Source organism: Streptomyces sp. M41 (assembly GCF_043673425.1).
Lineage (GTDB): Bacteria > Actinomycetota > Actinomycetes > Streptomycetales > Streptomycetaceae > Streptomyces.
The window spans coordinates 1-115,343 of sequence record NZ_JBIMKE010000013.1 but is presented as its reverse complement, the minus strand read 5'-3'; the positions used below and the strand labels follow the sequence as shown (position 1 = coordinate 115,343).

Sequence of the window (115,343 nt, the reverse complement as noted above, 5' to 3'; positions counted from 1 at the left end):
GACCATGCTGCCGGTGCTGCGGGCCGTGGACCATCGGCTGCGTGAGGCGGCCTCGGTGCTGGGTGCCTCGCCGTGGCGGGTCTGGCGGGAGATCGATCTGCCGATGGTGCGGCGGGCGCTGCTGATCGCGGCCGGGTTCGCCTTCGCGGTGTCGCTCGGCGAGTTCGGGGCGACGGTGTTCATCGCGCGGCCCGACAATCCGACGCTGCCGGTCGCCGTGGCGCGGCTGCTGGGGCGGGCCGGCGAGCTCAACTACGGCCAGGCGATGGCCCTTTCGACGGTACTGATGGTGGTGTGCGCGGTGGCGCTGCTGGTGCTGGAGCGGCTGCGCACCGACCGGACCGGGGAGTTCTAGATGCTGCTGAGCCTTGCGGGGGCGACCGTCCGCTTCGGTGGGCGGGCGGTGCTCGACGCCGTCGACCTGGATGTCGCCGAGCATGAGATCGTCTGTGTGCTCGGGCCCAGCGGCAGCGGCAAGTCGACGCTGCTGCGGGCGGTGGCGGGGCTTCAGGCCCTCGACGCCGGGCGGGTGGTGCTGGACGGGCGGGACCAGGCCGGGGTGCCCGCGCACAAGCGGGGCGTAGGGCTGATGTTCCAGGACCACCAGCTCTTCCCGCAGCGGGACGTCGGCGCCAACGTGGCCTTCGGTACGCGGATGCAGGGCGCCTCGAAGCACGAACAGTCCGCGCGGGTACGGGAGTTGCTCGAACTCGTCGGGCTGCCGGGGGCCGCCGGCCGTGCCGTCGCCTCGCTGTCCGGCGGGGAGCAGCAGCGGGTCGCGCTGGCGCGTGCGCTCGCGCCCCGGCCGCGGCTGCTGATGCTGGACGAACCGCTGGGCCAGCTCGACCGTTCGCTGCGAGAGCGGCTGGTCGTGGAACTGCGGGAACTGTTCGGCCGGTTGGGCACCACCGTGCTGGCCGTGACACACGACCAGGGCGAGGCCTTCGCGCTCGCCGACCGGGTCGTGGTGATGCGGGACGGGCGGATCGCGCAGAGCGGCACGCCGCTGGCGGTGTGGCAGCGGCCGGTGGACGAGTTCGTGGCGCGTTTCCTCGGGTTCGACAATGTCGTCGAGGGCACGGTCGCCGGGGAGGCCGCCGACACCCCCTGGGGGAAGCTCCCCGTCGGTGAGGGCGCCGCCCAGGGCACGCGGGCGGTGCTCGTACGGCCGGCCGGGGTGCGGCTCGTGGCCGCCGACGAGGGGCTGCGCTGCACGGTCGCCGCGCGAACGTTCAAGGGCACCCATGTCGCCGTGCACCTCCAGCCGGAGGGTGCGCCGCGCCTGGAGGCGGCCTGTGCGCTGCGGGAGGCGCCGGAGGTCGGGGACGTGGTCGGCGTGGAGTTCGACGCCGCCGAAATTGTCGTGCTGGGCTGATCATCATGTGCGTAGGGTGCGGGCATGACGTCACTTCCGTACGCTCGCTACTGCGATGAAATCGCCCACCAGATCGGCCTGTTGAGGGCCGTCGTGACTTCCGGCGCCGATCTGTCGGTGACGGTGCCGACCTGCCCCGACTGGTCGCTGGAACAGCTCGTCCGGCACACCGGCGGCGCCCTTCGCTGGGTCGAGGCGACCGTGCGGACTCGCGCCGAGGAGGAGATACCCGAGGAGCGGGTGCCCGGCTTCGAGGGGCCCGAAGGCGAAGGCGACGCCGCCGCGCTGGACGCCTGGCTCGCCGAGACCGGCGAGATGCTCGTCGGGACGCTGCGGGAGGCCGGCCCGGACGCCAAGGTGTGGGGGTGGGCGGGGATCCTCAACGCCGGTTTCTGGGCCCGCCGTATGACGCATGAACTCACCGTCCACCGCGCGGACGCGACGCTGGCCGCCGGACAGCCCTACGAGGTGGCGCCGGACGTGGCCGCCGACGCCATCGACGAGTGGCTCCAGATCGTCGAGTGGGCCCAGCGGACCCTTCCGGACGACCCGGCGCGGGAGTTGCGTCTGCCGGGGAGCAGCATCCACCTGCACGCCACCGACACCGGCCCCGACGTGGACGCGGAGTGGCTCATCGACCTGTCCGGTGACGTCATCGCCTGGCGTCGCGGCCACGAGAAGGCGACCGTCGCGCTGCGCGGCCCCCTCACCGCCGTGCTGCTCGCCTTCTACCGCCGGCTGCCGCTGGACAGCCCCGAGGTGGAGGTGCTCGGCGAGCGGGAGCTGCTGGAGTTCTGGCTGGAGCGGGCCACCTTCGGCTGACGTCACCCGGGAAAGGCGGCGGGCCCGCCCCCGGCGATGGGGACGGGCCACAAGGGTGTTGCGCGTGCGGGTGGGTCAGCGGTCGTCGTTGCTGTTCGCCCCGCGGCGGCGCAGGCCGAAGAAGATCGCGCCACCGCCGACGGCCACCAGGGCGACCGCGATGCCGGCGATCATGCCGGTGTTGGAGTTCGCACCGGTGTCGGCGAGGTTGGAGTCACCGGCCGCCGGGGACGGCACGTTGCTCTCGGTGTCCGCGGGGGCGGTGCTCTCGCTCTCCGAGGGCGCCGGGGTGGGCGTGTCGGTCTCCTCGGCCGGGGTCGAGGCGGAGTCCGACGGGGTGGGGGCGTCGGACGAAGCCGGCGGCTTCTCCTCCTCGTCCTTCTTGCAGGCCGTGGACGGCGTCGTCAGGTTCGGCTCGATGTCCTCGTCGACATAGCCGGGGGCCTTGACGTGGATGCGGTACTCGGCGTCCGGCTTCCAGTCCTCGGCGAAGGTGATGGTGACACCCTCGCGCGAGCCCTTGACCACCTGCTCGCCGACCTTCTTCAGGTCGGCGCCGTTGTTCTGGAGGAACACGCTGACGGTCGCCGGGATACCGCTGGGGTCCACGTCGGTGACGGTGATGACGCCCTTGCCGCCGTCGCACTTGGCTTCGGCGGAGAATTCACTGATGTCGCACGCGAGCGCGTTGCCCGCGAGGCCGAGCGCCAGCGCGGCCGACGCGGAGGCAACACCCAGGGCGCGCACGGAACGTGCGACGGTACGGCGGTTCATGGACACGTTTGTCCTTACGAGTTGCAGCACAGCGGGGGGTCGAGCGGAGGCGGCGATGTGGTGTCGCCGTCCCCAGGAGTCTCACTGGTTTATAAGCGTGACATAAGAAGTGTCAACGCATATGCAGTCAACAGACGTTGGCTTTGCCCTCTCATTAACCGCCGAGACGTTTCAACGCGGCCGGAGCCTCCTCGATCCGGTCGACCAGGGCGATCCGCGACTCCATCGAACGCTCCCGCGCCAGCGACTTCAGCAGCGGCCACGCCGGCAGCTTCTCGGTCCAGTGCGCCCGGTCGACCAGGACCATGGGCGTGGGCTCGCCCCGCGACTCGTAGTAGTTCGGCGTCGCGTTGTCGAAGATCTCCTGTACGGTCCCGGCGGCGCCCGGCAGGAAGACGACACCCGCGTTCGAGCGGGCCAGCAGGCCGTCCTCGCGGGTGGCGTTGGCGAAGTACTTGGCGATGTGCGAGGCGAACGGGTTCGGCGGCTCATGGCCGTAGAACCAGGTCGGGATGCCGACCGAGCGGCCCCCCTTCGGCCAGCGGGCGCGCACCTCGAAGGCGGCCGTCGCCCACCCGGTGATCGAGGGTGTGAAGCCGGGTGCCTCGGCCAGCAGCAAAAGGGCGTCGGCGAGCATGTCGTCGCCGTAAGGGGCGGCGTACGCGCCGAGGTTGGCGGCCTCCATCGCGCCGGGTCCGCCGCCGGTGGCGACGGTGAAACCGGCCCGGGCCAGCTCCCGGCCGAGCCGGGCGGCACCCTCGTACGCCGTGGTGCCGCGGCGCATCGCGTGGCCGCCCATGACGCCCACCACCCGGGTGCCGGACAGGAGTTCGTCGAGCGCGTCCGAGACGGAGTCGTCGTGGACCGCGCGGAGCATGGAGGCGTATATGTCCCGGTCCGCCTTGGTCCGCTGGAACCAGGCGTACGCCTTCGCGTCGGGCGTCGCCTCGTAGCCGTCCGGCAGGGACGCGAAGAGCTCGTCGGGGGAGTAGACATGCCCTCGGTAGGGGTCGAAGGGCAGGTCCGGTATGGGCGGGAAGACCAGGGCGCCGTCCGCGCGGATCTTCACCGCCGCGTCCTCGCGCATCGGGCAGCCGAGGAAGACGGAGCCCGCGGTGTCCGTGGTGAGAAGTTCGCGCGTACGGTCCGTCAGATCGACCGCCTGGACACGGAATCCGGCCAGGCTGCCGCGCGAGGCGACGGTCGCGTCGAACTCCTCGAGGGTCTCGATCTCACGGTCGTCGTGGTGGGCCGCATGGGCGGGCATCGTCTGCACCCGCCCATGCTAGGTCCGGAGTTCCGGCGGGCGGGGCTCAGCCTTCGATGGCCGCGGGGTCCATCCAGATGACCTCCCACGTGTGGCCGTCGAGGTCGTCGAAGGAGCGCCCGTACATGAAGTCCATGTCCTGGACCCGGTCCGAGGCGGTGCCGCCGGCGGCGACCGCCCTGTCGACCAGCTCGTCCACCTGTGCGCGGCTCTCGGCGCTGAGCGCGATCAGCACCTCGCTGGTGCGGGTGGCGTCCGCGATCTCCTTCGAGGTGAAGGTCGCGTAGAACGGCTTGGTGAGCAGCATCGCGACGATGGTGTCGCTGATCACGACCGAGGCCGCGTTCTCGTCGCTGAACTGCGCGTTGAGCGAGTAACCGAGCTCCGTGAAGAACTTCTTCGAGGCGTCGAGGTCGTTCACGGGCAGGTTCACGAAGATCATCTGCTGGTAGGCCGTGGTCATCGGAGTCTCTCCCATCGGGGTGTGTGCTGTTCGATGGGGTAGACCGGGGGTCCGTCCGGAACTCATCGCCGTCGGGAGATTTTTTCTCCGACGATTTTTCCGGCGGCCCCGACGGGCCGTCAGCGCGCCAGCGGTACGGCTGCCAGCTCGGCCACGATCAGGGTGAGCGGACCGAAGACGGCCAGCAGGACACCGGCCCGCAGAGCGGCGGCGCTGCGCAGCAGCGTCGTGGGGGCGCCGAGGCGCAGCAGGGCGGCCGTGGTCTCGGCGCGGTCCTGCTTGGCCTCCACGGCGGCCGTGAGCAGCGTACCCACGGTGCAGGAGGTCACCAGGGCGACGCCGACGGCGGTCAGCGGGCCGAAGGGCGGGGCCGCCGCCGTGCCCGACAGGGGCGCCATGGCGTACGCGGCGGAGGCGGCGGCGCACACGATGCCGAGGGGGCGGCCGATCCGGGTCGCCTCGTCCATCAGCACCCGGCCGGCCAGCAGCCGCAGGGCGCCGGGCCGCGCGGACTGCAGGAGACGGCCGCACAGGTGGGTGAGGCCCGGAGCGGCCAGGGCGAGACCGAGCGCGGTGAGCAGCCAGCCGACGACGACCCCGGCGGGACCGGTGGGCAGCACGGCGGGCATGGTGAGCGCGGTGCCGGTCGCCGCGCGGCCGGCGTAGGACTCGACGGCGAGGCCCGCGGCGAGGACGGCGACGCCCCAGGGCAGCCCGGCGGGGGGCTTGCGGAGGGTCGGGAGGCCGACGAGGTGCTGGTCGTCGGCCGGGCGCCCCAGGCTGTCGGTCCAGGCGACGTCCTGGGCGGTGGCCGGTGCGGTGGCCGGGGCGCGGGTTTCGCCTGCAGGGGTGTGCTCGGCGCCGTCAGCCTGCGGGCCGGGCCTCGCCTCCGAGGTCCGGTCGCCCTGCGCGGACGGGGAAGCCTGGCTGTGCACGGCCGGGGCCGTCTCGCCGTGCGCCGGCGGCTCGGCTCGGCCGCCCGCCGCGTGAGCGGAGCCGGTGCCGTTCCCTGCCTGCGCCGGGCCGGTGCCGTTCTTCGCGGCGCCGTTCGCCGCCGCCTGGCCCCGCCCGAGATGCGTCCCGAACCTCCCGTACGCCCCGAACGTCTCCCGCGCCCCCGCCCTGCCGTACGCCCCGAATCGGCCGTACGGCCGACCCGCGGCCCGTGGTCCGGTGGGCCCCAGCTCCTTCGGGCGCAGGGCCAGCGCCACCGTCACCGACGCGATCGCCGGTACCAGCGCCAGCAGGGTCACGGTGGCCGGCAGCGGCAGTGGGCTGTCCGCCGCGAGGAACTCCGCCGCGGCGCCGTCGAAGGGCATGCCCGTGAGGTCGCCGCGCAGATGGAGGAAGAACAGCAGGGCGAGCATCGAGCCGAGGGTGCAGGACAGGGCCGTGGTCGCCGCCGAGACGGCCATCAGCCGGGCCGGGCCCAGCCCGATCGCCGAGAGCCCGGGGCGCGGGCTGGTGCCGGGGTCGGTCCGGGCCACCGCCACCGCGAAGTGGATCGTCGCGGCCAGCGGGGGCACGCACCAGGCCAGCCGCAGCAAGGAGGCGGCGGGGGAGTCCGCGTGGGACATGGCGTAGCCCAGAGCGCACAGCAGCAGGAAGCCGGTCCCCGCCGAGGCCGCCGTGACCAGCAGACGGCGCAGCTGTACGGCGGGCTGGGCGCTGCGGCTCAGGCGGAGAGCGAGCACGCGGCCCGGCCTTCCGACTCGCTGACCGGGGGCAGGTGCACCGTGTTCACGCGCCGCCCGTCCAGGAGGGCGACGGTGCGGTCGGCGAGCGGTGCCGCGTCCGGGTCGTGGGTGGCCAGGACGACGGTGATGCCGTGCGAGCGGGCCGCGGTCGTCAGGGTGCGCAGGACCTGGACGCGGTCGGCGCGGTGCAGCGGGGCCGTCGGCTCGTCCGCGAACAGGACCGTGGGCGAGGGGGCCAGCGCCCGGGCGATGCAGACGCGCTGCCGATCGGTCTGGACCAGCTGGTGCGGGCGCTTACGGGCCACCTCGCCGACGTCCAGGCGCTCCAGCCACTCCAGCGCGGCCGCCTTGGCACGGCGGCGGCTGGTGCCGCGCAGCATCAGGGGGAGCGCGGCGTTCTCCCAGACGTTCAGTTCCGGGAGCAGGGAGGGGGCCGGGTCGATCCAGCCGAAACGGTCGCGGCGCAGCCGTTCGCGGGCCATCGGATTCATGGTGTGCACGGGCACGCTGTTGAACCAGACCTCGCCGCGCCCGACCGCCGCGAGACCGGACAGACACCGAAGGAGGGTCGTCTTGCCGCTCCCGCGCGGGCCGACGACGGCGAGGACCTCACCCTCCTGGACACCGAGCGAGACACCGCTGAGGGCCGGCGAGCCGTCGTTGTACGTGAAGTGCAGGGCGCGCGCCCAGAGCACGTCGTTGTCCGGCGGGGCCACCATGACGTACACCTCGCTTCTGATCCGTTTCCCGTACCTGATCCCCCGTGCGGGGGAACGAAGGCTCGGCCGATCGGTCACAGGAACGCTAGGCAGCCGTAACCCGGAGCCCGGACAGCACACGGCCCCGGGCCGCCGTTCTCACTCGAACGGGCGGCACCGGGGCCGGTGTTGATCATCCAGACGGAAGATCACCTTCCGCCGGTCGGCGGGGTGACCGGGACCGCCGCGACGGCCGGGGGCGTCACAGCTTGGTCCATGCCTCCGACAGCGTCGCGCGCAGGATCTGCTCGATCTCGTCGAAGGTCTCCTGGTTGGAGATCAGCGGCGGGGCGAGCTGCACGACCGGGTCGCCGCGGTCGTCGGCACGGCAGTACAGGCCGTTGTCGTAGAGGGCCTTGGAGAGGAAGCCGTACAGGACGCGCTCGGTCTCCTCGTCGTTGAAGGACTCCTTCGTCGCCTTGTCCTTGACGAGCTCGATGCCGTAGAAGAAGCCGTTGCCGCGGACGTCGCCGACGATCGGCAGGTCGTGCAGTTTCTCCAGGGTGGCGCGGAAGGCGCCCTCGTTGTCGAGCACGTGCTGGTTGAGGCCCTCGCGCTCGAACAGGTCGAGGTTGGCCAGGCCCACGGCCGCGGAGACCGGGTGGCCGCCGAAGGTGTAGCCGTGCAGGAAGGTGTTGTCGCCCTTGTAGAAGGGCTCCGCGAGGCGGTCGGAGATGATGCAGGCGCCGATCGGGGAGTAGCCCGAGGTCATGCCCTTGGCGCAGGTGATCATGTCCGGGACGTAGCCGAACTTGTCGCAGGCGAACGTGGTGCCCAGGCGGCCGAAGGCGCAGATGACCTCGTCCGACACCAGCAGCACGTCGTACTGGTCGCAGATCTCGCGCACCCGCTGGAAGTAGCCGGGCGGCGGCGGGAAGCAGCCGCCGGCGTTCTGTACCGGCTCCAGGAAGACCGCGGCGACCGTGTCCGGGCCCTCGAAGAGGATCTGCTGCTCGATCTGGTCGGCGGCCCAGCGGCCGAAGGCCTCCGGGTCGTCACCGAAGATCGGGGCGCGGTAGATGTTGGTGTTCGGGACCTTGTGCGCGCCGGGGACCAGCGGCTCGAAGGGGGCCTTGAGGGCCGGCAGGCCCGTGATGGACAGCGCGCCCTGCGGGGTGCCGTGGTAGGCGACCGCGCGGGAGATGACCTTGTGCTTGGTGGGCTTGCCGGTCAGCTTGAAGTACTGCTTGGCGAGCTTCCAGGCGGTCTCCACCGCCTCACCGCCGCCGGTGGTGAAGAAGACCTTGTTCAGGTCGCCCGGCGCCTGGTCGGCAAGCCGCTCCGCGAGCTCGACGGCCTTCGGGTGGGCGTAGGACCAGACCGGGAAGAACGCCAGCTCCTGCGCCTGCTTGAAGGCGGTCTCGGCCAGCTCGACACGGCCGTGCCCCGCCTGCACCACGAACAGGCCGGCGAGACCGTCGAGGTAACGCTTGCCCTTGTCGTCGTAGATGTAGGTGCCCTCGCCCCGGACGATGGTGGGAACGGGGGAGTTCTCGTACGAGGACATGCGGGTGAAGTGCATCCACAGGTGGTCGTACGCGGTCCTGCTGAGGTCCTGAGGGCTGTTGGTGCTCACGGTTATCGGGTCCTCACGGTTATCGGGTTCCCCACATGTAGGTCTGCTTCTTGAGCTTGAGGTAGACGAAGCTCTCCGTCGAACGCACGCCGGCGACGGCCCGGATGCGTTTGTTGATGACGTCCAGCAGGTGGTCGTCGTCCTCGCAGACGATCTCCACCATCAGGTCGAAGGACCCGGCGGTCATCACCACGTACTCGCATTCGGACATGGCGGTCAGAGCGTCGGCCACGGACTCCACGTCGCCCTCGACGTTCACACCGACCATCGCCTGCCGGCGGAAGCCCACGGTGAGCGGGTCCGTGACGGCGACGATCTGCATGACGCCCTGGTCGAGCAGCTTCTGGACCCGCTGGCGCACGGCCGCCTCGGACAGGCCCACGGCCTTGCCGATGGCGGCGTACGGCCGGCGGCCGTCCTGCTGGAGCTGTTCGATGATGGCGAGGGAGACGGCGTCCAGCTGGGGACTGCCGCCGTTCCTGGACTCGCGGGAGTCCCTTGGGTCTGCGCTTCGACTGGCCACGACGTCACTGTGCACGACGTCTCGACAGTTCCGCAAGGTCGAGGCGATGAAATTCGTTGTTTACGTGACTGAGACCTGCGGATTTCGCAGATGTGGCGCCGGTGGGGGTGTTGAAAACGTGGGCTCCCCGATTAGGGTGGGTGTCTCAGAGAATGGACAGCTCTACCTGACAGGAGGCCGGCAGTGAGCACCGAGCTGCGTCGTCTGCGCAACTACATCGACGGTGAGTTCCGGGACGCCGCCGACGGACGGACCACCGAGGTGGTCAACCCCGCGACGGGCGAGGCGTACGCGACCGCGCCGCTGTCCGGGATGGCGGACGTGGACGCCGCCATGGAGGCCGCCGCCCGGGCCTTCCCCGCCTGGCGTGACACCACCCCCGCCGAGCGCCAGAAGGCCCTCCTGAAGATCGCGGACGCGTTCGAGGAGCGGGCCGAGGAACTCATCGCCGCCGAGGTGGAGAACACCGGCAAGCCGACCGGGCTCACCCGGTCGGAGGAGATCCCGCCGATGGTCGACCAGATCCGCTTCTTCGCGGGTGCGGCGCGGATGCTCGAGGGCCGCTCGGCCGGTGAGTACATGGAGGGCCTGACCTCGATCGTGCGCCGCGAGCCGATCGGCGTCTGCGCGCAGGTCGCGCCCTGGAACTACCCGATGATGATGGCGGTGTGGAAGTTCGCGCCGGCCCTGGCGGCGGGCAACACCGTCGTGCTGAAGCCGTCGGACACCACGCCGGCGTCGACCGTGCTGATCGCCGACATCATCGGTTCGGTCCTGCCCAAGGGCGTTTTCAACGTCATCACCGGTGACCGTGAGACCGGCCGCCTGATGGTGGAGCACGACATCCCCGCGATGGCGTCGATCACCGGCTCGGTGCGGGCCGGCATGCAGGTCGCCGAGTCCGCGTCGAAGGACCTCAAGCGGGTCCACCTGGAGCTGGGCGGCAAGGCGCCGGTCGTCGTCTTCGAGGACACCGACATCGCCAAGGCCGTCGAGGACATCTCCGTCGCGGGCTTCTTCAACGCCGGACAGGACTGTACGGCCGCCTGCCGCGTCCTCGTCCACGAGGCGATCCACGACGAGTTCGTCGCCGCCCTCGCGAAGGCCGCCGCCGACACCAAGACGGGTCAGCCGGACGACGAGGACGTGCTCTTCGGTCCGCTCAACAACCCCAACCAGCTCAAGCAGGTCGAGGGCTTCATCGAGCGGCTGCCGGCGCACGCGCGCGTGGAGGCCGGTGGCAAGCGGGTCGGCGACAAGGGCTACTTCTTCGCGCCGACCGTGGTCTCGGGCGTGAAGCAGGACGACGAGATCATCCAGAAGGAGGTCTTCGGGCCGGTCATCACCGTGCAGTCCTTCTCGGACGAGGCGCAGGCCGTGAAGTGGGCCAACGGCGTCGAGTACGCACTCGCGTCGTCGGTGTGGACCAAGGACCACGGGCGCGCGATGCGGATGTCCAAGGCGCTGGACTTCGGGTGTGTGTGGATCAACACGCACATTCCGCTGGTCGCCGAGATGCCGCACGGCGGGTTCAAGAAGTCGGGCTACGGCAAGGATCTTTCGGCCTACGGCTTCGACGACTACACCCGGATCAAGCACGTGATGACGTCCCTGGAGGCGTAGTTCGCACACCGCAGCCCCGGACCGGCCACCAAGTGCCGTCCGGGGCTGCGGTGTTTTCGGGTGACAAGGTGTCCGGCCGGGGCCCTCTCGCTCGACACGGCGTCGATTGCCCGGCCGGGTGCCGTGGCCGCATGCTGCGGCAATGGTCCCTCCATCGAAGAGCTCCTTGCCGTCCCGCCGGAACCTGCTGCGTGCGCTCGGTGCCGGTGCGGCGCTGGGCGGCCTCGCCGGGTGCGGTGTGCCCGCCGCCTATGTGCCGCCCGCCGAGCGGGCCGCCGCTGATCTCTCCGCCACCGACAAGCGGCTGACCTGGGCGAACTGGCCGCTCTACATCGACACCGATGACACCGACGCCCGGCGGCGGCCGACGCTGGACGCCTTCCGTGAGCGCACGGGCATCGCCGTCGACTACATCGAGGAGATCAACGACAACGACGAGTTCTTCGGCAAGATCAGCCCTTCCCTGATGAACCATCAGCGCACCGGGCGCGATCTCATCGTCATCAGCGACTGGATGTGCGCCCGGTTCGTACGGCTGGGCTGGGTGCAGGAGATGGACCGGGCCCGTCAGCCGAACGTGACGAAGTACCTGGACCCGCTGCTGCGTTCACCGGCCTTCGACCCGGGCCGGAAGTTCACCGTGCCATGGCAGTCCGGCATCACCGGCATCGCGTACAACCGCCGCCGGCTCGGCCGCGAGATACAAGGCGTGGCCGACCTGTGGGCGAGCGACCTCAAGGGCCGGGTGACCCTGCTGTCCGGCCTCGACGAGGCATTCGCGCTGCTCATGCAGGGCAACGGCATCGACATCACCCGGTGGACCGCCGACGACTTCCACACCGTCTGCGACCAGGTCGAGCGGCAGGTGCGCAAGGGCCAGATCCGCCGCTTCACCGGCAACGACTACATCAAGGACCTGTCCAGCGGCGATGTACTGGCCTGTCAGGCCTACTCCGGTGACGTCATCCAGCTCCAGGCGGACGACCCCGACATCCGCTTCGTCGTCCCCGAGGAGGGCGCCGAACTGTGGTCGGAGTCCTTGATGGTCCCCAACCTGGCCCGCCACAAGACCAACGCCGAGCGGCTGATCGACTACTACTACGAGCCCGAGGTCGCCGCCGAACTGGCCGCATGGGTCAACTACGTCTGCCCGGTCCCGGCCGCCCAGGACGTGCTGGCCTCCGCCAAGGACGAGGAGAGCGCCGCCCTCGCCGAGGACCCGCTGATCTTCCCGGACACGAAGATGCGTGAACGCCTCGCCATCGCGCGGGACATCACCGCCCGGGAGCGGACGGACTTCGCCAAGCGGTGGAACGCCGTCGCCGGGCTGTAAGGCGCTCACACCGCCTGCGTCGTCGGCACCGCCCACACCGTCTGGGGTCGTTGGCGCTGCCTGCTCCGCCTGCGCTGCCCTCTGCCCGCGCTGCCTGCGGTCGTTGGCGCTGCCCGTGCTGCCCGCACCGCCTGCGTCGCCCGCGCCCATCGCCCCGACTGCTCCGACCGCGCCGTCACCGCTGGTGATGCCGGTGGTGTACGGCCGTGCGGCCCACCGATGCCGCCAGTTTGCGCAGCCGGCGCCAGTCCAGGCGGGCCTTGCGGCGAGGGACCCCGGGGCGTCTGCGGGGGACGCGGACGCGCAGGGCGCCGGGTGCGATACGGCAGCGCACCGGGGCGGGCAGCAGCAGGGCCTCCCCGTCGAGGCCGGCCTCGATCTCTGCGCGATCGGCGTCCACGACCACCTCGGTCGCGGTGAGGATCGTGAGGCCATGCGGGTGGGGCGCCAGGAGGAGCGCCGCGGCCTGGGCCGCGTTGTCCACCCGGATGCCGAGGACCCCGAGCACCCCGCCGTCGAGGCGGTCGCGGTAGCCGAGGCCGAAGGGATCGTCCGTGCGGTAGACGTTGTTGCTGATCAGGACGGCTTGCGGAGTCTCGAGCGTGGTGTCGGCGGCACGGGCGGTCAGTTGGGGGCCCTGCTCGCCGAGGAGCAGGTCGGGCAGCAGCTCCAGGCTGGTGCCGATCTTGTCGTCGCGGTAGCCGGGACTCTGGACGATGGCCGCGTACGCCCCGAAGGAGGCGTTGTTGACGAAGGGCCGCTCGCCCGCGAACCCGAGGTCGACACGGAGTTCCACGCCGTCGGTGAGCGCGTCGAGGCAGGTGGAGGGGTCCTCGCGGTCCAGACCGAGGTCCATGGCGAAGTGGTTGCGGGTGCCCGCGCTGATGACCAGGAACGGCAGGTCGTGCTCGGCGGCGACGGCCGCGACCAGCGCCTGGGTGCCGTCTCCGCCCGCGACACCGAGCAGGTCCGCACCGTTGGCCACGGCTTTGCGGGCCAGCGCGGTGACGTCCTGCTGCTGTTCGGGGTCGAGGAGGACGACCTCGGCACCGAGCGCCTCGGCCTTCTCCTTGAGGGCGAACTGCACCACCTTCCCGCCGCCCGAGCGAGGGTTCATGATCAGGAAGGGGCGCCGCACGGGCGGTGCCTTGCGCTCCCGCATCACCCGCACCCGCGAGCTGCCCGTGCCCCGCAGTGCGTAACGCCCGCTCCAGACGGCCACGGTCCACAGCGCCACGGACGCCAGCAGCGACCAGAAGAGGGTGGCCGCGAACAGGGCGACGAGGGCGGCCGGCACCGTCATCGCCACCAGGGCGGCGACCCAGCGCAGCGGCCCGCGCAGGGTCAGCGTCCACCACACCGCGACCGCGCTGACGGCCAGGCCCGCAGCACCGGCCAGCAGGAGCAGGACACCGCCGACGCCGCCGTACAGCAGGGGTACGAGGAGTGCGAGCCCCGCGGCGAGAAGCGCCGCACGAGCCGCCCACCGCTGCTTGAGATAGGCGCGCCCGCTCAGGTCGAGGGCCATTCTTCCTCCGTTCGCCCGGGACATCGTAGGACCGTTCCGTAACCGGATGCACCGCCGTGGCCGGGTCAATCCTCCGTCCGCCGAACCCCGCTTTTGAACATGTTCAACTCAGGCGTACGCTACGTCCATGAGCGACAGAGCCGCCCTGCTGAAGGGCATCCGTGTCTGGCTGGTCTTCTTCGTCGTCTGCCTGGTGCTCAGCGGCGCCACGGCGTTCCCCCTCGTTCATGAACTGCGCTGGACCGAGGAGCTGTTGCGCACCCTGTCCGTGCCGGAGCACCTGCCCGGTCTCATGGACTGGATCGAACGCGTCCGGCGCGGACTCGACACCGCGGACGCCGACCACCCCTTCCTCCTCTACGGCACCGACTGGCTGGCCTTCGCCCATCTCGTCATCGCGGTCGCCTTCTACGGCCCCTACCGTGACCCCGTGCGCAACATCTGGGTCGTCGAGTTCGGGATGATCGCCTGCGCGGGCATCGTCCCGCTCGCCCTCATCTGCGGGCCGATCCGCGGCATCCCCTTCTGGTGGACCTTGATCGACATCTCCTTCGGCGTCTTCGGAGTGATCCCGCTGCATGTCGTACGGAAGAAGATCAAGCGGCTGGAAGCGCTGACGGCGACCGTGCCGGCAGTGCCTGCGGGGGCCGCGGTGAGCGGCTGAACGCCGGGAAGGCGAAGCGTTGGGGCGACGGCCGGGCCGTCGCCCCTGGCGTCGGTCATCTCGTCAGGCGGGCTACGCACGCCCCGTCGCGGAGTGCTGCCGGTGGGCCCAGGTGTCGCGCACGCCGAGCAGGACGTCGATGCGGTTGGTCGTGATCGAGTCGACGCCGGCGTCCAGCAGCCGGCGCATGGAACGCCGGGTGTCCGGGGTCCAGACGGACAGCAGACAGCCGTCGCGATGGACGCGCTCGGCGATCGCGCGGCCGACCAGCCCGAAGCGGTAGTTCAGCCAGCGCGGGCGGACCGCGTCCAGCAGCCCGCGCCGGGGCGGCGCCAGCGTCGTCCAGGTCAGCGCGATCTCGGCGGCCGGGTCGGCGGCGCGCACCGCGAGCATGGCGGGGGCCCCCGCGCAGTAGTACACGCGGTCCTGTGCGTCGCACGCGCGGACGACGTCCACCACCCGGCGCGCCGCCCGCACATCCGGCGTGCCCGGCAGATCGAGCATCACCCGGCTCCCGTCGCACGCCGCCAGCGCCTCCTCGAGCGTCGGCACCCCGCCCGCCGTCAGCCCCCGCACCTCGGCCGCCGACAGCGCGAGCAGCGGCCGGTCCTGCTCCCACAGCCGCTTCAGCGTCTCGTCGTGCAGCAGCACCGGTACGCCGTCCCTGGTGAGCCGTACGTCGATCTCCACCGCGTCCGCGCCCAGTTCGAGCGCGGAGCGCAGCGAGTCGAGCGTGTTCTCGCGGACGCGGTAGGGGTCGCCGCGGTGGGCGACGGCGGTCACGTTCTGCATGGGGCCCATCCGGTCGGTCAGGAGGCGAGCCAGTCGGCGGTGTAGGTGTCGATCTCGGCCGCGATCCGCGCCTTGCCGGGTTCGTCGAGGAAGGACGCGTGCACCGCGTTCTTGGCGAGGTCGGCGAGGCCCCGCTCGTCGAGGTCGAGCAGACGGGCGGCGACCGCGTACTCGTTGTCGAGGTCGGTGCCGAACATCGGCGGATCGTCGGAGTTGACGGTGACGAGGACCCCGGCGTCGACGAACTGCTTGATCGGGTGCTCCTCGATCACGCGGACCGCGCGCGTGGCGATGTTGGAGGTGGGGCACACCTCCAGCGGGATCCGGTGCTCGGCGAGGTGCGCGAGCAGTTCGGGGTCCCGCGCCGAACTGGTGCCGTGCCCGATGCGCTCCGCCCGCAGGTGGGTGAGCGCGTCCCAGACCGTCTCCGGTCCGGTGGTCTCCCCGGCGTGCGGCACGGAGTGCAGGCCGGCCGCGATCGCGCGGTCGAAGTACGGCTTGAACTGCGGCCTCGGCACGCCGATCTCGGGTCCGCCGAGCCCGAAGGACACCAGTCCCTCCGGGCGCACCCGGTCGTCGGTGGCGAGCCGCGTGGTCTCCTCGGCGGCCTCCAGCCCTGCCTCGCCGGGGATGTCGAAGCACCAGCGCAGGACCGTCCCGAACTCGGCCTCGGCCGCCTTGCGCGCGTCCTCTATCGCCGACATGAACGCGTTCGCCTCGATGCCCCGGCGGGTGGAGGAGAACGGCGTGATGGTCAGCTCGGCGTAACGCACTTGCTGGCGGGCCAGGTCGCGGGCCACCTCGTAGGTCAGCAGCCGTACGTCCTCCGGGGTGCGGATCAGGTCGACGACGGACAGATACACCTCGATGAAGTGGGCGAAGTCCGTGAAGGTGAAGTAGTCGACCAGGGCCTCGGGGTCGGTGGGGACCTTGGAGTCGGGGTGCCGGGCGGCCAGTTCGGCGACGATGCGGGGGGAGGCGGAGCCGACGTGGTGGACGTGCAGTTCGGCCTTGGGCAGCCCGGCGATGAAGGCCTTCAGGTCGCGCGGGGCGTGTGGGTCGACGAGACGTTCGGTCAAGGTTCCTCCCCGGAACGGCGTCCGCGGCCGGGTAGCCGGCGGTGCGGCGCGGGTGATCGGCTGATCGGTGACTCGGGATCATCGTAGGCCGGGACGGCGCCGCCCGAGCCGGGGCCTTAGCATGACGGCAGGTACGAAAGAGGGGGTCCCGGGCATGTCCGACGACGAACGGACACCACGAGCGCCGGACGGTTCGCAGGTGCCGGGGGGTCCGGCCGCGCCGCAGGGCGGGGGCGCGGAGGGGACGAGGACCTCGTTGGACAAACAGCCGCAGAGCTCGCCGGGTGACGCGATGCCGGGTGAACCGGAGGCCCCGGCCGAGGTGGACCCGTGGGCGCCTCCGAGCGCGAGCGGGCACGCGCCGTCCTCCGCTCCGGCCACGCCCCCGCATCCCGCCGGCCCCGGCTACACCATCGCCTCGCAGGAGCCGCCGGTCTCGCCCGTCTCGCCGGCCTGGTCCGCGCCGTCCGTGCACGATCAGCAGACGGTCACGTCCCTGCCGTCATCGGGCGTACCGTCGCCCGAGCCACGGGATGCCGTGCCGCCGGCCTCGCCCTGGACGCAGCCGTCGGCCAACCCCTTCGCGCCTCCGGTGGCGCCCGGTCCCTACGCCGGTCCCGGTGAGCCCGTACCTCCGCCGCCGATCGGCCCCGAGGGGCCGGGGCACGTCCCCTACGGCTATCCCGGCGGGCACGGCTACCCGGCCGCCCAGGGCGCGGGCGGTTACTACGGCTGGCCCGGTGTGCAGCCCATGCCGAGCAACGGGATGGGTACGGCAGGACTGGTGCTCGGGATCATCTCCGCGGTGATCTTCTGCCTGTGGCCGGTGGCGATCGTCGTGGGCGTGCTGGCCCTGATCTTCGGCGCGATCGGGCGGGGCAAGGCGCGACGCGGCGAGGCGACCAATCCGGGGCAGGCCCTGGCCGGGATCATCTGCGGGGCGGCCGGGGTGGTCCTGGCACTGGGGATGCTGGCGCTGGTGATCGGGACGACGTTGTAGGTCGGTCGGATGCGCAGTTCCGTCGGGGTTCCCCGCGCGCACCCGCACCCTTCCCTTGGCTGAAGAAGCGCTGCCTCTCCCGCCGGAGCGTCCCGCGCGTCGCCTGCGCAGACGGAGCGTCTCGTGCTCGAAGGCGCCGCGCCCCTTGTGCCGGAGGGTTCCGTGTCCGTAGGTGGTCTGGCCTCTGTGCCTGAGCCGTCCGTGCTGGAAAGCCCGCTGCCCCTCCGGTTGGAGCGTCCTGCTCTCGAAAGCGCGTCGCCTGCGCAGACGGAGCGTTCCGTGCCCGAAAGCGCGGCGCCCGCGCAGACGGAGGATCCCGTGCCCGAAAGCTCCCGTCCCCTCAGGCGGAGCCTTCCGCATCCTGCCCCCGCAACCGCTCCCGCGCCTCCATCAACGCGAACCCCAGCAGGTTCGGCCCCCGCCACCGCTCAGGGTTCGCCGCACCCTCGTCGCGTGCGGTCAGGCCGATCCCCCAGACCCGGTCCACCGGGCTCGCCTCCACCAGCACCCGGTCCCCGGTGCCGAGCAGAAAGCCGCGCAGGTCCGGATGCGCGGCGAACTTGTGGACGGAGCCCTCGACGACGATCCGGAAGCGTTCGCGCGCCCAGACCGTCTCGTCGAAGTCCCGCACGAGCCGCCCGGCCTTCTTCGCCTCCGACGGGTGCCCGGCCGCCAGCACCAGCCGCTCCGCCTCCGCGTCGCCGAACAGCCGGGCCTTCCCGGCCATCATCCAGTGCTCGGCCGTCGCGTAGGCCACGCCGTCCACCGTGAACGGCGACGGCCACCACTGGCTCAGACAGCTCGCGCCCACCCGGCCGTCCGGCAGCGGCCGGTGCCCCCAGAAGTGCAGATACCTGACTCTCGTCCCCGCACGGACCTCCTGGACCAGGACGTCCCAAGAATCGATCTTGACCATGCCTCCGAGCATGGCACGCACCACCGACAATCCGTCCTGCGTTTTTCCGGCCCACTCGACACCTGGTCGACAGATTCCGTTGCGTAACCAAAAGGCAACAACGGAATCACTTGTTGGTGCCGTCCCTCTCTGTCAGGATCGGCACTCAAATCGAGCCTGAGCCACGCCGGCCCCACCCTCGGGGACACGGAGGAGAGCGACATGCAGAACCCGGGCACCGCCACCCCGGAACGATTCCCGGCCCAGGACCGCTTCGCGGAGGGCGCGCAGTACATCGCGGGCCGACCGGCGAAGGGGACCTCGGGGCGTACGCACGCCGTCGTCGACCCTGCCACAGGCGAGGAGGTCTATACGTACGACCTGGCCGGTACCGATGATGTGGACGCCGCCGTCGCGGCGGCACGCGAGGCGTTTCCCGGCTGGGCCGGGGCCACGCCGGGCGAGCGTTCCGACGCGCTGCACCGCTTCGCCGCCGTCCTCGCCGAGCGGGCCGAGGACTTCGCCCGCGCCGAGTCCCTCCAGTGCGGGAAGCCGCTGAAGCTGACCCGTGAGTTCGATGTACCGGGGACCGTCGACAACACGTCGTTCTTCGCCGGTGCCGCCCGGCACCTTCAGGGGCAGTCCGCGGGGGAGTACTCCGGCGACCACACCTCGTACGTGCGCCGGGAGCCCATCGGTGTCGTCGGGTCCATCGCGCCCTGGAACTACCCCCTGCAGATGGCCGCCTGGAAGGTCCTCCCGGCGATCGCCGCGGGCAACACCATCGTGCTCAAGCCCGCCGAGCTCACCCCGTTGACGTCGCTCCTGTTCGCCCAGGCCGCAACCGACGCGGGGATCCCGGACGGGGTCGTCAACATCGTCACCGGGACCGGGCGGGAGGCCGGTGAGCGTCTCGTCGGGCATCCCGACGTGGCCATGACCTCCTTCACCGGGTCCACCGCGGTCGGCAAGCGCGTCGCCGAGATCGCCACCGCCACCGTGAAGCGGATCCATCTGGAGCTGGGCGGCAAGGCGCCCTTCCTCGTCTTCGACGACGCGGACCTCGAAGCCGCCGTCCACGGCGCCGTCGCGGGCTCCCTCATCAACACCGGGCAGGACTGTACGGCCGCCACGCGCGTGTATGTGCAGCGACCGCTGTACGAGGAGTTCGTCGAGCGGACCGCCGCCGTCATGGAGAGCGTCCGGCTCGGCGATCCGTTCGCCCCGGGGACCGACCTCGGGCCGCTGATCTCCCACGCCCAGCGGGACCGGGTCGCCGCCTTCGTCGAGCGTGCGCGTGCCTACGCGCGCGTGGTGACCGGTGGCGAGGCTCCCCAGGGCGAGTTGAAGAACGGCGCCTACTACCGGCCCACCCTGATCGCCGACGCCGCCCAGGACACCGAGATCGTCCAGTCCGAGATCTTCGGTCCGGTGCTGGTCGTCGTGCCGTTCGACAGTGATGATGAGGGGATCCGGCTGGCCAACGACACCCCGTACGGCCTCGCCGCCTCCGCCTGGAGCCGTGACGTCTACCGGGCGAACCGCGCCACCCGCGAGATCAAGGCGGGCTGTGTGTGGGTCAACGACCACATCCCGATCATCAGCGAGATGCCGCACGGCGGCTACAAGGCGTCCGGCTTCGGCAAGGACATGTCCGCGTACTCCTTCGAGGAGTACACCCAGATCAAGCACGTCATGTTCGACAACACGGCGGTGGCCAGGAAGGACTGGCACCGCACCGTCTTCGGGGACCGATAGCCAGATCAGACGGGAGCAGCCGGCCGCCCGACCCGCGGCCGGCCTCCCCTTCCTTCCGATCTCTCCGGAAAGGGCACCACGCGCATGGAGCAGTACGAGCCCGACCGCCTCTCCCCGGCCCAAGTGGCCGCCATGCGGCGCAGCCTGAGCAACGGCCGGGCCGCCATGACCCGCCGTTCGCTGCTGCGCGCCTCCACGGGCGGCGCGCTCGCGCTGGGCGGGCTGGGAACACTCAGCGCCTGCGGGATCCCCGCGGCCGGCAAGACCGAGGGCGGTACGTCCTCCGAGGACCACTCGGCGAAGGAGAAGCAGGTCAACTTCTCCAACTGGACCGAGTACCTGGACGTCGACGACAGCGGCAAGCGTCATCCCACGCTGGAGCAGTTCAGGCAGCGGACCGGCATCACGGTCAAGTACACCGAGGACATCAACGACAACAACGAGTTCTTCGGGAAGATCAAGCCGCAGCTGGCGGCGGGACAGGACACCGGGCGCGACATCATCGTCCTCACGGACTGGCTGGCCGCCCGCCTGATACGCCTCGGCTGGGTCCAGAAACTGGACCCGTCCCATCTGCCGCACGCCTTCGCCAATCTGTCGCAGCAGTTCCGCAACCCCGACTGGGACCCGGGACGGGCCTACTCCTACCCCTGGCAGGGCATCTCGACCGTCATCGCCTACAACAAGAAGGCGCTCGACGGCGTCGAGGTGAAGTCGCTCTCCGACCTGCTGGACAACCCCAAGCTCAAGGGCCGCGTCGGGCTGCTCACCGAGATGCGCGACACCATCGGCATGACGCTGCTCGACATGGACAAGGACCCCGCCAGGTTCACGGACGACGACTACGACGCGGCGGTCGCCCGGCTCCAGAAGGCCGTCGACAGCAAGCAGATCCGCCGCTTCACCGGCAACGACTACACCTCCGACCTCAGCAACGGCGACTTCGCGGCCTGCCTCGCCTGGGCCGGTGACGTGGTCCAGCTCAAGGCCGACAGCCCGGACATCGACTTCCTGATCCCGGACAGCGGCTACATGACCTCCAGCGACAACATGCTGATCCCCAACAAGGCCCGTCACAAGACGAACGCCGAGCGGCTCATCGACTTCTACTACGAGCCGAAGCCCGCCGCGGAGCTCGCCGCCTACATCAACTTCGTCTGCCCCGTGGACGGCGTGAAGGAAGAGCTCGCGAAGATCGACGAGGACGCGGCGAACAACCCGCTGATCCTCCCCGACAAGGCCATGCAGGCCGCGTCCCATGCCTTCCGCTCACTGAGCTCGAAGGAAGAGACGGCCTACGAAGAGAAGTTCGCGAAGCTCACAGGGGCGTGACCACCATGAAGAACGACACCGGCGGCGACGTCCGCCTCTCCGGCATAGCCAAGACCTACGGCTCCTTCACCGCCGTGCACCCGCTCGACCTGACCGTGCCCCAAGGCTCGTTCTTCGCCCTGCTCGGTGCCTCCGGCTGCGGGAAGACCACCACCCTGCGCATGATCGCCGGCCTGGAGGAACCTTCCTCCGGCACCGTCCACCTCGGCGAGCAGGACGTGACCGCACTCCCGCCGTACAAGCGGCCGGTGAACACGGTCTTCCAGTCCTACGCCCTCTTCCCGCACCTCGACATCTTCGAGAACGTCGCCTTCGGTCTGCGCCGGCGCGGCATCAAGTCGGTGAAGAAGCAGGTCGAGGAGATGCTCGACCTGGTCCAGCTCGGTGAACAGGCCCGCAAGAAGCCGCACCAGCTGTCGGGTGGCCAGCAGCAGCGCGTCGCCGTGGCCCGCGCGCTGATCAACCACCCCAAGGTGCTGCTCCTCGACGAGCCCCTCGGCGCCCTCGACCTCAAGCTGCGCCGCCAGATGCAGCTTGAGCTCAAGCGCATCCAGACCGAGGTCGGCATCACCTTCGTCCATGTCACGCACGACCAGGAGGAGGCCATGACGATGGCCGACACGGTCGCCGTGATGAACGCGGGCCGCGTCGAGCAGCTCGGCTCGCCGACCGACCTGTACGAGAACCCGCGCACCACCTTCGTCGCCAACTTCCTCGGCACCTCCAACTTCATCGAGGCCGAGGTCGACTCCAGGAGCGGCGACGACATCGTGCTGGGGGCGGGCGGCGGCAAGCTGGTCCTGCCCGAGGCCCGATGTTCCGCGCCCACGACGACCGGCGGCAAGGTGCTGGTCGGCGTACGCCCGGAGAAGATCTCCCTCGCCCACGCCGACGACGCGGGCGGGATACCGGAGGGCCGCAACCGCATCACCGGCAAGATAGCGGCCACCTCGTTCATCGGCGTCTCCACGCAGTACGTCGTCGACAGCGCCGTCTGCCCGGACTTCGAGGTCTACGTCCAGAACGTCGAGCGCGACACCCGCCTGGTGCCCGGCGCCGAGGTGGTCCTGCACTGGAGCCCCGCCCACACCTTCGGGCTCGACGCCGCCCAAGACATCGACGCCGGCGTCGACGAAGGGGTGGCCTCCTGATGGCGACCCTCACCGAGGCGCCCCCGCCTCTCAGCCCGGCCGCGCCGGAGAAGAAGCCGCCCCGCAGGCGCGGCCGGCTGGTGCCGTACTGGCTGCTGCTGCCCGGCATCCTCTGGCTGGTCGTCTTCTTCGCGCTGCCGATGATCTACCAGGCCTCCACGTCCGTGCAGACGGGCTCGCTGGAGGAGGGCTACAAGGTCACCTGGCACTTCGCGACCTACTGGGACGCCCTGTCGGAGTACTACCCGCAGTTCCTGCGCTCGGTGCTCTACGCCGGCTCGGCGACGATCCTGTGCCTGGTCCTCGGCTACCCGCTCGCCTACCTCATCGCCTTCCGCGCGGGCCGCTGGAAGAACCTGGTCATGATCCTGGTGATCGCGCCGTTCTTCACCAGCTTCCTGATCCGCACCCTCGCCTGGAAGACGATCCTCGCGGACGGCGGCCCGGTCGTCGGCGCCCTCAACTCGCTGCACGTCCTGGACGTCACCAGCTGGCTCGGCATGACCCAGGGCGACCGGGTCCTGGCCACACCGCTCGCCGTGGTGTGCGGTCTGACGTACAACTTCCTGCCGTTCATGGTCCTGCCGCTCTACACCTCGTTGGAGCGCATCGACCCACGGCTGCACGAGGCGGCGGGCGACCTGTACGCCAAGCCCAGCACCGTCTTCAGGAAGGTCACCTTCCCGCTGTCGATGCCCGGCGTCGTCTCCGGCACGCTGCTGACCTTCATCCCGGCGGCCGGCGACTACGTCAACGCCGATCTGCTCGGCTCCACCGACACCCGTATGGTCGGCAACGTCATCCAGACCCAGTTCCTGCGGATTCTGGACTATCCGACCGCCGCCGCTCTGTCCTTCATTCTCATGGCCGCCATCCTCGTCATGGTGACGCTCTACATCCGCAGGTCCGGCACGGAGGATCTGGTTTAAATGACCGTCGTCAACTGGCTCAAGCGCAATCTCGTCGTCATCGCGGGACTGCTGACGCTCGCTTATCTTCTGCTGCCCAATGTCGTGGTGACGGTCTTCTCCTTCAATCAGCCGAAGGGGCGCTTCAACTACGAATGGCAGGAGTTCTCCACGGCCGCCTGGCAGGATCCGTGCGGAGTCTCCGGCATGTGCGGATCGCTGTCGGTCAGCCTTCAGATCGCGTTCTGGGCGACCGTCGGCGCCACCCTCCTCGGCACGATGATCGCCTTCGCCCTGGTCCGCTACCGGTTCCGCGCGCGGGGCGCCATCAACTCGCTGATCTTCCTGCCGATGGCGATGCCCGAGGTCGTCATGGCGGCCTCGCTGCTCACCCTGTTCCTCAACATGGGCGCCCAGCTCGGCTTCTGGACCATCCTCATCGCCCACATCATGTTCTGCCTGAGCTTCGTCGTCACGGCGGTCAAGGCACGCGTGATGTCCATGGACCCGAGGCTGGAGCAGGCCGCCCAGGACCTCTACGCCGGCCCCGTCCAGACCTTCGTCAGGGTCACCCTGCCGATCGCCGCGCCGGGTATCGCGGCGGGCGCGATGCTCGCCTTCGCGCTCTCCTTCGACGATTTCATCATCACCAATTTCAACGCGGGCTCCACCGTCACCTTCCCGATGTTCGTCTGGGGATCGGCGCAGCGCGGAACCCCCGTTCAGATCAATGTCATCGGTACGGCCATGTTCGTCGTCGCCGTACTGTTCGTCCTGGCCTCCATGGCCATCGGAAACCGCCGTAAGAAGCAAAAGGCATAAGCCCCTGTAGGGAGTTGAAATCATGGCCCCGAGCGCCATGAGTTCCGGCAGTAAATGGACGAAGGCCCTCTCTGAAGCCCAGCCGGTCCCGTACTGGCTGGACGACCCCGGCAGGCCCCGCCCCGAACCCGCCCTCACCACCGCCGAGACCTGCGATCTGCTGGTCGTCGGCGGCGGGTACAGCGGACTGTGGACCGCGCTTCTCGCCAAGGAGCGCGACCCGCAGCGGGACGTGGTCCTGCTCGAAGGCCGCGAGGTGGGCTGGGCCGCCTCCGGCCGCAACGGCGGCTTCTGCGCCGCCTCCCTCACCCACGGCCTGCCCAACGGGCTGACCCGCTGGCCGGACGAGATCCACAAACTGGAGGAGCTGGGCGCCCGGAACCTCGACGAGATCGAGAGCGCGGTCGCCCGCTACTCCCTGGACTGCGAGTTCGAACGCACCGGCGAGATCGACGTAGCCACCGAGACTTACCAGGCGAGGGAACTGCGCGACTGGTACGAGGAACTGCGGGAAAAGGGCCTCGCCGACGGCGTCGAGTTCCTGGACGCCGAGGAGGTGCGCGCCCAGGTCGACTCCCCGACCTTCCAGGCCGGCCTCTACGACCGCCGGGGCGTGGCCATGCTCAACCCGGCCAAGCTGGTGTGGGGCCTGAAGCGGGCCTGCATGGACCTCGGCGTCCGCGTGTACGAGCACACCCCCGCCCTCACGCTGAAGCCGTACGGTGCCGGCATGGCGGTGAGCACGCCCTACGGCCGGGTGCGCGCCCGCCAGGTCGCCCTCGGCACCAACATCTTCCCCAACCTGGTCAGGCGGGTACGCGCCTACACCGTGCCGGTCTACGACTACGCCCTGATGACCGAGCCGCTCACCGAGGAGCAGCTCACGTCGATCGGCTGGAAGAACCGCCAGGGCCTAGGCGACTCGGCGAACCAGTTCCACTACTTCCGGCTGTCCGCCGACAACCGGATCCTGTGGGGCGGCTACGACGCGATCTACCCGTATGGCGGCCGGGTGCGCGCCGAGTACGACGACCGTCCGGAGACGTACGCCAAGCTCGCCGGGCACTTCTTCACCTGCTTCCCGCAGCTGGAAGGCATCGACTTCACGCACGCCTGGGGCGGCGCCATCGACACCTGCTCCCGCTTCTCGGCGTTCTTCGGCACCGCCCACCAGGGCAAGGTGGCGTACGCGGCGGGCTACACGGGCCTCGGCGTCGGCGCCACCCGGTTCGGCGCGGACGTGATGCTGGACCTGCTGGCGGGGGAGCGCACCGAGCGCACCGAGCTCGAGATGGTGCGCAAGAAGCCGCTGCCCTTCCCGCCGGAACCCTTCGCCTGGACCGGTATCGCCCTCACCAAGTGGTCGCTGGCCCGCGCGGACGCGCACGGCGGGCGCCGCAACCTCTGGCTGAGGACGATGGACCGGCTGGGCCTCGGCTTCGACAGCTGATGTGACTGGGCTCACTTCGAATTGGGCGGGGAAACCCGCGTAATGCCGCCAGGTGACCTCTCTCTCCCTCGTGATGCGACCGGCGTCCACGACAGAAAGGGAGGTCACCGTCATGACAGGGGTGAAGGCGGCGGTGGAGTGGCTGACATCCGTCGCTCCGAATCCCGAGGCCTGCCGCTGGGAGTGGGAGCGCAACCCGCACGGGGTCGCCCTGCTGCCGGCCGGCAAGGCCTGGGACGTGCTCATCCTGCCGGCCGAGCTCGGCTATCCCACGCTCGACGTCCTCACCCGCGTCCTCGACCGACCAGGCCCCGTCCTGGTCGACTTCGGCGACTCACGCATGGGCTTCTTCGTGCCGCCCGGCACGGCCGCGCGCTGGCTGGGCACCGGCATCCGCACCGCGGGCGCGGGCACCTGGATCGTCGTTCCCTACCCGGGCCGCGCCACCGGGGGCGTGCGCTGGCTGGTCCCGCCGGACGGCGGCGGCACCCTCACTGACCCGGCGCTCCTCGAACTGGCCATGCACGAGGCGGCGGCGGGACTGGCGACGGAAGGGGAGGGGTAGCCTGCGGGAACTCTTGACAAGCGGATTGGTCTGGACCAAGTTGTGGGCGGCGCCACCCTCCAATTCCCCCATGCCCGGAGGCCCTTGTGGATCGCTCCAGACCGCTCGCCTTCCTCATCGCCGCGGCACTGACCCTGTCCGGCGTCACCGCGCTCTCCTCGGCCGCCCGTGCGGCCGACGCGGACCTCGCCCGCAACGGCGGTTTCGAGTCCGGCCTCGACGGCTGGACCTGCACCGCCGGTACGACCGTGAACTCGCCGGTGCGCAGCGGGAGTTCCGCGCTCCGGGCGACCCCCTCGGGCGCTGACAACGCCCGGTGCGCGCAGACGGTGACCGTGAAACCCGACGCGCAGTACACCCTGTCGGGATACGTCCGCGGCTCCTACGTCCACCTCGGCGCGAGCGGCACCGGCACCACCGACGTCTCCGCCTGGGCCCAGTCGGCGCCCACCTGGCAGCAGCTCACGACGACCTTCCGCACCGGCCCCACCACCACCCGCGTCACCCTCTACACCCACGGCTGGTACGGCACCGGCGCCTACCACGCCGACGACATCTCCCTGGTCGGACCGGGCTCGGACGCGACCCAGCCGCCCGCGCCGCCCACCGGCCTGAAGACCGGAGCCGTCACCTCCTCCAGCGTCGCCCTGTCCTGGACGGCGGTCACCGGCGCGACGGGCTACGCCGTCTACCGCGACGGCGTCAAGGTCCGGACGGTGAGCGGCACTTCGGCCACCGTCGGCGCGCTCTCGCCCTCAACGGCGTACAGCTTCCAGGTCGCCGCGGTGAACGAGGCGGGCGAGTCGGCGCGGTCGGCCACGGTGACCGCCACGACGACCGCCCGGCCGGGCGGCGGGGGCACCGACCTCCCGGCCCACGCCCTGGTCGGCTACCTCCACGCGAGCTTCGCCAACGGCTCCGGCTACACCCGGATGGCCGACGTGCCCGACAGCTGGGACGTCATCGACCTGGCCTTCGGCGAGCCCACCTCGGTCACCTCGGGCGACATCCGCTTCGAGCGCTGTCCCGTCAGCGAGTGCCCGAACGTCGAGAGCGACGCCGACTTCAAGGCGGCGATCAGGGCCAAGCAGGCGGCCGGCAAGAAGGTGCTGATCTCCATCGGCGGCCAGAACGGCCAGGTGCAGCTGACGACGACGGCCGCGCGGGACACCTTCGTGTCCTCCGTCTCCAAGATCATCGACGAGTACGGCCTGGACGGCCTCGACATCGACTTCGAAGGCCACTCGCTCTCCCTGAACGCCGACGACACGGACTTCAAGAACCCCAAGACGCCGGTCGTCGTCAACCTCATCTCGGCGCTGAAGACCCTGAAGGCCCGGTACGGCGACGACTTCGTGCTCACCATGGCCCCGGAGACCTTCTTCGTCCAGCTCGGCTACCAGTACTACGGCACCGGCAAGTGGGGCGGCCAGGACCCGAGGTCGGGCGCGTACCTCCCGGTCATCCACGCCCTGCGCGACGACCTGACGCTCCTGCACGTCCAGGACTACAACTCGGGCCCGATCATGGGCCTGGACAACCAGTACCACTCGATGGGCGGCGCCGACTTCCACATCGCCATGACCGACATGCTGCTCACCGGCTTCACGGTCGCGGGCGACGCGAACAACGTCTTCCCGCCGCTGCGCCCGGACCAGGTGGCGATCGGCATGCCCGCCTCCACCAACGCGGGCAACGGACATGTCCCCCCGGCCGAGGTCACCAAGACCCTGGACTGTCTGACGAAGAAGACCAACTGCGGCTCGTACCGGACCCACGGCACCTGGCCGGCCCTGCGCGGCCTGATGACCTGGTCGATCAACTGGGACCGCTACTCGAACTGGGAGTTCCAGCGGACGTTCGACGGCTACTTCGGCTGAGGAGCAGCCACAGCAGCGTGAGCAGCATCGTGCCGAGGCACCAACTGGCCACGACGTCCAGTGGCCAGTGGTAGCCGCGCCGGACCAGCCCGAAACCGACGCCGAGGTTGAGGGTGGCGCAGACGGCGAGCAGCACGCGGCGGGCGGGGGCGGACTTCAGCCAAGGGAGGAGCAGCAGGGTCGCGGCCCCGTAGGCGATGGCGGCCGTGGCCGTGTGGCCGGACGGGTAGTAGCCGGTGGCGGGCGGCACGACGGGGGTGCCGGGGCGGTCGGTCAGCAGCTTGAGGGGCACCACCAGCGCCGGGACCAGCGCCATGAGCAGTGTCGCGGAGGCGGCCGGCAGCCACCAGTGGTGTGCACCAATGCGTCGATGGCGCCAGGCGGCGTACACCAGCGCCGCGGCGAGGACCGGCACGGCCACCGGCACATTGCCGAGATCGGCGAGGAGTTCGGAGAGGCGGTCCGGGTGGACCAGGGCCCGGCTGACCGTCGCGTCGACGTCCAGCAGCGGGCCCTCGGTCACGACCTGCCAGGTGATGAGCGTGAAGAGCAGGGCGGGAAGCCCGAGAAGGAGAAAGAGGGAGGTCGGCCGCCCCGGAACAGGGGGGGTGGTTCCGAGGCGGCCGTCCGGATCGGATGGCCGCGCGCCCCGGGGGGTTTGGGGCGGGCGACTGTCCGATCGGTGAGGAGATCCGGAGCCGGAAGCGCCGGTTGTGTGCGCGAGGGCACGACCAGGTCGAAGCTGGGGAGGCCTCGCCCCGATGTCACCCAGAGTCCCCTCTGGGCGGGGTGTATCTCTCATCTGCTTAGAACCTACGACAGGGGGAGGGGGTTAGACAGGTGGAATCGAGTCCTGACATCCACCTCGCACACCTTCTTCACACGCTCTGACGACGGCCGCCCCAGCCCCGGAACCGCGTGCGGTGTCAGGGCTGGGGCGCATGGGGCCACCGGGACGAAATCCGGTCGCCCACCAGTGGTTTTGCTGTGACCTCAGATACGGGCGAAGGCCTGCTCGATGATGTCGAGGCCCTCGTTCAGCAGGTCCTCGCCGATGACCAGCGGCGGCAGGAAACGCAGCACATTGCCGTAGGTGCCACAGGTAAGGACCAGCAGGCCCTCGGCGTGGCAGGCCTTGGCGAGCGCGGCGGTCGCCTCCGGGTTCGGCTCCTTGGTGGCGCGGTCCTTGACCAGCTCGATGGCGATCATGGCGCCACGGCCGCGGATGTCGCCCACGATGTCGAACTTCTCGGCCATGGCGGTGAGGCGGGCCTTCATGATCGCCTCGATGTTCTTCGCCTTGGCGTTGAGGTCGAGCTCCTTCATCGTCTCGATCGAGCCGAGGGCGCCGGCGCAGGCCACCGGGTTGCCGCCGTAGGTGCCGCCCAGGCCGCCGGCGTGCGCGGCGTCCATGATCTCGGCGCGGCCGGTCACCGCGGCGAGCGGCAGACCGCCCGCGATGCCCTTGGCGGTGGTGATCAGGTCTGGGACGATGCCCTCGTCCTCGCAGGCGAACCACTGGCCGGTGCGGCAGAAGCCGGACTGGATCTCGTCGGCGACGAACACGATCCCGTTGTCGTTCGCGAACTTCACGATCTCCGGCAGGAAGCCCTTGGCCGGCTCGATGAAGCCGCCCTCGCCGAGCACCGGCTCGATGATGATCGCGGCGACGTTCTCGGCGCCGACCTGCTTGCTGATCATGTCGATGGCCTGCTTGGCGGCCTCGGGGCCGGCGTTGTCCGGACCGGTCGGCCAGCGGTAGCCGTACGCCACCGGCACCCGGTAGACCTCGGGCGCGAACGGGCCGAAGCCGTGCTTGTACGGCATGTTCTTGGCGGTGAGCGCCATCGTGAGGTTCGTACGGCCGTGGTAGCCGTGGTCGAAGACGACGACGGCCTGGCGCTTGGTGTACGCACGCGCGATCTTGACGGCGTTCTCGACGGCCTCGGCGCCCGAGTTGAACAGGGCGCTCTTCTTGGCGTGGTCGCCCGGGGTCAGCTCGGCGAGGGCCTCGGCGACCTCCACGTAGCCCTCGTACGGCGTGACCATGAAGCAGGTGTGGGTGAAGTCGGCGAGCTGCGCGGAGGCCCGGCGTACGACGGCCTCGGCGGAGGCGCCGACGCTGGTCACGGCGATGCCGGAACCGAAGTCGATGAGACGGTTGCCGTCGACGTCCTCGATGATGCCGCCGCCCGCACGCGCGGTGAACACGGGCAGCACGGAGCCCACGCCCTGCGCGACCGCGGCGGTACGGCGGGCCTGAAGCTCCTGCGACTTCGGGCCGGGGATGGCGGTGACGACGCGGCGCTCCTGGGGAAGTGCGCTCATGGGGGGCTCCTGGGGGTGGTGCGGACGCTTGTCTTCTCTTTTCTCGCAGGCTAGGCCGGGGAGCGGGGGGTCGGCATGCTCCATGTGGGCGTTGTCGGCGCGGCGTGTTGTCCGTGATGGACATGGCGTTCCCCGGAACGCCCGGCCGCGTAAGCGGTGAACTCCCCATGCGAGGGCGTTAGATTGGCTCGCTGACGGTGGATGGAACGGCTGGTCAGGGGGCAAGGGCGATGGACAGCGACGGGACGCAGGACGCGCGGGGCACGCACGCGACGCCCGTGCCGCGATCACGCTCCGCCGTACCGCCGATGCCCTCGGCGCCGCCCGGCGTCGGCGGGTCGGCGTTTCTGACCTGGCTGCGTACGTCCAGGCCCGCGGCGTTGCCGGGGGTGTGGCGGTTCGGCCATGTCCCCCGGCCGGACGAGGAGCCCGAGCGGATCCCGACGCGCCAGCTGCTGAGCGGGGCGCTGATCGCCTTCCTGGTCGGCTGGCTGGTCTGGTCCCTGCTGTGGAACGGCTACCTCGGCGGCTGGTGGGTGCTGCCCCTGGAGCTGTTCACGCCGGACTCCTGGCGCGAGAACAACGACCGGGTCGGCAACGCCGTCCTCTGGTACAGCTACTACACACTCATCGCCGTCGGCATCATGCTCGTCGTCGGCCGTCTGGGCCGCTGGGGCGAGGTCTGGCGGCGCTTCGGCCCGCCCGCCTGGCGGCCCACCGCACCGACGGCCGAGCCCGCGCCCGCTCCCGAGCAGGACCTCGCCTCCTGGTCGGCCCTGCGCGCAGCCGGGGCCGAGGACGCCGCCGAGCGGCTCGCCGCCGATGCCCGGTCGGGGCTGATGCGCGACGTCGACTACGCCCGGATCACCCGCGCCTGGCAGGGCGTGCGCAGCGGGCGGCACGACCTCGCCGCCTTCACGGGCGCCGTGCTCAAGGACGGGGCCGCCGCCTGTCTGCACCCCTCGGGCGAGCGCGACCTGCCCTCCCGGGTCGCCCGGCACGACCTGGTCAGCGGCCAGGTGCGGCTCGGTACGACCGCCGACGACCCGCGCAACCCGTACGCCTACCGGGGTACCGGGCTCGGCCTCGGACCCGATCTGCTCGGCACCTCCCTGCTGGCCGTCGGGCCCGCCGGGTCCGGCAAGACCAAAACCGTGGTGCGGCCGGTCGCCGAGTCGCTGTGTCTGCACGCGCTGGCCGGCCGGGCCGCGGTCGTCGTGGTCGGCGCGGCGGGCGCCGGGCTCGGACCGGCGGACGGGTACGACGTGGTCGTCCGGATCGGCAACCCCGACTCGGTGTACGACCTCGACCTCTACGGCGGCACCAGCGACCCCGACGAGGCCGCGGCCGTGCTCGCCGAGGCGCTCGTCGGGGACCTCGCCGACCCGCATCCCGGCAGCGACAGCCGGCGTTCCACGACCGTGCTGGCCCAGCTGCTCGGCCCGTTCCGGGCGGTCCACGACCGCTTCCCCTCCGTGCCGGAGCTACGGCAGCTGCTGGACGGCGCGCCCGGGGCGCTCGGCGCGCTGCGCACCGGTCTGAAGGGGTCCGGGCAGGAGTCGCTGGTGCGGGAACTGGACGCCCGGGAGCGGCAGTTGGGGCACCCCGGAGATGTGGCGGCGGTGCTCGCGGACCGGGTGGCGCTGCTCGACCGGCCGGCGTTCGCCGGGTTCTTCGACACCTCGGGGCAGTCTCGGCCGTTCTCGCTGAAGGCCCTCGACCATCCCGTCCGGGTCCGGGTCGATCTGCCCGCGCGCGGGCACGCGGAGGCCTCGCGGATGCTGGCACGGCTGGTGGTGGCCCAGTTCACGGCGAGCGTCGCGGTACGCGAGGACCGGTCGTTGTTCGCCTGCCTGGTCCTCGACGACGCGACCGGCGTGGTCACACCCGAGGCCGTCCGGGGCATCCAGCGGCTGCGGTCGGGCAACGCGGGGGCCGTGCTCACACTGCGCTCCCTGGACGACGTACCGAGGCCGCTGCGCGGCCCGCTGCTCGGGGCCGCCGGGTGCCGGATGGCGCTGGCCGGGGTCACGCCCTGGGACGGGCAGGACTTCGCCGAGGTCTGGGGCAAGGAGTGGACCGAGGCGCGGGACGTCACCGACCGGCAGATCATCGCGGAGACCCCGGCCGGGAAGGCGGTGCACGCGTTGCGGCGGGTGATCACCGGCAAGGCGCCGACCGCGCGGGCGGTGACCGTGCGGCAGGTCGAGCGGGAGCGGTGGTCGGCCTCCGAGCTGGCGCACGCGGTGCCGCCGGGGCATGCGGTGCTGTCGCTCACCAGTGTGCAGGGCGAGCACGCGCCGCCGTTGCTCGTGGACTTGCGGGGGTGACGCCGGCATCCGGAGCCGGGTCACGCGCGACCGTACGGTGAGGCAGAATCGGCACAGGTCGTTCATACATGGCGGCCAAAAGATCACAGCGATCACATCGGTGATGCCTCGTGATCACACAGCTCCCACGGATGTGAAGGCCCCATGCCCCCGACGCTCGCCTCGCTCGTCCACCACTCCGCGCTCAAGCTGACCGTGCGGGCCGGCGGGGACCGCCTGGACGTGCCCGTGCGCTGGGCGCACGTCAGTGAGCTCGCCGATCCCGTCCCCTATATGGAGGGCGGGGAGCTGCTGCTGGTCACCGCGCTCAAGCTGGACGCGGAGAACCCCGAGGCGATGCGGCGCTATGTGCGGCGGCTGGTCGGCGCGGGCGTGGTCGGACTCGGCTTCGCGATCGGCGTCAACTACGAAGAGGTCCCGAAGGCGCTCATCGACGCGGCCGAGGAGGAGGGCCTGCCGCTGCTCGAAGTACCGCGCCGGACGCCCTTCCTCGCCATCAGCAAGGCGGTGTCGGCGGCGATCGCGGCGGACCAGTACCGGGCGGTGACGGCGGGCTTCGCGGCCCAGCGGGAGCTGACGAAGCAGACCCTGAACGCCGGCCCCGAAGGGCTGCTGGCCGCGCTCGCCTCACAGGTCAACGGCTGGGCGGCGCTGTACGACGCCGCCGGCGCAGTGGTCGCGGCGGCGCCCGAGTGGGCGGGGCGGCGGGCGGCACGGCTCACCGCGGATGTGGAGCGGCTGCGGGAGCGGCCCGCGCCGGCGTCGGCGGTGGTGGGCGGGCCCGAGCACGAGGACCGCGTCGAGCTGCACACCCTGGGCACCGGGCGCCGGCCGCGCGCGGCCCTCGCCGTCGGCACCGCGGCGGCGCTGGGCACCGCCGAGCGATACGCCGTCCACTCGGCCATCGCGCTGCTGACGCTCACGACGGAACGCTCCCGGTCACTGCACGCGGCCGAGCAGCGGGTCGGGGCGGCGGTGCTGCGCATGCTGCTCGCCGGGGAGCCGGACCATGCGCGGGCCGTGGCGGGGGGCCTGTACGGGGGGCTCCTGGACGCGCCCTTCCGGGTGATCGTCGCCGAGGCGGCGTCGGTGTCGGCGGCGCGGGTGGTGGACTCCGGGGCGCGGGTGGCGCTCACCAAGGCGTCGGCCGCGGCGCTGGCCTTCGCGTCCGGGGGAGCGCACAGCGATCCGCTGGGCGCCCTCACCGAGATCGCGGAGTCGGCGGCGGCCCGGGCCGGGGAGGCGGTGCTCGTGGTGCCGGAGGGGGAGGGGGAGAGCGCCCGGGTGGTGGTGCTCGCCGCGGACGGAGGTGCGGCGGTCTCGGCCATCGTGGAGTACGCGGCGGCACTGGAGGCGGCGCGGTCGGGCGGCGCGGCGGAAGGGCATGCGGCGACCGACGAGGAGGAGCTGGTCGTGGGGCTCTCGGCGCCGGCCGGGCCGATCGCCGCGGCGGCCGCGTACAAGCAGGCCGAGCAGGCCCTCTCGGTGGCGCGGCGACGGGGACGGGTCTGCGTGGAGCACGAGCAGCTGGCCGCCGGGTCGGTGCTCCCGCTGCTCGCCGACGACGCGGTGAAGGCGTTCGCCGACGGGCTGCTGCGGGCGCTGCACGAGCACGACGCCACCGGGCGGGGGGATCTGGTCGCCTCGCTGCGGGCGTGGCTGTCGCGGCACGGGCAGTGGGACGCGGCGGCTGCGGACCTGGGGGTGCACCGGCACACGTTGCGGTACCGGATGCGGCGGGTGGAGGAGATCCTGGGGCGTTCGCTGGACGACGCGGATGTGCGGATGGAGCTCTGGCTGGCGTTGAAGGCGACGTCGTCGGAGTAGCGCCCCGGAGCCGGCCGAAGTTCCCTCCACGCGCGTTCCCTCCACGCGCGTACGCCAAATCGGCGCACCTCCCGGTCTCACCACTACAGCGCGGACAAGCACCCCGCCGCCCCCACCCCCCTACCGTGGACCCCGACACACCAGGACACCCCCAACGCGGAAGGGCCGGGAACTCACATGACTTCCACCCACGCCTTCTGGCTCGCCGGCCGCCAGGTCACCGGCGAGGACAGCTTCGATGTCACCTCGCCGTGGGACGGGCGGCTCGTCGGCAAGGTGAGCGTGCCGACGGACGCGCAGATCGAGGAGGCCGTGGCCGCCGCGTACGCCGTCCGCGAGGACTTCGCCGCGACCCCGGCCCATGTGCGCGCCGCCGCGCTCGACCACGTCAGCAAGCGCCTCGCCGAGCGCACCGAGGAGATCGCCCAGCTGATCTCCGCCGAGAACGGCAAGCCCCTGAAGTGGGCGCGCGGCGAGGTCGGCCGTGCCGTCTCCGTGTTCCGGTTCGCGGCCGAGGAGGCCCGGCGGTTCAACGGCGGCGAGGCCCAGCGGCTCGACACCGACCTCGGCGGCCAGGGGCGCCTCGCCCTCACCCGGCGCTTCCCCAAGGGCGTCGTGCTCGGGATCGCCCCGTTCAACTTCCCGCTGAACCTCTGCGCCCACAAGGTCGCCCCGGCCATCGCCGCCGGCGCGCCGATCATCCTCAAGCCCGCCCCGGCCACCCCGCTGTCCGGGCTGATCCTCGGTGATCTGCTCGCCGAGACGGACCTGCCGGCCGGCTCCTGGAGCATCCTGACGGTCCCGAACGACAAGATGCCCGCGCTGGTCCAGGACGAGCGCCTGCCGGTCATCTCCTTCACCGGTTCCGAGAAGGTCGGCTACGCGATCATGGACTCGGTGCCGCGCAAGCACTGCACCCTGGAGCTCGGCGGCAACGGCGCCGCGGTCGTGCTCGGCGACTACGCCTCCGACGCCGACCTCGACTGGGCCGCCGGCCGCATCGCCACCTTCTCCAACTACCAGGGCGGCCAGTCCTGCATCTCCGTGCAGCGGGTGATCGCGGACTCCTCCGTCCACGACCGTCTGCTGCCGCGCATCGTCGCCGCCGTCGAGGCCCAGGTCACCGGCGACCCGGGCGACGACAAGACGGATGTCGGGCCGCTCGTCAGCGAGGACGCCGCCAAGCGCGTCGAGAGCTGGGTCGACGAGGCCGTCGCCGCCGGGGCGAAGCTCCTCACCGGCGGCAAGCGCGACGGCGCCTCCTACGCGCCGACCGTCCTCACCGACGTACCGGCCGACGCCACCCTCGCCTGCGAGGAGGTCTTCGGGCCGGTCCTCACCGTGCAGAAGGTCGACGGGGAGGCCGCCGCCTTCGCCGCCGTCAACGACTCCAAGTACGGCCTCCAGGCAGGCGTGTTCACCCACGACCTCCAGACCGCCTTCCGCGCCCACCGGGCGCTCGAGGTCGGCGGCGTGGTCGTCGGCGACGTCCCCTCCTACCGCGCCGACCAGATGCCGTACGGCGGCGCCAAGCAGTCCGGTGTCGGACGCGAGGGCGTGCGGTTCGCGATGGACGACTACACCTACGAGCGGGTGCTGGTCCTCACCGGGCTCGCGCTGTGAGGACCTTCTGACGAAGAGCTTCTGAAGAAGACCTCTGAGGACGACCTCTGAGGACGACCTCTGACCGACGGCCGGAGCCCGCTGTGCGGGGGCTCCGGCCGTCGGGCTGTGAGCGCCGCCGCTTACGCCCGGCGGCAACCTTCCGGCTGAACGGTCGCGCCTGGGGTGGTGGGCGCGCCCGTAATCGGGTACATACGATCGGGTAGCACCCGTCGGTAACCAAACGGCCCGAGATCCCGATTCGCGGCGAGGTGAGCCTCATGTCCGCAGCACCCACGTCTTCCTCTTCCGGACGCCCCACCGTCACCGAACGTGAGGCACGCCAGGTGGCGGAGGAGGCACGACTACAGGAGTGGCGTAAGCCCAGCTTCGCCAAGGAGCTCTTCCTCGGCCGCTTCCGCCTCGACCTCATCCACCCCCACCCGATGCCCACCGACGAGGCCACCCAGCGCGGCGAGGAGTTCCTCGCCAAACTGCGTGACTTCATCGAGACGAAGGTCGACGGCGCCCTCATCGAGCGCGAGGCCCGGATCCCCGACGAGGTGATCGACGGCCTGAAGGAAATCGGCGCCTTCGGCATGAAGATCGACACCAAGTACGGCGGCCTCGGCCTCGGCCAGGTCTACTACAACAAGGCGCTCGCCCTGGCCGGCTCGGCCTCCGCCGCGATCGGCGTCCTGCTCTCCGCCCATCAGTCGATCGGCGTACCGCAGCCGCTGAAGTTGTTCGGCACCCCCGAGCAGAAGGAACGCTTCCTGCCGCGCTGCGCCCGCACCGACATCAGCGCCTTCCTGCTCACCGAGCCCGACGTCGGCTCCGACCCGGCGCGGCTGGCCACCTCAGCCGTACCCGACGGCGACCACTACATCCTCGACGGCGTCAAGCTGTGGACGACCAACGGCGTGGTCGCCGACCTCCTCGTCGTCATGGCCCGGGTGCCGAAGTCCGAGGGCCACAAGGGCGGCATCACCGCCTTCGTGGTGGAGACCAACTCGCCCGGCATCACCGTCGAGAACCGCAACGCCTTCATGGGCCTGCGCGGCATCGAGAACGGCGTCACGCGCTTCCACCAGGTCCGCGTCCCCGCCGCCAACCGCATCGGCCCCGAGGGCGCCGGCCTGAAGATCGCGCTCACCACGCTGAACACGGGACGGCTGTCGCTGCCCGCGTCCTGCGTCGCGGCCGGCAAGTGGTGCCTGAAGATCGCCCGCGAGTGGTCGGCGGCCCGCGAGCAGTGGGGCAAGCCGATCGCCCACCACGAGGCCGTCGGCTCGAAGATCTCCTTCATCGCGGCCACCACCTTCGCCCTGGAGGCCGTGACCGACCTGGCCTCCCAGATGGCCGACGAGGACCGCAACGACATCCGCATCGAAGGCGCCCTCGCCAAGCTCTACGCCTCCGAGATGGCCTGGAAGATCGCCGACGAGCTCGTACAGATCCGCGGCGGCCGCGGCTTCGAGACGGCCGACTCGCTCAGGGCACGCGGCGAACGTGGCGTCCCCGCCGAGCAGGTCCTGCGCGACCTGCGTATCAACCGCATCTTCGAGGGCTCGACGGAGATCATGCACCTCCTGATCGCCCGCGAGGCCGTCGACGCCCACCTGTCGGTCGCCGGCGACCTCATCGACCCCGACAAGTCCCTCCAGGACAAGGCGAAGGCCGGCGCGAACGCCGGTGTCTTCTACGCCAAGTGGCTCCCGAAGCTGGTCGCGGGCCAGGGACAACTGCCGTACACGTACGGAGAGTTCAAGCAGGGCGTCGACCTCGCCGCGCATCTGCGCTACGTCGAACGCACGTCCCGCAAGCTCGCCCGCTCCACCTTCTACGGCATGTCCCGCTGGCAGGGCCGTATGGAGACCAAGCAGGGCTTCCTGGGCCGTGTCGTCGACATCGGCGCCGAACTGTTCGCCATGAGCGCGGCCTGTGTCCGCGCCGAACACCTGCGCGGCCAGGGCGAACACGGCCGCGAGGCCTACCAACTCGCCGACACCTTCTGCCGCCAGGCCCGCCTGCGCATCGAGGAGCTGTTCGGGCGCCTGTGGTCCAACACCGACGACGTCGACCGCAAGGTCGTCAAGGGCGTGATGTCGGGCACGTACGAGTGGCTCGAGCAGGGCATCGTCGACCCGTCGGACGACGGCGGCGTATGGATCGCGGACGCGGCGCCCGGCCCGAGCGAACGGGAGAACCTGCACCGCCCGATCCGGTGACCGACGGGGTGCGGGGCCGCTGCCGGGTCACTGCCCGCAGCCGCCCCGCACCATCCGGTCACCCCGGATGGGGACGCCCCTGTCCTTCCCGGCTTCCCTTACGGCCACAATGGAGGGATGAGCGACAGTCCAGCCCCTCTCGCAGACCCGCACCTCGTCTACGACCCCGTGGCGGGCGACGGCCCCAAGGACGTGGTGATCCTCGGCTCCACCGGCTCCATCGGCACCCAGGCCATCGACCTGGTGCTGCGCAACCCCGACCGGTTCCGGGTCACCGCCCTGTCCGCCAACGGCGGCCGGGTCGCCCTCCTCGCCGAGCAGGCGTACCGGCTGAAGGCACGGACCGTCGCCGTCGCCCGCGAGGACGTCGTACCGGCCCTGCGGGAGGCACTCGCCGCCCAGTACGGCACCGGGGAGCCGCTCCCCGAGATCCTCGCCGGCCCGGAGGCCGCCACCCAGCTCGCCGCCTCCGACTGCCACACCGTCCTCAACGGCATCACCGGCTCCATCGGTCTCGCCCCCACCCTCGCCGCCCTTGAGGCGGGCCGCACCCTCGCGCTCGCCAACAAGGAGTCGCTCATCGTCGGCGGGCCGCTGGTCAAGGCCCTCGCCAAGCCCGGCCAGATCATCCCGGTGGACTCCGAGCACGCCGCCCTGTTCCAGGCGCTGGCCTCGGGCTCGCGCGCGGACGTGCGCAAGCTGGTGGTCACCGCCTCCGGCGGCCCCTTCCGCGGCCGTACGAAGGCCGAACTGGCGAACGTCACCGTCGAGGACGCCCTCGCCCACCCCACCTGGGCCATGGGCCCGGTCATCACGATCAACTCCGCGACCCTCGTCAACAAGGGCCTGGAGGTCATCGAGGCGCATCTGCTCTACGACATTTCCTTCGACCGCATTGAGGTGGTCGTGCATCCCCAGTCGTATGTCCACTCGATGGTTGAGTTCACCGACGGATCCACGATCGCCCAGGCGACGCCGCCCGACATGCGCGGGCCGATCGCCATCGGCCTCGGCTGGCCGGAGCGCGTCCCCGACGCCGCGCCCACGTTCGACTGGAGCAAGGCGTCGACCTGGGAGTTCTTCCCGCTCGACAACGACGCGTTCCCGTCGGTCGGCCTGGCACGTCACGTGGGTGCGCTCGCGGGCACGGCACCGGCGGTGTTCAATGCCGCCAACGAGGAGTGCGTGGAGGCCTTCCGGGCCGGCGCACTGCCGTTCAACGGGATCATGGAGACCGTGACGCGGGTGGTGGAGGAACACGGCACGCCGCGCTCGGGAACTTCGCTGACCGTCGCGGACGTCCTCGAAGCGGAGACCTGGGCCCGCAGCCGGGCCCGGGAACTGGCTGCACACACGGCGGAGGCCCGTGCATGACGACCCTGATGTTCATCCTCGGCATAGTGCTGTTCGCGGTCGGGCTGCTCTTCTCGATCGCCTGGCACGAGCTGGGCCACCTGTCCACGGCCAAGCTGTTCGGCATCCGTGTGCCGCAGTACATGGTCGGCTTCGGCCCGACCATCTGGTCGCGCAACAAGGGTGAGACCGAGTACGGCATCAAGGCCATCCCCTTCGGCGGCTACATCCGCATGATCGGCATGTTCCCGCCGGGCCCCGACGGCAAGCTGGAGGCCCGCTCCACCTCGCCCTGGCGCGGCATGATCGAGGACGCCCGCTCGGCCGCGTTCGAGGAGCTCAAGCCGGGCGACGAGACCCGCCTCTTCTACACGCGCAAGCCGTGGAAGCGGGTCATCGTGATGTTCGCGGGCCCCTTCATGAACCTCGTCCTCGCGGTGGCCCTCTTCCTCACCGTGCTGATGGGCTTCGGCATCCAGCAGCAGACCACCACCGTCAGCTCGGTCTCCCAGTGCGTCATCGCCCAGACCGAGAAGCGCGAGGACTGCAAGGCGTCCGACGACAGATCCCCGGCCGCCGCCGCGGGCATGAAGGCCGGCGACAAGATCGTCTCCTTCGACGGGGTGCGCACCGAGGACTGGAACACCCTCTCCGACCTCATCCGCGACAGCGCCGGCAAGGACGTGCCGATCGTCGTCGACCGCAAGGGCGAGGAACTGACCCTGCAGGCGAAGATCGCCACCAACTGGGTCCTGAAGAAGGACGCCGGCGGGGGCTATGTCCAGGACGACTATGTGCAGGCCGGCTTCCTCGGCTTCAGCTCTGCCACCGGCGTCGTCAAACAGGACTTCGGTGACTCGGTGGCCTGGATGGGCGACCGGGTCGGCGATGCCGTGGACTCCCTGATCGCCCTGCCCTCCAAGGTCCCCGCCCTGTGGGACGCCGCGTTCGGCGACGGCCCGCGCGAGCAGGACTCCCCGATGGGCATCGTCGGCGCCGCGCGGGTCAGCGGCGAGATCGCCACCCTCGACATCCCGGCCTCGCAGCAGCTGGCCACCTTCGTCTTCCTCCTGGCCGGCTTCAACCTCTCCTTGTTCCTGTTCAACATGCTCCCGCTGCTGCCGCTCGACGGCGGCCACATCGCGGGCGCCCTGTGGGAGTCGCTGCGCCGCAACACGGCGAAGGTGCTGCGCCGCCCCGACCCGGGACCCTTCGATGTGGCGAAGCTGATGCCGGTGGCGTACGTGGTCGCCGGGATCTTCATCTGCTTCACGCTGCTCGTGCTCGTCGCGGACGTGGTCAACCCGGTCAGAATCTCCTAGTCGTACGGCGTTCGAGGCGGCCCGGGAGGCACCATCCCCGGGCCGTCTTCCATCGAGTGGGTTTACGTGCCGAGGGGGTCCCCCCGCCGAGCGCATTCGAGGTGGGGGAGTGCTGGGGCCCGCTGCCGTGCCGTAATCTCGAAGCCTGGAGCCCGCTGCTGACGGGGCCAGACCTTGATCCACGACTTGGGGTTGCACAGCAGATGACTGCGATTTCTCTCGGCATGCCGTCCGTACCGACCAAGCTCGCCGAGCGCCGGAAGAGCCGGCAGATCCAGGTCGGGACGGTCGCCGTGGGTGGCGACGCCCCGGTCTCCGTCCAGTCGATGACCACGACCCGCACCTCCGACATCGGCGCCACCCTCCAGCAGATCGCCGAGCTCACGGCCTCCGGCTGCCAGATCGTGCGCGTGGCCTGCCCCACCCAGGACGACGCCGACGCCCTGTCCACGATCGCCCGCAAGTCCCAGATCCCCGTGATCGCGGACATCCACTTCCAGCCGAAGTACGTCTTCGCGGCCATCGAGGCCGGCTGCGCCGCGGTCCGTGTGAACCCCGGCAACATCAAGCAGTTCGACGACAAGGTCAAGGAGATCGCGCGGGCCGCCAAGGACCACGGCACCCCGATCCGCATCGGCGTCAACGCGGGCTCGCTGGACAGGCGCCTGCTCCAGAAGTACGGCAAGGCGACGCCCGAGGCCCTGGTCGAGTCGGCCCTGTGGGAGGCGTCCCTCTTCGAGGAGCACGACTTCCAGGACATCAAGATCTCGGTCAAGCACAACGACCCGGTCGTGATGATCGAGGCGTACAAGCAGCTCGCCGCCCAGTGCGACTACCCGCTGCACCTCGGCGTCACGGAGGCCGGCCCCGCCTTCCAGGGCACGATCAAGTCGGCCGTCGCCTTCGGCGCCCTCCTCTCGCAGGGCATCGGCGACACCATCCGCGTCTCCCTGAGCGCCCCGCCCGCCGAGGAGGTCAAGGTCGGCATCCAGATCCTGGAGTCCCTCAACCTCAAGCAGCGCGGCCTGGAGATCGTCTCCTGCCCGTCCTGCGGCCGTGCCCAGGTCGACGTCTACAAGCTGGCCGAGGAAGTCACCGCGGGCCTGACCGGCATGGAGGTCCCCCTCCGCGTCGCCGTCATGGGCTGTGTGGTGAACGGCCCCGGCGAGGCCCGCGAGGCCGACCTCGGCGTCGCCTCCGGCAACGGCAAGGGCCAGATCTTCGTGAAGGGCGAGGTCATCAAGACCGTCCCCGAGTCCAAGATCGTCGAGACCCTCATCGAGGAGGCCATGAAGCTGGCCGAGCAGATGGAGGCGGACGGCGTGACGAGCGGCGAGCCCTCGGTGTCGGTGGCGGGCTGACGGCGGCCTCTCCTCTGCGCGCCGGTCGGGCACTGGCAGGCGGCACCCCCGCTGGGCAGCACGTCAAAGCTTCCGCAGGTACAGTGCGGAGACCAGCAGCTCCCCCGGAGGGCCCCCGCACGTGTTGACCCAGACCACTTCACGGGTGCTCGAACCGAGTGACCTGGACGCCGCGCTCGCCGTCCTCGACCGCGAGCCGGTCGCGAACGCGTTCGTGACCTCCCGCGTCCAGGTCGCCGGCCTCGACCCGTGGCGCCTCGGCGGCGAGATGTGGGGCTGGTACGAGGACGGCATGCTGACGTCCCTGTGCTACGCGGGCGCCAACCTCGTCCCGATCTGCGCGACCCCGCGGGCGGTACGGGCCTTCGCCGACCGGGCCCGGCGCGCGGGCCGCCGCTGCTCCTCCATCGTCGGCCCCGCCGACTCCACCGCCCAGCTGTGGCGGCTGCTGGAACACGGCTGGGGCCCGGCCCGCGAGGTCCGCTCCCACCAGCCCCTCATGGTCACCGACCGCATGCCCGCCGACATCACCCCGGATCCGTACGTCCGCCGCATCCGCAAGGACGAGATGGAGACGATCATGCCGGCGTGCGTGGCGATGTTCACCGAGGAGGTCGGCGTATCGCCGATGGCCGGCGACGGCGGCCTCCTCTACCAGGCCCGGGTCGCCGAACTGGTCGGCTCCGGCCGCTCCTTCGCCCGCCTCGACCAGGACGGCAAGGTCGTCTTCAAGGCGGAGATCGGCGCCGCCACCGACCGGGCGTGCCAGATCCAGGGCGTCTGGATCGCCCCCGAGTACCGCGGCCAGGGCCTCGCCGCACCCGGCATGGCAGCGGTCCTGCGCTACGCCCTCGCGGACGTGGCCCCGGTGGTCAGCCTCTACGTCAACGACTTCAACACCGCGGCGCGAAGGACCTACCGGAGAGTGGGCTTCCAGGAGGTCGGCGCCTTCATGAGCGTGCTGTTCTGACCGTCTCGGCAACCCCATCCGCGGCCGAACGACGACCTTCACCCCCTGTACGCTCCCCACATGCGCCTTCCCGGTCACGCACACCGCCGCCAACCAGACGACATCGTGATCGGCCCCCTGGACCTCCCGGCCCGGGTCGACGAAGCCCTCGCCGTCCAGGCGGTGGCGTTCGGACTCGGCCCCGACGAAGTAGCCGTACGCCGCCAGATCGTCCTGCGGCACATGACCTACCCCGGCGCCCGTGCCCTCGGCGCCACTTCCGCGGGGTCGCTCGTCGGGTTCGTCTACGGCATGCCCAACGACCGCACCCACTGGTGGTCCACCGTCGTCGAGCCCTACCTCCGCGGCCGGGCCCTCGACGACTGGCTCGACGACTCCTTCGTCATCACCGAACTGCACGTCCACCCCCGCTACCAGAACCGCGGCATCGGCCGGTCCCTGATCACCACCATCACGGACGGCGCCACCGAACCCCGCTCGATCCTCTCCGCGATCGACATCGAGAGCCCCGCCCGCGGCCTCTACCGCTCCCTCGGCTACGAGGACCTCGCCCGCCAGGTCCTGTTCCCCAGCGCCCCGAAGCCGTACGCCGTGATGGGCGCCCCTCTCCCGCTGCGCCGCCGCTAACCGATTTCCACCGCCCCGTACCCCCCGGCTAACCTCCTGCCATAACCCTCCCCCACTCTCGGCCCGGGCTCGAGCGGGGGGACCCCCGTCAGCAGGAGTACGAGAACCATGGCGAACGCACCGGTCCAGCGCATGTCCCAGTTGATGGCGAAGACGCTGCGCGACGACCCGGCGGACGCCGAGGTCCTCAGCCACAAGCTCCTCGTCCGGGCCGGCTACGTCCGCCGCACCGCCGCCGGCATCTGGTCCTGGCTGCCCCTGGGCAAGCGCGTACTCGCCAATGTGGAGCGCATCGTCCGGGAGGAGATGGACGCCATCGGCGCCCAGGAGGTGCTGCTCCCCGCGCTGCTGCCCCGTGAGCCGTACGACGCCACGGGCCGCTGGGACGAGTACGGCCAGGAGCTGTTCCGCCTCAAGGACCGCAAGGGCGGCGACTACCTGCTCGGCCCGACCCACGAGGAGATCTTCACCCTGCTGGTGAAGGACCAGGCGTCCTCCTACAAGGACCTGCCGGTCATCCTCTACCAGATCCAGCACAAGTACCGTGACGAGGCCCGCCCCCGGGCCGGCATCCTGCGCGGCCGTGAGTTCCTGATGAAGGACTCCTACTCCTTCGACACCGACGACGAGGGCCTGGCCCGGTCCTACGCCCTGCACCGCCAGGCCTACCAGCGCGTCTTCGAGCGCCTCGGCCTCGACTACCGCATCTGCGCCGCCACCGCCGGGGCGATGGGCGGCTCCAAGTCGGAGGAGTTCCTCGCCCCGGCCGGCGCCGGCGAGGACACCTTCGCGGACTGTCCGAGCTGCGACTTCGCCGCCAACACCGAGGCGATCGCGTACGAGCTGAAGGCGGCGGACGCCGGCGGCGTGCCCGCCCTCGAGGACATCCCGACCCCGGACACCCCCACCATCGAGACCCTCGCCGCCTCCCTCGGCGTCCCGGCCTCCGCCACCCTGAAGAACCTCCTCGTCAAGGTCGACGGCGAGATCGTCGCCGTCGGTGTCCCCGGTGACCGCGAGGTCGACCTGGACAAGGTCGAGGCGCACTTCGCGCCGGCCGTCGTCGAGATGGTCACCGAGGCGGACTTCGCCGAGCGCCGGGACCTGGTGCGCGGGTACGTCGGCCCGCAGGGCCTGGGCGAGAAGGTCAAGTACATCGCCGACCCGCGCGTGGCCCCCGGCACCTCCTGGATCACCGGAGCCAACAAGGAGGGCATGCACGCGAAGAACGTTGTCGCGGCCCGTGACTTCGAGGTCGACGAGTACGTCGACGTCGTGGTCGTCCAGGAGGGCGACCCCTGCCCGAACTGCGGCACCGGCCTCAAGCTGGACCGCGCCATCGAGATCGGCCACATCTTCCAGCTGGGCCGCAAGTACGCCGACGCCCTCAAGCTCGACGTCCTCGGCCAGAACGGCAAGCCGGTCCGCGTGACCATGGGCTCCTACGGCATCGGCGTCTCCCGCGCGGTCGCGGCCCTCGCCGAGCAGACCGCCGACGACAAGGGCCTGTGCTGGCCCGCCGAGGTCGCTCCGGCCGACGTGCACGTGGTCGCCGCCGGCAAGGCACTCCAGACCGAACTCGCCCTCGACGTCTCCGAGAAGCTCTCCGCGGCCGGCCTGCGCGTCCTGTGCGACGACCGGGCGGGCGTCTCGCCGGGCGTGAAGTTCACGGACTCGGAGCTGATCGGCGTACCGCAGATCCTGGTGGCCGGGCGGCGCGCGGCCGAGGGTGTCGTCGAGCTCAAGGACCGCAGGACCGGAGAGCGCGAGGAGCTGACCGTCGACGAGGCGATCGCCCGCCTGACCGCCTGAGCATCCCGCTTGCCCCGGGCCGTTCCCCGACCCCCGCAGGACGTGACACCACGTCATGAGGGAGGGGAACGGTCCGTCCGGACGCTTTCGTGGCCCGCTACAGCCAGCCCGCGAACTCCAGCAACAGTTCCGCATCCTGCGCCCGCCCCACACGCAGGGCGCGCACCCCGGACTCCACGGCCCGGAACAGCGTCCACCCCCGCAACCGCTCCTGATCGACGTCCAGTGACTCCGCAAGGCGCTTCACCCGCCGGCGGGTCGTCGCTGCCCCCGACGGCTGCGCGATCAGGTCCTCCACCCGGTCGCGCACCAGCCGCGCCAGATCGAACGCGCACTCACCCACCACCGGATCCGGCCCCACCGCGAGCCACGGCGTCCGCTCCCCGGCCAGCACCTTGCTCTGCCGGAACGTGCCGTGCAGCAGCCGGTGCTCGGGCGGTGCGGCCAGCAACTCCTCGCGGGCCACGAGGGCGGCGTCCACCAGCGGGGTCACCTCGGCATGCGCCGACACGGTCGCCCGCATCGCCGCGGCCTGCCGCCCGGTCCGGTCGGCCACCGTCTCGAAGGGATGCCCCGCCGGCGGCTCGACCCACAGCCGCCGCAACGTCCCCGCCGCCTCCAACAGCGCCTTCGCCTCCGGCAGCGAACGTACCGACAGATCCGGATGCAGCCGCTCCAGCAGCAGCACCCCCTCGGTCACGACCGGCTCCAGCAGCAGTACGGCTCCGAGGCCGCCCCAGTGCGACAGCGCCGCCCGCTCGCTCTCCGGGCGGGCCCGCGGCGGCGCCAGCTTGAGCACGGCGGGTGTGCCGTCCGCGCGCCGCACCAGGATCACCAGGCTGCTGCGGCCCCCCGGCATCTGCACCCGTTCGACCGTCAACTCGCGTAGCGCGACGGCCTGGTGGGCCGCCTCCGGCAGCCTCCCCAACCAGTCGTCGCCGGCCGGTGCCGTCTCACCGAGCGCCCTGACCAGACGCTGCGGCGGTTCGAAAGCCATGCGCGAGTCGTTCCTTCCCGTACTGCCCCTGTGTGCCCTGCCCGAACGCGATCCCCGGCAGCCGCGTCACGCCGTGGGCGCCGCCGCTGCCGACGGAGCGACCGCCCGCTCGGCCAGCCCAGGGAAGGCTACGCTCTCGCCCCGCCAGCCCACCGCCCGCACCGCCGCCTCCCGCAGCGCCTCGGCGGCCGTACCCCGCAGCTCACCCTCGGCTGCCCGCACCAGGTCCGAGTACACGCCGGCCACCCGGTCCTCCAACTCGGCGGCGAGCAGGACCGCCGCGTCCGAGTCCGGTACCGGGAACGGCAGCGCGTACGCGGCGCTCGCCGCGACCGGATCGGCGCCCGAATCCCGCACCGCGCGCGCCAGTGCGTCCCGCCGTGCGCGGTGCGCGTCATAGGCCGCGCGTGCCTGCGCCCGCCGCTCCTCGTGGATCCGCCCGCCGACGACGCCGTACCCGTAGACCGCCGCGTGCTCGGCGGCCAGCGCCGCCTGGAGGGCCGTCAGTCGGTCCCTCGTCTCCGTCTCGCTCACTTGGTCCCCTCCGTCAGCAGGTACGCGTGCGCGGCCCCGGCCGCCGCCACGGAGGCCAGCAGCCGCGCCAGCTCGCCGGGCAGGCCGACCAGCGCCTTCGTCCGCCGGTCCGCCAGCTCACGCTCGGCCGCGGCGAGTTCGGCCAGGGCGTCCTTCTCGCTCGCCGGAACGCCGGCCGACGGCGACGCCGTCGCGGTCGTCGGCGCCGCGGACACCGTGGCGGAGACTTCGCCGGGCCCGGAGGTGGCGGACGGCCCCGGGGCCCCCGCCCCGAACGCCTCCGCATGCCGTACGGCGGCCGTCCGCAACGGTGTCAGCAGCTCCGCCAGCACCGGATGGGCGGCGAGCACGGCGTCGTAGCGCCCGACCAGCCCCTCGCTGTCCCGGGCCGCACGCGCGCGTGCCCGCTCCACGAGCGACGGACTGCCCCCGCCCGAACCGCCGTCCGAGTCCCCGGACCCGGAGGAACAGCCCACCAGGAGGACGGCCCCGGCGGCCGAGGCGAGCAGGGTTCTTCTGCGCGGCCCCGAGGGGGAGCGCGGTGGCGAGGGGTACGGCACGGCAGACGTCCTCGGGGAGTCGTACGAACGCGGCACAAAGGCAACTATGGGATCAGCGGACCGCAGGCCCGTGATCACCGTACCCGCGCGAGGGGACGGCACCACTCAGCGGCACCGCTCGTGCACAGGTGGACGGCAACACTCCTCGCGACCCGATACCCTTTCACCAGACAGCGACCCATCCCACAACAGCACACGCGGCCGAGGAGTCACCCGGATGAGCACCACCCAGAGCGAGAGGCTGCGAGAACTACTGGAACCGCTCGTCAGCTCCCAGGGCCTGGATCTCGAAGAGATCGCAGTGGACTCCGTCGGACGCAAGCGTGTGCTGCGCGTCGTCGTCGACTCCGACACCGGAGCGGACCTGGACCGGATCGCCGATGTGAGCCGTGTGCTCTCGGCGAAGCTCGACGAGACCGACGCGATGGGCGAGGGCGAGTACACCCTCGAGGTCGGCACCCCGGGCGCGGAGCGCCTCCTCAAGGAACAGCGCCACTATGTGCGCGCCGTCGACCGGCTGGTGAAGTTCCAACTGGCCGAGGGCGGCGAACTGGTCGCCAGGATCCTGAAGGTCGACGACGAAGGACTCGACCTCGAAGTGCCCGGAGTCAAGGGCCGCAAGCCCACCTCGCGCAGACTCGGCTTCCAGGAGATCGACAAGGCGCGCGTGCAGGTCGAGTTCAGCCGCAAGGACAGCAAGAACGAGAAGGAAGAGGAGGCGTAGCCGTGGACATCGACATGAGTGCCCTGCGGGGCTTGGTTCGGGAGAAGGAGATCTCCTTCGACCTGCTGGTCGAGGCGATCGAGTCGGCCCTCCTCATCGCCTACCACCGCACCGAGGGAAGCCGCCGCCACGCGCGCGTGGAGCTGAACCGGGAGACCGGCCATGTGACCGTGTGGGCGAAGGAGGACCCCGAGGACCTCGAGGAGGGCCAGGAGGCCCGCGAGTTCGACGACACCCCGTCCGGCTTCGGCCGTATCGCCGCCACCACCGCCAAGCAGGTCATCCTGCAGCGGCTGCGCGACGCCGAGGACGACGCGACGCTCGGCGAGTACGCCGGCCGCGAGGGCGACATCGTCACCGGCGTGGTCCAGCAGGGCCGCGACCCGAAGAACGTGCTCGTGGACATCGGCAAGCTGGAGGCCATCCTGCCGGTACAGGAGCAGGTCCCGGGCGAGACGTATCCGCACGGCATGCGGCTGCGCTCGTACGTCGTCCGGGTGGCCAAGGGCGTCCGCGGCCCCTCCGTCACGCTCTCGCGCACACACCCGAACCTCGTGAAGAAGCTCTTCGCGCTCGAGGTGCCGGAGATCGCCGACGGGTCCGTCGAGATCGCCGCCATCGCCCGTGAGGCCGGTCACCGCACCAAGATCGCCGTCCGGTCCACCCGCAGCGGTCTGAACGCCAAGGGCGCCTGTATCGGTCCCATGGGCGGCCGGGTGCGCAATGTCATGGGCGAGCTGAACGGCGAGAAGATCGACATCGTCGACTGGTCGGACGACCCGGCCGAGATGGTGGCGAACGCGCTGTCCCCGGCCCGGGTCTCCAAGGTCGAGGTCGTGGACATGGCAGCCCGCTCCGCGCGCGTGACGGTGCCCGACTACCAGCTGTCGCTGGCGATCGGCAAGGAAGGGCAGAACGCCCGGCTCGCGGCCCGGCTCACCGGCTGGCGGATCGACATCCGCCCCGACACCGAGCAGGCCGGGGAATAGATCCAAGCCGCCGGGCGCTCAGATTACGTCACGTTATTGCCCGGCAACTGTTCGAATCCTGCCCCAAAGGGGTGAGGTCGGTACGGGGAGGTAGACTTAGCTGTGTCTGGCCGGACACGCGCCCGCGCATGCCCTGAGCGCACCTGTGTGGGATGCCGGGAGCGAGCGGCCAAGGCTGATCTGCTGCGGATCGTGGCGATCAAGGACGAGTGCGTCCCTGATCCAAGCGGTACGCTGCCCGGCCGGGGTGCGTATGTACACCCCGCCCTGGTCTGTCTCGACCAGGCGGTACGCCGCCGGGCGTTCCCACGGGCGTTGCGCGCCCCGGGAGCGCTCGACACAAAGGCGTTGCGCCGGTACGTCGAGCAGACGACAGTTGCTGAGCAGGCAACACCGTAAGAAGCGTCGTGCGGAACCCCGTGCGGCCCTGGTACCTCGCGAGTCGGAAGTAGGTCGAGATTGCGATGAGCACTCGATGAGTACGCGATGAGTACGCCCATGAAGTAGCGACGGTCCGGCCGCAACCCGGACCTAAAAGGAGCGAAGTGGCTAAGGTCCGGGTATACGAACTCGCCAAGGAGTTCGGTGTGGAGAGCAAGGTCGTCATGGCCAAGCTCCAGGAACTCGGTGAATTCGTCCGTTCGGCGTCTTCGACCATCGAAGCGCCCGTTGTCCGCAAACTGACGGACGCCCTCCAGCAGGGCAACGGAGGCGGCAAGTCCGCCCCCGCCCGCAAGGCTGCCCCGGCGAAGCCGGCAGCCCCCTCTCCGGCGCAGGCGGCCCGTCCGGCTCCGCCGCGCCCGCCGGCCCCCAAGCCGGCCGCCGAGAAGCCCGCGGCCCCGGCCGCGCCGGCCACTCCCGGCCCCCGTCCGACCCCGGGCCCGAAGCCCGCGCCGCGGCCCGCCCCGGCGTCCCCGGCTCCGAGCACGCCCGAGTTCACGGCACCCCCGTCGGCACCCGCTGCCCCGGCCGCCTCTCAGGGCCAGGGCCAGGGCTCCGGCCCCCGTCCGGGCGCTCCGCGTCCCGGCGGCCAGGCCCCGCGTCCCGGTGCTCCCCGTCCGGGTGGCCCCGCGCAGGGCGGCCAGGGCCGCGGTGAGCGTCCCGGCGCTCCGCGTCCGGGTGGTCAGGCCCCGCGTCCGGGTGCCCGTCCGGCCGGTCCCCGTCCGGGCAACAACCCGTTCACCTCCGGCGGCTCCACCGGCATGGCGCGCCCGCAGGCGCCCCGTCCCGGCGGTGCCCCGCGTCCGGGTGGCCCCGGCGCTCCCGGCGGCGCTCCGCGTCCGCAGGGTCAGGGCGGTCCCCGTCCCCAGGGCCAGGGCGGTCCCCGTCCGCAGGCTCCGGGCGGTTCGCGTCCCACGCCGGGCGGCATGCCCCGTCCGCAGGGCGGCGGCCCGCGTCCCGGCGGCGGCCCCGGCGGCCCGCGTCCGAACCCCGGCATGATGCCGCAGCGTCCGGCTGCCGGCCCGCGTCCCGGTGGCGGTGGCCCCGGCGGCCGTGGTCCCGGTGGCGGTGGCCGCGGTCCCGGTGGCGGCGGTCGTCCGGGCGGCGGCTTCGCCGGTCGTCCCGGTGGCGGCGGTGGCGGTTTCGCCGGTCGTCCCGGTGGTCCCGGTGGCGGTGGCGGCGGTTTCGCCGGTCGTCCCGGTGGTCCCGGCGGTGGCGGCGGTGGCCGTCCCGGCTTCGGTGGCCGTCCCGGCGGTCCCGGCGGCCGTGGTGGCACGCAGGGCGCCTTCGGCCGTCCCGGTGGTCCCGCGCGTCGCGGTCGCAAGTCGAAGCGGCAGAGGCGCCAGGAGTACGAGGCCATGCAGGCCCCGTCGGTCGGCGGCGTGATGCTGCCTCGCGGCAACGGCGAGTCCATTCGCCTGTCGCGCGGTGCGTCGCTCACCGACTTCGCGGAGAAGATCAACGCCAACCCGGCGTCGCTCGTCGCGGTCATGATGAACCTCGGCGAGATGGTCACCGCGACCCAGTCCGTCTCCGACGAGACGCTCCAGCTCCTCGCCGACGAGATGAACTACACGGTTCAGATCGTCAGCCCGGAGGAGGAGGACCGCGAGCTGCTCGAGTCCTTCGACATCGAGTTCGGCGAGGACGAGGGCGACGAGGAGGACCTGGTGGTCCGTCCGCCGGTCGTCACCGTCATGGGTCACGTCGACCACGGTAAGACCCGACTGCTCGACGCCATCCGCAAGACGAACGTCATCGCGGGCGAGGCCGGCGGCATCACCCAGCACATCGGTGCCTACCAGGTCTCGACCCAGGTCAACGAAGAGGACCGCGCGATCACCTTCATCGACACCCCGGGTCACGAGGCGTTCACCGCCATGCGTGCCCGTGGTGCCCGGTCGACGGACATCGCGATCCTGGTCGTCGCGGCCAACGACGGCGTCATGCCGCAGACGGTCGAGGCGCTCAACCACGCCAAGGCGGCCGAGGTCCCGATCGTCGTCGCGGTCAACAAGATCGACGTCGAGGGCGCCGACCCGACCAAGGTGCGCGGTCAGCTCACCGAGTACGGGCTGGTGGCCGAGGAGTACGGCGGCGACACGATGTTCGTCGACATCTCCGCCAAGCAGGGTCTGCACATCGACTCCCTGCTGGAGGCCGTGGTCCTCACCGCGGACGCCTCGCTCGACCTGCGGGCCAACCCGAACCAGGACGCGCAGGGCATCTCGATCGAGTCCCGCCTCGACCGCGGCCGTGGTGCCGTGGCGACGGTCCTCGTCCAGCGAGGCACCCTGCGGGTCGGCGACACGATGGTCGTGGGCGACGCCTACGGTCGCGTGCGCGCCATGCTCGACGACAACGGCAACAACGTCGCCGAGGCCGGCCCCTCGACGCCGGTGCAGGTCCTGGGCCTCACCAACGTCCCGGGTGCGGGCGACAACTTCCTGGTGGTCGACGAGGACCGTACGGCCCGTCAGATCGCCGAGAAGCGCGCCGCCCGTGAGCGCAACGCCGCGTTCGCCAAGCGCACGCGCCGTGTCTCGCTCGAGGACCTGGACAAGGTGCTCAAGGCCGGCGAGGTCCAGCAGCTGAACCTGATCATCAAGGGTGACGCCTCCGGTTCGGTCGAGGCCCTCGAGTCCTCGCTGCTCCAGCTGGACGTCGGCGAAGAGGTCGACATCCGCGTCCTGCACCGCGGCGTCGGTGCGGTCACGGAGTCCGACATCGACCTGGCCATGGGCTCCGACGCCATCGTCATCGGCTTCAACGTGCGCGCCGCCGGGCGCGCCCAGCAGATGGCCGAGCGCGAAGGCGTGGACGTCCGGTACTACTCGGTCATCTACCAGGCGATCGAGGAGATCGAGGCGGCCCTCAAGGGCATGCTCAAGCCGGAGTTCGAGGAGGTCGAGCTCGGTACGGCGGAGATCCGCGAGGTCTTCAAGTCGTCCAAGCTGGGCAACATCGCGGGTGTGCTCATCCGCTCCGGCGAGGTCAAGCGCAACACCAAGGCGCGCCTGGTCCGCGACGGCAAGGTGGTCGCGGAGAACCTCAACATCGAGGGTCTGCGTCGCTTCAAGGACGACGTCACCGAGATCCGCGAAGGGTTCGAGGGCGGTATCAACCTCGGCAACTTCAACGACATCAAGGTCGACGACGTCATCGCGACGTACGAGATGCGCGAGAAGCCGCGGGTGTAACCGCACCGACGGTTCGTGCTGGCCGGCGGGACTTCGGTCCCGTCGGCCAGCGCGCCGTTTGCCGAACGGAAACTCCGTCGAGCCTTCGGGGGGTTCGCGGTACCGTTCTTGATGTCCCTGCCATCCGATCGCAGGGCCATCGATCCCGTACCGGCGGGTGAACCGGCTACACACATGTACGTGGGGACTCTGTCCTTCGACCTCCTCCTCGGCGACGTACGGTCGCTGAAGGAGAAGCGCTCCGTCGTCCGCCCGATCGTCGCCGAACTCCAGCGGAAGTACGCGGTGAGCGCGGCGGAGGTCGACCACATGGACCTCCATCGCAGGGCCCTCATCGGCCTCGCGATGGTCTCCGGCGACGCGGGACACCTCAGCGACGTGCTCGACCGGTGTGAACGGCTGGTCGCCGGCCGCCCCGAGGTGGAGCTGCTGTCCGTGAGACGGCGCTTCCACGGCGACGACGACTGACCACAGAACGCAGAAGAAGAAAGAACGGGAGACGGACCAGTGGCCGACAACGCGCGGGCGAAAAGGCTGGCGGACCTCATCCGAGAGGTGGTGGCCCAGAAGCTTCAGCGCGGGATCAAGGACCCGCGGCTCGGCTCGCACGTCACCATCACGGACACCCGCGTCACGGGTGACCTGCGGGAGGCGACCGTCTTCTACACGGTGTACGGGGACGAGGAGGAGCGCAAGGCCGCCGCCGCCGGACTGGAGAGCGCCAAGGGCGTCCTGCGGTCGGAGGTCGGCCGGGCCGCCGGCGTGAAGTTCACGCCGACCCTCACCTTCGTCGCCGACGCCCTGCCGGACACCGCACGCACCATCGAGGACCTCCTCGACAAGGCGCGTCAGTCCGACGAGAAGGTGCGCGAGGCGTCCGCGGGCGCCAAGTACGCCGGCGAGGCGGACCCGTACCGCAAGCCGGACTCCGAGGACGAGACGGACGGCGACACCGCGGAATGACGCAGAAGCACACCACGCCCGACGGCCTTGTCATCGTCGACAAGCCGTCGGGCTTCACTTCGCACGACGTGGTCGCCAAGATGCGCGGCATCGCCCGCACCCGCCGCGTCGGGCACGCCGGCACCCTCGACCCGATGGCGACGGGTGTCCTCGTCCTCGGCGTGGAGAAAGCCACCAAGCTCCTCGGTCACCTGGCCCTGACCGAGAAGGAGTACCTGGGCACCATCCGCCTGGGCCAGACCACGCTCACCGACGACGCCGAGGGCGAGATCACGGGGTCGGTCGACGCCTCGAAGGTCACCCGCGACGCCGTCGACGCCCGGATCGCCGAGCTGACCGGCGACATCATGCAGGTGCCGTCCAAGGTCAGCGCCATCAAGATCAACGGTGTGCGCTCCTACAAGCGGGCGCGCGAAGGCGAGGACTTCGAGATCCCGGCCCGCCCGGTCACCGTCTCGTCCTTCTCGGTGTACGACGTGCGGGAAGCCGTGGCCGACGACGGCACCCCGGTCCTCGACCTGGTCGTCTCGGTCGTCTGCTCCTCCGGCACCTACATCCGCGCCCTGGCCCGTGACCTCGGCGCCGGCCTGGGCGTCGGCGGCCACCTCACGGCACTGCGCCGCACCCGGGTCGGCCCCTACAAGCTGGACTCCGCCCGGACGCTGGACCAGCTCCAGCAGGACCTGACGGTGATGCCGATCGCCGAGGCGGCCGATGCCGCGTTCCAGCGCTGGGAGGTGGATGCCAGACGGGCCCGCCTGCTGATGAACGGTGTCCGCCTGGACATGCCAGACGAGTACGCCGGTGCCGGTCCGGTCGCCGTCTTCGACCCCGAGGGCCGCTTGCTGGCGCTCGTGGAGGAGCAGAAGGGCAAAGCCAAGAGCCTCGCCGTCTTCGGCTGAGGCACCGCGCCCGTTCGGTGCCTCATACGGGGTCTGCCCGCGGAGCGGCGGGCACGGGGTCGTGCACTGCCCGCCGCTCCGCGGTCCCCCTCGGTTCCCCCACCCCTAGGGTGTATCCAGCGACCCCCGCCTGTTCACCCGTCCGTGCGGGCGCTCGGAGTGAACCGAGGGAGCGGAAGGGGGCGCGTTCGCCACGCGATCTGTCCCACTGATCATCTCGCGCCTACCGTCGACAGCAGGGCGCGGCTGTGTGGGGCGTACGGACGCAAGGCGTGGAGGTTCGACGATGGCGTGGGGTGGCCGGGACGCCGGATGTGCGTCGAGTGCGGGGGAGCCCTCCTGCGACAGCGCGCTGGTGCGGATCCACGACCTCGGCGGGCGGCCCAGGGGGCTCGGCTTCGTGGTCGATCACCAGGGCACCGTCGTCACCGGTCACGAGGTCGTCGACGGCCTGTCCCGGCTGGTCCTGTGCGCCGTCGAGGCAGGCCGCAGCTGCGCGGTGCCCGCGAGCGCGGTGACCCCGCTGCCCGCGCTGGGCCTGGCCCTCCTGCACACCGAGGGACTCGGTGTGGATCCGCTGCCGGTGACCGTACGGGACCGGGTCGAGACCGGCGCGTACGTCCGGATCGCGGCCGGTGGCTGGCGTCAGGCGCGGGTGCTGGGCGCCGCATCCGTGACGTACACGGCGTCCGACGGGCCGCATCTGCTGGACGGCGCCCTGGAGTTGGCGATCGGGACGAGCGGCCGGGACGCACTGCGGCCGGGCGGAGGGGCTGCCGGGGGACCGGTGCTCGACGCCCGGACCGGCGTGGTCGTCGGGGTGCTCGGCACGACGCTGCGCTCCGGCGACCGCGACGCCGGGTTCGCCGTGCCGCTGCGGGCCTCGACCGCCGGGCCGCTGGCCGGCCCGCTCGCCGAGAACGCGGCGACGGTGCCCGCGTACGGGCCCGACCTGAACCTGGCCGGGGTGCTGGAACTGACCGCCACCTCGGTCGGACAGGACGGTCCGCAAGGGACGCTGACGGGATGTGTGGAGCGGGCGGACAGCGGGGGAGCGGGGGCGGTGACCCCGGTCGAACGGACCTCGGTCGCCACGCAGTTCGAGGGCTTTCTCAAGAGTGAGGCCGCCGTTCTGGGCCTGGTGGGGCCCCCGGGCAGCGGACGCACGACGGAACTCGCCGCCCTGGCCGCGCGCCGCCACCAGGGACCGCGACCGACCCCCACCCTCTGGCTGCGCGGCGCCGACCTGAAGGACGACGACATCTCGGTGGCCGACGCCGCACGGCGGGCGCTGCGCCGGGCGGCCCGCATCGTGGCCGCGTCGCGGCCGGCCGGCACCACCGACCTCGGCGACATCGCCCCCGAACGCCTGGCTCATCTCGCCCACACCGCCGGCCGCCCGCTGCTGCTGCTCCTCGACGGCCCCGAGGAGATGCCGCCGCTCCTGGCCCATCGCCTCGCCGAGTGGACCACGGGCACGGCGGAATGGCTGCGGGAGACGGGAGCGCGGCTGGTCGTCGGATGCGGGGCGGAGTACTGGGAGGGAGCGGGCGCGGAGTTCCCGCAGGACACGCTCCACCGGGCCGGTGAGCGTGCGGTGCGGGAGACCGGCCCGCGGTTCCCGGCGTGCGTACGGCTCGGCGACCTCACTCCCGAGGAGGCTCAGCAGGCACGCGCCCGGTACGGCATCCCGGACGGCGCCCTCGCCGAAGCCGACGCCCGCCACCCCCTCACCCTGCGCCTGCTGTCCGAGGTGCGTGCCGCGCTCCCCGGCGCCGCCGCTCCCCGACAGATCGACCGCGAGGACGTGCTCCGCGCGCACCTCGACCTGATGTGCCTGCGCATCGCCGTACGCCTCGCCGCCGAGAACGGCCTGCGCGGCACCGCCGTACGCCGCCTCGCCGCCAAGGTCTCCGGCCAGGTCCACGAGGCCGCCCGGCGCAGCCTCGGTCCGGGGCAGGGTGAGCTGGACCGGGCGTCGTTCGAGGCCGTGTTCCCCTGGGGGGCCGCCCCGGCACGGCTCGGCGGCGGCACCGGCTGGGCGTCCGCCGTCCTCACCGAGGGCCTCCTCGTGCCCGCCGGCCACGGCTACCGCTTCGCCCACGAGGAGCTCGCCGACTGGATCCAGGGCATGCACCTCGACCTGGACGAGGCCCTCCACGCCCTGGTCCACCGCCGCCGCAGCCACCCCGGCGCCCTGCACCCCCTCCCCGTACCGCACCACCGCATCGGCCCCGTGGTGCAGGCTCTGCTCCTCCTGGCCCGGCAGCACGGCACCGAACAACTCGCTTGCCGCCTGGGCGAGTTGGTGTACGCCCTCGACGCCGACGAGGGCTCCTGGTGGGCCGCCCGGCTGCTGGCCGAGACCCTGGTGCGCGTCCCCGACGCGACCCCTTACCGGGACGTACTGCGCCTGCTCGTCGACCATGTCGTGGCCTGGCGGCAGTGGGAACGCCCCGCGCTGCGTGATTTCGGGCCCGGCTTCTGGACGGCCCTCCGGCTCCCGGACACCGACCGTTTCGACCTGCTGCGCGATCTGGTCCGAGCCGACGGCCCACCCTGCGAAGGCGACCCCGCGACGTCCGATGCCGCGCCGCCCGAGGCGCCGACCGGTGAACTCCCGTACGCCACCGGCCCCTTCCATCCCGGCGGCCCCCCGTCACCCCCAGCCACCGTCTGCACCGCACCGGCCGCGTCCGCCGTATCAGCGGCGTCCGCCGCATCCAACGGACCCGCCGCCCACCACGCCCGCTACCTCGACGCCGCGGCCCAGCTCCTCGCCACCACCCCCACCGCCGTACAACCCCACCTCACCCGCTGGTTCGACGACGACCGTCCGCTGCCCGCCACCCCGCACGCGACCGTCGCCCGCGCGGCGCAGGCGCTGCTCTACACCCACCGTCACCGCGCCCTGGACGACCTCACCGAGACGCTCGTCGACAGCGCGCACCGCAAGGCCGACGAACTCCTCGCCGTCCTGGCCGAGGAGGAGCCGTCCGCCATCTGCCGGGCCGTCGACCGCTGGGCGCACGACGAACGGCCCGCCCGGCGCGTAGCGGCGATGGCGTACGGGCTGCGGGCCGCACCCCACGTCCACACCGAGGCCGACCGCGAGCTCCTGCGCTACGCCGCCCAGGCCCTGCTCGCCCGCCCCGCCGACTGCTCCCTGCACGGCGGCGCGCTCGCCCTCCTCGTCCGGGACCCCCGCACCCGCGCCCGGCACCTCCCGCAGGCGCTGGCGCTGTTCGCCGCGGCGGACCCGCAGTTCCCGCCCGGCGCCCTGGTCGCCGCCCTGGCCACCCACCCCGAACCTGTCCTCGAAGCGTTCCGCGCGCGTCTGAACCGACCGGATCCCGGTCCGGCACTGCGCACCCTCGCCGACGTCACCACCCCGGGCCTCGCCCGCCGAGTCGCCGCCCTGGTGCGGGAGGCGGTGGGGCGCCACCCCGAGACCGCCGCGGACGTGGCCGCCCATGTCGACCGGCGCCTCGATCACGGCCCCGCCGCCCATGCCGTACTGTTCCCGCTGGTCACCGGCCTGCTGGACGGCGGCACGGAACAGGTACGGGCCGCCCTCGCCGCCGTACTGACCGCCCCCGGCACCCCCGGCTCCCGCCCCCTGCGCCGGGAACTCCTCGACTTCCTGCTCGCCCACGAACACGCCCCGGTCGTCCTGGACACCGTCCTGCACACCGCCGTCGAGCAGGGCGGCGACCGGGCGCAGGACGAGCTTCGCGACCTCGTCCGGCACACCGGCCTGCTCCTCGGGCGCACCCCGGACGGCGCCGCCCGCTTCGACCGGGGCCTGGTGGGCCTGGGCCGCCGGGTCCCCGGCTTCGCCGCACGGGTCGCCGGCTGGCTGACCGACAGCCCACAGGAGTGGTCGGCGGTGGTCGGCCCGAGCACCCGCCGCATGATCGAGAACCTGGCCGGCGTACGAGTTCCCGCATGACCAGCGCGTCCGTACGTGCACCCGGTCACAGCCCCCATGCCGATGCGGGGCCGGGGCGCCCGGCATGGCACCCTTAGACCTGCGTAAGAGCGTCTGAGGCACAGACGGACACGGGTTCGACGAGTTTGCGACAAGGAGCAGGCACAGTGCAGCGCTGGCGTGGCTTGGAGGACATCCCCGAGGACTGGGGACGCAGCGTCGTCACCATCGGCTCCTACGACGGTGTCCACCGCGGGCACCAGCTGATCATCCGGCATGCCGTGGAACGCGCCCGCGAGCTGGGCGTCCCCTCGGTCGTCGTCACCTTCGACCCGCACCCCAGCGAGGTCGTCCGCCCCGGCAGTCATCCGCCCCTGCTGGCCCCGCACCACCGCCGCGCCGAGCTGATGGGCGAACTGGGCGTGGACGCAGTGCTGATCCTGCCCTTCACGACCGAGTTCTCGAAGCTGTCGCCGGCCGACTTCGTCGTCAAGGTCCTCGTTGACAAGCTGCACGCCAAGGCCGTCGTCGAGGGCCCCAACTTCCGCTTCGGACACCGCGCCGCGGGCAATGTCGCCTTCCTCGCCGAACAGGGCAAGGTCTACGACTTCGACGTCGAGGTCGTCGACCTGTACGTCAGCGGCGAGGCGGGCGGCGGCGAGCCGTTCTCCTCGACCCTGACCCGGCGACTCGTCGCCGAGGGCGAGGTCACCGGCGCCGCCGAGATCCTCGGCCGCCCGCACCGCGTGGAGGGCGTGGTCGTCCGCGGCGCCCAGCGCGGCCGTGAGCTCGGCTTCCCGACCGCCAACGTCGAGACGCTGCCCCACACCGCCATTCCCGCCGACGGCGTCTACGCCGGCTGGCTGCACGCCCAGGGCGAAGCGATGCCGGCCGCCATCTCCGTCGGTACCAACCCGCAGTTCGACGGCACCGAGCGCACGGTGGAGGCGTACGCCATCGACCGTGTGGGCCTGGACCTGTACGGCCTGCATGTCGCCGTCGACTTCCTCGCCTTCGTCCGGGGCCAGGCGAAGTTCGAGACCCTGGACGCCCTGCTGGAGCAGATGGCCGAGGACGTCAAACGCTGCCGCGAGCTCGTGGCGGCAGCCGAGTAGTCACGCCTACGAGTAGTCACGCCTACGACGACGAAGGGCGGCCGGTGCCTGCGGGGCACCGGCCGCCCTTCGTCATACACGGCCCTACTGCTGCGTCCAGCCGGGCGGTACTACGCCCTGCTGCTGGTGCTGCTGCTGGTGCTGCGGGTCCTGGGGCGGCGGCGCCTGCTGCTGCCAGCCCTGGCCCGGCGCGGGCTGCTGGGGGGCCTGCCCCCAGCCCTGCCCGGGCTGCGGAGTGCCGCCCGGCTGGGCGTAGGGCTGTTGCGGCTGTTGCTGCGGCTGCTGCTGAGGCGCGTAGCCCTGCTGCGGGTGCTGCTGGTACTGCACGTTCGGGTTGCCGAAGCCCTGCTGGGTGCGGGCGATGTCCTCGGCGATGAGGGCGGCGAGATCGAAGTACGCCTCGCGCGTCTTGGGACGCATCATGTCGAGGTCCACCTCGGCGCCCGCCGAGAGGTGCTCGTCGAAGGGGATCACGACGACACCGCGGCAACGGGTCTCGAAGTGGGCGACGATGTCCTCCACCTTGATCATCTTGCCGGTCTCACGGACACCGGAGATCACGGTGACCGACCGCTGGACGAGATCCGCGAACCCGTTCGCCGACAGCCAGTCGAGGGTCGTCGAGGCGCTGCTCGCACCGTCCACGGACGGCGTGGAGATGATGATCAGCTGGTCGGCGAGGTCCAGCACGCCCCGCATGGCGCTGTAGAGCAGACCGGTGCCCGAGTCCGTGAGGATGATCGGGTACTGCCGGCCCAGCACGTCGAGCGCGCTGCGGTAGTCCTGGTCGTTGAAGGTCGTCGATACCGCCGGGTCCACGTCATTGGCGATGATCTCGAGGCCCGAGGGGGCCTGCGAGGTGAAGCGGCGGATGTCCATGTAGCTGTTGAGCTGCGGGATCGCCTGGACCAGGTCACGGATGGTCGCGCCCGTCTCACGCCGGACCCGTCGGCCGAGGGTGCCGGCGTCCGGGTTGGCGTCGATCGCCAGGATCTTGTCCTGACGCTCGGTCGCGAGCGTCGCGCCCAGCGACATGGTCGTCGTGGTCTTGCCGACACCGCCCTTGAGGCTGATGACCGCGATCCGGTAGCAGGACATCACCGGCGTACGGATCAGACCGAGCTTGCGCTCGCGCTCGGCCTGCTCCTTCTTGGCACCGAGCTTGAAACGCGACGGACCCTGGTTGTTCTTGCGGGCCTTGGGCTGATTGCGCAGCAGCCGGTCGGAGGACAGCTCCACCGCGGCGTTGTAACCGAGCGGGGTGCCGGGCGCCGCCTGCTGCTGCGGTGCGGCGCCGGGACCGGCCTGAGGACCGGGCGGGGCGGCCCAGCCCTGACCGCCGCCCGGCTGGCCGCCCTGGTTGCCGTAGGCGGCGGGCGGGACAGCGGGGTTCTGGGCGGGGTGCGGCTGGGGCTGCTGCGGAGCCTGGTGCTCGGGCTGGTGCTGCGGATACGGCTGTTGGGGCGCGGTCTGCTGCGGCTGCGGCTGCTGCTGCGCGGGCTGCGGGGCCTGCTGTTGGGGGGCGGACTGCTGCGGGTAGCCGTAGCCCGCCTGCTGGGGCACCTGCTGCGGCGGGTAGCCGTAGCCGGGCTGGGGCTGAGGGTGCTGCGCCTGCTGCGGGTAGCCGTATCCGGCGGCCTCTGGATGGGGGGCCTGCGGATGGGCCTGCTGCGGATGCGGCTGTGGCTGCGCGGCCTGGGGCGCCTGGCGCGGGTCGACCGGCGCGGGCTGTCCGGCCTGTGCCGCCGGGTGCGCGGGCTGCTGGGCCGGGCCGAACGTGCCCTGCGGCGGGGTGGCGTGGCCGGGCTGGGCGTGCTGCGGCTGGCCGGGCTGCTGCTGGGGGTAGCCGTATGCGGCGGCCTGTGCGGCGGCTGCCGCTTGTGCGGCTGCTGCGGCGTGCGGGTCCGGCTGGCCCGCGTGGCCGGCCGGACCTGCCTGCTGCGGCGTTCCCTGGGCGGGGTCGGCCGGCGCGAAGCCCTGAGGCAGCGGAGGCAGCGCCTGGTTGGCCTGCGGCGCCGCGGGAGCCTGGCCGGTGGGCTGCGCCTGCGGCTGCTGTGCCGCAGGCATGGGCTGTACCGGTGCCTCGGGCTGCTGCTCGGGCAGGGGCTGCGGTGCGGGGGCAGGGGGAGCGGAGGGGGCGGACGCGGACGGGGCCTCCGCCTCCGGCTGCGCCACCTGCGGCTCGACTTCCGGTGCCGCGGGCGCGGCTTCGGCCTCGGCATCGGGCTGCGCGGGGGAGTCCTCGGACCGGACCGGCGTCGGCTCGTCGTCCTCGGCGCCGGTGTCGGTGTCGGACGCGGCGGCGTCGTCCGACTCCGCGTCGTCGTGCCGCTGCTCCTCCGGCTCATCGTCGTCGGCGTCGCCGAAGAGGCGCGCGGCCTCGGCGTCGGCGGCGGCATGGTTGAGCTCGACCTCCGGCTGCTCCGCCACCGGCTGGGCCGGCGCGGGCTGCTCGGGCGCGGGCGCCGCCGGGACACCGGCCGCCGGGGTGGCGGTCGGGGACTGGGCGGGGGCCGGGGCCGTAGGGGCGCCGGGGGCGTCCTCGTCGACCGGGCGCAGCACCGGGAAACCGGGCGCGTCGGCGGGCGGTTGGGCAGCTGTCGGCTGCGGCGGCGCGGCGGGTGGCGTGGCGGGGGCGTGCTGCTGAGGGATGTGCGGCTGTGCGGTGGCCTGCTGCTGAGGCTCGGCGGCGGGCTGCTGCGCAGGCGTGTGCTGCTGGGGCGCGCCGTAGCCGCCGGGGGTGTGCGGGCCGGGCTGCTGCTGGGGGTAGCCGTAGCCGCCGGACGTGTCGTGGTTCGGCTGAGGCGTGCCGAATCCTGCGGACGTGTCCTGGGCGGGCTGGGGCGCGCCGTAGCCGCCGGGGGTGTGCGGGCCGGGCTGCTGCTGGGGGTAGCCGTAGCCGCCGGACGTGTCGTGGTTCGGCTGAGGCGTGCCGAATCCTGCCGACGTGTCCTGACCGGGCTGGGGCGCGCCGTAGCCACCCGACGTGTCCTGGCCCGGCTGCTGCTGGGGATAGCCGTAGCCGGGCGCCGCCGCGGGCGCCGTGCCCGGCGCGGGCTGCTGCGGGAAGCCGTAACCACTCGCGGGCGTGCCCTGGGCAGGCGTCGGCTGCGAAGGCTGCGCGGGCTGCTGCGGGACGCCCTGGGCGGGCGGCTGCGCAGGGCCCGGGCTCTGCGCTCCGGGACCGCCCGGGGGCCCGGTCGGCGTACCGATGGGTGGTCCGGTGGGCGGTGGTGGTGAGGCGTGCCCGGGGTCCTGCGGAGCGCTGGACGCGGAGCCACCCTGCGTGCCTTGGGCGTACCAGGCGGGAGGTGTGTAGACGATTTCGAACTCGCCGGTGAGATCCACCTCGTGATCGTCCCCGTCCGAGGAAGGGCTCCCGCCGTTGTACTCGGACCGATCCCTGTTCACTGCTTGCCTCCTGGTCAGCCACTGCTGCTGAGCTGGTCGTCGTCGCGGTCGTGCGGACCGAGTGGCGAGTCCCACGCGACTGCGATCGTCACCGCACCACCAGAAGCCTAATCACTCGCATGGCGGGACGGAAAAGCCCCCATGGGGGCGGACGAAAACGCCCCATGGGGGCGACTTGTCCGCGCCCGGCTGCGGGAGACTACGACGCGTCAGTCCATACGGCGGGCCGTGCCGAGCAGACCCGTCTCCGCATCCGTGGGCTCGGTCATGACGAACTTGTGGTGCTTGCGAGTGCACCACAGTGCGACGCCGTCGTGAAGGGTCGGCAGGTGCTGGAGATGCTCCTCGGGAACACCCAGGGTGTCCCGTACCACTTCGGTCTCGTACGGCGAGATGCGCTGGATCCCGACGAGATGGGCCTGGGACAGCCAGCGCGGCGCGTGCTCGCTGACGAACGGCAGCACCGTCACCACCGACTGCCACGGCACGGACGTCACCCGCCCGCGCGGCGGACGGATACCGCAGTCCCGGAACAGCACGACCGGACTCGACACCGACGGCCCCTGCGCGGGCACCCGGCCCACCGGATAGACCGTGACGCACTGCTGGCCACCGCCGGCCGCCTGGGCCAACTGCTGCCAGGCCTGCGGGCGTCCGGTCTCCACACCGACGCGCGCGCCCGTCGCCGCGGCCCGCAACGCGAGCACCTGTGCGAGCCAGAGACCGCCCACGAGGACGACGTCGAACGGAGTCGGGCGAGCCAGTCCCAGCACGGCCGGCTGCGACTCGGGGTCGGTGCCGATGATCACACCGTCGTCGCCCAGCGGCATGCTGATCGCCGCGAGCTCGTCGGCGGTGACGACATGGCGGTTGCGGCGCGGGCCGCGCAGCCCGAACCCCGGGCTGAAGATACGGCGTTGTTGCTGCGGTGCCTCCGGTTGCCGGATGATCGGGATCATGCCGGTGTCCGTGGGCGAGGCCACGTGCGCGGGCGTACGTCCGGGGGCGCGGCCCTGGTGTTCGGGAGGCATCGTCGGGGCGGGGTGGGACATCAGTACGTACCTCCGAGCGGCAGAGTGGCGAGGGCACCGGGGACCTGCTCCCGGTCGAGACGCACGAGGCCGACCTTCGCCGCGCCCGCGGCCCGCTCCAACTCGCGTCCCACCTGGCCGAGTTCACTGTCGCCGCGAGCCGTCACACGGACGTGCCCGGTGAGGGCGACACCGCGGTTGCCGGCCCGGCTCAGCGTCATGCTGAACGTCGTGGCGAGCACCGGCAGCGACGTGAACCGCGTCACCAGCTCGGGCAGCGCCACACCGCCGCTCCCCAACTGCGGCCAACGGGACACCCAGTACGTGGTGTGCCACCGGTCGTCCACCCGCCAGGTCCGCACCGCCTCGACCGTACGGCGCTGGGGCGCCCGACCCTCCTGGGAGTGCTGCGCGTTGGCGCGCGGGTTCAGACAGCTGGACGTCGCCAGCGCCTGGACCAGCTCGGTCTCGTCCAGGATCGTCGCCTTGAAGCCGGCTCCGGCCAGCCGGCTCGACAGCTGGTCGGCCACGCGCAACAGCGCCCGCTGCGCCCCGGGAACCCCGTCCCCTCGGGCCTGCACCGCCTCCGGGCACAGCTCCGGGTCGAGCTTGAGGGCGACCCAGGTCAGCCGCAGCGCGGGAGAACCGGACTGCGCCTGGAGGGGGCCGTAGGAACGCGCGGCGAGCGACTGCTGCGGCAGATGCGGCGCGGGCGCCGGCTGCGTGTGCTGCACGACCTGGACGGAGGCGAGCCGGATGCCGTCGACCTCCAGAGCGTCCTGGATCAGCCGCAGCGGCAGCTGCCGTCCGGCGGCCGCGGGACGCAGCGGCTCGTCGGCCGGCTGCACGAAGAGGACGGCGGTCAGGAAGGTCCCGTCACCGATCATGCCGATCGAGCGGTCGTCACGGGAGACGAAGGAGTACGTCCGCAGGGCGGGGTCGCACTCCACGACGGGCGCGAGCATCGCGTCCGTGCCCGGCGGGACGGGCGTCTTGGCGTCGCGCCGGCGCTGCCGGAGGGCGCGCGTCGTCTCGTACCACTCGGGCAGCGGGCGGCGACCGCGGCGCAGTACGGCGAGAAGCAGCAGCAGCGCGGCCACCGCACCGGCGGGGGCCAGCAACCAGGACGTGTCCGCGGCCCAGGCGGCCACCATGACCGCCGCCGCGAGCTCCACCAGGATGAGTTGCTGAAGCCGCACCGGGCCAAGGCCGCCGGGACGGGGCAGCGTGCGCGGTGACGCGGCGGTCGGGGACGGCGTCGCAGCGTTCGGCGTACGTCTGCCGCTCGGCCCTCCCTGTTGCTGCGGTGCGCGGCGTCCACGCCGAGTGCTCGTAGCGCTGGTCATCCCCCGGGACATCCCTTTCGCGAAGTATCGGCCCGCTCATTGGGGCGGAATCCTCTTCCGGGATTCCGGCGACGGGCCAGGGGCCCGACGGCCCACAACATCCATGCGAGTGGCTCACGGTACCCGCTGCGGAACGCGAGGCGACACAGGGGACACCGAAACCCCAGGTGGCCAGACTGTCACGGACCGGCCCGCCATGGTGGAGCGCTGTGGTGAAGCTCTGTGAAGATGCGGGGTCGGCCCCGCACCTGATGAATCGTCGTCCGGCGACGCAAGGCATAGTAGGGGCCTGCGTGGCCGACGTGGTCTTGGCGGCACACGGGCCGCCGGGCCCACGTGACCTTGAGCGTGACACAACCACGCCCACGCAGCGGTCTGGAGTCACGGCCTCGAGCCACGGCCCCGAGCCACGGAGCTGTGCCGGGCTTCGCGCAGGACCGGGCACGGGCACCGCGCACGCCATCGATCAGCACAAGGCGATCGAGCAGTACGAACGCGATCGAGCAGTACACATCGGGAGACACGGGGACCATGGCAAAGCAGCGTCGGGATGAGCTCGCCGCCTACACGTTCGCTCGCAAGCGCACCGTCGCGGCCTTCCTGGCGCCGTCGCCGGGCGGCTCGGAGGAAGGCGCGCCGCGTCCCATCCGTACGGTGATGCCCAGCCTCGCCGTCGGCGTGGTGCTGGTCATCGGCTTCATCGCCTGGGGCGTCATCAAGCCGACGGCACCCAAGGGCTGGGACACGCCGGGGCAGTACATCATCGTCGACAGCGACTCGACGACGCGGTACGTGGTCCTCGACCCGGACCCCAAGGACGGCAAGGTGGAGAAGGTGCTTCACCCGGTCCTCAACTACGCCTCCGCCAAGCTCCTGCTCGACAAGGGCAAGGGCAGCGTCCTGGAGGTCCCCGGCAAGGAGATCGACAAGAGCGGGATCCGGCACGGGGCGACCATCGGGATTCCATATGCCCCTGACCGGTTGCCGTCCAAGGAGGACGCCCAGAAGCCGAAGACCTGGGCGGTGTGCGAGCGTCCGGTCGAGGGATCGGCCCGCGCCATCGACCGCGCCGTGTTCGTCCTCAACGACGACGACGCCAAGTCCCTCGCCAACGCGGGGAAGGTGGACCCGCGCGAGGCCCTCTACGTCCGCGACACGAGGACCAAGACCGACTACCTGATCGACAGCAGGGGCACCAAGTTCCAGCTGGGCGGTCCCTCGCTGGAGACGACCACCAGGGAGAAGCTGCGCGCCGCCGCAATCGGCACCACGGCCGCGGGATCCGAGCCGCAAATGGTGAGCGCGGAATGGCTGAGCACCCTCAACGACGGCGGGGTGATCACCTTCCCGGACATCCCGGACGTCGGCGGGCCGACTCAGGTCCAGGGGCTCCCCGCCGACACGCGGGTGGGCCGGGTCATCAAGGCGCAGGATGCGCAGGTCGCCCAGTACTACATCGTTCTGCAGAACAAGGTGGCCGCCATCACGCCCTTCGTCGCGGGCCTGGTCAGGGCTGAGGTGGGCATGGACGAGAGCGCCGACATCAGGCTCTCGACCTCGCAGATCATCGACGCCAACGGCGGCGAGGCGAGCTCCTTCTACAAGGACAAGGGCTGGTTCGAGGCCGTTCCGAAGCAGGCCAACTCCCCTGCCACGGCGACCGCCGAGGCCCGCACCACCTCCTGCAGCGTCTACAACGGCACCTTCGGCGAGGGCAACAAGCCCCAGCTCGGCGCCTGGGCCGGGACGGCGTACCCGAAGAGGATCGTCGCCGACTCGCTGAGCGCCTACGTCTCGTCCGGCTCCGGCCTCCTCTTCACGGAGATCACCGGTTCGGCAGGCGGCGGCGGTGGGCAGTACCTGCTGACGGACACGGGGCTGCGCTACTCGCTGCCGCGGACCAACGACAGCGCGGCGAAGGCCAACGGCAGCGGCTCGGCGGGCGCTTCGGACTCCTCGGGCGGCGACGCCAGCGAGACGGACAAGGCGCGCACACGACTCGGGTACGAGGACGTGAACAAGCCCGCGATCGTGCCGCAGACGTGGGCGGGATTCATCCCGAAGGGACCCACTCTGGACACCGGCAGCGCCACGCAGGAACAGAGTCAGTGAGGGTCAACAGGCGTACGGACACATGCACTTGAGAGTAAGACGGTGCGAGCGTCACAGGATGATCGCTCAAGTGTGTGAGCCGTGTAACTGATTGGTCTTGCCTGTGGTTGAGTGACAGGCTGACGATAGAGTGTTTGCAGCGCTCAAGCGTGCGAAGCATTCGTCCGGGTACCGGAACAGGTTTCCCGGATCAACGACGACATGGGGGAAGGTTCATCATGGCCGGCCAGTTCCGGGTAACAGAGGACGAACTCACCAAGCTCTCCGGCGACATCAACACCGTGAACGGTCAGCTGCAGGGCGAGATCCGCCGTCTCAACGGAGTGATCGACCAGATCGCCGGCGGCTGGAAGGGCCAGGCGGCCCAGTCCTACCGCCAGCTGCAGGATCGCTGGAACGCGGACGCGAAGAGGATGAGCGACATCCTCAACGACATCAAGGAAGCCGTGGACTCCACGCGGAGCAACTACTCCGCGTCGGAAGAGCAGCAGAACGCCGAGATCAGCAAGATCATGTCGGACTTCGGCTGATCGAGCCGTACCGGCCTGAAGAGCCTCGGAAGAGCTCGAACGAGCCCGCAGTGAGCTCCGTTCCTCCCCGGGACGCCTTCAGATCACCCTGATCCCCACCGACTTCCTTCGATTTCTTCCTGAAAGGGACGACGATGTCGATTCTCGTCAATTACGCAACGATCACCAACGCGTCCACGGACGTGAAGTCCACCGCCGGTCGTATCAAGCAGCAGCTCGACGACCTCGAGGCCGCGGTCAAGCGCGTCGCCAGCACCTGGGAAGGTGAGGCGCAGGAGGGTTACCAGCGCAAGCAGCGCGAGTGGGACAAGACCGCCGCTGACCTGCACGCGACCCTGCTGAAGATCTCGACGGCGCTCCAGAGCGCGGCCGAGAACTACCAGGCCACGGAGAAGAGCAACGCCAACACGTGGGGCTGAGCCCGTCGGCGGCCCAAGGGGCATGAGATGAAGAGATTCGGCCCAGCCGACGCCACAGCGTCCGCTGGGCCGTCCTCTGCTCCGGGGCCGCGCACGGATTCCGCGAAACCGCTGAAACCGCCGGCGGGGACGCACACAGCAAATTCCGCAAACATTCACACTCGTCGCGCCACGCGTGACACACACATGACCCAGCTTCGAAGGAAGCAAGGAAGCCCTGGGGGCTCGAAGAGATGAGGGGCCTGAACGTGGTGGGCCTGAACGGGACGGGCCGGACAGCCCGCTCGAGCGGCCGTGCCGGCCGCAACGGTGGAACCCGCGCACTGCAGCGGGCCTTCGGCGTGCTCGCGGTGACGGGGATCTGCTTCGCGTCGGCGCCGCCGGCGGTGGCGGGCCCGACGGCACCGCCTGTCCCGGCCGATTCGGCGGTTCCCACCCGCCTCGCGGACTCGGGCAACTCCGCCTCGAGCGGCTCTCGTTCCGGTGACTCCGACAGCGCTCGCTTCGGCCTGGCCGACAGCTCCGAATGCGTCTTCGGCGGCGACGTCATCAAGTCCACGCCCTGGTCGCTCCAGCGGATCCTCCTGAACCAGCTGTGGGAGCACGCGACGGGCAAGAACGTCAAGGTCGCGGTGATCGACACCGGTGTCGACAAGCGCAACAAGCAGTTGACCGGTGCCGTGTCGGGCGGCCGGAGCTACGTCGGCGGCTCCGGCACCCAGGACCTCGAAGGGCACGGCACCCGGGTCGCGGGCATCATCGCCGCCCGCCCGCTCGAGGGCACGGGCTTCGTCGGCATCGCCAAAGACGCGAAGATCCTTTCCTACCGCTACTCAGGTGGGGAGGGAGAAAAGGGGCAGGGCGACGCGGGCACCATGGCCGACGCCATCGGGGACGCGGTCGCCGATGGCGCGAAGATCATCAACATCTCGTCAGACACCCAGAACAAGCAGGACGACGACACGCTGCGGGCTGCCGTGGAGAGCGCCGTGCGCAAGGGCGCCCTCATCATCGCCGCCGCCGGCAACGACGGGGCCGACGGCAAGTTCGCCGAGACCTACCCCGCCGCCTACGACGGCGTCCTGGCGGTGGCGGCCTCCGACCGAAACGACGAACGCGCCCCGTTCTCACAGGCGGGCGACTTCGTGGACGTCGCGGCACCAGGCGTGAGCATGGTCTCCACGGTCCCCCTCGGCGGCCAGTGCACCGCTGACGGCACGAGCTTCGCGGCACCGTATGTCGCGGGCGTCGCGGCCCTGCTCAAGCAGAAGTACCCGCGCTGGAACGCCGCCCAGATCGCCACCCGCATCGAGGAAACCGCTCAGCGCCCGGGACGCAAGGACAACTACTTCACCGGCTGGGGCGTCGTCGACCCGGTCGCCGCGCTGTCGGAGGAGTCGACGCCGGGAGAGTCCCCGCAACCGGACCCACCGGTCGCGGCCGGCGGTGGAAGCCGGGTCGTCCCGATGGCGGTGACCATGGGAGAAAGCGAGGCGGAACGGGAACGCCGTATCGCCACCTATGTGTTGGGCACGGGCCTCGCTCTTGCCCTTGTGGTTGCGGGGAGCGGGGTCGCTGTGCGGGACTGGCGTAGCAAGAGGGTTGGACGAGCTGGACGCATCCGCCGAGGCGAACGGTCGAGCTAGCCGCCCGGTTCGACGACGTGACGATGACTGGGCGCCGAGTGGGCGCTGACGACTTGACGAACAGGGGAGAGGACAACGGGGTATGAGTAACGGAATGCGGGTTGATCTGAGCGAGCTGGATAACGTCATCCGCAAGCTCAACGGCCTTCTGTCAGACATGGACAAGGCCAACACCAAGGCCAAGTACGAGACGGACATCCCGAACAGTGCCTTCGGGAGTGCGAAGTTCCTGGAGTCCAACGAGCTCCATGGCGCACACCAGAAGCAGAAGACGAGGATCGAGAACCTAGTCAGGGACCTGCACAAACTGATCGACGACTTTGGCAAGAGCGCCTCGAAGGTCAGGGACAAGTACAGCAACCAGGAGCAAGCGAACGCGCAAGGTGTGAGCGCTGCTCCCGAGGGCGCAGCCAACTAAGCGGTTCAGCGACCGGTCACTGACAGAGGGGACGTTCAAAGATGGCCTACGGCGGCTACTACCAAAGCCCTGAGTACTACGAAGCTCAGCAAAGGGCACGCGAGCAGCGGATCCAGGACAAGCACGACGAGAAGCTCGAGTCACTCCCCAACGGAGGTATGGGGGGCCCGGACCGCGGCAAGCTCGACACGCCCTTCATGAAGATGAGCATCCCTGAGCTCCGATCCATGATCTTGGACGCTGACCCCGGCCGGATTTACGAGGTCAGCCAGCACTGGAAGTCGGTCCACAACATCCTGTCCGGCGGCGACGGCGATGGTAAGAGCGGCGGCGTCGATTCGGTATCGGCGAAGGACAGCGTCGCCGGCATGATGCAGAGCGCCGTCGAAAACGTCCTTGAGCACTGGGAGGGCGACGCGGCAGAGGCTTTCCGTAAGAAGGCCAACGAGATCATGCAGAACATCCGGAATGGAGCTGCATGGGCCAACTACTACGGCGAAACCATGCACGCGGTCCAGAACGACCTGCGGAACTCCATGTCCAAGATGCGGGAGGTCGAAGAGCCTTCTGGCTGGGACAGGGCCTGGGACAAACTCACGGACGATGAGCGCAGCGATGAGCAATTGCTGGCAGACATCAACAAGGGCGTGAGCACCGAGGCTGCCGCCAAGGCGAATGCGGACTCCCTGTCTGCGGGTAAGGAAGCCCAGCTGCAGGGGGTAGCGATCATGGAGCAGTTGGCGGTGAATTACAAGGCTTACGCGGGGGGTGGAATGAAAGACGGTGGGGATCCGAAGGATCCCTTCCAGCCCCCGAACCCTCAAACGCCGATGCCGACGCCCATCTCAATGCCCTCCGCTGGCAGCTCGGGGCCGAGCCGCGGAGCCAGCACGGCTAAGCCGTGGAGCGCGGGGCCGACGACGAGCATCAAGCCGACGCCGACGGTGCCCCGCGACCGTGGCATCACGGGCGGCTCCCAGCTTCCGACAGCTGGAACGAAGGTGGACAGCATCTCCCCGGGCCTGACAGGGACTGCTCCCAACACGGGCCTTAGCGGACCCGGCGTCGGTGGTGGCAACGTCGGCACCAGCGCAGGCCAGGGCCCCGGCATCATGGCCCCTGGCGGAGCAGCTGGCCTCGCGGGCGGTGCCGCCGCTCGCGGCGGCATTGGTGCCGTCGGTGGTCGCGGTGGTGTGGCTGGTGGCGGTGCGGCAGCAGGCCGCGGCGCCGGAGGCCGACCTGGCATGGGTGGCATGGGGGGCGGCGGAGCCGGCGCAGCTGGCCGAGGCGGTGCTGGTGCTGGCGGCCGGGGAGCCCTCGCGAAGTCCCGTGGCGGCATTGTCGGTGCGGCCAAGGGAGTCACCGGCAAGAGTGCCGGTGGCGGTGCAGGCCTCCACGGCAGCCGTGGAGGAACCCAGCGCGGCGCCATGGCGGGCGGAGCCGGCGGGATGGCGGGTCGCAACGGCCGACGGTCCGAGGACGAGAACAGCCGGGGTGAGCGCCCCGACTACCTGGTCGAGGACGAAGAGACCTGGATCTCGGCAGAGGACCGCAACCGAAACGTCCCGCGGACAATCGAGTAAGCATGTAAGCGGGCCGGACGGACTTTCGTCCGCCCATGCTATGAAGGCTGGTGCACCCAGCCATAGCTGAGTGAGGAGCAGGGAATTGGGTTTCAAAAGAGTCTCGTCAACGGCAGGGGTCATGGCTTTGACGGGAGCCTTGCTCCTCACCTCGGCCCCTAATGCGTCGGCGGATCAAGTCCGAGACGCTCAGTGGCCACTGAGCGTGTACGGCGCAGAAAACGTATGGAAGACCTCGCAAGGGGCAGGGGTAACTGTCGCTGTAATCGACACAGGAGTGGATGCCAGTCAGCCGGATCTCACCGGACAAGTTCTGTCAGGTAAGGACTTCACCGGAGCTGGAGACCCTCACGAAGACTCTGTTGGGCATGGCACTGCAATGGCCAGCCTCATCGCTGGCCACGGACATGGGGCAAATGGTTCCGCGGGTGTCATGGGTCTCGCGCCCAAGGCGAAGATTCTTCCGGTACGCGTGAGTGCGACGCGGGGGGTAGACGAGACTGATGGCAAGATCGATACGGCGGGGTGGACCGCTGGAGTCCGTTACGCAGTAGAGCAGGGCGCGTCAGTAATCAACCTGTCACTCAACGATTCTACTGCCTACCCTGGATCGAAAGCCGCAAAGGCAATCGAATATGCGCAAGCGCACGACGTAGTGGTTGTATCGAGTGCGGGCAACGACGCGGGGACTGTCAATTACCCGGCCGCTCTTCCAGGTGTGGTGGCTGTCTCTGCTGTGGACAAGGCTCTCACTCCCTGGTCTAAGTCAAACACCGGGAAAGTGACTGTGGCAGCGCCTGGCGTTGAGGTCGTCCGGGTTGACCCGACCACCGATAGTGGATATTCGGTGACAGACGGGACCTCTGGCTCCAGCGCCTACGTCTCAGCCATCGTCGCGCTCCTGCGCTCCAAGTACCCTGACCTAACCGCAGGGCAGATCATCAACCGCCTGATCAAGTCGGCGTCCTTCCTCAACAACAAAGGCAGGACGGCCCCGGACAAGGAACTCGGGTACGGAATCGCCCGCCCTGGCACGGCGCTGAGGATGGACATCCCCAAGGGCTCCAAGGAGGGCCCCCTGGCCCAGTCCGCCCCGTCCACGTCGACGAACTCCGGCGCTGCCACCGACGACAACGACAGCTCGACGCAGGCCAAGAAAAAGAAGAAGTCTTCCTCGGGCAACATCCTCCTCATCGCCGGCATCGCAGCCGCCGTAGTCGTCGTCGGCATCGTCTTCGCGCTGCTCCGCAACCGCCGTAACGGAGGTAGCGGCGGCCACGGATCCGGTGGCGGAACGTCCCCTCATGGCACGGGCACCCCGGCCCAGCCCTCGACGGGCTACCAGCACTACCCCAACTCAGCTCCCAACCAGGGCTACCCCGCGCCTCCGGGACAGTCCCCGCAGAACCCCAACCCCTACGCTCAACAGCCCCCGCAGCAAGGACAGTAGAACATCCCCGGGCGAAGACCTCATGACCCAGCAGTCGTGCCTTGGCTGCTACTGGTCATGTCGAACACGCCCGGCTGCTGAAAATCCAGGCAGCAGGGTCCCGTGCGAGGACCCTGCTGCCCTGTGTCGTCGTACTCGCACTTCTGCAGTGAACTGAATGCCAAGAATCGAGAAGGAGGACTTCCTCAGTGGGTGCGATCGTCCTTGTGGTTGGCGTTGTCGGCCTTGGAGCTGTAATCGGCGCCGTGGTGGTCTTGGCCGTACTGCGTAGCCGCCGTAACTCCAACCCCGGCCCGTTCAACCCCGGCGCCGGAACCCCTCCCCAGAGCATGGGCTATGCGCCCCAGCATCCGGGCTACTCAACAGCCCAGCAGGCGTACCCGTCGGCTGCGCCGAACCAGGGCTACCCAGCACATCCCGGGCAACAGCCCCAGTACCCCGCCCCCCGCCCGCACCAGCCCCCGCACCAGGGTCGGTAGCTGGACAGGTCTGCTTCGCTGCCCGGTACCCGCCGATCTGCTCTCCTCCTTGGGCGTACTTGCTCAGAGGCCGCTGAACGCGGAGTCGACGGCGACCATGTGACGGCAACAAATCGTATTGGCGAGGAGTTCGGCTGATGATGCACGCGGAGGCGACTCGTACCCGCTCCAAGGTGTTCCCCAAGGTCGGTCCTTGGTGCGCGAGCGTGAGTTTTGCGGCAACGATCGCCGCGCTCGGAATCTGGTTGTTCGTCAACGTCCCAGACCTGCGGCGGTATTTGGTTCTGGCGTCGCTTGGTTGCGCGCTCCTTTGTGTCCTGGGGATCGTGTTGCAACAGCGGTCGGCAGGCGGGCGGCGCCCCCTGGGCGAAATCGCCGAGGCCGCCTGCGATCAGGCAGCTGAGCGGGGTCATGACTCGGGGGCTGACGTGACCGCGCTGCCGCGGACACTTCCTTCGAGGCGAGGCCAGCAGTTTCGAAGTCTTGCGTGGGTGATCGGGCTCTCCACTGTGCTCATCGGCGTCTTCGCCCTGGCCGTGGGCTCACCGCAGAGGTCGGAGTTGGTGGAGCGGATCCATTCGGCCGGAGCTGAGTTCGGTGTCGCGCGTGCGGAAAAGGTCACCGATGTTCAGCGGAAGTCCTCCAGGGGCAAGGATCCCTACACGGCGACGGTGGTCGTTCAGCTACCCGCCAAGACCGGCGCTGAGTACGTTTCGGCGACCGTCAAGCCGACCACTAATGAGCCGTTGAGCCCCGGCGACCCCGTGACGGTGCTGTATGCGCCTGCAGAGCCGCGACTTGGCGCGGTAGCGGGAGACGAGCGCAGTCTCGGTGCCGAACTGAGGGGGGAGACGATGCCCGCATACTTGCGTTGGCTTTTCGTCGCCGCATGGGTTCTCAGTTGTGTCGCCGCCGTTGGTCACGTGTCCGCGAAGCATGGTTTTCGCTCGTACGCCCGTCTGGGCAAGCAGGACAAGGCCATTCGGGGGCAGTACACCCGTGTCGGTGGGCCCGGTGTCTTTGCTGGGCCCGGCTCTCAGGGGAAAGATGTCTACCTGGAAATCCGTACGGACTCTGGATGGGTGCATTTCCGAACAGGAGTCGGCAAGCACGTTCTGCCAGAGGTGATGGAAGGCCAGCAGCTCTGGTTGTGCTGGGACGCTCATCGGGGTGTGCGTGGTTCACGGATCTCTCCGTCCAGGACATCCGCGGCACTGGTGTTTGACACCGGGCTGGTCGTGCACGGCATGGTGAGCGTCGACGAGATGCGCTCGTTGAGTGATAGTGGTGTCTCCGTGGGAAGGCTCAGCCCGCCTCCGCGGGGCGATCGGTCGCTCCAGCTGTTCGATCCCCGCTCCCAGTGGCCCCTCCTTGTCGAGCCGCTGGCACTGCAGACCTGCGTCGTCGTGATCGCTTGCGCCTCAGTCTTGACCTTTGATGTGACGACTGGTTGGCGCTGGGCAGCTGGGATCGTCGGTTTTCTCGGAGCATTCGCGGCCAGCGGATCATATGTGAGCGAAGATGCTCCCCCGGAGCGGGCCGCGGCATCGAGGTAAGTTCAATGCCGGCCTCGCCAGCACGTCTCGCGGCGCGATGCGCAGGCCCACCGTCGCGCCTCCGCAGACGCAGGCGGCGAGTCCCTGATATGGCGATACGACAGGGAGAGTAGCTCCGTCGCGGTGAGAAGTTCGGCATCGTAGGCAAGGCGGAACACAAGCCCTGCCCGGGCGGGCGCGGTAGCCGATCGACCTGAGTCAGATGATCCGTCGGGTGAGGTCGGCGTCCTTGGCCCGTGTGGCGCGGTCGGGGGACGCCTGCTTGCGGTCGTGGGCGGTCGCTTCCCAGTCGTCGGGCTGCATGAGGAAGAACGTTCCGGAGCTTGGCACATAGCCGACCGCGCCGAAGGGAAAGTCTCCGGCGACGTAGACGCCCTTCTCGATGCCTTCGGGCCAGGGGTTGCGCCACGGAGCGCTTCGGGGGACGGGGTCCATCCGCATCAGTGGCGTCTCCTGCCCCTCGGCGGTGTGGAGGCTAAGCGTCATGCTCTTCGGGCGGCCCTTTGTCGCTGCGGCGCCGTCCACCTTGGTGATCTGCGGGCAGAACTTGTCGAAGGAGTACTGAGCCAGCGCCTTGCGGCACGTGCGCGTGAGGAGGACCGCGATGGGGACGGTGCGGAGCGTGCCCAGGAGACCGAAGATGCCGATAAGGATCATGGGACCCCCGATCACAAAGATCCAGGACATGCCAGCCCGATTCGCCGCTGCGCCCAGCGGCGGCACTCCGAACGCCATGAGCGCGTAGATCACGGTGTTGCGGATACAGGTCCACCACATCCGGTTGGTCAGCTTTCCGCGGAGCGCGGCAGTGTCCAGCGTTTCCGGTGCGTGGGCACCCTGCATGTTGTCCGGCACTAGTTCTCCTACAGTCCGTCTCAGCCCGACTGGTGCTATCCGAAGTCGTTCCGCATGGTGGCGGCGGCGCCGGTCAGCGCCTCCGGTTCCTGGGCGGCCTGATCGTCCGCCGTGGCTCGTTCGGGGTCGGTGAAGGTCAGGGTGCGGGCGATCCCGAGCAACATGTTCCGGTAGTCGTCGGCGGAGTCGAGATCCGGGGTCACCATCTGGAGCACGATGAGCTCCGGCGTGCTTGGCGCCGCCACCGCGACGATGCCCTGCCAGATGTGACTCGGCAGCGTGTTGTTGAGCTCCGGCCGTCGGGACGACCGTGGGGCGGCCGGCCGCTTCTCAGAGAGGTAACCGAGGCCGCACGGCAGTTCCAGCGGGCGCATGCCTTCGTCCCGGCCGTCCGCGGCGCTGCCAGCGAGGCCGGCCACCACGAGCTTCGCGCTGCCTGACGTCGGCAGCGTCGACACGGTGAACACCGACATGGTGAAACCACCGGCATCGTCGGGGTGGGCCCCGAGCGCGCACTCCTGCACCCTGTTGGCGTTGAGCTGGCTGATGATGCCCGCGTACAGGCGCAGCGCTCGGTCCGCTTCCTCTAGCTCCTGCTCGGGCAACGCGCGGACCTGGTTGATGACTTCCATGAGTCGCTCGGCCGACGGATTGAGGTCAAGGGACGTATAGCCGACGGGCAGCCCGTACCAGAAAGACGCTTTGGGGGTGTCCCGCGGTGCGGTGGTCGGTCCACTAACGGTCATGCGGTGCCTTCACTCTCGCCGTGGCTGGTCATACGAGGTTCAACAATCCGGCGATGGCGTGTCCTGTCGCAGCGGCCTTCGTGCCCTCTGCGGTGTTGTGCTCGGAGCCCTTGTCGTCTACGAGGCCGAAACTCTCCGCTGAGGAAACGCCGTTCGCGGCCACGTTCAGCATGTTGACCTTGATGTCGCCCATCAACCTCAGCGAGCCCTTGGCGCTGTCTCCGGCAACCCGCCATGCGTCGCTGGCCTCGTCTGCCGCCGAGCGGCTGATCCCGAGGACCCCGCCCTTCGTACCGGCCCAGACCTTTGTTCCGAGGTTGGCTCCGTCGGCGGCACTCTCGAATCCTTCCTTGGCCGCGACACCCAGCGCCTTCCCGCCCGGGATCATGCCGACGATGTCCCCTGCGACGGAGGCGTATGCGGAGAAGATCTCCATTCCGCTGCCTTGGAACATCAAGTTCTTGCGGAACTCGTCGTCGAGAAGATTCTTACCCATGGACACCGCGCTCGCGACAAGCGCGATCGGCCCCATGATCGGGGCCAAGGCGGGGAAGAGGGCGAGCAGACCGGCGATGGCGCCGATAGTGCCTGCATGCTCTGCCAGGAACGCGCCGACCGACGTGATGATGTCGCCGACGCTCTCCCAGAAGCCCTTGTCAGGGGCCTTTTCCGCGGTGTCTTCCAGCGCCTTGGCGATGATCTCGGCCTCATGGGAGTGCTCGGACTCCAGGTCCTTGATCTTGCGGTTGAGCGACTCGTACTCGCTGTTGGCTTTGGTCAGGGCTGTGCTCGCCTCGTTCAAGTCCCGCTCCGCGGAGCGCAGCCGCGCGGTCGCGTCGTCGGCTTCCTCCTGCGAGGGGAAGGTCCGGTTGGCGAGCTTGAGGTCCGGGTGCTGCGCGGCCTGGTCGTACGCGTTCTTGGCCTTGTCGGCCGCGGCCTTCTTCTCGGCAGCCTCGTCGTCGTACTTCCTGGCCAGCCCCCGGTTGGCGGTCAACTGGCCGTCCCACTTGTGTAGTTGGGTCGCGGCGGAACGCAACGCCGAGGCGGCCTTCTTGAGGTACTTCGACAGGTCGCCTTCGAGGTTCTTGCGGAACTCCTCTGCCGCGTCGCCCTCCCAGTAGCTGCTCTCCGCGGTGAGCTTGGTCAGGTGCCTGTGCGTGTTCTCGAGTGCCGTCGCGGCGGAGGCCGCCCTCTGCTGTAGCTTCGCGACCTCTGCGGGAACGCCGGGCACGGGGTTGAAGCCGATGTGGGGGTACGGGTTCGTTGCCATTACTTACCGCCCCCGTTGCCGCCGGACGTGCTCGCGTCCGCGATCTGTTTGAGGGCCTTTTCCAAGGCATCCTCGACCTCTTCGTAGCCCTTCTTGTTGGACTTCACGCCCTCTTTGATGTCATCGATCAGTTCCTTGGTCTTATCGGACCCGTACTTCCACTCGTCCTGGAACTTGTCGCAGGCCTCGTCGAGCCGGGAGGTGCCGATCTGGTCAGCACGCACGTGGTCGAGGGCCGTCCGGGCCTCGTTCAGCTCGTCGACGCATCTCTCCAGATTCGCCAAGAACTGCTGTAGCTGACCGATGTCCGTCTTGAAGTGGTCCCCCATGGGCCGCTTTCTCCCCGCTCGGCTCTGCATGCATGGGGCCTGGGCAATCGACTGCTCACCCAGGCCTCTTCGGCACCATACCTGCACTGCCTGGGCGCTCCGCCCGCGTCTTCCGTGCCCACGACGACTCTGCGGAAGACCGGCACAGGAGCACCACGGGATCGTTGCTTTGAGCGTGACAAGGGCCCGTTCCCCACAGGTGGTCGTGGAGGCGCCTTGCACTGGCGGCAACCTTCATCGGAAGCTCGGAGGCAGCACTGGCAGCCCAAGTGCCGTTCTCCGTAGGGCGTTTAAGCTGACCGATGCTCGTCGGGTGGGGCCGCCGACTTCTTGACTCTGGCAGGTACTGATCCACGCGTGCCAGGCTCCTCCGAGCCGGACCGAAGCCACTCCAGGGGTACGCGGGCCCGCTCGGTGTGCGCCACCCGTCCCGGTGAACCCCTCATGCAAAGCCGACTTGACGTCACGTGGGGGGCCAGGTCTTCCGCCCGCACGTCAATGGCCCGAGTGCCTTAGGCCAGCCTCGCATGCGGCACAGCTGCAGTCGGGGGCCGAGCAGAAGGTGCGGAGCAGCCCAAACTCATGGAGGCCCACCAACTGCCGCCGGAACCAGTCGACAAACGCTGTTCCTGGAGGTCAATGAAGCCACGGTGTGTTTCGAGCGACTTACGAGGATCAGGCGCACCGATGAGGCTGCTACGGCTTGCTGCCAGGTCGCTCACACTTCCCCGTTAGTCTTGCGTGGGTGCTTAAGCTCCTCGGCTACGGCTGGCCGGAGGTCGACAGGAGGCGCTGCACATCTCGCCGAGGTCCGGAGGGCATGGGTGAGGAGCTCTACGGGATCCCGTCAGAGGGCGAAGGATCACCCCGCACTGTCGTTGCCCACAACTTCGGCACGGCTGTGGACGGTTCAGCAACTGGTTCTCGGCTGCGGACGGGTTCCCGCAGGTGGGTACGGGAGGGTATGACATGCGGCGGTCTGAACGGAGCGGAGTGACCAGGTCATGAGTTTCTTCGGTGTGGCCGACGGTCTTGAGCTCTTCCTGACGCGTTCGCTTGCCTTGAGTGTCTGTTCGGTACCGGTCTGCCTGGCCGCCATGGTCTTCTTCGTCACGGAAGAGGGCTGGTACTTCAGCCTGCTCCTGTGTGGTGTCCTGCCCTGGATCGCCGCCTACCTGAGCGGCCGCGGCAAGCGGGAGATCCGTGCCGGGATGGCCGCGGCGGGGCTCGCTCTCGCCGTCGCCACGCTGCCGTTGTCGTTCGTACTGGCGTCCCTGGAAGGGGCGTAGCGCGAACTCCGTGGTCAAGACACCATCGGGCCGCCGATCGTGACCGCGCTAAGCTGCACTCCCATGACTACGGGTAGCGGTGGACCGGCCAACAGGCCTGGAGAGACAGGCGGACAGCCGCTTTCCGGCGGTTCTCTCGGGGTAGGCGCGGAGGAACTGCGGGCGCGATTCCATGCCCAGGGCCGACGGGGGCTCGTGGAGGAACGGCGGCGCGACGCGCTACAGGCAAGAGGGACCTACGTGGCGATCGCCGGGTTGGTTGCCGTGGTCTGCCTCGGCCTGATGCTCGTACGCCTTGGGCAGGGCGATGCGCTTGGCGTCTGGGTCGCCACCTACGGCATGGGCGTGGCCCTCGGCGGTTGGGGGCTTGTGCTCGCCCGATCCGGTAACACGCGGTGGGCCATGATGGTCTCGTGTATCGGGGGAGCGTTGGCGGCTGTCGGTGACAGTCCCGCTTTCCGTTGAGGGGGCCTGCGGACCGTCGCCGGCGGAGAGCCGGGGCTTCGGCTCCGCCACCGGCTTCAGCTACCGGCTCGGCTACCGACCGGGAACCGGGTGGTGGCCGCCCGGATCGGCATCCGAGGACACGTCGTCACGTCGGACGGCGCTTGTTGCCGATCAGGTAGGCGATGCCCCAGGCCGCGGCCGCGGCGACCACGAGGCCGAGGGGGGAGAACCAGTCGACTGCGTCAGTGCTTTCGTCGATCCACCAGGCCTTGGCCGGCCAGAAGGGCTCGTACCTCACCAGGTCCCAGATGGCACTGGGTGACTGCCCGTCGGCGAGGACGAGCGGGAAGGCGTTGGTGTGGCCGAAGAACGCGCCGAGCGCGGCGATGACGGCACCCATGATCCAGGCGCCGGTGTTGCGGTGACCCACCTTGCCGATCAGGAAGCCGACGATCGCTCCGTTGAGCAACGCGTGGCCCAGGTAAAGAGTGTTGGCCGTCGTAACCGTCAGGTCCTCGTACGTGGCCAGGATGAGACCGCTGTAAAGCATCGACACGATGACCGAGATGAAGAAGCTGAGGAAGACCGCGCCCACCGGATGACCGCTTGCGTTCGGCCGCTGGCCGAAGGGAGGCGCTGCCTGGAAATGTGGCGCGCCGTGCATCGGGTGCATCGGCTGCTGCCCCATGGGGTGCATGGGGTGGTGCATGGGCGGCTGTCCCTGGGCCGGCGGGGCGCCGGGGTACAGCGGGGGCTGGCCCGCCTGCATGGGCGGCTGCGCAGGGGGCGGCGGTGGGCCGAATCCTTGGGGCTGCTGTGCCTGCGGCTGCGGCTGCGGCTGTGCTTGCGGCTGTGGATGCTGCGGCGGGGCGGGCTGGGCGTAGGGGTTGCTGGAGACCTGTGGTGGTTGCGGAGGTTGCGGTGGCGGCTGGAACGGCGGCTGACTCATCGGTATCCCAAGGAGTGAACTGGCTGGAGCAGCAAGCTATCAGTGAGGTCAGGAGGGGGCTGTCGGAGGCGGAGCGGGCGGCGTGAAGGGCATTTATCACTCGCGGGCAACGGCAGTCGGAGTCCCCCCCGGCACGCCGAGCCCCGAGGGCAAGGCACTTCACCTTCACCACTCCCCGCTAAACACGCTTTCCTCGTCACCGTCCTCCTCGTCCATCGACTGGTACTCCTCGTCCAGTTCGAGAATGAGCTCACGTGCCCAGTCGGCGAGGAAGCGCGGGCAGCCCCAGACGTCCGTCGGCCGGGCGCCCTCGGGAGCCGGAAACGTCCGGGCCAGGTACAGGTGCTGGAGGTGCGCGGCGAAGTCGAGTTCGTTCCACCGCCTGTCGCGCCCGTCCGGGTGGTCGTCGCCGTGCGGACAGTCGGCCTCGAGTGGTGCGGGGTCGACCGCGCGAAGCAGTGCGCGCACCTCGCGGCCGACGCCGTAGGGCAGGTCGCGGACCTGGGCGACCCAAAGGGCCATGAGCAGCAGGACCAGTTGCTCGTGCCGGTCATGCGTCGTGGCGTGGCGGCGGGCGGCCCACAGCGCGATATTCTCCGCGCCCTCGGCGAAGGTGTCCGCGTCCGCCACGCACCTGGTCAGCGCGACGATGTCGAGGGTTCCGTCGGGTCTTACGTACGTGACGTCCATGGCGCTGGTGTCGCGTACCCCGAATTTCGACGTGTGCGCGGTACGCAGCTCGCCGAGGGCCTGCTCGGCGAGGCCGCGCAGATGGCGGGGGCACAGCCAGGCGTCCGGCGGGTACGGGCCGAGGGTCTCCCGGAGCTCGGCGCGACCTCCGGGGCTGCGCAGGTGGAAACCGATCTCGGCGAGGTCGGCCGACTCGAACTCGGCGTCCGGGTGCTCGTCGGCACCGTGCGTGCAGACCGCAGGGTCACCGAGCCTCGGCAGGACAGTCTCCAGGCCCTCGATCATCGCTTCGAAGACCGACCGTTCCGTGATGCGGTGGATGGCGTACCAGCAACTCGCGCGCTGAGTGATGATGTAGCCCGCTCGTGCCGCCCTGGTGGCGAGCCAGTCCACGCAATTCGCGTTGGATTCGAGTTCGGCGGCGGGGTCCGAGTAGGGGTAGTCCCAGAGGATCGAGGAGAGGCTCTTCACCGTTGACGTGTGATCTTCCGGTACGACGGCGGGGATGCCGTCGGTCGAGAAGGGGCGGACTGTGTCGGCGGTGACGCGGGCGATCCCGGCGAGGTTGACCGGGCAGAGCTCGGTGTCGTCGTGGGGTTGTTCCGGTGGGGCGGTGGGGAGCGGGTCGGCGAGCAGGTACCCGGCGGGCAGCCCCGACCAGGTGGGGTCGTCCTCGGACAGGTTGGCGAGGTCCCTCTCGTACGGGTGCGTCTCGTGCGCACAACTGCGTCCACCGAACGCCGATGCGGCTGCCGACAGTGCCTCGACCGCCACTCTCTCCGCCTCGGGACCGGGCTGCCCAACGAGATATGGCACCATCTCCGCGAGTCCGGCCACCCAGATGTGGGCGCTCTCGTCACCGGGGTCGGCCAGGAGGCGTCGGGCGCAGTCGAGTACGTGGGAGTCGGCGACTGCGGGGTCGGTGTCCGCCTGGACTCGGCGCCAAGTTTCGAGCGGCTCGGCCCGGCGCGGGCCGGCGTTGTGCGGGTTATTGATCACGACTCATAGTGACGCGTGATCGAAGACGGGCGGTTGCCGGGGGCAGGCAGTAGTGCAAGCCAGCCGTGCATGCCGGAGATGCATGCCGGTTTGCCCGGAAGTTGTGCTCCCTGTCGCCCCACGCCGTTTGACCTGCACGAACCGGCCTCGCAAAGATCTTACGAGTTAGTCGGGGCGCGGGCGCCACCTGAGGGAACGGGGTAGCAGTGAAGACGGACGAGAGCAGTGGACGGCACCTGCGCAAGGGCGGAACGGGAGGACCGGACGCCGTCGGACCAGGCCCCATGAGAAGGGGCGTCGGCAGCCGCGTAGGGTCCGGAGTACTGGGCATTCTGGTCTTTCTCCTCGGACTGATCCTTGTAGGTGTGGGCTATATGAAAGGCCCCGACAAGGTGTCCGGCGGTACGCAGGGGACCATCATCGTCGAGCAATGCCGCGAGGAGGCTTACGGGGATGACGTGGAGTGCTCCGGCAGCTTCCGATCCGATGACGGCAAGGTCCGTCACGACGTGGAGGACTTCGCGCCCGGTGCGGCTTACCACAAGGGGGAGAAGGTGGAGGCGGTGGCGTACGACTCGGACTCGTTCAGCCGCGGCACCTTCGCGTCGTTCTACGTCGAGGCGGTGCAGAACTGGTGCGTCGCCGCTTCGATGTTCGGCGTGGCGGTATTCCCATTGAGCTCCGCCTTCCGTTCCGCGAGTCGGCCCATGCGGGGCGGGACATTCATCACCGGCCTCGGTCTGCTCTTCGGCGGTCTGCTGGGTTGTGGGCTCTGTGTGCTGGTGAACTCATGGTTCATGTAGAGATTTTTTGGGGCCGGAGCACCAAGTGGTTGGCGTTGGTGCCGGGTGAGGCTTGTCAGTGGCGGGTGACCACGATGGCCACGTGATCGTGGAGAGGAACGGCGTACTGGCCGACCCTGCACGGCTGTTGTCCGCTGACCCTGGGGGTGGTGCGCGAGCTCCTCGCCGCCGAGGGCGACGGGGAGAGTGTGGGTCGCGGAGTCTTCCTTCAGGCCGAGGCGATCTTCGGCAGGCGGACGTGGCGTCGGCCGAATTCGCCTCATGGCCGCACTTCGCGGCCAAGGTGACAGGCCATGACGACTACGCCGAGCGGATCGCGGAGGCCGAACCCGGGATGCCCTGGCGGACGGTCCGGGCGTGGTGGCGGCCGGCCAACTGGTTCCTGGCCCACCCGAGTCTTAACGGCGACTATTTCCAGGTCGACAGCCGCGCGCACGAGGCCGAGAGCTCATCGAAGCCGTCGACGGCAACCGCAGTCGCATCTGCCGCGACGGGTCCGTGCGCACATGGAGCCGACTCGACGGTCCGACCCGCTTCACGCTCGCGCCGGACCGCAGGTGTTCCGGGATGGGATGGACGAGCTGGATCCGGGGCTGTTCGATCCGAAGACGCCGGGCGGTGTACTGGAGTGCGTACCGGTACTTGGTGTACGGACGGGTGTGGGCGTTCGGACCGGTACTGGTCCGTCAGACCCGGTCGTCGAAGTTGTAGTCCTCGAAGACCCTTTGCCAGCCCTGTGTCTGGTAGGCCTCGGGGTCGATGAGGTGCAGCCAGTGGCGTAGGTCCGACTCCGTGTCCTCGATCGACCAGTCGGAGCCGCGCCACCAGAAATAGAGGCGGACCATTGCGGCGAACTGGGCGAGACTGCTTCCGGCCAGCTCGTCTTCGATCCCCGACCAGCCATCCTGCAGCACGCGCCCGTCCTGGCCGTCGAGGAGGAGTTGCGCACCCTGCCAGGTGCCGAGGGAGAAGTACGTGGAGCCCGTCTCGGCCGGTTTATCGAACGGCTCGGCGACCGCGTGCAGGTCGGTGTCCTCAAGGCCGGTTGTGTCAAGTTCGAGCAAGCCGGTGACACAGGGAAAGCCGACTTCGGCGAGGAAGGCGCGCGCGTCGCTGTCGGTGAGGCCGGCCGGCAGGGTCTCCTGCGGGAACCGTTTGACTGCCGCGGATCCGAAGATGTCCGCCAGCCAGTCGGTCGTAGGCGCCAGGGCCTGGGCGGGAAGGTCGGCCCGGGCAAGTGTCGTGTCGGTGGCCACCAGATGCTTGAGCAGGCCCGGTGCGTCCTCGTGTCCGCCGCTCTGGTTGATCTCGACCACGCACACCCCGTCCATGGTGGCCAGAGCGATGTGACGGCCCGAGCGCGTGCCTCGACGGACGTATTCGGGCATGCGGGGCAGGTCGACGTCGCCGCTGAGGGCTCCGGCAGGGCGCCACCCCTTGGGCCCCTGGTTGGCGTGCGTCTCGCCGGAGGCGTCCGCGGCCTCACCGGGCTCGTCGCGGGACGCGCCCGTGGTCAGGTCCCAGGTGCCGATGTGGTCGTGGCGTGTGCGGGCTGTGACCACATCGCCGGTCGGGGTGTGCACAATCTGGAGGGTCCGGACGATCGGGCGCCTGACCACTGCGTCCGTGCTGAACACGCCGGCACCGACACCTTCGGCCCAGAGCGTCCGCCAGGGCAGAGCCACGGGGCCGGCCGCCGACAGGAGCCGATCGGCGGCCGGTGCCTCCGTCGGCCCGGCCTGCATCAGGGCCAGATGCAACAGGGCCAGCCACTCCCCCTGGGACGACGGCTGAACGCCACGGCGCGCCAGGTAGTGGAGGCGGGCCCCGGCGCTTCCCTGCGGGATGGGTCGTCCGTGGAACGCGGCCTCGAACGCCTCGAAGAGCGACTCGTGGCCGACCCCCGCGACTGCTGCCGTGTCCTGGAGGAATGCCTCGAACCGGTCGGCCGCCGCCGCGTGACCGGCCAGGGCGCGCTCGGCGTACCAGCGTGTCGCCTCCGTGGCGTCTGCGGCCGACAGCGCGGTGACTACGCGTGCGTGCCAGGAGTTGGCCTCCTCGGCGGGCATCCGCGTACGCAGATGCCGGGCCGCTGGCTCCTGCTTGAAGGCGATGAGGGGAGTGCCCGGCCCGTCGTCCGTCCGGTGGATCCAGTCCCCGACCACCGGATCGTCGAGCAGCGACTCCAGCCGGGACTCGGGGATGCCCCGGCCGAGGGCGGAGCAGAGCAGGGACCACACGGGCAGGGGAACGAAGGGGTGCTCGGCCAACGCCAGCGCATCGAGGGCCGACGACAGGGTGGCATCCCTGCCCGCCTCCGCGAAGGCGGGCATGCTCTCGAAGCCCCCCTGCAGGGTGAGATGCCGTCCGCCCAACTCGTCAGCCCTGCCCGGGGCATCGTCGACTTCGACCAGCAGGCGCATCCGCAGCCCGCGCGGATGGAACGTGATCAGCGCGCGTGTCACCCGATCGAGGACACGCTCCGGTTCGCGAGAGGTGCGCAGCCGGCCCGCCCACTGCGTGTTTGAGAGCACGATCAGAGGGTCGTCCTTGATCCGGCGGGCCACAGTGCCGAAGTTGTCCTTGAAGGAGTCGGGGGCGGAAATGCCAAGACCTTTCGCCACCTCCCGGGCCACCTCCTCCGCCGACCTGCCGGCGCAGTCGACGTGGACCGCGGCCGGGTGACGGGCAACGACCTCGCCCAGCAGCGCCGTTCTGCCGCTGCCCGATCGTCCGCCGATCCACAGCCAGGCACTTGCTTCGTGGGGCTGGTCGATCCACTGCAGCGCACTATCCAGCGCGAGTTCCGCAGCGACCTCATCCGGGTTTGGGGTGGTGCTCATGCGTCAGGTCTTTCCTACCGAGTCGTGTCTATGCAGGGCTTTTCGGCGTTGGCAAGGCGTACGCCACAAGGATATCTGCGACCTTGTTCAAGTGATCTTGGAAATCGACTTCAATGGCCTGCGCCGCATTGTTCACGCCCTCGCGTGGATCGTTGAACGGTTCGACCTGTTCGCCCTTTCGGTAAGCCGTGGCATAGGTCGTCCCCATCTCCTCCGGCAGGTAAGCGCGGATATAGCCTCCGCAGTCCGCGTGCCCCTTCGACTCGGAAGGGTGACCACACGGCTCCCGCTCCGTGTACAGGTGCGTGGGGACAAGAGGATTCTGCCCATTGGCGGCGCGGTCCTCGTTGAGGCGCTCGATCCAGCCGCCCAAGTGTGGTTCGGAGTGGTCGGGTCGTGGTCCCACGTAGCTGAACGAGCTGTCAGCCACGTAGTGCGTCTGCTTGGTATCCGGGTCGTATACCTCCATGACGGCGAAGTTGCGCCCAAGGAAGTTCGGTTTCATGTCCTTGGTGGCGGCAATTACCTGATCGACCACGTCCTCGTCGTACGTACTGTCGAGGTAGTGGCGGGTGCGCTGTGCAGGGGTGGCGGACTGGGCATCGGAGCCGACCACTTCGGAGAAGGGCTTGCCATTCGCGGCCGCGACCGCGGCCCTTGAGTGCCGAAATTTCTCGGCGTCGTTGCCCTGGAAGTTCTTCTGCCGATTTTCGTCGCGCGGCCGGTGTGCCTCTCGATTCTCTGTGGCGTTCTCCGACTCCGACCAGTGGTAGGCGGACTGATCGCCCTCGCGCCGGTACGGACTGGCGCCCACACCCTGGTTCATGTGGAAGTGATTGCTCAGACGTGCCAGAACACCCACTGCCGCGGCCTGCTGGCCTCGGCTGAGATCGTTGAAGCCCGTGATGCGGTTGGCGAGGTCCTCGCGGCTCCAGGTCGTGCCGTTTCTGCTCCCATTGAGCAGGTCGCGCAAACCGGCGTTGTCGTTGTTCGCGAAGTTCCGAAGCGTATTGTAGACGGGCTCCAGGTCGATCTGCCTGATGTCCCGGTGAGCCCGGAAATCCCTTTGCGCCTGGTCACCGAGGACGCCGTAGTGCGTGTGATTCGGTTTCTGGTCTTCCTCGAAGGCTGAGGAGCCCAGGCGCTCGGGAGTGTTCCCCGTGTTGGGCTTGTCACCCTCGTCGTCCGGGGCTCCCTTTGTCTCGTCGGGATCGATTCCGGCGGGTTCGTCGGGTGCTCTGCGGTCGGCGTCCGTGGGAGTCTCGGATGCCGTGCGCCGCGGCTCCGTACCGTCATCGGCGCGCTGGTCGGGCGTCACCGGCTGCCGGTCCGAGTCCAGCGGAATCGCGAAAACTCCGTTGTCCCCACTGTGCAGCGGCTTCGAACTCCGCTGTCCCGTCTGGGCGTCGATGTACGTGATCTTGCCGTTGTGGTTGACCGCGTTCCACGCGTGGGCCCGTCCGTTGGCGTCCCGCGTGATGATGACGGCCTGCGAGCCGTGGCCGCTGTTGCGGAGGGTGTTCTCCAGGCGGTTGAAGGCGTCGCGTCCGTTGCCCATGTCGCTGAAGCGGGCGCCGAGGGTGTTCTCGATACGGTCGCGGCCGCCCTTCTCGCCGCGGTCAGAGGGGTTGCCGTCCGCGTCCAGGTCCGGGGTGCGCGCCCCGGCGGCCGTGGGGTTGCCGGCATAGGTGTCGACCGTGGACAGGGCTGTGTCGACGCAGTTGTTGTTGCGGCCGGGGGCGTCGCGTCCTTCGCCGTTGATGCGCTCGACCCAGCGGCCGTCCGCCGGGTCCGGCGGCCGGGTCGGGTCGCCGTTCTCGTCCCGGGGGACCGAGTTCTCCAGCGCGTCCTGCTCGGCGCGGGTGGGGTCGGTGACGCCACCCGGGGGGTTGGTGTTGCGGGTCTCCGAGGCCGGAGTCGGGGGTTCCTTCGGCTTCGGGTTGTGTGAGGGGTCCTGCTGGTTGGGAGTGGCGGGAGTGGAGTCCGGGGTCTGGGAATTCGGCTGATGCGGCTGGTTGCCCGGCACCTGGGTCACGTGGTGGATCGGGACCGGAGTGACCTGTTGCTGTTGCTGTTGCTGGTTCGGGGTGTTCGCCGGGGGCTGTTGGGTGTTGGGCTGCGGGCCCGGCTGGTTCGGGGTGTTCGGGGTGTTCGGCGTGCTGCCCGCGGGCTGGTGGGGTGGTCTGTTGGGGGTGGTGCCCGGGTTGGGTTGGTTCGGAGTGCCGGGCGTGTTCTGGGACGAAGGGGGCGCAGTGTTGCCGGGCGTCGAGGCGCGCTCGGGGCCGGTGCCGGGCGACGTGGAGGGAGTCGACGCGTGAGCACTGGTGGAGGGCGTGGCGGCCCGGGGAGGAGTCGACTGCGCCGGGTTCTGGTTCGGCGTTGCCGAATTCGGGTTCTGGTTCGGGGCGGTCGTACTCGGGTTCTGGCCGGGGGTGTTGGTACGGCTGCCGCCGGTCGAGTCCGTGCCGTTGCGGGGACTGGTGCTGTCACCGGGGGATGTGGTGCCGGGGTTGCTGCGGGGCGGCGTGCGGTCGCCAGGTGTCGTACCGGGGTTGTTGCGGGAGGCGGTGCCGTCGTTCGGGGGCGTGTTCCCAGGGGTGTTGCGAGACGCCGTGCCGTCCCCCGGGGTAGCCGTCCCGGGGCTGTTGCGAGGTGGAGTGCGGTCGCCGGGTGTCGCAGCGGCGGGGGTGTTCCGCGGCGTGCTGCCGTCACCCGGGGTCGCCGTACCGGGCCGCTGGGCCGGTATTCGACCGTCCGGCGTGCCCTGGGTGCCGGGCGCACGACCGTCCCCCGCGCCCGGAGCTCGCCCCTCCGGCGTCGAGGCGGGCCGGCCCCCCGGCGTTGCGGAAGGCGTGCTGCCCGGCGTTGAGGTCGTAGTGCCCGGCGTCGAGGCAGGCCCACTCCCCGGCGTCGCAGCCGGTGTACTCCGAGGCGCCGTCGAAGGCGTCGCGCTCGGAGTGGAGGCAGGCCCGGTACCCGAGGCGGAGGGCGCGCCGGGCGTACCGGCGGAAGGATTCCTCGCTGGGGCGGAGTTGGCGTTCGGGCTCGTGGCGGACGGTGTGCTGCTGCCGCCGGAAGCGGCGCCCGGGCTGTGCGCCCCACCCGTAGGCGCACCCGCGGCGGTAGGACCTGTGGGCGACGTCGGCATCGCCGAGCCGCCGTCCGAACGGCCACCTGAACCGGAAGGAGACGAGTCGGTGGCCGGCGCCGGAGCGGCGTTGGACTGCGTGGGCGCGGTGGCGGCCAGGCCGTCGATCTGCGTGCCGATCGACCCGCCCCCCGACGAGGAGGACGTACTGCCCGACGACGGGCTGCCGGACGAGGGCGCGGACTGCGGGCTCGGGGACGACAGGCCGGATACGCCGGAACCGCCACCGGAACCCGAGGGCCCGGAGGTGCTCGGCGTGCCGGATGAACCGTTGGAGCCGGGGGAGTTGGACGACGGGCCGCCCGGCGAGGGGTCGTCGAAGTCGGGCAGGGACGAGCTGGACGGCGCCACCGTCGGCCTCGAATACGGCGTGTCCGAGGAACTCGGATTCTGCCCGGATCCGGGGTTGGATCCGGAGTTGGAACCGGACCCCGAGCCGGAGTCGGGACCCGCCCCCACATCCGGTCCACCGACGTCATTGCCGCCGGTGTCGGCCGATATCCCGCTGCCTATGTTCGCGCCCGGCCCGTTGCCGTTGCCTGAACGCGACGACGTCGACGAGTCGGACGAGTTCGACGACCCGGAGGCCCCCGACGAACCGGACTCCGAGGAAGAGGACGAAGAACTGGAGCCGGAGCTTCCAGAGCCGGAGCCCTCGCTGCCGCTGCCGCTGCCGCCGTCCCCGCTCCCGTCGGCCCCGGCACCGCTGTTGCTCCCCGGCGTCCCGGACGGCCCGTTGTACCCGTCGATCCGGCTGTCGATCGCATGGTGGAAGCGATCGCCGCCCTTCTTGCCCAGGCTGTCACGAACACCCTCGGCGAAGGTCTGCGGGCTCTGCTTCAGGGCCTCCAGCCCCGCCGTGCCGCCGGCCTTCATGGTGGCGCCGATGTCGTAGCCCTCCTGGGCGCCGAAGCCGACGTTCACCGTCTGGCGGACGAGGTCGGTGATCATCGCCTCGATCGCCGAGATCGCAGGTTCCTTCATGGTCTCGATGAGTGCCTCGAGCAGCGCCTTCTTGAGCTCGTCGAGGATGCGGCGCACGATGAGGCGGGCCGCCTGGGTGGCGCCCATTCCCGCTACCGAGGACAGACCGAAGGTGAAAGGCGCTGCGGCAGCCGCGGCGGCGATCTGGATGGCCAGGGCGATCAACTGGGCGATCACCGCCCACTTGGCGAACTCGACGAGGTAGGCGCACGTCTCCATCACGTTCGCGATGAGGAAGGCGGCCTCGGCGGCGTTCCGGAGGTAGCCGTCGCCACCGCCCCCGCCGTCGAACTTCTCGTACGTCTTCGTGAACTTGTCGATGGACTCGCCGGCGTTGTGGGCGGTCACCGTGCGGGCGCTGGTGTTCGCCTTGGTGTGCAGCTCGGTGACGTCCTCGCCGAACTTGCGCCACAGGGCGGCCGAGTCTCTGAGCTTGTCCTCGTCTGCCGTGGGCCATTTGTAGCCCAGCATCTGGAGAACCCATTCGAGTTCGTCCGGCAGCATCATCGACACAGCAGAAAGCACCCCCGTCAGACAGCACGGCCGTACAACCTCCCTCACCAGCCGAGGGAAATCACACAGGAGTACAGCCGTCCGCAAAGTTTACGGACTCAGCTGTCGATCACTTCAGGTGTTTGCTGTCACAAGTCCGTTGCAGGTCGCCACTGTTGTCGGCAGCGTCCGGCCGAGCGTGCGAAAGAGCGGCCGACCAGCCGGTCATTGTGTACGGCCCCGAGTGCGCTGCCGGTGTCCCGTGACGTCGGGTCGGCCGATGTGGCCCCCGGCGCGTTCGGACTCACCGAGCCAGAGGTGCGGTACGTACCGCTGGACCGCCGAGACCAGGTCCTGTCGGCAGGGAGCGGGGAAGGGGAGCCGGTGGCGCAGGCGGGGCAGGCCGGGGTGCAACGGCTCCTCGTCGCGCACGAGGGTCCACAGGACGGGGTCGTCCCGGTCGATCGGGCCGGTCGGGAACAGTTCGAGGGAGTAGACCTTCTGGCTTCGCCCGACCTTGCTCCAGTACAGCCCGACTCCGGCCAGGTCCTGCCAGGGGATGACGTTGCGAAGCCTTCCGTTCTCGACCCACAGGCCCGTGGCGTCGACGAGGATCCTGGCGCGACGGTTCGCCCAGTTGGCGAGGAACAGGAAGACGCCGAGCGCACCGAGCAACAGCATGAACACCAGGCCCACGTAGCCCGCAGGGTTGGACTCCCCCTTCTGGTTCCCGGTAGCAACCACGACCGCGCCGACAGCGCCGACCGCGCCCAGCGCGATGAGCAGGACGGAGCAGGGAAGCCCGGTCATGGCGCCGCGACGGCCGGTCCGTATGACCGTGGCGTCGGGTGCGGGGGAGGGCGTGTGCGAAGGCAACATGGTGCGTGAGCCTAGCGAATTGACCTACGCTGCCTCCTCATGACGACGCACGGCCGGGAACGCGGCGGGGAACAGGTGCAGACGCAGCTGCGGGGCGGCGAGGGCGGCCATCCGGTTTCGGCGCCCGGGGTGGACGAGGTCCGGGCGAGTTTCCAGAGGCAGGCGGACCCCGGGTTCGCGCGGCAGCGGTCGCAGCAGGCGCGCAGTGCTCGCGGTGGGCTCATGACCGTCGGGGCGCTGGTGGCCCTGGTCTGCCTCGTCGTGATCGTGGGTCGCCTCGACAGCGGTACGCAGGCGGGGGTTGGGACCGCGATGTACTGCGGGAGTCTGGCTTCCGCCGGCCTCAGCGTGGAGTTGGCGCGCCGCGCCCGCACCCGCCTGGCCATGATGGCCGTCATCCTCGCGGCGGCGGGCGCGTCGCTGGCGGACGCGATGCCCTGACTCGCTCGATTCCGGTCAGGGCGTGCGGCCGACTCGGATCAGACCTTGGTGAAGCACAACGTGTAGTCGAATCCCCGGCTGTTGCGGTACTGAATGCCGTAGTCGTACTTTGCCGAGCACTCCTGGTCCTGGCCGGGGAGCAAGGCACCCGTCTTGTACTCGGCCTCGGGCGAGCCGCAGTCGACGACCGTCGGCAGCGGTTCGCCCTGAGGGTCGGCGACCTTCACGCAGTCGCCGATCTCGGGGTCGTGCGTCTTGGCCTCCTCGGCCGCGGCGGATGCCGAGGCCTCAGCCTTCGCCTTGCCGCCGGTGGGACTGGTGTTGTAGTCCCAGACGTAGTAGGCCAACCCACCGAAGACCGCCACGACGACGACAGCGGCCTTCACCATCCGCAGCACACCTCCCGGCTGCGGGCGCTGAGGCCCGCGCGGCGACTGCGGCTGCGGCGGCTGCGGCGGGTAGCCGTACGGTTGCTGCGGCTGACCGTACGGCGGTTGCGGCTGCTGCCCGTACGGCTGATTCGGATACTGCGGTGGAGGCGTCGACATGCCCGGGAACCCCGTAATTGACTGAATGTTAAATGAACTGGCGTAGGTCAATGCGAAGTTGACCCGGCGCAGGCTATCCCCCGGCGTCGGCCGGGATCCCACCGGGTCAGAAGTACGGCACAGGCCGGCGGTTCTTGCCTCCCTACGTGACGGGAGATACTTCAGGTGTCGAGAGGCGACGAGAGGCAGCGACATGACGAGGCAACCCGAGAACTCATCCAACCCGCAAGGCGCTTCGCACGACCGCGGTGTGCTTGACGAGGCACTCGAACCCGAGCAGATTCGCTCCCTGAACTCCGCCCTGCGCAAGCTCTCCGAGTCGGATGCCGCGGGCAAGGACCTGCAGGAGGCGGCCAAGAAGCTGCTCTCCGGCCGCACCGCCCTGCGCGATGCCATGGACGACCCCGCGGTGTCCCGAGCGCTGGGCGGAGGCCTGTCCTCCCTGCGCGGACAGTGGGAGTCGCTCTCGGAGGAGGACCGCGACCGGATCAGGCACGGTGAGCCGCTCACCGACGGCCCCGCCTCCGGCTCGTCCGAGCCGAAGCGGGCGCAGGGCGAGGACTCCCAGTCGGGGAAGAAGAAGCAGGGGCGCCACAGCGGCGGGTTCTCGCTGTACTGATCGATCGGACGACGCGGACCAAGGGAACGGCCTCCGGGGGGCCTGCGGGCGGCCCACGCAGGGCTACGCGCGGCCCACGGACGGCCAAGTCGCCGGCACGGCACCGCTCACGCCCGTCGCTGCCTCCGGTACAACGCGATGGCCGCCCCGGTCGGGTAGTTGGGCACACGCGGCTGCCCCGGTCAGAACAACCCGTGCCACATCTGCTCGACGATCAGAGACCACCACGTCTCCGCGTTCCCCAGCGCGGACGCGTCCACGGCCACCAACTGCTCCTGCAGGGCCGCCACTTCCGCGCCGGCCGCGACCGGGTCCAGACCCTCGAGCCGCTGTCGCGCGCCGGCGAGCAGCGCCAGGGAGCGCGCGAAGGCGGCGACCGAGACGTTGACGTAGCGGGCCTCGGCCGTGACCGGGTCCACCGCCCACAGCGCACCGAGACCGTCCGGCTGCCCAGTCCCCGGCCGGCACTGCACCGCGATGACCGCGACGCCGTCGAAGCCGATCCGGACCAGGTACGACAGGGCGCCGATCTTCTCCTCACCGGCCGGGCTGCGGCGCTCACGCAGATTCGTGGCGACGTCGGTCAACAGGCCACCGGCCGGCGGCGCGTCGGACCGGTCGGCGGTGAAGAACAACGGGAGGTCGGCGGGCAGCCCCGCCCAGGTGAGCGTCGCCCCGGCGGTCTCCGGAAGCGCGCTGCCGGAGATGTCGTCGGCGTCGAAGCGACGGACGCCGTCCTCGCCGAAGACCTCGACGAGATGCCGGCCCAGAGCCACGTCCCGCATCGGCTCCGCGGGCGTCACCTGCGTGGGAACCGGCAGGCGGTGCGGACGGGGCGGCGGCTGCTGACCGGCGATCCGGTGCATCGTCTCCACCTGCTCGACCAGCGCCGAGATGCCTTCCGCCCGCGCCTCGGGACGCGCCCCGTAGGTCTGTGAGCAGGACAGCTGGGCGTTGCGGAAGGTGTTGAGGAGCTCGGCCGTGTAGCCGCCGGGCAGCAGGCTGGGACGCAGGTCGGTGTGGACGGCCAGGACGTTCTCGGTGGGTACGTTCATCCGCCGCAGCTCGGCCCACGCCTGGTACTCGGCCGGGGGCAGGCCCGGGGCGGAGGTGCGGAAGAGGGTGGTCTCCTCGCCGTTCACCGGGTCCGTGTAGGTGAAGACAGCGGTGTTGCCGGGACCGGTGACCGGACGGGCGCCGCTCTCGGGCGTGCCCGCGCCCGGCCCCGCCCCGTGCTTCTGCCGGTACATCCGCACGACCTCGTCGACCGGCACCGACGGCCAGACCGTCAGCTCGCCGGTACGACGGTCCACGACCCCGCACGCGTTGCCGATGTCGGCAGGCGGCCGTCGCTCCCCGGTCTCCGGGTCAAGCTCGGGCTGCGCAGGCGCCGCCCACACGACCCAGCCCAGGTCGAACTCCTGCGTCCGCACCTCGCGGCGCGGCTCCGCGGAGCCTTCCGGGTTGAGCCATCGGTCGGCGATGGCGAGCGCCTGCTCCTGGCTGGTCACGGGGAGGCTCCTTGGAAGTCGTTCGGCTGTGGGTGCCTACGAGGCTATCCCCGAGCCCGCCGCGCGCACACGGAGGGCCTTCGCCCCGCGCTCGGTGGCGAGGACGAGGATGCCGTCGGGGGACAGGTCGGCCGCGGTGAAGGGCGTGTCGGCGATCAGCGCCGCCACGATCTCCTGGTCCGCCCGGTCCCAGACCCGCAGGTAGTCGGCCCCACGGCTCAGACCCAGCGGGGCGGCGGCTCGTTCCTCCTCCGAGGGAAGAAGAACCTGCTGAGGATCGGCGTCTTCCAGCGACGGATCAGGCTGTGCGAGGCCGTGCACGAGCACCGCGGAACCGGACTCGCCGCCGGGGGCACCGACCAGCCGCGCACCAGGTGTGCCCGCGGGGACCACCAGTACGGCGACCGGCGTGGCAGACCCGTCGGGGCGAGGCAGGCTGCCGACGGTCACGGCGCTGACGCCGGACACGGACAGGCTCCACAGCGTCCGCCACGGCAGTTCCAGCCCGAGCCGCTGGTGTATCGCCTCGGCGTACTCGGGCAGGCCGTCCTCGACGAACGCGGTCTCCAGCAGGGCGGCACGCAGCGGGGCCGGTGCCTGCGTGCGCGTGAGCAGGGGCGCCGTACGCAGGTACGTACGGGCGGGCGGCCCCAGCTCCCCCGGCGGTACGGCCTCGACGGCGGCGCGCAGGGGCACGGGGTCGGCGTGGACGAACAGCGCCGGATCCGTGAGGAGTTGGGGGAGCAGCCCGGCCTCCAGGGTGTGGCCGGCGATGTGGTCGCGGACGTAGGGGTCGGCCTTGCTCCAGTCCTGCTCGGGCACGGCCTCCAGCAGGGCCATGGCGATCCGGGTCTGGGCGGCGGCCACATTCGGCAGACCGGCGCGGATCTCGTCGCCGACGGCCGGGTGCCACAGCCGGAGCAGCGTACGCCCGCCGTCACCCCCCTGGCCATCCTCCTCCGCCTCCGCGACCTGTTCCTCGGGCTGCACGAAAGGCCCGGCGAGCAGCATCCCGTCCGCCATGGCGGGGCCCATGTCCCGCTCGGCGACCGCGCTCGCCAGCCGCGCCCACAGTTGGACCGGGATGCCCTCACCCTCCGCGAGGGCGAGCGGGGCCAGCATCAGCCGCAGCGTCTGCGGGTCTGTGCCCAGGCGCTCGGCGTGCAGGTCCAGGGCTTCACCGACGGACGTCGGCAGATACCTCTCGTCGGCCGGGTCGAAGCCCTCCGGAGCCATCAGGACGCAGTTGACGGTGAGTTGCACGATCAGCGGGCTGGTCCCGGCCCGGCGGGCGACGGCCGCCCCGACGGCGAGACGGGCGGCGGGGTCCACGGTGAACGGCAGCTCGGGTGCCCCGAACTGCGGATTCAGTGCCGCATGGGCATGTCGCACCAGGCCCTCCGGGTCGGCCCATTCCGCGTCGTCGAGGTCGATGACCTGCACGGTTCCGGGCGCCACGGACGCGGCCAGCTCGGCGGCCAGCGGACGCGGCACCTCGGCCAGCAGCCGGACCGTCTCCGTGGCGGCCAGCCGTGCGAGCACCTCCCGCACCAGCCGTGCGGCCTCGTCGGCCGCCCTGACCGGGCCGGCCCGGTCGACGTCGGGTACGACGACGGTCACCGGCTCGTCGCGGGCGGCCAGTTCGGCGTACACCTCCTCGACGCTGGTGGCGCTCAACTCGTAGTGGTCGGCGAGCAGCCACAGGACCTGGGCCGCGGTCAGTCCCTCGGGGGCCGGTACCGCAGGAGTCGGCAGGTCGGGTGGGACCGTCGACGGATCCATCTCGTCCAGGGGCAGCCGCCGCCGGTACTCCGGCTCGCACAGCATCAGAAACCCGGTGAGCAGCCGTGAACGCCCGCTGCCGGAGCTGCCGGTGAGCACGACCACGCGTGGGGAGCCGGGCGCGGCTCCACGCCAGGCGGCGAGCGCGCGCAGCGCGGCGGTCCGGCCGCCTATATGGGGGTGCGGTGCGTAGTCCTCGGTCGAGCCGGCCATGGGTCCCCGTCCTCCGCCGTCGCGGACGCCTTCACGTACGACCCCGATCCTAGGCGCCGGACCTGCGGCCGGGGCGAGCGGAGGGCGTCACAGCGAAGTCCAGGCTCCCTGCGGGGACGGCCTACTCGGCCGCCGTCACCCCGCCCCCGCCCGGCGCCGGCTCCAGATCGAACTCCCCGTCCCGCGCCCCCAGCACGAACGCCCGCCACTCCGCCTCGGTGTACCGCAGCACGGTGCCGGGGTCCAGGGACGACCGCATGGCCACGGCGCCCTCCGGCAGATACGCGATCTCGACGCGCTCCTCGTGCTCCTCGGTGCCCGGCGCGCAGTGCCACTCGACGCCGGAGATGTCGAGGGCGTACAGCTCGTCCCGCTCCCGCTCCTTGCGCGCCTTGATGTCCTCGGCCTGAGTCCCGACCTCGTTGTTGCGTGCCTCGGTCATGCCGCTGGGCCTCTCCCTGACGTGCGAACGGCGTACGTGGGTCAGCCTACTTGTGTCGGCGGCCCCGCACGTGCCCGTCGGGGATCAGAGGTCCTGGCGCGGCCGCAGACTGGTGCGCACGACGCCGGTCGGCACCTCCACCTGACCGTCGTACTCGGACATCGTCCGCTGCCAGATGGCGTCCTGCTCGGCCTCGTTCTTCTCGTGCGCCACGCCCATCTTGGTGAAGGCGACGCCCATGCCGGCGATGCGCTCGGCCAGGCTGGCCATCGACTCGTACATGCCGTCGCGCAGGCCCTCGTAGACGACGCCGAACTTCTCGCCGATGTCGTCGTCACCCCACGGCGGGGTGTCGCCCTTCTCCAGCGCGGTCAGTCCGGTCTGCAGGGTCGTCACGGCCTTGGCGAAGTCCACGCCGACGCCGAACATGTGAAAGCCCTCGGTCTTGAGGACCTCAGGGTCGGAGTCCATGTAGTCCGACGGCACAACTGCCCCCCGTGGCTCGTCTCTTACGTCGTACGTTCACTCTAACGGGGACGCCTGGCCGAGCCCCAGCCCCTCACCTGGGCAACGGAGAGGGGCGGCACCCGCGCGGGTACCGCCCCTCCAGCCGCAGCCGCAGCCGCAGCCGTCAGAACCGGTTAGGCAGCCACCCCGTCTGGATCAGCTGCCCACCACGCCGACGCGTGTGGAAGTACCCACGCCCCGGCGGCAGTTGCGTCGCCGTGATGTTGCCGAGCAGCGCGCCCTCCGACCGGTCGCCGGAGAGCACCACGCCCTGCGCGCCGAGCTCGCGCATGCGCTGCATGACCGGCTCGTACAGTGACCGGCTCGCACCGCCCGAGGCACGGGCGATGATGATGCGCAGGCCGATGTCGCGGGCGAACGGCAGGTACTCCAGGAGCGGCGCCAGCGGGTTCACGCCGGTCGCCACCAGGTCGTAGTCGTCGACGATGACGAACGCGTCCGGGCTGCTGTACCAGCTGCGGTTGCGCAGCTGCTCGGGGGTGACGTCCGGGCCCGGCATACGGCGGTTCATCGAACCCGCCAGACCCTCCAGCGTCTCCGTCAGAGCCGGCGCCGAGGCGCAGTAGCGCGACAGATGCGACTCCGGCACACCCTCCAGATGGGCGCGGCGGTAGTCACCCATGACGATCTTCGCCTGGTCCGGCGTGTACCGCTCGGTGATCTGCTTGACCAGCAGCCGCAGCATCGCGGACTTACCGGACTCGCTCTCACCGAACAGGATGAAGAGCGGGTCGGTCTCGAAGTCGACGAAGACCGGCGACAGCGAGGACTCGTCGATGCCGATGGCGACACCGCGGTCCGGGTGCTCGAAGCCCTTCGGCAGCCGGTCCGCCGGCATCATCGTGGGCAGCAGGCGGACGGCCGGGGCGTGGTTGCCCTGCCAGTTGTCGTTGATGCCGCCGATGAGGATCGACGTAGCCTCGGACAGGTCGTCCGTCTCCGACGAGCCGTCGACCCGGGGCAGCGCCGCCATGAAGTGCAGCTTGTCCTGGGTGAGACCACGGCCCGGCACGGTCGCGGGGACGTTCTGGGCGACCTTGCGGTCGATCTCCGACTCCGTGGGGTCACCGAGCCGGAGCTCGATGCGGTTCTGGAGCATGTCCTTGAGCGCCGGACGCACCTCGGTGTAGCGGCTCGCGGTCAGGATCACGTGCACACCGAAGCCGAGGCCACGCGTGGCGATCTCGGTGACGGTGGACTCGAGCATCTCGTAGTCCGTCTTGAAGGTGGCCCAGCCGTCGATGACGAGGAAGACGTCACCCCAGACCTGGTCGGGCAGCTGGCCCGCGGCCCGGCGCTGACGGTAGGTCTGCACCGAGTCGACGTTGTTGGTACGGAAGTACTCCTCGCGCGCGTTGAGGATCCCCTCGACCTCGCTGACCGTACGGCGCACCTTCTCGGCGTCGAGACGGTTGGCGACCCCGCCGACGTGCGCCAGCTCCTCCATCGAGATCAGGCTGCCGCCACCGAAGTCCAGGCAGTAGAACTGCACTTCGGACGGCGTGTGGGTGAGCGCGAACGACGAGATGAGCGAGCGCAGCAGCGTCGACTTGCCGGACTGCGGACCTCCGACGAACAGACCGTGACCCGCACCGCCGGAGAAGTCCCGGTACAGCACGTCACGCCGCTGCTCGAACGGCTTGTCCACCAGGCCGACCGGGACGTTGAGCCGGCCGAGCGCCGTGTAGTCGGGCGCGGTGAGGCCCCGCTCCGGGGTGACGGCGAGCTGGGGGAGGAGCTGCTCCAGCGAGGGCGCCTCGTCCAGCGGGGGGAGCCACACCTGGTGGGCGGGCGGACCCTGGTTGATCATCCGGCTGACGAGGACGTCCAGCACGGTGTCGGCGAGCGCGTCGTCCACCCGGTTGTCGGGCTCGGGCTCCTCGATCACCGGCTGCGGGGGCAGCGCCACCTGCTCCGCCGTGAACAGCGCCGGACGCAGCTGCGTCGAGCGGCTCACCCGGGACGGGCCCTCACCGTGGTACGGCCCCGACACATAGGCGGCCTTGAAGCGGACCATGGTGTCGGTGTCGTAGCGCAGGTAACCGGAGCCGGGGATCGACGGCAGGTGGTAGGCGTCCGGGACACCGATCGCCGTACGCGACTCGGCCGCGGAGAAGGTCCGCAGACCGATTCGGTACGACAGGTACGTGTCCAGGCCGCGCAGCTTGCCTTCCTCCAGGCGCTGCGAGGCCAGCAGCAGATGGATGCCCAGCGACCGGCCGATACGACCGATCTGGATGAACATGTCGATGAAGTCGGGCTTGGCGGTGAGGAGTTCGGAGAACTCGTCGAGCACGATCACCAGCGAGGCCATCGGCTCCAGCGCCGCGCCCGCCGCCCGGGCCTTCTCGTAGTCGTGCAGGTTGGCGTAGTTGCCCGCCGAGCGCAGCAGCTCCTGACGGCGCTGCGTCTCACCCATGATCGAGTCACGCATACGGTCGACGAGGGTGAGGTCGTCGGCGAGGTTGGTGATGACGGCCGCGGTGTGCGGCATGTCCGCCATACCGGCGAAGGTGGCGCCACCCTTGAAGTCCGCGAGGATGAAGTTCAGCGTCTCCGAGGAGTGCGTCACCGCGAGACCGAGCACCAGCGTGCGCAGCACCTCTGACTTGCCGGAACCGGTGGCGCCGACGCACAGACCGTGCGGGCCCATGCCCTCCTGCGAGGCCTCCTTGAGGTCCAGCATCACCGGCTCGCCGCTCTCGCCGACACCGATCGGCACCCGCAGGCGCTCGTGCAGCGTGCGCGGACGCCAGGTACGGGACACATCGACGGTGCCCGCGTCGCCGATGCCCATGAGGTCGGTGAAGTCCAGGTTGGACAGCAGGGGTTCGCCCTCCTCCGCGGAACCCACCCGGAAGGGGGCCAGCTGCCGCGCGAGGGACTCGGCCTGCGCCACGTTGAGAAGGTCCGGCTTGCCGCTGTACGCGGACTCATGGCCGACGAACAGCCGCATCCGGTCCGGCTTCGCGTAGATCGTCAGACCCGCGCGCAGCTCGTCCTCCAGTTCGCCGGGGGCGATCTCCAGGAAGGTGACGCCCTGAAGGCCGTCGGAGCTGGCCAGTTCGGAGTCCGGCGGAACGGTGCCGCCGTCCAGGACCACGATCAGATGCGGCTGGTCGTAGACCGGGTTCGCCTCACGGTTCCAGCGGGGCCGGTCGTCCAGCTGGTCCGCCAGTGCCTCCTCCAGCTCGCCGAGGTCGTCGAAGAGGAGCCGGGTCGAGCCCGCGCCGTCCTTCACCTTCGGGTGCTGGCAGTGCGGCAGCCACTTGATCCAGTCCCAGTCCGCCGTGGCCGAGGGATGCGCCACCACGGCGATCATCAGGTCCTCGGGCGAGTGCAGCGTCGCCAGCTGGGCCAGCGCCGCACGGGCGTTGCCGTAGACCGTGTCGGTCTCTCCGCACACCGTCACGTGGTAGAAGGCGCGCAGCGAGACGGCGACCGGCAGGTCGGCCAGGCTCCCGTGCGCGTCGAGGAACGCCTTCATGGCCGCCGCGGTCAGCGGCTCCAGCTCCTCCTTCGGTGCCGTTTCCGGGGCGACCAGCGGGGTGTTCAGCTGCTGTACGCCGCGGCCGATCCGCACGGACGCGAAGTCCGCGTCGGTCGGGCGCCGCTCCCACAGCCGCTTGCTGTCCGCCGCCACCGCCCACAGCTGCTCGGGGTCGGGGTGCTGGAACAGCTGGCTCTGCCGCTGGAGTTCCGCGGTCTTGTGCACGTCCTTGCGGACCTGCTCCAGATAGCGGAAGTAGTCACGCCGGTCCTGCGCCATGCCCGCGCCGCCGCCCTGCCGGGCCTTGGCGAACTGGGCGATGGCCATCGCCACGGTCGAGGCGAGCATCAGCCCGCCGACCACCCTCATATAAGGGGGCAGGCTGGGCATGAAGAAGAAACCGACGGAACCCAGCATGCCCATCATGGGCAGCAGGTTCATCAGCATGCCCTCGTCGGCCTCGCGCGGGATCTCGGGCGGCGTCTCGAGTTTGACCTCGCCGTCCGGGACCGCCGGTGGCACTATCCGCGGTGGCCGCTTGATGATGACGACGCTCACCGATGCACTCATCCTTAGCGATTGATACGTCCTGGCACCGACGCCCCCGTGTACCGCGACGTGTTCTCGTTCGCGTAGGCGTCGTTCGCGTAGACGACGATCCTACTGATGCGCATGGTGCCCGAGGGAGGCAGGCGCATGGAGATGCGGCGCAGGTCCTGGGAGGAATGAGGGAGGCAGGGGCTGAGCCGGGTACCGCAGCGGATATGGTGGCGCTCCGCGTCGTACGAGCGGCGCGAGGAAGCCTTGTCTAGCAGGGGGAACACCAGGTGAGCACGGGGACTTCGACAGGTTTCTGCCGAATCACCATCGCAGCACCGGACAGCCGTGTCGACGTCGCGCTGCCCGAGGACTTGCCGATCCAGGACCTCTTTCCCGAGATCGTGAGGCTCTCGGGACTGGTCCAGTCGGACACCAGTCCCTCGGGGTACCACCTCGTGACCCGCGAGGGCCAGGTGCTCGACGCGAGCCGGTCGTTGCTCGAGCACCGGGTCCGTGACGGCGAGGTGCTGCTGCTGCGCACCTTCGCCGACTCGCTGCCGCCGGCCGTGCACGACGACGTCGTGGACGCGATCGCCGCCGCGGTCAAGCAGGACCTGCGCAGCTGGAACGACAACCTGATGCGGCTCGCCGGTCTCGTCGCGGGATCGCTGCTGCTGGTCATGCTCGGGTTCGTGTTCTGGTTCGCGGACCCGGTCCGGCACGACATGAACGGCCTCCAGGGCATCCTCGCCGGTGTCACCGCGCTCGCCCTCACGGCCCTCGCCGGCGTCCGCGCCCGGGTCTACGACGACCGCGGCTCCGCGGTCGCGCTCGGCATCTCGGCGCTGCCGCACGCCCTCATCGGGGGTTCCGGCGTCATCCCGCAGGACGCGGCCGAAGGCCCCGGCCGGATCCAGTTCCTGGTCGGCTGTGTCGCCGTACTGCTCTTCTCCGTCGTACTGATCATGCTGCTGCCGCAGGGAGACGCCCCCTTCGTGGCTGCCGCGCTCGCCTCGGCGATCGGCACCCTCGCCGTGTTCTGCGGGGTGCTCACCGAGGCCGCGCCGCGGGAGATCGCCGCCGGCACCGCGGTCGTCGCCCTGGCCGTCGTCGGCTTCCTGCCCGGCTGGTCGGCGCGCTTCGCCAAGCTGCCGATCGGCTTCCGCAACCCGGAGGACCTGGCCCGGGCCCGTCGCGAGGGCAACGAGGGCGACCTGGAGGCCGTCGACGTCCAGCGCATCGTCGCCCAGACCAGCCGCGGTCACGAGCTGCTCCTCGGTCTGGTGGGCGGCTGTGCCGTCGTCATCATCGGCGCGGGCGGCGCGGTGCTCGGCTTCAGCGACAACGGCTGGGCCCAGCTGCTCGCCCTGTGCACCGGCCTCGCCGCGATGCTGCGGGCCCGCCTGTTCCGCTACACCGCCCAGGTCACGTGCCTGTTCGTCGCCGGTGTGGTCACGCTCGGCCTGCTGGTCCTGGGCCTCGCGATCTCGCCGCCCGCCGACATCGTCATGGAGCTGCTCCAGGGCAACTCCGGACCGGTCGACGTACGCACCCTGTGGCTCGGCGCCTCCGTCGGGGCCGGCGTGCTGCTGCTGATCGCGATCGCCCTGATCGTGCCGCAGAAGGGGCTCTCCCCGTTCTGGGGCCGCATGCTGGACCTCGCGGACTCGATGGTGCTGCTGTCGCTGGTCCCGATCTGCCTGGCGGTCCTCGACGTGTACGCCGAGGTCCGCGGCGGCTTCTGACCGGCCTGGCCGCCTGTCAGGAGCGTGCTCGTGTGCTGGTACGCTGTGTGACGGCCGTTTGTGTACGCGCCCCCGGGTTCGCCTGGGGGATGCGCCCAGCGGATCCCCGCCTCCCGAGTAACGGAAGCTCCCCCGAGACAAAGACCGGGGGCACTCGGTGGCCACACAAAGACTACGAGGAGTACGCGTGCCGCTCGACGCCGCTACGAAGAAGCAGATCATCAGCGAGTTCGGTCAGAAGGAGGGCGACACCGGCTCCCCCGAGGTCCAGGTCGCCATGCTTTCGCGCCGGATCACGGACCTGACCGAGCACCTCAAGACCCACAAGCACGACCACCACTCCCGCCGTGGTCTGCTGATCCTGGTGGGTCAGCGTCGCCGCCTTCTCCAGTACCTGGCGAAGAAGGACATCCAGCGCTTCCGTGCGCTGGTCGACCGCCTCGGCATCCGCCGTGGTGCGGCGGGCGCCAAGTAAGACGCCGTGAAGGGAGCGGTTCCCGGAGAGCTCGGGAGCCGCTCCCTTTGCCGTACGCACGAAAGGTCAACCGTATGTGCGGGAACGTGCGGAGTGTCACTCACGCTTTGTAGTGTGGTAGCACAACGCAGTACGGACGACACAGCACGACAGAAAGAGGAGAAGCGCACCCAGCCGCCGCCGGTCCTCGGTAGTGGCCCCCGGGGGGAAGCGAGCCCCGGGTGCTTCGATCGAAGACCGGCCCGCACCGCACGGCGCGCTTCTCCGCAACCGTCCCCCTGCCACACGGGCAGCGCCGGGACAAAAGACGACAAGTAACGGAGAAAACGCTAGTGGAGAACGAGACCCACTACGCCGAGGCCGTCATCGACAACGGCTCCTTCGGCACCCGCACCATCCGCTTCGAGACGGGCCGCCTGGCCAAGCAGGCCGCCGGCTCCGCCGTGGCGTACCTGGACGACGACACCATGGTGCTGTCGGCCACGACCGCCTCCAAGAACCCCAAGGACCAGCTCGACTTCTTCCCCCTGACGGTGGACGTCGAGGAGCGGATGTACGCCGCCGGCAAGATCCCCGGCAGCTTCTTCCGCCGTGAGGGCCGCCCCTCCGAGGACGCCATCCTCACCTGCCGCCTCATCGACCGCCCGCTGCGCCCGTCCTTCAAGAAGGGCCTTCGCAACGAGATCCAGGTCGTCGCCACGATCATGGCGCTCAACCCCGACCACCTGTACGACGTCGTCGCGATCAACGCCGCGTCCGCGTCCACGCAGCTGGCCGGCCTGCCCTTCTCCGGCCCGATCGGCGGCGTCCGCGTCGCGCTGATCCGCGGCCAGTGGGTGGCCTTCCCGACGCACACCGAGCTCGAGGACGCCGCGTTCGACATGGTCGTCGCGGGCCGTGTCCTGGAGGACGGCGACGTCGCGATCATGATGGTCGAGGCCGAGGCCACCGAGAAGACCATCAAGCTCGTCGAGGGCGGCGCCGAGGCGCCCACCGAGGAGGTCGTCGCCGCCGGTCTGGAGGCCGCGAAGCCCTTCATCAAGGTGCTCTGCAAGGCCCAGTCGGACCTCGCCGCCAAGGCCGCCAAGCCGACCGGCGAGTTCCCGATCTTCCTGGACTACCAGGACGACGTGCTGGAGGCGCTCACCGCCGCCGTCAAGCCCGAGCTCGCCCAGGCGCTCACCATCGCCGGCAAGCAGGAGCGCGAGTCCGAGCTGGACCGCGTCAAGGCGCTCGCCGCCGAGAAGCTCCTGCCGGAGTTCGAGGGCCGCGAGAAGGAGATCTCCGCCGCGTACCGCTCGCTGACCAAGACCCTGGTCCGTGAGCGCGTCATCAAGGAGAAGAAGCGCATCGACGGCCGCGGTGTCACCGACATCCGCACGCTGGCCGCCGAGGTCGAGGCCATCCCGCGCGTACACGGCTCCGCCGTGTTCGAGCGTGGCGAGACCCAGATCCTGGGCGTCACGACCCTGAACATGCTCCGCATGGAGCAGCAGCTGGACACCCTCTCCCCGGTGACCCGCAAGCGCTACATGCACAACTACAACTTCCCGCCGTACTCCACCGGCGAGACCGGCCGCGTCGGCTCCCCCAAGCGCCGCGAGATCGGCCACGGCGCCCTCGCCGAGCGCGCCCTGGTGCCGGTCCTGCCGACGCGCGAGGAGTTCCCCTACGCGATCCGCCAGGTCTCCGAGGCGCTGAGCTCCAACGGCTCGACGTCCATGGGCTCGGTCTGCGCCTCCACCATGTCGCTGCTGAACGCCGGTGTGCCGCTGAAGGCCCCCGTCGCCGGTATCGCCATGGGCCTGATCTCCCAGGAGATCGAGGGCGAGACGCACTACGTCACCCTCACCGACATCCTCGGTGCGGAGGACGCCTTCGGCGACATGGACTTCAAGGTCGCCGGCACCAAGGAGTTCGTGACCGCCCTCCAGCTCGACACCAAGCTGGACGGCATCCCGGCCTCCGTCCTGGCCGCCGCTCTGAAGCAGGCCCGTGACGCCCGCCTCCACATCCTCGACGTGATGATGGAAGCGATCGACACGCCGGACGAGATGTCCCCGAACGCCCCGCGGATCATCACCGTCAAGATCCCCGTGGACAAGATCGGTGAGGTCATCGGCCCCAAGGGCAAGATGATCAACCAGATCCAGGAGGACACCGGCGCCGAGATCACCATCGAGGACGACGGCACCATCTACATCGGTGCCGCCGACGGCCCCTCCGCCGAGGCCGCCCGCACCACGATCAACGGCATCGCCAACCCGACGATGCCCGAGGTCGGCGAGCGCTACCTGGGCACGGTCGTGAAGACGACCACCTTCGGCGCCTTCGTCTCCCTGCTCCCCGGCAAGGACGGTCTGCTGCACATCTCGCAGATCCGCAAGCTGGCCGGCGGCAAGCGCGTGGAGAACGTCGAGGACGTCCTCGGTGTGGGCCAGAAGGTCCAGGTCGAGATCGCCGAGATCGACTCCCGCGGCAAGCTCTCCCTCATCCCCGTGATCGAGGGCGAAGACGGGGCCGAGGGCTCCGAAGACAAGAAGGACGACACCGACAAGTGACGTCGAGTAGCTCCACGGCGACGGCCCGCACCTCTTCGGAGGCGCGGGCCGTCGCCCGTACCCAAACCCTGATCAAGGGCGAGAACGGCATCGGCACCGTCCGCAAGACCACCCTCCCGGGCGGCCTGCGCATCGTCACCGAGACCCTGCCCTCGGTCCGCTCCGCCACCTTCGGCATCTGGGCGCACGTCGGCTCCCGCGACGAGACGCGCGCGCTGAACGGCGCCACGCACTACCTGGAGCACCTGCTCTTCAAGGGCACCACCCGCAGGTCCGCCCTGGACATCTCCGCCGCCCTCGACGCGGTCGGCGGCGAGATGAACGCGTTCACGGCGAAGGAGTACACGTGCTACTACGCGCGTGTGCTCGACACCGACCTGCCCCTCGCCATAGACGTCGTCTGCGACATGCTGACCGGCTCGCTCATCCTCGAAGAGGACGTCGACGTCGAGCGGGGCGCCATCCTCGAAGAGATCGCCATGACCGAGGACGACCCGGGCGACTGCGTGCACGACCTGTTCGCGCACACCATGTTCGGCGACAACCCCCTCGGCCGCCCGGTCCTCGGCACCGTCGACACCGTCAACGCCCTCACCGCCGACCGCATCCGCCGCTTCTACAAGAAGCACTACGACCCGACCCACCTCGTGGTCGCGGCGGCCGGCAACGTCGACCACAACAAGGTCGTACGACAGGTCCGCGCCGCCTTCGAGAAGGCCGGCGCCCTCAAGAGCCCCGACGCCGTTCCGGTCGCCCCGCGCAACGGACGCCGGGCGCTGCGCAGCACCGGCCGCGTGGAGCTCATCGGCCGCAAGACCGAGCAGGCCCATGTCGTCCTCGGCATGCCCGGCCTGTCCCGCACGGACGACCGCCGCTGGGCACTCGGCGTGCTGAACACCGCCCTCGGCGGCGGCATGTCGTCCCGCCTCTTCCAGGAGGTCCGCGAGAAGCGCGGCCTGGCCTACAGCGTGTACTCGTATACCTCCGGCTTCGCCGACTGCGGTCTGTTCGGCGTGTACGCCGGCTGCCGGCCCTCGCAGGTCCACGACGTGCTGAAGATCTGCCGCGACGAACTCGACCACGTCGCCGGACACGGCCTGTCCGACGACGAGATCGACCGCGCCATCGGCCAGCTCCGCGGCTCCACCGTCCTCGGCCTGGAGGACACCGGCGCCCTGATGAACCGCATCGGCAAGAGCGAGCTGTGCTGGGGCGAGCAGATGTCCGTCGACGACATGCTGGCCCGGATCGCGGCGGTCACCCCCGACGACGTGCGCTCGGTCGCCCGGGAGATCCTGGGACAGCGGCCCTCGCTGTCGGTCATCGGCCCGCTGAAGGACAAGCAGGCGTCCCGGCTGCACGACGCCGTCGCCTGACAATCCCCTGGTGAAGGAAGCACAAGAGATGAGCAAGCTGCGCGTGGCGGTCCTCGGTGCCAAGGGCCGGATCGGTTCCGAGGCGGTACGGGCGGTCGAGGCCGCCGAGGACATGGAGCTGGTGGCCGCCCTCGGCCGGGGCGACAAGCTGGAGACGCTGGCGGAGACGGGCGCCCAGGTGGCCGTCGAACTGACCACGCCCGACTCGGTGATGGCCAACCTCGACTACTGCGTGAACCACGGCATCCACGCGGTCGTCGGCACCACGGGCTGGACCGACGAACGCCTCGAGCAGCTGAACGGCTGGCTGGCCGCCTCCCCGGAGACGGGCGTGCTCATCGCGCCGAACTTCTCCATCGGGGCCGTCCTGACGATGAAGTTCGCGCAGATCGCCGCGCCTTACTTCGAGTCGGTCGAGGTGGTGGAACTCCACCACCCGAAGAAGGTCGACGCTCCTTCCGGCACCGCCACCCGCACCGCCCAGCTCATCGCCGAGGCCCGCCGCGCGGCCGGTACCGCCCCCGCCCCGGACGCCACGGAGACCGCCCTGGACGGCGCCCGTGGCGCGAACGTCGACGGCGTCCCCGTCCACGCGGTCCGGCTGCGCGGCCTGCTGGCCCACCAGGAGGTCCTGCTCGGCGGCGAGGGCGAGACCCTCACCGTCCGCCATGACTCCCTGCACCACAGCAGCTTCATGCCGGGCATCCTGCTCGGCGCCCGCCGCGTCGTGACCACTCCGGGCCTGACCTTCGGCCTGGAACACTTCCTGGACCTGGGCTGACACGGACTTCCGATGCGCGCGAAACTCTCCTACGCCATAGCGGCGGCCGTCCTGGTCGTCTACTTCGTCCTGGTCGGCAGCCGGGGCGTGCTGCTCATCCAGTCCGGCACCCTCCTCACCGTCACCTTCGGCGTGGCGGTGCTGATCCTGCCGGTCATCGGCGTCTGGTTCCTGTGGAAGAACACCCAGTTCGTCCGCAAGGCCAACGCCCTCGCCGCCCAGCTCGACGCCGAGGGCGGCCTGCCCGTCGACGAGTTGAAGCGCACGCCCAGCGGCCGTATCGACCGTGACTCGGCCGACGAGGTCTTCGCCAGGCGCAAGGCCGAGACGGAAGCGGCCCCCGACGACTGGCGCAGCTGGTTCCGGCTCGCCGTCGCCTACCACGACGCCCGCGACACCCCGCGCGCCCGCAAGGCGATGCAACGGGCCATCGCCCTGCACGAGGGCAGGACCGTCCAGGCCTGAGCCCCGCCCCGCCCATGCCGAAGGGGCCGGCCCGCAGTCACCGCGGGCCGGCCCCTTCGTGCGCTTGTGGGCTCGGCGTGCTCAGCCCCGCGTGTTCTCCGCCGCCCACGCCTCGACCGCGTCGGCGGCCCGGTCGAACGCCTCGGTCCGGGCCAGGAAGTCCGCGTTGGCCGTCGTCATCAACATCGGCAGATCGTCCGCGGACCGGCCCCGCTGGACGAGCGTCAGCGCCTGCCCCTGAACCGTGCGCGGCAAGCCCAGCCAGCGCACCGGCTGCTGCACCGTCCGCACGGCGACGACCTGCGCCCAGGGCACCGTGCGCGTGAGGAGGAAACCCACCTGACGCAGCCCGTGCGGGCTCACCCACACGCCCATGCGCAGCAGCCGCAGGGCACCGGCGATGACGGCCAACGCGACAGCGAAGACCATCGCGGCCCCGGTCACCGTCCCCGTCAGGGCGATGATGACCGCCGCGAACAGGACGAACGAGGCGAGCAGCAGCCACAGCGCCGCCATGCCCACCCGCCACGGCCCGGGACGGTAGGGGCGCCGCCAGCGGTCACGGTCCTCGAAGGGCAGCGCGACATCGTCGGCTGATTCGAATGCGCGGTCGGCCGTCAGGAAGGGCAGGGGCACGGCTGGTCCTCACTCGTCCATGCATGGGCTGTGCCCGGTGAGGTTATCGACCTGTGTCCCCGCTCACCACTCCTGGGGGCCATGGGGGTGCCTCCCGCGCCATTCGGGCAGGGGAGGGAGTCAGCGGCCCTCGGACGCCTGTGACTGCTGATTCTGCGTCGCGGTGTCGGTGGACAGCGCCGGCGTGCCGACCACCAGCGAGCCCACGAGTCCGGCGACGATGGTGAGGCCCAGCAGCCAGCGCCCGGCTATCTCACCGAGGGACGCACGCTCACGGGGTGGGGGAGTGATATCGCTGCGGAACCTGTCGGCTTCGGCGAGAAAGGCGAACGGAACGGGCTCGCGCCGACGGAACATGGAGGTCCGGCTCCTCTCGGGGATCGAACGGATCGTTGTCATCAACACAGACGACCGAGTGCCCCAAAAGGTGCCACGATTCGCCGGATTCACAGAAATTCGCCGAAGTTCGCCGCCGTATGTCGCGTCCCGGCACCGAACGCCCCGTTGTCAGTGCCGGCCCGTAGAGTGGGCGCCGCCCGAAGAAGTGATGGAAGGACCCCCCGAGCCGTGACCGACACCCCCGCCGACGACCTCAAGCCCAGCTTCCGCAGTGACGTCACCGTCGAGCTGGTCAAGCACAGCGCGGCCGACTCCGATGTGCTGTGGGCCGCCCGCGTCTCCACCGCCGGCGAGCAGTCGCTGGAAGAGCTCCAGAAGGACCCGGAGCGCTCCAAGGGCCTGATCAACTACCTGATGCGGGACCGGCACGGCAGCCCCTTCGAGCACAACTCGATGACCTTCTTCATCAGCGCCCCGATCTTCGTCTTCCGCGAGTTCATGCGCCACCGCGTCGGCTGGTCGTACAACGAGGAGAGCGGCCGCTACCGCGAGCTCCAGCCCGTCTTCTACGTCCCCGACGCGTCCCGCAAGCTGGTCCAGGAGGGCCGCCCCGGCAAGTACGTCTTCGTCGAGGGCACCCAGGACCAGCAGGAACTGGTCGGCCGCGCCATGGAGGACTCCTACCGGCAGTCCTACGCGGCCTACCAGGAGATGCTCGCCGCCGGCGTCGCCCGCGAGGTCGCCCGCTCCGTCCTCCCGGTCGGCCTGTTCTCCTCGATGTACGCCACTTGCAACGCCCGCTCACTGATGCACTTCCTCGGCCTGCGCACCCAGCACGAGCTGGCCAAGGTCCCGTCCTTCCCGCAGCGGGAGATCGAGATGGTCGGCGAGCGCATGGAGGCGGAGTGGGCCAAGCTCATGCCGCTCACCTACGCCGCCTTCAACGCGAACGGCCGGGTGGCTCCGTAACGCACCCGCGCCGCACGCGCGAGCCCAGCGGCCGGCGTCAGCCTGACGAAGTGTCCGTATTGCAGCATTTAGAGAAGTTCATCTAGCCTGATCAAACGGACCCGGCACTGCTTGAACCCCCGAGCAGGCAGTGCCGGGCTCCGCATTTGTCCTGACTTTTCCCGCCCCCCTACGGCAGACCCCGTCCTGCGCAACGAGTAGCGTGTAACCCATGGCTCCGACCTCGACTCCGCAGACCCCCTTCGGGCGGGTCCTCACCGCCATGGTCACGCCCTTCACGGCGGACGGCGCACTCGACCTCGACGGCGCGCAGCGGCTCGCCACGCACCTGGTGGACGCAGGCAACGACGGCCTGATCATCAACGGGACCACCGGCGAGTCCCCCACCACCAGCGACGCGGAGAAAGCGGACCTCGTACGAGCCGTCCTGGAGGCCGTCGGCGACCGCGCCCACGTGGTGGCCGGAGTCGGCACCAACGACACCCGCCACAGCCTCGAGCTCGCCCGCACCGCGGAGCAGGTCGGCGCACACGGCCTGCTGGTCGTCACGCCGTACTACAACAAGCCCCCCCAAGAGGGCCTGTACCGGCACTTCACGGCCATCGCCGACGCCACCGAGCTGCCGGTGATGCTCTACGACATCCCCGGCCGCAGCGGCGTGCCGATCAACACCGAGACGATCGTCCGGCTCGCCGAGCACCCGCGGATCGTCGCGAACAAGGACGCCAAGGGCGACCTCGGCCGCGCGAGCTGGGCCATCGCGCGCTCCGGCCTCGCCTGGTACTCCGGCGACGACATGCTGAACCTGCCGCTGCTCTCCGTGGGCGCGGTCGGCTTCGTCTCGGTCGTCGGCCACCTGGTCACCCCCGACCTGCGCGCGCTCGTCGACGCGTACACCTCCGGCGACGTCCAGAAGGCCACGGAGATCCACCAGAAGCTGCTCCCGGTCTACACCGGCATGTTCCGCACCCAGGGCGTCATGACCACCAAGGCCGCACTCGCCCTCCAGGGCCTGCCCGCCGGACCGCTGCGCGCCCCCATGGCCGAGTGCTCGCCCGAAGAGATCGAGCAGCTCAAGATCGATCTTGCTGCAGGCGGGGTACAGCTCTGACATCAGACTTCGCGCGCCTGCGCCCGGGCGCGCAACGAAACTCCACAACTGAATAAGCAGGCCACCGGTGCCTGCACCCCACAACGACAACTGCTTCTGCACGAACGTCACGCGCGCCACGTGCCCACCGGTACGTGGCGCGTGTGGTGAGGAGAGTCTTTTGAGTCATCCGCATCCTGAACTCAGCCCGCCCCCGCCGCTCCCCGAAGGCGGCCTGCGGGTCACCCCGCTAGGTGGCCTCGGCGAAATCGGCCGAAACATGACGGTCTTCGAGTACGGCGGTCGCCTGTTGATCGTCGACTGCGGAGTGCTCTTCCCCGAGGAGGAGCAGCCCGGAATCGACCTGATCCTGCCGGACTTCTCGTCCATCAGGGACCGCCTCGACGACATCGAGGGCATCGTCCTCACCCACGGCCACGAGGACCACATCGGCGGCGTCCCCTTCCTCCTGCGCGAGAAGCCGGACCTCCCGCTGATCGGCTCCAAGCTGACCCTCGCCCTCATCGAGGCCAAGCTCCAGGAGCACCGCATCCGCCCGTACACCCTCGAGGTGGCGGAGGGGAACCGCGAGCGCATCGGCCCCTTCGACTGCGAGTTCGTCGCGGTCAACCACTCCATCCCGGACGCCCTGGCGGTCGCGATCCGCACCCCCGCCGGCATGGCGGTCCACACGGGCGACTTCAAGATGGACCAGCTCCCGCTGGACAACCGTCTGACCGACCTGCACGCGTTCGCACGGCTGAGCGAGGAAGGCATCGACCTTCTCCTCTCCGACTCCACGAACGCCGAGGTCCCCGGGTTCGTCCCGCCGGAGCGCGACATCTCCAACGTCCTGCGCCAGGTGTTCGCGGGCGCCCGCAAGCGCATCATCGTGGCCAGCTTCGCCAGCCACATCCACCGCATCCAGCAGATCCTGGACGCGGCCCACGAGTACGGCCGCCGGGTCGCCTTCGTCGGCCGCTCGATGGTCCGCAACATGGGCATCGCGCGCGACCTGGGCTATCTGAAGGTCCCACCGGGCCTGGTCGTGGACGTCAAGACGCTGGACGACCTCCCCGACAGCGAAGTGGTCCTGGTCTGCACCGGCTCCCAGGGCGAACCGATGGCGGCCCTGTCCCGCATGGCCAACCGCGACCACCAGATCCGCATCGTCGACGGCGACACGGTGATCCTGGCCTCGTCCCTCATCCCGGGCAACGAGAACGCCGTCTACCGCGTCATCAACGGCCTGACCCGCTGGGGCGCCAACGTCGTCCACAAGGGCAACGCCAAGGTGCACGTCTCGGGCCACGCGTCCGCGGGCGAGCTCCTGTACTTCTACAACATCTGCCGCCCGAAGAACCTGATGCCGGTGCACGGCGAATGGCGCCACCTGCGCGCCAACGCCGAACTGGGCGCCCTGACCGGCGTCCCGCACGACCGCATCGTCATCGCCGAGGACGGCGTCGCAGTCGACCTCGTCGAGGGCAAGGCCAGGATCTCCGGCAAGGTCCAGGCGGGCTATGTGTACGTCGACGGCCTCTCGGTCGGCGACGTGGGAGAACCGGCACTGAAGGACCGCAAGATCCTCGGCGACGAGGGCATCATCTCGGTCTTCGTGGTGGTGGACTCCTCCACCGGCAAGATCACGGGCGGCCCGCACATCCAGGCCCGAGGCTCCGGTATCGAGGACTCCGCCTTCGGCGAGGTCATCCCGAAGATCACGGAGACGCTGGAGCGCTCGGCCCAGGACGGCGTGGTCGAACCGCACCAGCTCCAGCAGCTGGTGCGCCGGACCCTGGGCAAGTGGGTCTCGGACACGTACCGACGCCGGCCGATGATCCTGCCTGTGGTCGTGGAGGTCTGACGGGCCGTCGGACGCCGAACTGCGCGAACCCGGAGCGGGGGGGGGGGGGGGGGGGGGGGGGGGGGGG

Annotated in this window: 94 protein-coding genes (1 of these 94 running past the window's edge); 58 read left to right on the top strand and 36 right to left on the bottom strand. The window is 70.4% G+C overall.

Translation table 11 applies throughout. From position 1 onward, the window contains the following. The 3 genes in view from ACHBTE_RS18310 to ACHBTE_RS18300 are tightly spaced (at most 24 nt apart) and all read left to right on the top strand, a layout consistent with a single transcriptional unit that may run on beyond the window. A protein-coding gene (locus ACHBTE_RS18310) for an ABC transporter permease (protein WP_394724978.1) crosses the window boundary here: on the top strand, positions 1-355 show its final stretch. The gene continues 1,349 nt to the left of window position 1, outside the view; only the last 355 of its 1,704 coding nucleotides appear in the window; the start codon falls outside the window, past its left edge; its stop codon occupies positions 353-355. Beyond that, a complete protein-coding gene (locus ACHBTE_RS18305; RefSeq protein ID WP_394724977.1) occupies positions 356-1,375 on the top strand; it encodes an ABC transporter ATP-binding protein in 1,020 nt (339 codons plus the stop codon). Positions 1,376-1,399: 24 nt separating this feature from the next. Then, positions 1,400-2,197 (top strand): maleylpyruvate isomerase family mycothiol-dependent enzyme, encoded by a 798-nt coding sequence (locus ACHBTE_RS18300; RefSeq protein WP_394724976.1) that lies wholly within the window; start codon positions 1,400-1,402, stop codon positions 2,195-2,197. Positions 2,198-2,272: 75 nt separating this feature from the next. Here the strand turns inward: ACHBTE_RS18300 and ACHBTE_RS18295 are convergent, their stop codons facing one another. The 7 genes from ACHBTE_RS18295 to ACHBTE_RS18265 form a co-directional block, all read right to left on the bottom strand. Further along, positions 2,273-2,971: an LAETG motif-containing sortase-dependent surface protein gene (locus ACHBTE_RS18295; protein WP_394724975.1), complete on the bottom strand. Its 699-nt coding sequence runs from the start codon at positions 2,969-2,971 to the stop codon at positions 2,273-2,275. Positions 2,972-3,125: 154 nt separating this feature from the next. Beyond that, positions 3,126-4,247 (bottom strand): LOG family protein, encoded by a 1,122-nt coding sequence (locus ACHBTE_RS18290; RefSeq protein ID WP_394724974.1) that lies wholly within the window; start codon positions 4,245-4,247, stop codon positions 3,126-3,128. A gap of 37 nt (positions 4,248-4,284) precedes the next feature. After that, positions 4,285-4,701, bottom strand: a complete 417-nt coding sequence (locus ACHBTE_RS18285; protein WP_394724973.1) for a VOC family protein — start codon at positions 4,699-4,701, stop codon at positions 4,285-4,287. Positions 4,702-4,820: 119 nt separating this feature from the next. Next, the gene (locus tag ACHBTE_RS18280) at positions 4,821-6,395 is read right to left on the bottom strand and encodes a hypothetical protein (protein WP_394724972.1); all 1,575 of its coding nucleotides are present in this window, start codon (positions 6,393-6,395) and stop codon (positions 4,821-4,823) included. Next, positions 6,377-7,117 (bottom strand): ABC transporter ATP-binding protein, encoded by a 741-nt coding sequence (locus ACHBTE_RS18275; protein WP_394724971.1) that lies wholly within the window; start codon positions 7,115-7,117, stop codon positions 6,377-6,379. The genes ACHBTE_RS18280 and ACHBTE_RS18275 overlap by 19 nt, the downstream gene beginning before the upstream one ends. 241 nt (positions 7,118-7,358) lie before the next feature. Continuing rightward, positions 7,359-8,732 carry an aspartate aminotransferase family protein gene (locus ACHBTE_RS18270; protein ID WP_394724970.1) on the bottom strand — a complete coding sequence of 458 codons (1,374 nt, stop codon included), beginning with the start codon at positions 8,730-8,732 and terminating at the stop codon, positions 7,359-7,361. A gap of 19 nt (positions 8,733-8,751) precedes the next feature. Continuing rightward, entirely contained in the window at positions 8,752-9,270 is a 519-nt protein-coding gene (locus tag ACHBTE_RS18265) for an Lrp/AsnC family transcriptional regulator (protein WP_394724969.1), read from the bottom strand. Positions 9,271-9,438: 168 nt separating this feature from the next. On the opposite strand from ACHBTE_RS18265, the gene ACHBTE_RS18260 reads away from it, so the two are divergent. Together ACHBTE_RS18260 and ACHBTE_RS18255 are read left to right on the top strand one after the other, a co-directional pair. Further along, entirely contained in the window at positions 9,439-10,878 is a 1,440-nt protein-coding gene (locus tag ACHBTE_RS18260) for a gamma-aminobutyraldehyde dehydrogenase (protein ID WP_394724968.1), read from the top strand. A gap of 142 nt (positions 10,879-11,020) precedes the next feature. Beyond that, the gene (locus ACHBTE_RS18255) at positions 11,021-12,211 is read left to right on the top strand and encodes a spermidine/putrescine ABC transporter substrate-binding protein (protein WP_394724967.1); all 1,191 of its coding nucleotides are present in this window, start codon (positions 11,021-11,023) and stop codon (positions 12,209-12,211) included. A 175-nt stretch (positions 12,212-12,386) separates the two neighbouring features. Here ACHBTE_RS18255 and ACHBTE_RS18250 read toward each other — a convergent pair whose 3' ends face one another. Next, positions 12,387-13,739, bottom strand: a complete 1,353-nt coding sequence (locus ACHBTE_RS18250) for a diacylglycerol/lipid kinase family protein (protein WP_394724966.1) — start codon at positions 13,737-13,739, stop codon at positions 12,387-12,389. A gap of 127 nt (positions 13,740-13,866) precedes the next feature. On the opposite strand from ACHBTE_RS18250, the gene ACHBTE_RS18245 reads away from it, so the two are divergent. Continuing rightward, complete coding sequence (locus tag ACHBTE_RS18245; protein ID WP_394724965.1) at positions 13,867-14,403, top strand: hypothetical protein; 537 nt, start codon at positions 13,867-13,869, stop codon at positions 14,401-14,403. Between the two features lie 72 nt (positions 14,404-14,475). Here ACHBTE_RS18245 and ACHBTE_RS18240 read toward each other — a convergent pair whose 3' ends face one another. Further along, a complete protein-coding gene (locus tag ACHBTE_RS18240) occupies positions 14,476-15,195 on the bottom strand; it encodes a glycerophosphodiester phosphodiesterase (protein WP_394724964.1) in 720 nt (239 codons plus the stop codon). Positions 15,196-15,212: 17 nt separating this feature from the next. Then, complete coding sequence (locus ACHBTE_RS18235) at positions 15,213-16,274, bottom strand: adenosine deaminase (protein ID WP_394724963.1); 1,062 nt, start codon at positions 16,272-16,274, stop codon at positions 15,213-15,215. 154 nt (positions 16,275-16,428) lie between these two features. Between ACHBTE_RS18235 and ACHBTE_RS18230 the strand changes: the two genes are divergently transcribed. Continuing rightward, a complete protein-coding gene (locus tag ACHBTE_RS18230) occupies positions 16,429-17,274 on the top strand; it encodes a DUF4190 domain-containing protein (RefSeq protein ID WP_394724962.1) in 846 nt (281 codons plus the stop codon). A gap of 340 nt (positions 17,275-17,614) precedes the next feature. Here the strand turns inward: ACHBTE_RS18230 and ACHBTE_RS18225 are convergent, their stop codons facing one another. After that, on the bottom strand, positions 17,615-18,190 hold the full coding sequence (locus ACHBTE_RS18225; RefSeq protein ID WP_394724961.1) for an NADAR family protein: 576 nt from the start codon (positions 18,188-18,190) through the stop codon (positions 17,615-17,617). A 201-nt stretch (positions 18,191-18,391) separates the two neighbouring features. Between ACHBTE_RS18225 and ACHBTE_RS18220 the strand changes: the two genes are divergently transcribed. From ACHBTE_RS18220 to ACHBTE_RS18185, 8 genes are all read left to right on the top strand, one after another. After that, positions 18,392-19,927, top strand: a complete 1,536-nt coding sequence (locus ACHBTE_RS18220) for a gamma-aminobutyraldehyde dehydrogenase (protein ID WP_394724960.1) — start codon at positions 18,392-18,394, stop codon at positions 19,925-19,927. Between the two features lie 84 nt (positions 19,928-20,011). Beyond that, on the top strand, positions 20,012-21,259 hold the full coding sequence (locus tag ACHBTE_RS18215; protein WP_394724959.1) for a PotD/PotF family extracellular solute-binding protein: 1,248 nt from the start codon (positions 20,012-20,014) through the stop codon (positions 21,257-21,259). 5 nt (positions 21,260-21,264) lie between these two features. Next, positions 21,265-22,410 (top strand): ABC transporter ATP-binding protein, encoded by a 1,146-nt coding sequence (locus ACHBTE_RS18210; RefSeq protein ID WP_394725032.1) that lies wholly within the window; start codon positions 21,265-21,267, stop codon positions 22,408-22,410. Beyond that, positions 22,410-23,339, top strand: a complete 930-nt coding sequence (locus ACHBTE_RS18205; RefSeq protein WP_394724958.1) for an ABC transporter permease — start codon at positions 22,410-22,412, stop codon at positions 23,337-23,339. Before ACHBTE_RS18210 ends, ACHBTE_RS18205 begins: the two co-directional genes overlap by 1 nt. After that, positions 23,340-24,140, top strand: a complete 801-nt coding sequence (locus ACHBTE_RS18200) for an ABC transporter permease (protein WP_394724957.1) — start codon at positions 23,340-23,342, stop codon at positions 24,138-24,140. Positions 24,141-24,162: 22 nt separating this feature from the next. Beyond that, positions 24,163-25,590 carry an NAD(P)/FAD-dependent oxidoreductase gene (locus tag ACHBTE_RS18195; protein ID WP_394724956.1) on the top strand — a complete coding sequence of 476 codons (1,428 nt, stop codon included), beginning with the start codon at positions 24,163-24,165 and terminating at the stop codon, positions 25,588-25,590. Between the two features lie 112 nt (positions 25,591-25,702). Beyond that, positions 25,703-26,155: a hypothetical protein gene (locus ACHBTE_RS18190; protein ID WP_394724955.1), complete on the top strand. Its 453-nt coding sequence runs from the start codon at positions 25,703-25,705 to the stop codon at positions 26,153-26,155. Between the two features lie 86 nt (positions 26,156-26,241). Further along, complete coding sequence (locus ACHBTE_RS18185) at positions 26,242-28,035, top strand: chitinase (RefSeq protein ID WP_394724954.1); 1,794 nt, start codon at positions 26,242-26,244, stop codon at positions 28,033-28,035. On the opposite strand, the gene ACHBTE_RS18180 is transcribed toward ACHBTE_RS18185, so the two are convergent. Then, complete coding sequence (locus ACHBTE_RS18180) at positions 27,974-28,837, bottom strand: phosphatase PAP2 family protein (RefSeq protein ID WP_394724953.1); 864 nt, start codon at positions 28,835-28,837, stop codon at positions 27,974-27,976. The two genes, ACHBTE_RS18185 and ACHBTE_RS18180, sit on opposite strands and share 62 nt — an antisense overlap. A gap of 191 nt (positions 28,838-29,028) precedes the next feature. Then, positions 29,029-30,363, bottom strand: a complete 1,335-nt coding sequence (gabT, locus tag ACHBTE_RS18175) for a 4-aminobutyrate--2-oxoglutarate transaminase (protein ID WP_394724951.1) — start codon at positions 30,361-30,363, stop codon at positions 29,029-29,031. A gap of 230 nt (positions 30,364-30,593) precedes the next feature. Here gabT and ACHBTE_RS18170 point away from each other — a divergent pair, with 230 nt between their 5' ends. From ACHBTE_RS18170 to ACHBTE_RS18125, 10 genes are all read left to right on the top strand, one after another. Further along, the gene (locus tag ACHBTE_RS18170; protein WP_394724950.1) at positions 30,594-32,693 is read left to right on the top strand and encodes an ATP-binding protein; all 2,100 of its coding nucleotides are present in this window, start codon (positions 30,594-30,596) and stop codon (positions 32,691-32,693) included. Between the two features lie 144 nt (positions 32,694-32,837). After that, positions 32,838-34,520, top strand: a complete 1,683-nt coding sequence (locus tag ACHBTE_RS18165) for a PucR family transcriptional regulator (protein ID WP_394724949.1) — start codon at positions 32,838-32,840, stop codon at positions 34,518-34,520. A 177-nt stretch (positions 34,521-34,697) separates the two neighbouring features. Beyond that, positions 34,698-36,143, top strand: coding sequence for an aldehyde dehydrogenase family protein (locus ACHBTE_RS18160; protein ID WP_394724948.1), 1,446 nt, complete (start codon positions 34,698-34,700; stop codon positions 36,141-36,143). A 260-nt stretch (positions 36,144-36,403) separates the two neighbouring features. Then, the gene (locus ACHBTE_RS18155; RefSeq protein WP_394724947.1) at positions 36,404-38,353 is read left to right on the top strand and encodes an acyl-CoA dehydrogenase family protein; all 1,950 of its coding nucleotides are present in this window, start codon (positions 36,404-36,406) and stop codon (positions 38,351-38,353) included. 117 nt (positions 38,354-38,470) lie between these two features. Further along, positions 38,471-39,727: a 1-deoxy-D-xylulose-5-phosphate reductoisomerase gene (gene dxr, locus ACHBTE_RS18150; protein WP_394724946.1), complete on the top strand. Its 1,257-nt coding sequence runs from the start codon at positions 38,471-38,473 to the stop codon at positions 39,725-39,727. Positions 39,728-39,735: 8 nt separating this feature from the next. Beyond that, entirely contained in the window at positions 39,736-41,028 is a 1,293-nt protein-coding gene (locus ACHBTE_RS18145; protein WP_394725031.1) for a M50 family metallopeptidase, read from the top strand. A gap of 203 nt (positions 41,029-41,231) precedes the next feature. After that, a complete protein-coding gene (ispG, locus tag ACHBTE_RS18140) occupies positions 41,232-42,389 on the top strand; it encodes a flavodoxin-dependent (E)-4-hydroxy-3-methylbut-2-enyl-diphosphate synthase (protein ID WP_394724944.1) in 1,158 nt (385 codons plus the stop codon). 121 nt (positions 42,390-42,510) lie between these two features. Continuing rightward, positions 42,511-43,359 carry a GNAT family N-acetyltransferase gene (locus ACHBTE_RS18135; protein ID WP_394724943.1) on the top strand — a complete coding sequence of 283 codons (849 nt, stop codon included), beginning with the start codon at positions 42,511-42,513 and terminating at the stop codon, positions 43,357-43,359. A 60-nt stretch (positions 43,360-43,419) separates the two neighbouring features. After that, positions 43,420-43,986 (top strand): GNAT family N-acetyltransferase, encoded by a 567-nt coding sequence (locus ACHBTE_RS18130; RefSeq protein ID WP_394724942.1) that lies wholly within the window; start codon positions 43,420-43,422, stop codon positions 43,984-43,986. Positions 43,987-44,094: 108 nt separating this feature from the next. Beyond that, positions 44,095-45,798, top strand: coding sequence for a proline--tRNA ligase (locus ACHBTE_RS18125; RefSeq protein ID WP_394724941.1), 1,704 nt, complete (start codon positions 44,095-44,097; stop codon positions 45,796-45,798). A 97-nt stretch (positions 45,799-45,895) separates the two neighbouring features. Here ACHBTE_RS18125 and ACHBTE_RS18120 read toward each other — a convergent pair whose 3' ends face one another. The 3 genes from ACHBTE_RS18120 to ACHBTE_RS18110 all read right to left on the bottom strand — a co-directional run bounded on the left by ACHBTE_RS18120 (position 45,896) and on the right by ACHBTE_RS18110 (position 47,889). Further along, positions 45,896-46,795, bottom strand: coding sequence for an aminoglycoside phosphotransferase family protein (locus tag ACHBTE_RS18120; RefSeq protein ID WP_394724939.1), 900 nt, complete (start codon positions 46,793-46,795; stop codon positions 45,896-45,898). Positions 46,796-46,861: 66 nt separating this feature from the next. Then, complete coding sequence (locus ACHBTE_RS18115) at positions 46,862-47,329, bottom strand: ferritin-like domain-containing protein (protein WP_394724938.1); 468 nt, start codon at positions 47,327-47,329, stop codon at positions 46,862-46,864. Continuing rightward, positions 47,326-47,889 carry a hypothetical protein gene (locus ACHBTE_RS18110; protein WP_394724937.1) on the bottom strand — a complete coding sequence of 188 codons (564 nt, stop codon included), beginning with the start codon at positions 47,887-47,889 and terminating at the stop codon, positions 47,326-47,328. Before ACHBTE_RS18110 ends, ACHBTE_RS18115 begins: the two co-directional genes overlap by 4 nt. 217 nt (positions 47,890-48,106) lie before the next feature. On the opposite strand from ACHBTE_RS18110, the gene rimP reads away from it, so the two are divergent. The 9 genes from rimP to ACHBTE_RS18065 all read left to right on the top strand — a co-directional run bounded on the left by rimP (position 48,107) and on the right by ACHBTE_RS18065 (position 60,154). Beyond that, positions 48,107-48,613, top strand: a complete 507-nt coding sequence (gene rimP / locus ACHBTE_RS18105; protein ID WP_394724936.1) for a ribosome maturation factor RimP — start codon at positions 48,107-48,109, stop codon at positions 48,611-48,613. Positions 48,614-48,615: 2 nt separating this feature from the next. Further along, a complete protein-coding gene (gene nusA, locus ACHBTE_RS18100) occupies positions 48,616-49,602 on the top strand; it encodes a transcription termination factor NusA (protein ID WP_030958814.1) in 987 nt (328 codons plus the stop codon). 102 nt (positions 49,603-49,704) lie between these two features. Further along, a complete protein-coding gene (locus tag ACHBTE_RS18095; RefSeq protein WP_394724935.1) occupies positions 49,705-50,001 on the top strand; it encodes a YlxR family protein in 297 nt (98 codons plus the stop codon). 146 nt (positions 50,002-50,147) lie between these two features. Then, a complete protein-coding gene (gene infB, locus ACHBTE_RS18090; RefSeq protein ID WP_394724934.1) occupies positions 50,148-53,243 on the top strand; it encodes a translation initiation factor IF-2 in 3,096 nt (1,031 codons plus the stop codon). 174 nt (positions 53,244-53,417) lie between these two features. Continuing rightward, positions 53,418-53,711 carry a DUF503 domain-containing protein gene (locus ACHBTE_RS18085; protein ID WP_394724933.1) on the top strand — a complete coding sequence of 98 codons (294 nt, stop codon included), beginning with the start codon at positions 53,418-53,420 and terminating at the stop codon, positions 53,709-53,711. Between the two features lie 39 nt (positions 53,712-53,750). Then, a complete protein-coding gene (gene rbfA / locus ACHBTE_RS18080; RefSeq protein WP_394724932.1) occupies positions 53,751-54,206 on the top strand; it encodes a 30S ribosome-binding factor RbfA in 456 nt (151 codons plus the stop codon). Next, the gene (gene truB, locus ACHBTE_RS18075) at positions 54,203-55,108 is read left to right on the top strand and encodes a tRNA pseudouridine(55) synthase TruB (protein WP_394724931.1); all 906 of its coding nucleotides are present in this window, start codon (positions 54,203-54,205) and stop codon (positions 55,106-55,108) included. Before rbfA ends, truB begins: the two co-directional genes overlap by 4 nt. 286 nt (positions 55,109-55,394) lie before the next feature. Continuing rightward, a complete protein-coding gene (locus ACHBTE_RS18070; RefSeq protein ID WP_394724930.1) occupies positions 55,395-59,060 on the top strand; it encodes a trypsin-like peptidase domain-containing protein in 3,666 nt (1,221 codons plus the stop codon). Positions 59,061-59,206: 146 nt separating this feature from the next. Further along, complete coding sequence (locus ACHBTE_RS18065) at positions 59,207-60,154, top strand: bifunctional riboflavin kinase/FAD synthetase (protein WP_394724929.1); 948 nt, start codon at positions 59,207-59,209, stop codon at positions 60,152-60,154. Between the two features lie 84 nt (positions 60,155-60,238). Here the strand turns inward: ACHBTE_RS18065 and ACHBTE_RS18060 are convergent, their stop codons facing one another. The 3 genes from ACHBTE_RS18060 to eccE all read right to left on the bottom strand — a co-directional run bounded on the left by ACHBTE_RS18060 (position 60,239) and on the right by eccE (position 65,942). Then, positions 60,239-63,565 (bottom strand): SCO5717 family growth-regulating ATPase, encoded by a 3,327-nt coding sequence (locus ACHBTE_RS18060; RefSeq protein WP_394724928.1) that lies wholly within the window; start codon positions 63,563-63,565, stop codon positions 60,239-60,241. 209 nt (positions 63,566-63,774) lie between these two features. Continuing rightward, positions 63,775-64,617, bottom strand: a complete 843-nt coding sequence (locus ACHBTE_RS18055) for a hypothetical protein (protein ID WP_394724927.1) — start codon at positions 64,615-64,617, stop codon at positions 63,775-63,777. Further along, positions 64,617-65,942 (bottom strand): type VII secretion protein EccE, encoded by a 1,326-nt coding sequence (gene eccE, locus ACHBTE_RS18050; protein WP_394724925.1) that lies wholly within the window; start codon positions 65,940-65,942, stop codon positions 64,617-64,619. The genes ACHBTE_RS18055 and eccE overlap by 1 nt, the downstream gene beginning before the upstream one ends. Positions 65,943-66,473: 531 nt before the next feature. On the opposite strand from eccE, the gene eccB reads away from it, so the two are divergent. The 8 genes from eccB to ACHBTE_RS18010 all read left to right on the top strand — a co-directional run bounded on the left by eccB (position 66,474) and on the right by ACHBTE_RS18010 (position 76,135). Next, complete coding sequence (eccB, locus tag ACHBTE_RS18045; protein ID WP_394724924.1) at positions 66,474-68,054, top strand: type VII secretion protein EccB; 1,581 nt, start codon at positions 66,474-66,476, stop codon at positions 68,052-68,054. 218 nt (positions 68,055-68,272) lie between these two features. Further along, positions 68,273-68,584: a WXG100 family type VII secretion target gene (locus ACHBTE_RS18040; RefSeq protein WP_301996504.1), complete on the top strand. Its 312-nt coding sequence runs from the start codon at positions 68,273-68,275 to the stop codon at positions 68,582-68,584. Between the two features lie 134 nt (positions 68,585-68,718). Then, positions 68,719-69,003 (top strand): WXG100 family type VII secretion target, encoded by a 285-nt coding sequence (locus ACHBTE_RS18035; protein WP_394724923.1) that lies wholly within the window; start codon positions 68,719-68,721, stop codon positions 69,001-69,003. A 233-nt stretch (positions 69,004-69,236) separates the two neighbouring features. Next, positions 69,237-70,649: a type VII secretion-associated serine protease mycosin gene (gene mycP / locus ACHBTE_RS18030; protein WP_394724921.1), complete on the top strand. Its 1,413-nt coding sequence runs from the start codon at positions 69,237-69,239 to the stop codon at positions 70,647-70,649. A gap of 82 nt (positions 70,650-70,731) precedes the next feature. Continuing rightward, on the top strand, positions 70,732-71,067 hold the full coding sequence (locus ACHBTE_RS18025) for a hypothetical protein (RefSeq protein WP_394724920.1): 336 nt from the start codon (positions 70,732-70,734) through the stop codon (positions 71,065-71,067). A 41-nt stretch (positions 71,068-71,108) separates the two neighbouring features. Next, positions 71,109-72,650: a WXG100 family type VII secretion target gene (locus ACHBTE_RS18020; protein ID WP_394724919.1), complete on the top strand. Its 1,542-nt coding sequence runs from the start codon at positions 71,109-71,111 to the stop codon at positions 72,648-72,650. 121 nt (positions 72,651-72,771) lie between these two features. Next, positions 72,772-74,100: a S8 family serine peptidase gene (locus ACHBTE_RS18015; RefSeq protein WP_394725030.1), complete on the top strand. Its 1,329-nt coding sequence runs from the start codon at positions 72,772-72,774 to the stop codon at positions 74,098-74,100. Positions 74,101-74,716: 616 nt separating this feature from the next. Continuing rightward, positions 74,717-76,135 carry a hypothetical protein gene (locus ACHBTE_RS18010; RefSeq protein ID WP_394724918.1) on the top strand — a complete coding sequence of 473 codons (1,419 nt, stop codon included), beginning with the start codon at positions 74,717-74,719 and terminating at the stop codon, positions 76,133-76,135. A gap of 198 nt (positions 76,136-76,333) precedes the next feature. On the opposite strand, the gene ACHBTE_RS18005 is transcribed toward ACHBTE_RS18010, so the two are convergent. The 4 genes from ACHBTE_RS18005 to ACHBTE_RS17990 are packed head-to-tail and all read right to left on the bottom strand — an operon-like array spanning position 76,334 to position 79,335. Continuing rightward, complete coding sequence (locus ACHBTE_RS18005; protein WP_394724916.1) at positions 76,334-76,990, bottom strand: hypothetical protein; 657 nt, start codon at positions 76,988-76,990, stop codon at positions 76,334-76,336. Between the two features lie 35 nt (positions 76,991-77,025). After that, a complete protein-coding gene (locus tag ACHBTE_RS18000) occupies positions 77,026-77,736 on the bottom strand; it encodes a hypothetical protein (RefSeq protein ID WP_394724915.1) in 711 nt (236 codons plus the stop codon). A gap of 28 nt (positions 77,737-77,764) precedes the next feature. Next, positions 77,765-78,967, bottom strand: a complete 1,203-nt coding sequence (locus ACHBTE_RS17995; RefSeq protein WP_394724914.1) for a putative T7SS-secreted protein — start codon at positions 78,965-78,967, stop codon at positions 77,765-77,767. Between the two features lie 38 nt (positions 78,968-79,005). Continuing rightward, a complete protein-coding gene (locus tag ACHBTE_RS17990) occupies positions 79,006-79,335 on the bottom strand; it encodes a hypothetical protein (RefSeq protein WP_394724913.1) in 330 nt (109 codons plus the stop codon). Between the two features lie 1,004 nt (positions 79,336-80,339). On the opposite strand from ACHBTE_RS17990, the gene ACHBTE_RS17985 reads away from it, so the two are divergent. Next, a complete protein-coding gene (locus tag ACHBTE_RS17985) occupies positions 80,340-80,624 on the top strand; it encodes a hypothetical protein (RefSeq protein ID WP_394724912.1) in 285 nt (94 codons plus the stop codon). Between the two features lie 592 nt (positions 80,625-81,216). Here the strand turns inward: ACHBTE_RS17985 and ACHBTE_RS17980 are convergent. Beyond that, complete coding sequence (locus ACHBTE_RS17980; protein WP_394724911.1) at positions 81,217-81,759, bottom strand: hypothetical protein; 543 nt, start codon at positions 81,757-81,759, stop codon at positions 81,217-81,219. Positions 81,760-81,771: 12 nt separating this feature from the next. Here ACHBTE_RS17980 and ACHBTE_RS17975 point away from each other — a divergent pair, with 12 nt between their 5' ends. Beyond that, positions 81,772-82,038, top strand: coding sequence for a hypothetical protein (locus ACHBTE_RS17975; RefSeq protein WP_394724910.1), 267 nt, complete (start codon positions 81,772-81,774; stop codon positions 82,036-82,038). Between the two features lie 147 nt (positions 82,039-82,185). On the opposite strand, the gene ACHBTE_RS17970 is transcribed toward ACHBTE_RS17975, so the two are convergent. Next, positions 82,186-83,709, bottom strand: coding sequence for a hypothetical protein (locus tag ACHBTE_RS17970; protein ID WP_394724909.1), 1,524 nt, complete (start codon positions 83,707-83,709; stop codon positions 82,186-82,188). A 206-nt stretch (positions 83,710-83,915) separates the two neighbouring features. Here ACHBTE_RS17970 and ACHBTE_RS17965 point away from each other — a divergent pair, with 206 nt between their 5' ends. Beyond that, a complete protein-coding gene (locus ACHBTE_RS17965; protein ID WP_394724908.1) occupies positions 83,916-84,512 on the top strand; it encodes a hypothetical protein in 597 nt (198 codons plus the stop codon). Between the two features lie 686 nt (positions 84,513-85,198). On the opposite strand, the gene ACHBTE_RS17960 is transcribed toward ACHBTE_RS17965, so the two are convergent. Both ACHBTE_RS17960 and ACHBTE_RS17955 read right to left on the bottom strand, forming a co-directional pair. Then, the gene (locus tag ACHBTE_RS17960; RefSeq protein ID WP_394724907.1) at positions 85,199-87,355 is read right to left on the bottom strand and encodes an SUKH-4 family immunity protein; all 2,157 of its coding nucleotides are present in this window, start codon (positions 87,353-87,355) and stop codon (positions 85,199-85,201) included. A 28-nt stretch (positions 87,356-87,383) separates the two neighbouring features. Beyond that, positions 87,384-89,390 carry a toxin glutamine deamidase domain-containing protein gene (locus ACHBTE_RS17955; protein ID WP_394724906.1) on the bottom strand — a complete coding sequence of 669 codons (2,007 nt, stop codon included), beginning with the start codon at positions 89,388-89,390 and terminating at the stop codon, positions 87,384-87,386. Between the two features lie 298 nt (positions 89,391-89,688). Between ACHBTE_RS17955 and ACHBTE_RS17950 the strand changes: the two genes are divergently transcribed. Next, positions 89,689-91,398, top strand: a complete 1,710-nt coding sequence (locus ACHBTE_RS17950) for a hypothetical protein (RefSeq protein WP_394724905.1) — start codon at positions 89,689-89,691, stop codon at positions 91,396-91,398. 48 nt (positions 91,399-91,446) lie between these two features. After that, complete coding sequence (locus ACHBTE_RS17945) at positions 91,447-91,692, top strand: hypothetical protein (RefSeq protein WP_394724904.1); 246 nt, start codon at positions 91,447-91,449, stop codon at positions 91,690-91,692. A 512-nt stretch (positions 91,693-92,204) separates the two neighbouring features. On the opposite strand, the gene ACHBTE_RS17940 is transcribed toward ACHBTE_RS17945, so the two are convergent. Further along, positions 92,205-92,858, bottom strand: coding sequence for a hypothetical protein (locus tag ACHBTE_RS17940; RefSeq protein WP_394724903.1), 654 nt, complete (start codon positions 92,856-92,858; stop codon positions 92,205-92,207). Between the two features lie 39 nt (positions 92,859-92,897). On the opposite strand from ACHBTE_RS17940, the gene ACHBTE_RS17935 reads away from it, so the two are divergent. Next, the gene (locus tag ACHBTE_RS17935) at positions 92,898-93,299 is read left to right on the top strand and encodes a hypothetical protein (RefSeq protein WP_394724902.1); all 402 of its coding nucleotides are present in this window, start codon (positions 92,898-92,900) and stop codon (positions 93,297-93,299) included. 38 nt (positions 93,300-93,337) lie between these two features. On the opposite strand, the gene ACHBTE_RS17930 is transcribed toward ACHBTE_RS17935, so the two are convergent. After that, entirely contained in the window at positions 93,338-93,688 is a 351-nt protein-coding gene (locus ACHBTE_RS17930; RefSeq protein ID WP_394724900.1) for a hypothetical protein, read from the bottom strand. Between the two features lie 409 nt (positions 93,689-94,097). Between ACHBTE_RS17930 and ACHBTE_RS17925 the strand changes: the two genes are divergently transcribed. After that, complete coding sequence (locus ACHBTE_RS17925; RefSeq protein ID WP_394724899.1) at positions 94,098-94,466, top strand: hypothetical protein; 369 nt, start codon at positions 94,098-94,100, stop codon at positions 94,464-94,466. Between the two features lie 182 nt (positions 94,467-94,648). Here the strand turns inward: ACHBTE_RS17925 and ACHBTE_RS17920 are convergent, their stop codons facing one another. The 5 genes from ACHBTE_RS17920 to eccCa form a co-directional block, all read right to left on the bottom strand. Continuing rightward, positions 94,649-95,977 (bottom strand): SUKH-4 family immunity protein, encoded by a 1,329-nt coding sequence (locus ACHBTE_RS17920; protein WP_394724898.1) that lies wholly within the window; start codon positions 95,975-95,977, stop codon positions 94,649-94,651. A gap of 36 nt (positions 95,978-96,013) precedes the next feature. Continuing rightward, positions 96,014-97,972: an ATP-binding protein gene (locus ACHBTE_RS17915; RefSeq protein ID WP_394724897.1), complete on the bottom strand. Its 1,959-nt coding sequence runs from the start codon at positions 97,970-97,972 to the stop codon at positions 96,014-96,016. A 121-nt stretch (positions 97,973-98,093) separates the two neighbouring features. Beyond that, positions 98,094-98,414 carry a DUF397 domain-containing protein gene (locus ACHBTE_RS17910; protein WP_394724896.1) on the bottom strand — a complete coding sequence of 107 codons (321 nt, stop codon included), beginning with the start codon at positions 98,412-98,414 and terminating at the stop codon, positions 98,094-98,096. Positions 98,415-98,498: 84 nt separating this feature from the next. Further along, the gene (locus ACHBTE_RS17905) at positions 98,499-98,885 is read right to left on the bottom strand and encodes a hypothetical protein (RefSeq protein ID WP_394724895.1); all 387 of its coding nucleotides are present in this window, start codon (positions 98,883-98,885) and stop codon (positions 98,499-98,501) included. Positions 98,886-99,045: 160 nt separating this feature from the next. Further along, positions 99,046-102,990: a type VII secretion protein EccCa gene (gene eccCa / locus ACHBTE_RS17900; RefSeq protein WP_394724894.1), complete on the bottom strand. Its 3,945-nt coding sequence runs from the start codon at positions 102,988-102,990 to the stop codon at positions 99,046-99,048. Positions 102,991-103,259: 269 nt separating this feature from the next. On the opposite strand from eccCa, the gene eccD reads away from it, so the two are divergent. The 6 genes from eccD (at position 103,260) to ACHBTE_RS17870 (ending at position 110,375) form a co-directional block, all read left to right on the top strand. Beyond that, the gene (eccD, locus tag ACHBTE_RS17895) at positions 103,260-104,717 is read left to right on the top strand and encodes a type VII secretion integral membrane protein EccD (RefSeq protein ID WP_394724893.1); all 1,458 of its coding nucleotides are present in this window, start codon (positions 103,260-103,262) and stop codon (positions 104,715-104,717) included. A 187-nt stretch (positions 104,718-104,904) separates the two neighbouring features. Then, on the top strand, positions 104,905-105,192 hold the full coding sequence (gene rpsO, locus ACHBTE_RS17890; RefSeq protein WP_394724892.1) for a 30S ribosomal protein S15: 288 nt from the start codon (positions 104,905-104,907) through the stop codon (positions 105,190-105,192). Positions 105,193-105,524: 332 nt separating this feature from the next. Further along, on the top strand, positions 105,525-107,753 hold the full coding sequence (locus tag ACHBTE_RS17885; protein WP_394724891.1) for a polyribonucleotide nucleotidyltransferase: 2,229 nt from the start codon (positions 105,525-105,527) through the stop codon (positions 107,751-107,753). After that, the gene (locus ACHBTE_RS17880) at positions 107,750-109,129 is read left to right on the top strand and encodes a M16 family metallopeptidase (protein WP_394724890.1); all 1,380 of its coding nucleotides are present in this window, start codon (positions 107,750-107,752) and stop codon (positions 109,127-109,129) included. The genes ACHBTE_RS17885 and ACHBTE_RS17880 overlap by 4 nt, the downstream gene beginning before the upstream one ends. Before the next feature lie 28 nt (positions 109,130-109,157). Then, complete coding sequence (gene dapB / locus ACHBTE_RS17875; protein WP_394724889.1) at positions 109,158-109,910, top strand: 4-hydroxy-tetrahydrodipicolinate reductase; 753 nt, start codon at positions 109,158-109,160, stop codon at positions 109,908-109,910. A 12-nt stretch (positions 109,911-109,922) separates the two neighbouring features. Beyond that, entirely contained in the window at positions 109,923-110,375 is a 453-nt protein-coding gene (locus ACHBTE_RS17870) for a hypothetical protein (protein WP_394724888.1), read from the top strand. A gap of 81 nt (positions 110,376-110,456) precedes the next feature. Here ACHBTE_RS17870 and ACHBTE_RS17865 read toward each other — a convergent pair whose 3' ends face one another. Together ACHBTE_RS17865 and ACHBTE_RS17860 are read right to left on the bottom strand one after the other, a co-directional pair. After that, positions 110,457-111,011: a hypothetical protein gene (locus ACHBTE_RS17865; protein WP_394724887.1), complete on the bottom strand. Its 555-nt coding sequence runs from the start codon at positions 111,009-111,011 to the stop codon at positions 110,457-110,459. Positions 111,012-111,131: 120 nt separating this feature from the next. After that, complete coding sequence (locus tag ACHBTE_RS17860) at positions 111,132-111,368, bottom strand: hypothetical protein (RefSeq protein WP_394724886.1); 237 nt, start codon at positions 111,366-111,368, stop codon at positions 111,132-111,134. Between the two features lie 210 nt (positions 111,369-111,578). Here ACHBTE_RS17860 and thyX point away from each other — a divergent pair, with 210 nt between their 5' ends. From thyX to ACHBTE_RS17845, 3 genes are all read left to right on the top strand, one after another. Then, complete coding sequence (gene thyX, locus ACHBTE_RS17855) at positions 111,579-112,319, top strand: FAD-dependent thymidylate synthase (protein WP_394724885.1); 741 nt, start codon at positions 111,579-111,581, stop codon at positions 112,317-112,319. A 211-nt stretch (positions 112,320-112,530) separates the two neighbouring features. Then, on the top strand, positions 112,531-113,430 hold the full coding sequence (dapA, locus tag ACHBTE_RS17850; protein ID WP_394724884.1) for a 4-hydroxy-tetrahydrodipicolinate synthase: 900 nt from the start codon (positions 112,531-112,533) through the stop codon (positions 113,428-113,430). Positions 113,431-113,590: 160 nt separating this feature from the next. Continuing rightward, positions 113,591-115,276, top strand: coding sequence for a ribonuclease J (locus ACHBTE_RS17845; protein WP_394724883.1), 1,686 nt, complete (start codon positions 113,591-113,593; stop codon positions 115,274-115,276). The last annotated feature ends 67 nt before the right edge of the window (positions 115,277-115,343 follow it).

Excerpts from the sequence above, each read along its gene's own strand:
- ACHBTE_RS18020 (WP_394724919.1), top strand. The coding sequence starts at position 71,109 with ATGGCCTACGGCGGCTACTACCAAAGCCCTGAGTACTACGAAGCTCAG.
- ACHBTE_RS17905 (WP_394724895.1), bottom strand. The coding sequence starts at position 98,885 with ATGGACTCCGACCCTGAGGTCCTCAAGACCGAGGGCTTTCACATGTTC.
- ACHBTE_RS18015 (WP_394725030.1), top strand. The coding sequence starts at position 72,772 with ATGGCTTTGACGGGAGCCTTGCTCCTCACCTCGGCCCCTAATGCGTCG.
- ACHBTE_RS18215 (WP_394724959.1), top strand. The coding sequence starts at position 20,012 with ATGGAGCAGTACGAGCCCGACCGCCTCTCCCCGGCCCAAGTGGCCGCC.
- ACHBTE_RS18240 (WP_394724964.1), bottom strand. The coding sequence starts at position 15,195 with ATGCAGAACGTGACCGCCGTCGCCCACCGCGGCGACCCCTACCGCGTC.
- ACHBTE_RS18220 (WP_394724960.1), top strand. The coding sequence starts at position 18,392 with ATGCAGAACCCGGGCACCGCCACCCCGGAACGATTCCCGGCCCAGGAC.
- ACHBTE_RS18245 (WP_394724965.1), top strand. The coding sequence starts at position 13,867 with ATGAGCGACAGAGCCGCCCTGCTGAAGGGCATCCGTGTCTGGCTGGTC.
- truB (WP_394724931.1), top strand. The coding sequence starts at position 54,203 with ATGACGCAGAAGCACACCACGCCCGACGGCCTTGTCATCGTCGACAAG.
- ACHBTE_RS17915 (WP_394724897.1), bottom strand. The coding sequence starts at position 97,972 with ATGGCCGGCTCGACCGAGGACTACGCACCGCACCCCCATATAGGCGGC.
- ACHBTE_RS18010 (WP_394724918.1), top strand. The coding sequence starts at position 74,717 with ATGATGCACGCGGAGGCGACTCGTACCCGCTCCAAGGTGTTCCCCAAG.
- ACHBTE_RS18230 (WP_394724962.1), top strand. The coding sequence starts at position 16,429 with ATGTCCGACGACGAACGGACACCACGAGCGCCGGACGGTTCGCAGGTG.
- ACHBTE_RS18040 (WP_301996504.1), top strand. The coding sequence starts at position 68,273 with ATGGCCGGCCAGTTCCGGGTAACAGAGGACGAACTCACCAAGCTCTCC.
- ACHBTE_RS18180 (WP_394724953.1), bottom strand. The coding sequence starts at position 28,837 with ATGAGAGATACACCCCGCCCAGAGGGGACTCTGGGTGACATCGGGGCG.
- ACHBTE_RS18285 (WP_394724973.1), bottom strand. The coding sequence starts at position 4,701 with ATGACCACGGCCTACCAGCAGATGATCTTCGTGAACCTGCCCGTGAAC.
- ACHBTE_RS18000 (WP_394724915.1), bottom strand. The coding sequence starts at position 77,736 with ATGACCGTTAGTGGACCGACCACCGCACCGCGGGACACCCCCAAAGCG.
- dapB (WP_394724889.1), top strand. The coding sequence starts at position 109,158 with ATGAGCAAGCTGCGCGTGGCGGTCCTCGGTGCCAAGGGCCGGATCGGT.
- ACHBTE_RS18255 (WP_394724967.1), top strand. The coding sequence starts at position 11,021 with ATGGTCCCTCCATCGAAGAGCTCCTTGCCGTCCCGCCGGAACCTGCTG.
- ACHBTE_RS18035 (WP_394724923.1), top strand. The coding sequence starts at position 68,719 with ATGTCGATTCTCGTCAATTACGCAACGATCACCAACGCGTCCACGGAC.
- ACHBTE_RS17935 (WP_394724902.1), top strand. The coding sequence starts at position 92,898 with ATGACGACGCACGGCCGGGAACGCGGCGGGGAACAGGTGCAGACGCAG.
- ACHBTE_RS18210 (WP_394725032.1), top strand. The coding sequence starts at position 21,265 with ATGAAGAACGACACCGGCGGCGACGTCCGCCTCTCCGGCATAGCCAAG.
- ACHBTE_RS17940 (WP_394724903.1), bottom strand. The coding sequence starts at position 92,858 with ATGTTGCCTTCGCACACGCCCTCCCCCGCACCCGACGCCACGGTCATA.
- rimP (WP_394724936.1), top strand. The coding sequence starts at position 48,107 with ATGAGCACCACCCAGAGCGAGAGGCTGCGAGAACTACTGGAACCGCTC.
- ACHBTE_RS18205 (WP_394724958.1), top strand. The coding sequence starts at position 22,410 with ATGGCGACCCTCACCGAGGCGCCCCCGCCTCTCAGCCCGGCCGCGCCG.
- ACHBTE_RS17960 (WP_394724907.1), bottom strand. The coding sequence starts at position 87,355 with ATGAGCACCACCCCAAACCCGGATGAGGTCGCTGCGGAACTCGCGCTG.
- ACHBTE_RS18195 (WP_394724956.1), top strand. The coding sequence starts at position 24,163 with ATGGCCCCGAGCGCCATGAGTTCCGGCAGTAAATGGACGAAGGCCCTC.
- ACHBTE_RS18055 (WP_394724927.1), bottom strand. The coding sequence starts at position 64,617 with ATGTCCCACCCCGCCCCGACGATGCCTCCCGAACACCAGGGCCGCGCC.
- ACHBTE_RS18200 (WP_394724957.1), top strand. The coding sequence starts at position 23,340 with ATGACCGTCGTCAACTGGCTCAAGCGCAATCTCGTCGTCATCGCGGGA.
- ACHBTE_RS18305 (WP_394724977.1), top strand. The coding sequence starts at position 356 with ATGCTGCTGAGCCTTGCGGGGGCGACCGTCCGCTTCGGTGGGCGGGCG.
- eccE (WP_394724925.1), bottom strand. The coding sequence starts at position 65,942 with ATGACCAGCGCTACGAGCACTCGGCGTGGACGCCGCGCACCGCAGCAA.
- ACHBTE_RS18025 (WP_394724920.1), top strand. The coding sequence starts at position 70,732 with ATGAGTAACGGAATGCGGGTTGATCTGAGCGAGCTGGATAACGTCATC.
- gabT (WP_394724951.1), bottom strand. The coding sequence starts at position 30,363 with ATGAGCGCACTTCCCCAGGAGCGCCGCGTCGTCACCGCCATCCCCGGC.
- ACHBTE_RS18120 (WP_394724939.1), bottom strand. The coding sequence starts at position 46,795 with ATGGCTTTCGAACCGCCGCAGCGTCTGGTCAGGGCGCTCGGTGAGACG.
- ACHBTE_RS18160 (WP_394724948.1), top strand. The coding sequence starts at position 34,698 with ATGACTTCCACCCACGCCTTCTGGCTCGCCGGCCGCCAGGTCACCGGC.
- ACHBTE_RS18170 (WP_394724950.1), top strand. The coding sequence starts at position 30,594 with ATGGACAGCGACGGGACGCAGGACGCGCGGGGCACGCACGCGACGCCC.
- ACHBTE_RS18155 (WP_394724947.1), top strand. The coding sequence starts at position 36,404 with ATGTCCGCAGCACCCACGTCTTCCTCTTCCGGACGCCCCACCGTCACC.
- ACHBTE_RS18250 (WP_394724966.1), bottom strand. The coding sequence starts at position 13,739 with ATGGCCCTCGACCTGAGCGGGCGCGCCTATCTCAAGCAGCGGTGGGCG.
- dxr (WP_394724946.1), top strand. The coding sequence starts at position 38,471 with ATGAGCGACAGTCCAGCCCCTCTCGCAGACCCGCACCTCGTCTACGAC.
- dapA (WP_394724884.1), top strand. The coding sequence starts at position 112,531 with ATGGCTCCGACCTCGACTCCGCAGACCCCCTTCGGGCGGGTCCTCACC.
- ACHBTE_RS17870 (WP_394724888.1), top strand. The coding sequence starts at position 109,923 with ATGCGCGCGAAACTCTCCTACGCCATAGCGGCGGCCGTCCTGGTCGTC.
- ACHBTE_RS18085 (WP_394724933.1), top strand. The coding sequence starts at position 53,418 with ATGTACGTGGGGACTCTGTCCTTCGACCTCCTCCTCGGCGACGTACGG.
- ACHBTE_RS17990 (WP_394724913.1), bottom strand. The coding sequence starts at position 79,335 with ATGGGGGACCACTTCAAGACGGACATCGGTCAGCTACAGCAGTTCTTG.
- ACHBTE_RS18145 (WP_394725031.1), top strand. The coding sequence starts at position 39,736 with ATGTTCATCCTCGGCATAGTGCTGTTCGCGGTCGGGCTGCTCTTCTCG.
- ACHBTE_RS17910 (WP_394724896.1), bottom strand. The coding sequence starts at position 98,414 with ATGACCGAGGCACGCAACAACGAGGTCGGGACTCAGGCCGAGGACATC.
- ACHBTE_RS18125 (WP_394724941.1), top strand. The coding sequence starts at position 44,095 with ATGGCGAACGCACCGGTCCAGCGCATGTCCCAGTTGATGGCGAAGACG.
- mycP (WP_394724921.1), top strand. The coding sequence starts at position 69,237 with ATGAGGGGCCTGAACGTGGTGGGCCTGAACGGGACGGGCCGGACAGCC.
- ispG (WP_394724944.1), top strand. The coding sequence starts at position 41,232 with ATGACTGCGATTTCTCTCGGCATGCCGTCCGTACCGACCAAGCTCGCC.
- ACHBTE_RS18130 (WP_394724942.1), top strand. The coding sequence starts at position 43,420 with ATGCGCCTTCCCGGTCACGCACACCGCCGCCAACCAGACGACATCGTG.
- ACHBTE_RS18300 (WP_394724976.1), top strand. The coding sequence starts at position 1,400 with ATGACGTCACTTCCGTACGCTCGCTACTGCGATGAAATCGCCCACCAG.
- ACHBTE_RS18070 (WP_394724930.1), top strand. The coding sequence starts at position 55,395 with ATGGCGTGGGGTGGCCGGGACGCCGGATGTGCGTCGAGTGCGGGGGAG.
- ACHBTE_RS17930 (WP_394724900.1), bottom strand. The coding sequence starts at position 93,688 with ATGGTGAAGGCCGCTGTCGTCGTCGTGGCGGTCTTCGGTGGGTTGGCC.
- ACHBTE_RS17860 (WP_394724886.1), bottom strand. The coding sequence starts at position 111,368 with ATGTTCCGTCGGCGCGAGCCCGTTCCGTTCGCCTTTCTCGCCGAAGCC.
- ACHBTE_RS17985 (WP_394724912.1), top strand. The coding sequence starts at position 80,340 with ATGAGTTTCTTCGGTGTGGCCGACGGTCTTGAGCTCTTCCTGACGCGT.
- ACHBTE_RS18165 (WP_394724949.1), top strand. The coding sequence starts at position 32,838 with ATGCCCCCGACGCTCGCCTCGCTCGTCCACCACTCCGCGCTCAAGCTG.
- ACHBTE_RS18225 (WP_394724961.1), bottom strand. The coding sequence starts at position 18,190 with ATGGTCAAGATCGATTCTTGGGACGTCCTGGTCCAGGAGGTCCGTGCG.
- eccB (WP_394724924.1), top strand. The coding sequence starts at position 66,474 with ATGGCAAAGCAGCGTCGGGATGAGCTCGCCGCCTACACGTTCGCTCGC.
- ACHBTE_RS18275 (WP_394724971.1), bottom strand. The coding sequence starts at position 7,117 with ATGGTGGCCCCGCCGGACAACGACGTGCTCTGGGCGCGCGCCCTGCAC.
- ACHBTE_RS18295 (WP_394724975.1), bottom strand. The coding sequence starts at position 2,971 with ATGAACCGCCGTACCGTCGCACGTTCCGTGCGCGCCCTGGGTGTTGCC.
- ACHBTE_RS18190 (WP_394724955.1), top strand. The coding sequence starts at position 25,703 with ATGACAGGGGTGAAGGCGGCGGTGGAGTGGCTGACATCCGTCGCTCCG.
- ACHBTE_RS17980 (WP_394724911.1), bottom strand. The coding sequence starts at position 81,759 with ATGGGGCAGCAGCCGATGCACCCGATGCACGGCGCGCCACATTTCCAG.